Genomic DNA, 115,343 nt, shown 5'->3' on the forward strand with positions numbered 1-115,343 from the left:
CGTCGGTGAAGTGGTGTTCAACACCGCCATGACCGGCTATCAGGAAGTCCTGACCGATCCCTCCTACGCCCGCCAGATGGTCACGCTGACCTATCCGCATATCGGCAACACGGGCTTTACCGATCAGGACGACGAAGCCCGCAAGATCTGGGCGGCCGGCCTGATCGTGCGCGATGTGCCGCGCCGCCCCAGCAGCTGGCGCAGCCAGGTGGCCTTGCCGGAATGGCTGCAGGCCCGCGGTGTGGTTGCCATCTCCGGCATCGACACCCGCAAGCTGACCCGCCTGCTGCGGCAGAAGGGCGCCCAGAATGGCGCGCTGATGGCCGGCGAGATCGACGTCGAAAAAGCGCTGGAAGCCGCACGCAAGTTCCCCGGCCTGAAAGGCATGGATCTGGCCAAGGTGGTCTCGACCGAGAGCAGCTACAACTGGAAGGAAGGTTCGCTGGATCTGAACTCGGACAGCTTTCTGGGTCTGGGCGCGTTGAATAGTGGAAAGTCCGCGCAGGGAAGTACCGGCTCTGGCGAGGGACACGCATTCAAGGTCGTGGCCTACGACTACGGCGTCAAGCTCAACATCCTGCGCATGCTGGCCGAGCGCGGCTGCGATGTCACCGTGGTGCCGGCGCAGACCCCGGTGGCAGAGGTGCTGGCGATGAACCCGGATGGCGTGTTCCTGTCCAACGGCCCGGGCGACCCGGAGCCGTGCGACTACGCAATCGCTGCGATCAAGGAGTTGGTGGCGCACAAGGTGCCGACCTTCGGCATCTGCCTGGGCCATCAGTTGCTGGCGCTGGCTGCCGGCGCCAAGACGCTCAAGATGACCACCGGCCACCACGGCGCCAACCACCCGGTGCAGGATCTGGACGGCGGCCGGGTGATGATCACCTCGCAGAACCACGGTTTTGCAGTGGATGAAAGCACCTTGCCGGCCAACGTGCGGGTCACTCACCGCTCGTTGTTCGACGGCACCAACCAGGGCATCGCGCTCACCGACGCACCGGCGTTCTCGTTCCAGGGCCATCCGGAGGCCTCGCCGGGACCGCGCGATGTGGGGCCGCTGTTCGACCGGTTCACGGCGCTGATGGCTGAAGCGAAAGCTTGAACACCGTCGCCGCGCCATGTGCTCGCTTTGGTGACTGCGCGGCACACCCTGGATTCAGTGGAGATTCCAATGCTTGATCGCATCGACATTGAAGGTTTGAAGGGAGTCGGCAAGGTGGAGCTGCGGTTCGATGCAGCCAGCCGGGCGCGCGTGCTTTTCGGTGTCAACGGCGTTGGCAAGACAAGGTCGTTAGAGGCCATCTATGGTGCGTTGCTATTCACCAATGAGGAGTTTTTGCGGGTCGAGAGTAATTCGGTGGTCCATGCCGGACAAAGCGTTCCCGCATCCGCTGTCCTTATCGACGATGCGCAGTACCTAGTGGATCTGCCCCCGCAGCAACTGATACATGTACGAGCTGTTGCTCCGCATGCAGTGCGTCACTCTCGTCCCTTGGTTTACATCGGAGCGGGTGGGCGCTCGTCGATAGGACGTCTGCCCACATCTATTGCGGCACTAGGAAACTTCGAGGAACGTAGGTCTCAGCACTTTGGCATGTTGTTGCAGGAGTGCGAAAGAGGTTCTTTGCGCTCTGCTGGAATGGATGCAGACATCCGGGTCTGGTTCATACAACGTGCGCAGTCGGTGAACCCCTTTCAAGTGGAAAAGGACAATTTGCGTAACGAGATCGAGTCGGTGTTGAAGCTGCTGCATCGTATCGATCAGCGCGTGGATCCGGAGTTTCTACAGATAGACGGCTCGCAGCGAGTTTATCTGAGTATCGAACGTCAGATGCGTGAACTGGGCGAACTCAGTTCGGGCTTTGCCTCGGTGGTCAAGCTTTTTCAAGCGATCATTTCCGGCTATGCGGGTTTCAGCAACTCCAAGGATCTGCAGAACCTTCCGGGGGTGGTGCTGATCGACGAGATCGAAAGTCATCTCCACGTTGGTTGGCAGGTCAACATCGTCAGACATCTGAAGGCGCTGTTTCCGAACACGCAGTTCTTCATCAGCACCCACTCGCCGCTGGTGTTGACCCAACTTGAGCAAGGCGAGGCCTATCTGCTTGAGCGCGATGCGAAAGATGGAGTGGTCAAATCGTCTGTGATCGACTCGCCCAATATGAAGGCATTTGCGGACGTGCTTGAGGAGACCTTTGGGGTCGATCTCAATGCACTCAAGCGCGATGCACTGGTCAGCGAAGACCAGTCCGCCACCAAGCGTGCGTTGCTGGACCTGGTCAAGCAGCGCCGCGAGCGCCAGGGTGGAAAGCAGGCATGACTCGTCTGGTACTGCTGGATGCCAACCTGCTGATCGGCGCATTGGACGGGCAGGAGGGCAACGCGGCTCACGCAGCTTCGCTGTCGACGTTCGAGGCGCTGGTCGCCGATCCGGACGTCAAGACCGCGATCTCCCCGCTGATTCGATACGAAGTGTTGCGTGGCCTGGACGAGGCGGATGTCGAGGATGTGAACGCCATCCTCAACGACATGAAGGAGTTCGAAGTACGGGGCCTAGAGGCAATTCGTGCTGCGGAAGTATTCCGGAAAGCTCGCCAGACCAACATCAAGCTGGATAAGCGCAAATTCGACGTCTTCCATTGCGTCTGCGCAGAAATCAACGAACTCGAGATGCTCAGCAAGGATGAGGATATTGAGACGATTCAAAAACTTATGAAGGCCTGAAGAAGACAATGCCAAAGCGCACCGACCTTAAGACCATCCTCATCATCGGCGCCGGCCCGATCGTCATCGGCCAGGCCTGCGAGTTCGACTACTCCGGTGCGCAGGCGTGCAAGGCGCTGCGCGACGAGGGTTACCGCGTGGTGCTGGTCAACAGCAATCCGGCCACCATCATGACCGACCCGAACATGGCAGATGCCGTGTACATCGAGCCGATCAACTGGCAGACGGTCGAAAAGATCATTGCCAAGGAACAGCCCGATGCCCTGCTGCCGACCATGGGCGGGCAGACCGCGCTGAACTGCGCGCTGGACCTGGCCGACCACGGGGTGCTGGAGAAGTGCAACGTCGAGCTGATCGGCGCCAAGCGCGAAGCCATCCGCATGGCCGAAGACCGCGAGCTGTTCCGCGTGGCGATGGGCGAGATTGGCCTGGAATGCCCGAAGGCCGCGGTCGCGCACACGCTGGAAGAAGCGCTGGAGATCCAGACCCGCGTCGGTTACCCGACCATCATCCGTCCCAGCTTCACCCTGGGCGGTAGCGGTGGCGGCATTGCCTACAACCGCGAAGAGCTGATCGAGATCGTCGGTCGCGGCCTGGAACTGTCGCCGACCACCGAAGTGCTGGTGGAAGAGTCGGTGCTGGGCTGGAAGGAATTCGAGATGGAAGTGGTCCGCGACACCGCGGACAACTGCATCATCGTCTGCTCGATCGAGAACCTGGATCCGATGGGCGTGCACACCGGCGACTCGATCACCGTGGCCCCGGCGCAGACCTTGACCGACAAGGAATACCAGCGCCTGCGCGATGCCTCGATCGCGGTGCTGCGCAAGATCGGCGTGGACACCGGCGGCTCGAACGTGCAGTTCGGCATCAGCCCGACCACCGGCCGCGTGGTCGTCATCGAAATGAACCCGCGCGTGTCGCGCTCCTCGGCGCTGGCATCCAAGGCCACCGGCTTCCCGATCGCCAAGGTCGCCGCCAAGCTGGCCGTGGGCTACACGCTGGACGAATTGAAGAACGAGATCACCGGTGGCCTGACCCCGGCCTCGTTCGAACCGTCGATCGACTACGTGGTCACCAAGATTCCGCGTTTTGCCTTCGAAAAATTCCCGCAAGCCGATGCGCGCCTGACCACGCAGATGAAGTCGGTCGGCGAAGTGATGGCGATGGGCCGCACCTTCTCCGAATCGCTGCAAAAGGCGCTGCGTGGCCTGGAAACCGGCAAGATCGGCCTGGACCCGACCGGCCTGGACCTGGGCAACGAAGACGACATGGCCACGCTCAAGCGCGAGCTCAAGGCACCGGGTCCGGAGCGGCTGTTCTACGTGGCCGATGCCTTCCGCGCCGGCATGACGGTGGCCGATGTGTATGCACTGTCGTTCATCGACCCCTGGTTCCTGGACCAGATCGAAGAAATCATCAGCCACGAACAGCAGCTGGCCGACGACGGCATGGCGGCGCTGGATGCGCCGCGCCTGCGCATGCTCAAGCGTGCCGGCTTCTCCGATGCGCGCATGGCGCAGCTGATCGGCAGCAACGAAGAATCGGTGCGCACCTTGCGCCGCGCGCTGAAGGTGCGCCCGGTCTACAAGCGCGTGGATTCGTGCGCGGCCGAATTTGCCACCAGCACGGCCTATCTGTATTCGACCTACGAGGACGAATGCGAGGCGCTGCCGACCGATCGCGACAAGATCATGATCCTGGGCGGTGGCCCCAACCGCATCGGCCAGGGCATCGAGTTCGATTACTGCTGCGTGCACGCGGCACTGGCGCTGCGCGATGACGGGTACGAGACCATCATGGTCAACTGCAATCCGGAAACCGTCTCCACCGACTACGACACGTCCGACCGTCTGTATTTCGAGCCGCTGACGCTGGAAGACGTGCTGGAAATCGTCGAGTTGGAAAAACCCAAGGGCGTGATCGTGCAGTACGGCGGGCAGACTCCGCTGAAGCTGGCACGTGCGTTGGAGGCCAATGGCGTGCCGGTGATCGGCACCTCGCCAGACTCGATCGACCTGGCCGAAGACCGCGAGCGTTTCCAGCAGCTGGTCGACAAGCTCGGCCTGAAGCAGCCGCCGAACCGCATCGCGCGCAATGCCGAAGAAGCCTTGGTGCTGGCGCGCGAAATCGGCTACCCGCTGGTGGTGCGCCCGAGCTACGTGCTGGGCGGTCGTGCTATGGAAATCGTCTACGGCGAATCCGACCTGGCGCGCTACGTGCGCGATGCGGTCAAGGTCTCCAACGATTCGCCGGTGCTGCTGGACCGCTTCCTCGACAACGCGGTGGAAGTGGACGTGGACATCATTGCCGACAAGGACGGCAACGTGCTGATCGGCGGGGTGATGGAACACATCGAAGAGGCCGGCGTGCACTCGGGCGATTCGTCGTGCTCGCTGCCGCCATATTCGCTCTCGCCGCAGACCCAGGCCGAGCTGCGTCGCCAGGTGGTGATGCTGGCCGAAGGCTTGAACGTGGTCGGCCTGATGAACACCCAGTTCGCGGTGCAGGTCAACGAAGCGGGCGACGACATCGTGTACCTGTTGGAAGTGAACCCGCGTGCCTCGCGCACGGTGCCGTTCGTGTCCAAGGCGATCGGCATGCCGCTGGCCAAGATCGCCGCACGTTGCATGGCCGGCAAGACGCTGGCCGAGCAGGGTGCCACCAAGGAAATCGTGCCGGACTATTACTCGGTGAAGGAAGCGATCTTCCCGTTCGCCAAGTTCCAGGGCGTGGACCCGATCCTCGGGCCGGAGATGCGCTCCACCGGTGAGGTGATGGGCGTGGGCCGCAGCTTCAGCGCCGCGTTCGCACGCGCGCAGGAAGCCGGTGGCATCAAGGCGCCGCCGGTCGGCAAGGCCTTCGTCTCGGTGCGCGACCCGGACAAGCAGCGCGTCTTGCCGGTGGCGCAGGCGCTGGTGGAGCGTGGCTTCACGCTGGTGGCCACGCGCGGTACCGGTGCCTGGCTGCAGCAGAACGGGCTGAGCTGCGAAATCGTCAACAAGGTGGCCGAAGGCCGCCCGCACATCGTCGATTCGATCAAGAACGGTGAGATCGTCTACATCGTCAACACCACTGAAGGTCGCGCTGCCATTTCGGATTCGTTCTCGATCCGCCGCGAAGCGCTGCAGCATCGCGTGACCTATTCGACCACTGTCGCCGGCGCCAAGGCGCTGGTGCAATCGCTGGAATTCCGCGGCACCGGCCCCGTGTGGTCGCTGCAGGAACTGCACAAGGAGCTGGAAGCATGAGAGCACCCATGACATCGAAGGGCGCGCAGCGCCTGCGCGAAGAGCTGGAGCATTTGAAGTCGGTCAAGCGCCCGGAGGTGATCAATGCGATCGCCGAAGCGCGTGCGCACGGCGACCTGAAGGAAAATGCCGAATACCACGCTGCGCGCGAGCAGCAGAGCTTTATCGAAGGCCGCATCAAGCAGCTGGAAAGCGAGCTTTCGCATGCCGAAATCATCGACATCACCAAGTTGTCGGCCGGTAACAAGATCGTGTTCGGCGCCACGGTGACGCTGGCCGATACCGAAACCGACGAAGAGAAGCGCTACCAGATCGTCGGCGACCTGGAAGCGGACATCAAGATGGGCCTGATCGCGATCTCCTCGCCGCTGGCACGTGCGTTGATCGGCAAGCTGGAAGGCGATTCGGTCACCATCGACGCGCCGGCCGGCCAGCGCGAGTACGAAGTCGTCAGCGTCGCCTACCTGGACTGACCGGCATCACTGCGCGATGACCACCGCCACGCTGCTGCTGCCGGAAAAACGCCGCCTGCCCGGAACCCTGGGCGACACGGCAGTGGCGCGTGCGCTTGCGCGCGCCGACGGGCACACCGCCGATGCCGGCGAAGTGGCGCAATTGCAGCGCCATTTCAGCCTGACCCCGGCGCACTGGCCGGTGGCCGCGTTGACGCGCCAGCTGGATGCCGGCGATGCCGCCGGCGCCACCTGGGTGCGCGCGGATCCGGCCTACGTGGTGCCGGACATGCAGGGTGCGCGGTTGATGGGCTACGGCGAGGCGCTCGGTGCCACCGCCGACGATCTGGCGGTGCTCTTGCCCATCCTCAAGCCGATGTTCGGCGATGCCGGCTTTTTGCTGGATGCGCCCACGCCGTCGCGTTGGTATCTGCGCCTGTCGCCAGATGCGAAATTGCCGGACTTCGCACCGCCCGATGTCGCCATTGGCGACGACTTGTTCGAGCACCTGCCGGCCGGCGACAGCGGGCGCCGCTGGCGGGCCTTGCTGACCGAAGCGCAGGTGCTGCTGCATCAACATCCGTGGAACGAGGGCCGCGTCGCCAGCGGCAAGCCGGCCATCAATTCGCTGTGGTTCTGGGGCGGCGGCGTGCTGCCGCACGCGGTGAGTTCGCCGCATCGGCAGGTGCGCAGCCGCGAATCGCTGCTGCGGGCGCTGGCGCTGGCGGCAGGCGCCGATGCGCAGGGCGAACAACGCGTCGATGCGCTGGTGGATCTGCGTCATCTACGTTCGCTGCAGCAGTTCAGCGACGATGCGGTGGCGCCGCTGTTGGCGGCAATGGCGCGCGGCGAACTGGATCGGCTGGTGCTGGACTTCCAGGACGGCGAGAGCGTAGCGCTCACCCATGCGCAGCGCTGGCGTTTCTGGCGCACGCCGCGGGTGCAGCTGGCGCAATGACGTCGCCTCCACGGATCGTCCGGCGCCCCGCCGGGCAGGCCGGCAGTTGGCCCGAGACCATGTTGCCGCTGCTGCGCCGCATCTATGCAGCGCGTGGTGTCACCGATGCGCAAGGCACGCAGCCGCGACTGGCCCAGTTGTTGTCGCCGGAATTGCTGCACAACAGCGGCGTGGCCGCTGAGCTATTGGCCGATGCGATCGCGCAGCAACGGCGCATCCTGGTGGTGGGCGATTTCGACTGCGATGGCGCCACCGCCTGCGCCGTCGGCGTGCGTGGCTTGCGCATGCTCGGCGCGCTGGATGTGCACCACGCCGTGCCCAATCGCATGGTGCATGGCTATGGCTTGTCGCCTGCGTTGGTCGACGAACTGGCAGCGTTGCAGCCGGATGTGCTGGTCACCGTCGATCACGGCATCGCCTGTCACGCCGGCGTGGCCGCAGCCAAGGCGCGGGGCTGGACGGTGCTGGTCACCGACCATCATCTGCCGGGCGAGGCGCTGCCGCCGGCCGATGCGATCGTCGACCCGAACCTGGCCGAGGACACCTTCCCCAGCAAGACCCTGGCCGGGGTCGGGGTGATCTTCTATGTGTTGCTGGCGCTGCGGAAAGTGTTGCGCGCACGCGGCGCCTTCGGCGAGCGCGCCGAGCCTGACCTGTCGGTGCTGCTGGATCTGGTCGCAGTCGGTACCGTTGCCGATCTGGTGCCGCTGGATACCAACAACCGTGCGCTGGTGTCGGCCGGATTGCGTCGCCTGCGCGAGGGCAAGGGCTGCATCGGGTTGCGTGCCTTGATCGATGCCAGCGGGCGCGATGTGGCGCGGCTGAGCGCCAGCGATATCGGCTTTGCGCTCGGGCCACGCCTCAATGCGGCCGGTCGGCTCGAGGACATGGCGCTGGGTATCGAACTGTTGCTCAGTGAAGACTGGAGCCAGGCCCGCGAGATCGCCGGCACGCTGGAAGAGATCAACGCCGAACGCCGCGCGGTGCAGCAGTTGATGACCGACGATGCCGAGCACGCTGTCGCCAAGGTGGTGTTGGATGGCGATGGCGCATTGCCGATAGCCGCATGCCTGTTCGATGCCGAATGGCACCCGGGCGTGATCGGCCTGGTGGCCTCCAAACTCAAGGACCGCCTGCACCGTCCGGTGATCGCGCTGGCGCCGGCCGAGCCGGGCAGCAGCCAGTTGCGTGGCTCGGCGCGCTCGATTCCCGGCCTGCATATCCGCGATGTGCTGGCGGCGGTGGATGCGCGGCATCCCGGATTGATCCAGAAGTTCGGCGGCCATGCGATGGCAGCCGGCTTGAGTATCGAGCATGCGGCATTGGCCACGTTCGAGCAGGCCTTCCAGGCGCAGGTGACGGCGATGGTGGATGCCTCGCTGCTGCATGCCCAATTGCACAGCGACGGCGAACTGGCCGCGCACGAACTCGATCACCTGCATGCCGAAGCGCTGCGCGTGGCCGGTCCGTGGGGGCAGGGCTTTCCCGAGCCGCTGTTCGATGGTCAGTTCGAGGTGCTGCAGCACCGCGTGCTCAAGGAACGCCACCTCAAGCTGACCCTGCGGTGCCCCGGACGCGCGGAACCGCTCAATGCCATCCACTTCAATGGCTGGCGCGGCAGCGACCCCGCGCGCCTGGTGCGGCTGGCGTATCGGTTGGTGGCCGACGATTACCGCGGCGGCACGGCGGTGCAGTTGATCGTCGAGCATTGCGAGCCGGCGACAGTCACCGGCTGATCTGCGGTCCTGGCGCCGCCCAGGTTGGTGACATTCGTACTTGGTGTTATCCCCATGCAAATACGCTGGTGGCTGCCGAACGCGATCGCTGGGCAACTCGAGAGCGGATCAAGCATCGGCCCACGCGTTTCGAGCGAGCCTGCTGCTAGCCACTTGATAAGCGAAGCAGTACTCGGGGCAAGCATTACGGCGTCGCGAGCAGGGCGGGGCAAGTGGTGGTTCCAAGCGCACCGCGACGCGCAACCTGGATTGCGCCAGATGGCGCGTCCTGAGATGGCCCGCCGAATGAAGCGCACGTTGCAAGCGACGTGCGTCCCGCAGATTGTTACGACGCAACGGCCATAGCACCGAGCCGGCGGTTGACCGCTTGCGTGCGTCCACGCAAGCCGAACAACGGCCGCAGCCAGCGCACGCGCCGAATCACGTACTCATGCAGCGCCAGGCAGCCGACCACCGTGGCGGCAATCACCAGCGCCGGTTCCAGCCAGGCGTTCAACTGCAACGGCATCACCCAGTACAGCGCCACGATGATCAGGCTCTGATGCAGGATGTACCAGGGAAACACCGCGTCCGTGCAATAAGGCAGCCAGCGGAACGGCCGGTTCAAACGCTGCTTGGCCCAGCCCAGCAGGGTCAGCAGCGCCAGCCAGGTATAGGCCGTGCGTGCGACGTGTTCCAGGTTTTGCCATGGCAGCGCGGCCAGTGCCGGCGGCAGCTGCGCCGGCTGCACCTGCATGCCCAGAAAACGAATGCCCAACTCGGTGGTGATGGCCAGCACCGCAGTGACCAGGGTGAGCCAGCGCAGTTGCACGGCCAACTGCCAGAAGCGCTTGCTGCGTGCCAGCAGGTAGCCCAAGAGGAAGAGCGGGAACGATTCGGCATGCACGAACCAGTCGCCGACCAACGCATGGGTCGGCGGATGGCGCGGCATCACCCACATCACGCAGAACGCTTCCCACAAGATCGGCACCACCAGCAGGGCCGGCACCACCACTGCGGCGGGAAGCGGCGGGAAGGCCGGCAGCCGCACCAGCTTGGCCAGCGACACCAGCGCCATCAAGGCCACGGTGTAGGGCAGCAGGTAGGCCAGGTACCACAGGTGATTCCAGGTGATGCCGTGTTCCCAGCCATCGAAACTGCCGGCCGGCCACGGGCGCACCTGCCAGTAGCGCAGCATGAAGCTGCCAAAGCCGGTGGCGACCTTGCCGTTGCTCACGCCCTGGCAGTAGGCCTGCACCGCCACCACCACGAACATGCCGAACAGCAGGGGCGGCAGCAACCGCCCGCAGCGACGCAGTGCGAAGCGCCAGGGCGCGGCTTGCGGCTGCGACAACCCGATCGCAATGCCGGAGATCATGAACAGCAACGGCATTCGCCACCGGTTGAGCACGATCATCGGCCACTGCAACCACTCGGCCGTGTGCACGCTCTTGAGGTGGAACCCCCAGTCGGCCACATAGGCCATGCCCACGTGGTAGAGGATCAGCAGGGCGAAGGCGAAAACGCGCAAGGCATCGATATCGTGGCGGCGCTCGGTCATGGTCGGTGGCTGGTGAAGGAGTGGCTGCATCCTGCCCGCGGCCCCGCTCCAGCAGTGGTGTCAGGTGCGGAAAGCCCGGCCCGCGGTGACCAGTTGTGCCCACCCAGGGACGAATGGGGCCGGCAGGGATGGCGGTTTCGCCTTGTAGCGCAGGCCTCTATGATCGGCAGCTGCCAACTGCGGACGTGTGCCATGCAATCGACCGGGACGCGCCCGCCAATCCTCCACGACAGCGCCGGCCGCGCTGCCACACGCTGGGCGGTGGTGATCTGGTCGCTGGTGTTCTATTTGAGTGCGCTGGGCAACGTCTGGACCGCCTCGCTTGCCGCACGCCGCGATGGCCAGCCCATCGTGGTGTGGCAGGTGCTGAGCTGGGAGCTGAGCAGCGCCACTGCAGCGCTGCTGCTGTTGCCGGCGGTGGTGTGGCTCTGCGCACGCTGGCCATTGCATGCCGACGTCTGGGTGCGACGCCTGCCGGCGTATGTGATGGCTGCACTGGGCTGGTGGCTGCTGCATGTCGCCGGCATGGTGGTGCTGCGCATGCTGGTCTATGCCCTGGCCGGCGCACACTATGATTTCGGCGGCTGGCTGCAGTGGGTCTATGAGCTGTCCAAGGACCTGCGCACCTTTGCGTTGCTGGTGGCGGTGCAGCACACACTGGCCTGGTACGCACGGCGCCGTCAGGGCGAGGCACATCTGCTCGCCGCACCTGACGAAGGCCCGCCAGTGGAGCCGCTGGACCGCCCGGAGCGTTTTCTGGTGCGCAAGCTGGGACGCGATTTCCTGGTCGCGACCGCCGATATCGAGTGGATCCAGGCCTCGGGCAACTACGTCAACCTGCATGTGCGCGGCCACGATTACCCGTTGCGCAGCACCATGGCGGCAATCGAGGCCAAGCTGGATCCGGCCGTATTCGTGCGCATCCACCGCAGCTATCTGGTCAATCTGGGGCAGGTGCAGGCGATCGAGCCGTCCGATTCCGGCGACGCGCGCGTGCATCTGCGCGATGCCAGCGTGTTGCCATGCAGTCGCAGCCATCTGGCCGGTTTGCGTACCCATGCCGGGCAGGGCGCCGCTGCGCCCAGACCTGACGCACTGGTGGCGTAACCCCCTGCTGCGTGCCCGTTGGTCACCGGCGTCTGGTCCCAAATTCGTCCCTGGCCCAGGCGCCGCCGGGTCGCAGCTGCTGCGATATCGACGCGCAACGGTGGCCATCGGCGGAACCTGCGGTCGCGCGTGGCAGCCAGGCGCCTGGCGCCTGGCGTGCCGCAGGTGTTGCAGCACGCGCGGCCACGGCTCCACCGCGTTCCGCCGCCGCCGCCCGCTTGCTAAACTAGCCCGCTTGTTTGCCGGAAGTCCGTCATGATCGAAACCAATCCGATCCGCCAGCGCATCACCGATCTGAACGATCGCGTGCTCTCGCTCAGGGGGTATCTTTGACTACGACGCCAAGAAAGAGCGTCTAGAGGAAGTTAGCCGGGAGCTCGAAAGCCCGGATGTGTGGAACGACGCCGAACGCGCGCAGGCCCTGGGCCGCGAGCGTTCGATGCTGGAAAAGACCGTGATCGGCATTGCCGATGTGCTATCGGGCCTGGCTGATGCGGGCGACCTGCTGGAGCTGGCCGAGAGCGAACAGGACGAAGACACTGCGGTGGCGGTGATCGCCGATCTGGACAGCTACCAGGCGCATGTCGAGAAGCTGGAATTCCAGCGCATGTTCTCCGGCCAGATGGACAGCGCCAACGCGTTCGTCGACATCCAGGCAGGCGCCGGCGGCACCGAGGCGCAGGACTGGGCCGAAATCCTGCTGCGCATGTACCTGCGCTGGGCCGAGTCGCGCGGCTGGAAGACCGAGCTGATGGAAGTTTCCGGTGGCGAAGTGGCGGGCATCAAGTCGGCCACCGTGCGCATCGAGGGCGAATACGCCTACGGCTGGCTGAAGACCGAGATCGGCGTGCACCGGCTGGTGCGTAAATCGCCGTTCGACTCGGACAACCGCCGGCATACCAGCTTCACCTCGGTGTTCGTGTCGCCGGAGGTGGACGACAACATCGAAATCGACATCAACCCGGCTGACCTGCGTACCGACGTGTATCGCTCCTCGGGTGCCGGTGGTCAGCACGTCAACAAGACCGAATCGGCGGTGCGTATCACGCACATCCCGACCAACACCGTGGTCGCCTGCCAGACCGGTCGCAGCCAGCACCAGAACCGCGACAACGCGATGAAGATGCTGGCCGCCAAGTTGTACGAGCTGGAAGTGCAGAAGCGCAACGCCGAGAAGGACGCCCTGGAAGCGACCAAGTCCGACATCGGCTGGGGCAGCCAGATCCGCAATTACGTGCTCGACCAGAGCCGCATCAAGGACCTGCGCACCGGCATCGAACGCAGCGATACGCAGAAGGTGCTGGACGGCGATCTGGACGAATTCGTCGAGGCCAGCCTGAAAGCCGGCCTGGCAGCAGGTTCCAAACGCCTGGATGCCTGACCGCCGCGCCAGGACGCCGTCGCGACGGCATCCTGGCGCATCGCTGCAGTGCCTGTGACGCAGCCGCGGTGATGGACTGCGGCCTTCGGGTAACCCGGTGACCGCGTGCCTTCGTCACATCGTCGTTGTAAATAAGCGTGCCGGCACCGCCGGTTCCTCATTCCCCACCGGGCATCCGCCCGACCCACAGCAGACCGACCCCCGCCATGACCGAGCAGACCCCCGCGCCGCAGATCCCCGCCGACGAGAACAGCCTCATCGCCGAGCGTCGCGCGAAACTGGGCGCGTTGCGCGGGCAGGGCATCGCCTACCCGAACGACTTCGTGCGCGAACACTTCGCCGGCGACCTGCAGGCCGAATTCGCCGACGCCGACACCTGGACCCCTGAAGCACTGGAAGCCAGCGGGCGCACGGTCCGGATGGCCGGCCGGCTGATGGCCAAGCGGGTCATGGGAAAGGCCAGCTTTGCGCAGATCCAGGACGAATCCGGGCGCGTGCAGCTGTTCCTGCAGGGCAATGTGCTGGGCGATGCCTATGTCGCTTTCAAGGGCTGGGATGTGGGCGACATCGTGGCGGTGGAGGGCGGGCTCACCCGCACCAAGACCGGCGAGCTGTCGGTCAAGGCCAGCGCGCTACGGCTGCTGACCAAGTCGCTGCGTCCGTTGCCGGACAAGTGGCATGGCCTGTCGGACGTTGAGCAGCGTTACCGCCAGCGTTATGTCGACCTGATCGTGACCCCGGAAGCGCGCGAGGTCTTCATCAAGCGCTCCAAGATCATCCGCGCCATGCGCGCCTGGCTGGACGCGCGCCGCTTCCTGGAAGTGGAAACGCCGATGATGCATTACATCCCCGGCGGGGCCACGGCCAAGCCATTCACCACCCACCACAATGCGCTGGACCTGGACCTGTACCTGCGCGTGGCACCGGAGCTGTATCTCAAGCGCCTGGTGGTGGGCGGGTTGGAGCGCGTCTACGAGATCAACCGCAATTTCCGCAACGAAGGCGTGTCGACCCGGCACAACCCCGAGTTCACCATGCTCGAGCTCTACGAGGCCTATGCCACGTACCACCAGATCATGGACCTGACCGAGCAGGTGATCCGCGACACCGCGCAGTCGGTGCTGGGCACCACGCAGGTGAGCTGGGATGGTGCCGACATCGATTTGGCGCCGGCTTTCCGGCGCTGGCGCATGGATGAGGCCGTTCGCCACCACAACCCGGAGATCAGCGCCGCCGATTGCACCGACCGCGCCGCGCTGCTGCGCCATTGCGAGCGCCTCAAGATCCGGGTCAAGCCATCCTATGGCTGGGGCAAGCTGCTGCTGGAGATTTTCGAGGCCACCGTGGAACACACCCTGGTGCAGCCGACCTTCATCACCGACCACCCGGTCGAAGTGTCTCCGCTGGCGCGTTCCAGCGATACCGAGCCGGGGTACACCGACCGCTTCGAGCTGTTCATCAATGGCAAGGAGCTGGCCAACGGCTTTTCCGAGCTCAACGATCCCGAGGACCAGGCCGCGCGTTTCCAGGCGCAGGTGCAGGCCAAGGACGGCGGCGACGACGAAGCCATGCATTTCGATGCCGACTACATCCGTGCGTTGGAGTACGGCATGGCGCCGACCGGCGGCCTGGGCATCGGGATCGATCGTCTGGTGATGCTGCTGACCGGCAGCACCTCGATCCGCGATGTCCTGCTGTTCCCGTATATGCGCCCGGAAGCCTGATTTTTTTTTGCGTCGGCGGCGTGCCGGCGGCACAGATACTGCATATGCTAGGGCGGAGCCCCGGACGGCGTATCGTTCGGGGGAGTCGGCACAGGGGCCGGCGTCATCGCTTTTCCGTTCTCGAGATAGAGGAGCAACGGCTATGCAGGATGTTTTAGGGGGTCCGGGCGGCGCATTGTCGACGGATACATGGGGAAGCTGGGCGGAAAAGGCGGATCTGGGATTGAACATCGTCATTGTCGATGACCAGATGTCCGCGCGGACGATGCTGCGCCATGTCATCGAGGACATTGCGCCGGAGCTCAAGGTCTACGACTTCGGCGATCCGCTCGACGCCCTGGCCTGGTGCGAAGCCGGGCGCGTGGACCTGTTGCTGCTGGACTACCGCATGCCGGGCATGGACGGCCTGGAATTCGCACGTCGGCTGCGCCGGCTGCCCAGCCACCGCGATATTCCGATCATCCTGATCACCATCGTCGGCGACGAACCGATCCGTCAGGCGGCGCTGGAAGCCGGCGTGATCGACTTCCTGGTCAAGCCGATCCGTCCGCGCGAGTTGCGGGCGCGCTGCTCCAACCTGCTGCAGCTGCGCCAGCAGAGCGAAAGCGTCAAGCAACGCGCGTTGTCGCTGGAGCAGCGCCTGCTGGCCAGCATGAACGAGGTCGAAGAGCGCGAGCGCGAAACCTTGTCGCGGCTTGCGCGCGCGATCGAATATCGCGATTCGGGCACCAGCGCGTTCCTGGAGCGCATGTCGCACGTGGCCGGCCTGATCGCCGAGCAACTGGGGCTGTCGGAAGAGGAGGTGCGCATCATCGAGATGGCCGCACCGCTGCACGACATGGGCAAGATCGCCATTCCCGATTCGGTGCTGCTCAAGCCCGGCAAGCTCACCGATGACGAAATGAGCGTGATGCGGCGCCATCCGCGCATCGGCTATGAGCTGCTCAGCGGCAGCCAGAACCGTTTCATCCAAGTCGGCGCGTTGATTGCGCTGCGTCACCACGAACGTTATGACGGCACCGGCTATCCGGATGGCCTGGTCGGCGAAGCGATTCCGCTGGAAGCGCGCATCGTCGCAGTGGCGGACGTGTTTGACGCCTTGCTGTCGCCGCGCCCGTACAAGGAGGCCTGGACCATGGACGCCGCGCTGGCCTATCTGTATGCCCAACGTGGCCGCCTGTTCGACCCGCGCTGCGTGGACGCGCTGTTGCGCGGCCGTGCGCAGTTGGAGCAGATCTGCGGCGAGTTCTCCACCGCATCGGCGCGGCCCGGGGTGTGAGATGAGGGCCGTGCTTGCCCAGCTGCGTCGGCGACTCGCACGGCGCCCCGACAGCGAGCACGGTCAGGCGTTGGTGCGCATCGTGATGCTCTGGCTGATCCTGGGTTACACGCTGGTCTGCGCCCCGCAGTGGCAACTGGGCGATGGCCATCTGCAGCGATTGCTGCGCCTGATCGCGATCGGGCACGCTGGGGCATTGCTGCTGTTTGCGTGGATCGTTGCAAGGCCGCGGCCCTCGCACCTGCGCCGGACGCTCGGCATGCTGTCGGACTACGGCCTGCTCAGTCTGGCGATGACCTGGTTCGCCGCGCCGATGGCCTGCCTCTACGTCGTGGTGATGTGGGTCACAATCGGCAATGGTCTGCGCTTTGGCAGGCATGCACTGCACACGGCGGTGGCCATGGCCGTGCTCAGTTTCGGGGCGACGCTTGCCAACAGTCCGTACTGGCAACAGCGGATCGAGCTCGGGATCGCCCTGCTGGCGGCGCTGGTGGTCATTCCCCTGTCGTTGCTGCGGCTGATGCGAGACAGTGCCGATGCCGCTGCGCGTATCGCCGCATACGCCCCTGGCGCCGATGCTGCAGTACCGCGCGGCCCACTTTCATCCCCATCGAAGCGACCGCAGGTCTGAGGCGTTTATGAAGTCTCCATTGCCATGGTTGAAGCGGCGTCTTTCGGGGCGGGCGGATTCGGAACACGCGCAGAACCTGATCCGCATCATCATCACCACGCTGTTCATTTCCTACCTGGGGTGGCGCTACCACCACACCCATGGCGACACGTTGATGGCCACCTGGTTGATCCTGGTGGGCGAGCTGGTGGTGTCGCTGGGACTGATGGTGGCGATCCTGCTGCGGCCGCACGTGTCGCACACGCGGCGCCTGATCGGCATGGTGCTCGACTACACCTGCACCGGCGCAATCATGGCAATCCAGGGCGAACCGGCTTCGCCGCTGTATGCGGTCTGCATGTGGGTGACCATCGGCAATGGCTTGCGCTACGGCAGTGCCTATCTGCGTGCCGCCACCGCGATGGCCAGCCTGAGTTTTCTCAGTGCCATTCTGATTTCGCCTTACTGGAAGGCCAACCCCTATCTCAGCTGGGGCTTGTTGCTGGGTTTGATCGCCGTGCCGCTGTACTTCGACTCGTTGTTGCGTGCGATGACGCGCGCGGTACGCGAGGCCCGGCATGCCAACCAGGCCAAGAGCCGCTTCCTGGCCAATATGAGTCACGAATTCCGCACCCCGTTGAATGGGTTGTCGGGCATGACCGAAGTGCTGGCCACCACGCGCCTGGATGCAGAGCAGAAGGAATGCCTGAATACCATCCAGGCCTCGGCGCGCAGCCTGCTGTCGCTGGTGGAAGAGGTGCTCGATATTTCGGCGATCGAGGCGGGCAAGATCCGCATCGATCGCCGCGATTTCTCGCTGCGCGAGATGATCGGCTCGGTCAACATGATTCTGCAGCCGCAGGCCAAGACGCGCGGTCTGGATTACGGCACCGAGGTCGCCACCGACGTACCGGACCTGCTCAAGGGCGACACCGGCCATCTGCGCCAGGTGTTGCTCAACCTGTTGGGCAATGCGGTCAAGTTCACCGAGCACGGGCATGTACTGCTGCGGGTCGCGCGGGTCTCCGGCAATGGTGCCGACACGATGCGCCTGCGTTTCGAGGTCGAGGACAGCGGCATCGGCGTGCCGATGGACATGCGTCCGCGCCTGTTCGAGGCGTTCGAGCAGGCGGATGTGGGCTTGTCGCGCCGTTATGAGGGCACCGGCCTGGGTACCACGATCGCCAAGGGCCTGGTCGAGGCCATGGGTGGCGCGATTGGCTTTGCGCCCAATCCAGCCGGCGGCAGCGTGTTCTGGTTCGAGCTACCGCTGGAGATCGGCGTATTGGAGGCCGCGGCGCCGGCTCGCTCGCCGGTCGGGGCGCTGCTGGAGGCTCTCGACGAGCTGGAAGCCTCCAACGTCATCGCCTTTTCCAACCCGTTCCTGCGTCACCGCGCGCGCGTGCGCAGCATGCGCATGCTGGTGGCCGACGACCATGAAGCCAATCGCATGGTGTTGCAGCGATTGCTGGAAAAGGCGGGGCATAAGGTGATGTGCGTCAACGGCGCCGAGCAGGTGCTGGACGCGATGGCCGACGAGGATTTCGATGCGGTGATCGTGGATTTGCATATGCCGGGCATGAGCGGTCTGGACATGCTCAAGCAGTTGCGCGTGATGCAGGCCAGCGGCATGCGCTACACCCCGGTGGTGGTGCTCAGTGCCGACGTCACGCCAGACGCGATCCGCGCCTGCGAACAAGCTGGCGCACGCGCGTTCCTGGCCAAGCCCGTCGTGGCTGCCAAGCTGCTCGATACGCTGGCCGAACTCGCGGTCAGCACCCGTGCGTTGGCAACGCCGGCGACGGTGGTGCAGGCATCGACCAGTTTCGAGGGCGTGCTCGATGCCAGCGTGCTGGACGAACTCGCTGCGTTGGGCATGGGCGAAGAATTCGAACGTCAGTTCGTCCGGCAGTGTCTGGATGATGCGCACAACTGCGTGAGCGCGATCGAGCGCGATGGCACGCGCTCGGATTGGGAACAACTGCGCGAAAGCGCCCACGCATTGCGCGGGGTTGCCAGCAATCTGGGGCTGGCGCAGCTGGCTGGCAGCGGCGGTGAGCTGATGCGCATGGCCGATTGGCAGTTGCAGGCCGAATGGCGACAGCGGCTGTCGGCGTTGCGCGATCAATTGCAAACCGGAAAGGACGCACTCGCCGCGCGCGTACAAGGCGCCAACGACGACGAGCGCTCCCCCCGGAGTAGCGAATAGCCCGCCGACCCATCAGCCGGCGTCAAGCCCTGAGCGGCGCGATTGCGCGCGAACCAGGCGGTCCATGGTGCGCAACGACTTTTCGCCCAACTGCATCGCCGTATCGACCCAGATCTCGGTGATGCGCATCATTTCCTCCAGCGGTACCGCCGTGGTCATTTCGCGCACTTGCTGCATTGCCGCCCAGGCGTGCGGCGTGCGCTTGCTTTCGCGGATCACTTGTTCGACGGCCGCCACGCCCTGGCCGCGCGGCACCACGCGATCGACCAGGCCCATGCCGAGCAATTCCTCGGCGGAGTACAGATTGCCTTCGAGCATGATTTTTTGCGCCAGTTGCGCACTGACGCGCTGGCACATGAAAGAGTAGGCGCCCATCCCCGGGAACAGGTCGAACAGCACTTCGGGCAATCCCATCATCACCCCTTCCTCGGCGACGATGGTGTGGCAGCTCAACGCCGCTTCGAATCCGCCGCCGAGCGCATTGCCCTGCACCAGGGCGATGCTGTGCGCGCGTGCGCCGAGGCCGACATGGAACGCGTGCACGCCGCGTACACAGCGTTGGGCGTATTCAAGCAGTCGAGCACGGTCGCCTTCGCGAATGAGTTGGCAGAACAACGCCAGGTCGCCGCCCAGGTTGAACACGTCGCTGTCGGATGCCAGCACCACGTGCGGGGCCAGCACGCCGGCGTTGTTCAGGCGTTGACCCAGGTTGGTCTGGTAGCCGGTGATGTCGTCGACCAGGCGCGTCGAAAAGCAGGCACGCCCCGGGTTGGTGGCCAGGTCGGCATGCATATGGATCCAGTACACGTCACGCTGCGGTTCTTCGATGATGCGTAGGGTCGAGCCGATGTTGGTGCGAATGAAGGGTTGAACTGCAGACATGGTGGTTCTCCGTGATGACCGTCCGGCCGGCCGCCTTTCGGACGGAGATGAGGTTGAACGCGTGAGCGTGCGCCGACACCGGATTCTATGCGTGCAAAAGCGAACGCCCGCAAGGCCTTGCGGCAATGCGGGCGTCGAAGAAGGCTGAACGCCTTCGGGCTGCGGCATAAGCGGTATTACGTCTTCGGCGCGTCCCGTAGCTCACGGCGCAGGATCTTGCCGACGTTGGTCTTGGGCAACTCCTTGCGGAATTCGATCACGCGCGGCTGCTTGTAGCCGGTGAGGTTGGCGCGGCAATGCGCCTTCACATCCTCGGCCGTCAGGGCCGGGTCCTTCTTCACGATGACCGCCTTGACGATCTCGCCGGACTTGTCGTCCGGCACGCCGACGGCCGCCACTTCCAGCACGCCGGGCATCTCGGCAATCACGTCCTCGATCTCGTTGGGGTACACGTTGAAGCCGGACACCAGAATCATGTCCTTCTTGCGATCGACGATGTAGACGAAGCCCTGTGCGTCCATGCGCGCGATGTCGCCGGTATGCAGCCAGCCTTCGGCGTCCATGACCTTGGCGGTTTCATCGGGTTTCTTCCAGTAGCCCTTCATGACCTGCGGGCCCCTGATGCACAGCTCGCCGATCTCGCCCAGGGGCAGTTCCGCGCCGGCGTCGTCCTTGATGCAGGCATCGGTGGACGGAATCGGCAGGCCGATCGAGCCGTTGTAGTCCTTCAGGTCCATCGGGTTGATGCATGCGGCCGGCGAGGTTTCGGTCAGGCCGTAGGCCTCGACCAAGGTCAGGCCGGTGACTTTCTTCCAGCGCTCGGCGACCGAGCGCTGGACGGCCATGCCGCCGCCAAGGGTCATCTTGAGCGAGGAGAAATCCACCTGATCGAATCCGGGCGTGTTGAGCAGCCCGTTGAACAGCGTGTTGACGCCGGTGAACGCGGTGAAGCGGGTCTTTTTCAGCTCCTTGACGAAGCCCGGCATGTCGCGCGGGTTGCTGATCAGGTGATTGCAGCCGCCGATCTTCATGAAGACCAGGCCGTTCGCGGTCAATGCGAAGATGTGGTACAGCGGCAGCGCGGTGATCACCACTTCATGGCCTTCCTCCAGCTTGCCGGTGCCCGCCAGCCACTGGTGCGCCTGCTGCATGTTGGCGACCAGATTGCGGTGGGTCAGCATGGCGCCCTTGGCCACGCCGGTGGTGCCGCCGGTGTACTGCAGGAAGGCGATGTCGTCGGGTTCGATCTGCAGCGTCGGAACGCGGTGCTTGCGGCCCAGCGCCAGCGCCTCGCGGAAGCGAATCGCACCGTTGATGCGGTAATCGGGCACCAGCTTCTTGACGTACTTGACCACGAAGTTGAGCAGCGCCGCCTTCGGGAACCCCAGCATGTCGCCCAGGCCAGTGGCGATGACTTGCTTGACCGGCGTGTCGGCGATGACCTGCTGCACGGTGGTGCCGAAGTTGTCGATGACCACCAGCACGCTGGCGCCGGAGTCGATCAACTGATGCTTGAGTTCGCGCGGGGTGTACAGCGGATTGACGTTGACCACGGTCAGGCCGGCACGCAGCACGCCGAAGGTCGCGATGGGGTATTGCAGGCAGTTGGGCATCATCAAGGCGACGCGGTCGCCTTTCTTCAACTGCAACTCGCCAAGCAGGTAGGCTGCGAATTGCTCGACCAGCTGATCCGCCTCGCGATAGGTGATGGTCTTGCCGAAGCTGTGGTACGCAGGCCGGTCGGCGAAGCGTTTCACGGAGGTGGCAAACACCTCGGCCACCGTGCGGAACTGCTCAAGATCGATTTCGGCGGCAACGCCGGCCGGATAACTTTGCAACCAAGGACGTGCCTGATTCATCTGCCCCCCTCCAGGGTGTTCTCGACGCGCCGCAGTGTGTTCCACGGCGTTACAACAGCTGGCAGCATACCGTCATGCATGGAAAAGGCGAAGCGTGATGCAGAGCATCATTCAAGTGCCGTGGCGCGTGGTGTGGGTGGGGTTTTGCATGCTGGTCTTGCTCGGGTGCACACGTGCTGCGCCCGAGCAACGTCTGCGCGCCACGCTGGAGCAGATGCATCAGGCAATCGAAGCGCGCCAGATCGGCGATGCAATGGCGCCGGTGGCCGAGGATTTTGTAGGTGAAAACGGGCTGGACGCCGCCGGATTACGGCGCTTGATGCAAGTGCAGATGTTGGGCAACCAACAGGTCGGCGTGACCATGGGGCCGGTCGATGTGGCACTGCGCGGCGATACGGCCACTGTGCGCTTTACCGCGTTGTTGACCGGCGGCAACGGGCATTGGGTGCCCGATCAGGCGCAGACCTATCAGGTCACCACCGGTTGGCGATTGCAGGGCAGCGACTGGCAGCTGTATCACGCGCAATGGGTGCCGGCAGCGCGTTGACCGCGCCGATGCGGTTGGATGCGGCTGGGCGCTTGATACGGCCGGACGCATGGCGCCAGTGCATGGATGGGGGGCGTCAGGCATTTGGCCGAAGCGGGGGCCGCCCGGTGATGGCGGTGCGTGGCGCTGAGGTAGCGGGTGGCGCATCCGGCTGGCCGCCGTTGGCTGGGTAATACGGCGTGTTGCCGCCTTCGTTTCCGCCACCCATCTTGGTGGTGGGATCGATGTCCATGGTGCCGGAGATGGCATGCTCGCCACCAACGGCGGGAAGGCCAGGTAATGCCGTTCGACGTCGGGATGCACGCGCCCTTTGTTCGCTACAGCGTAATCGCCGTTGTGCAAGAGGCCGGAAACGCCACTCCCGCCGAGCGTCGGGAGTGGGTTGCATCATTGCAGCGCGATGCGCGCTGCGGTCAGGCCGCCTTGCGGGCCGCCAACTGCCGCAGCACATACTGCAGCAGGCCGCCGTGCTTGAAGTACTCCACTTCCTTGGGTGTGAGCAGCAGCACCTTGACCTGGAACTGCTTGACGCTGCCATCGGACTTTTTCGCATTGACGGTGGCACGCCGGCTGGCACCGTCCTGCAGGCCGGTGATGTCCAGCACTTCCGAGCCATCCAGGCCGAGGCTCTGCGCGTTCTCGTTTTCCAGGAACTGCAGCGGCAGCACGCCCATGCCCACCAGGTTGGAGCGGTGGATGCGCTCGAAGCTCTCGGCGATCACGGCCTTGACCCCAAGCAGGTTGGTGCCCTTGGCCGCCCAGTCGCGCGAGGAGCCGGTGCCGTACTCCTTGCCGGCCAGCACCACCAGCGGCACGCCGTCGGCCTTGTACTTCATTGCGGCATCGTAGATGGCCAGCTTTTCGGGCTGGCCGCCGCCGGCTGGGTAGTACAGCGTGTTGCCGCCTTCTTCGCCGCCGAACATCAGGTTCTTGATGCGGATGTTGGCGAAGGTGCCGCGCACCATCACATCGTCGTTGCCGCGGCGGCTGCCATAGCTGTTGAAGTCGGCCGGCTGCACGCCGCGTTCCTGGAGGAAGCGGCCTGCCGGCGAATCCTTCTTGATGTTGCCGGCCGGCGAGATGTGGTCGGTGGTGATCGAGTCGCCGAACAGGCCCATGATGCGTGCACCGTGCACATCGTCCACGTTGCCGACCTGCATGGTCATGCCGTCGAAGTAGGGCGGGTTCTTGATGTAGGTCGACGCTTCGTCCCACGCGTAAAGCGCGCCATCGGGCGAGGCGATGGTGTTCCAGCGCGTGTCGCCCTTGAACACGTCGGCATAGTTCTGCTTGAACATTTCCGGGCCGACGGTGGCGGCGATGGTGTCGCCGATTTCCTTGTTGCTCGGCCAGATGTCGCGCAGGTAGACCGGTTGCCCGTCGCTGCCGGTGCCCAGCGGCTCGGTGGTCAGGTCGATGTCGGTGGTGCCGGCGATGGCATAGGCCACCACCAGCGGCGGCGAGGCCAGATAGTTCATCTTGACCTCGGGGTGCACGCGGCCTTCGAAGTTACGGTTGCCCGACAACACCGAGGTCACCACCAGATCATCCTTGGCGATGGCCGCAGACACGTCGTCCGGCAGCGGGCCGGAGTTGCCGATGCAGGTGGTGCAGCCGTAGCCGACCACGTAGAACCCGAGCTTTTCCAGGTCGGTGAGCACGCCCGCCTTTTCGAGATAGTCGGTGACCACGCGCGAGCCCGGCCCGAGCGAGGTCTTGACCCACGGCTGCGCCTTCAGCCCCTTGGCCGCCGCGTTGCGCGCAAGCAGGCCGGCGCCCAGCATCACTGCCGGATTGGAGGTGTTGGTGCATGAGGTGATCGCGGCGATGACCACCGAGCCATCGCGCAGCTGCCAACCGGCACCGCTGGCGTTGGCGCTTTCTGCCTGCGACGCCTTCGCACCGACGGCCGTGCCGCCGCCGCCTTCGTTCTTGAGGCGGTCTTCCTGCTTGAGATCGGCCAGCTTCTTGCTGCGCGCGTCGGCAAACGGCTTGAGGCTTTCGCGGTAGTTGGACTGCATGTCTTCCAGCAGCACCCGGTCCTGCGGGCGCTTGGGGCCGGCCAGCGACGGCTTGACCTGGCCCATGTCCAGTTCCAGCGTCGCGCTGTACCGGGCGGGTGGGGTGGCGGCGTCGTGCCACAGGCCCTGCGCCTTGGCATAGGCCTCGACCAACGCAATCTGCTCCTCGCTGCGGCCGGACAGGCGCAGGTAGGTCAGCGATTCTTCGTCGACCGGGAAGATGCCGCAGGTGGCGCCGTATTCCGGTGCCATGTTGCCGATGGTGGCGCGGTCGGCCAGCGGCAGGTGTTGCAGGCCGTCGCCATAGAACTCGACGAACTTGCCCACCACGCCGGCCTTGCGCAGCATCTGGGTGACCGTCAGCACCAGGTCGGTGGCAGTGGCGCCCTCGGGCAGCTTGCCGGTGAGCTTGAAGCCGACCACCTGCGGAATCAGCATCGAGGAGGGCTGGCCCAGCATCGCGGCCTCGGCCTCGATGCCGCCCACGCCCCAGCCCAGCACGCCGATGCCATTGATCATGGTGGTGTGGCTGTCGGTGCCGAACACGGTGTCGGGGTAGGCGACCAGCGTGCCGTCCTTGTCCGCGCTCATCACCACGCTGGCAAGATTTTCCAGATTGACCTGATGGACGATGCCGGTGTTGGGCGGCACCACCTTGAAGTTCTCGAACGCCTTCTGACCCCAGCGCAGGAAGCCGTAGCGTTCCTGGTTGCGCTGGAATTCGATCTTGCCGTTGAGGTCGAGCGCGTCCGGCTTGCCGAAGACATCGACCTGCACGGAGTGGTCGATGACCAGTTCGGAGGGAATCTGCGGGTTGATCTGGTCGGCGTTGCCGCCGAGCTTGACTACCGCATCGCGCATTGCGGCCAGGTCCACCACGCAGGGCACGCCGGTGAAATCCTGCAGCACCACGCGTGCGGGCATGAAGGCGATTTCGGTATCGGGCTCGGCAGTGGGGTCCCACTTGGCGACTGCTTCGATGTGGTCCTTGCCGACGGTCACGCCACCGTCTTCATGACGGAGCAGGTTCTCCAGCAGGATCTTCATCGAATAGGGCAGGTGGCCGATATCGAAGCGCTCGCCCAGCTTCGGCAGGCTGTAGTACGCGTAGTGCTTGCCGTGGACCTCAAGTGAGGTGCGAGTGGAAAAGGAATCGCGCATGCATCACTCCTATGGCATCGAAGGCTTTAGGTAGGCGCACATTCTGAGCGATTCAGTGTGTACGTACGGTGTGTCCAGGCCGATCTGCCAACTTGAGTAGGACAGCGCAAGTACGTATCATGTGTGCATACTTTCTGGAGCATGCTCATGGAAGCCACCGTTGCCGAACGTGGACAGATCACGCTGCCAAAGGCCGTGCGCGATGCCCTGGGCCTGACCAAGGGCACGACGTTGAAGATCGAACTCGACGGCGGGCGCATCATCTTGCGCAAGGATGTCAGCGAGGCGCTGCGCAAGGTGCGCGGCAAGTTCAAGCTGGTCGACGGCCTGACCAGCACCGACGAGGCCATGCGCGCCATCCGTGGCCGCGCCCCCGGAGACCCGTTCGACCCATGATCGCCCTGGATTCCTCGGTCCTGCTGGACATCCTGATCGGCGATCCGGTCTATGGCGAAGTGTCGGAGGTCTGCATCGGCGACGCCCTGGCGCGCGACGAAGTGGTGGTCTGCGATGCGGTGGTGGCCGAGGTGCTGGCCATGCTCGACACCCAGGTCGACCTGATGGAAACCCTGGCCTCGATCGGCGTGCGCTACGAAGCCACCCAGGAAGCGGCCGCAGTCCGCGCCGGCCATATGAACAAGCGCTTTCGCGCGCGCGGCGGCAAGCGTGAGCGGGTGGTGGCCGACTTCCTGATCGGCGCCCACGCCATGCTCCAGTGCGACGGGTTGATCACCCGCGACGAGGGCTTCTTCCGCGATTACTTCAAGGGTTTGAAGATCGTCGTTCCCAAACCCGCACCCTGATCCACGTTTCGCGCTTTATCACCTTCACCGCTGTTTTTTTTGGAGAACCCGCATGTTGGAAGCCTATCGCCACCACGTTGCAGAGCGCGCCGCGCTCGGTATCCCGCCGCTGCCGCTGACCGCGCAGCAGACCGCCGAGGTCATCGAGCTGCTCAAGGCGCCGCCTGCCGGCGAAGAGGAGTTCCTGGTCGAACTGCTCAGCCAGCGCGTACCGGCCGGCGTCGACGATGCCGCCAAGGTTAAGGCCTCGTACCTGGCCGCGGTGGCCTTCGGCACCGAGACCACCGCGCTGATCAGCCCGACCCGCGCCACCGAACTGCTCGGCACCATGCTGGGCGGCTACAACATCCAGCCGCTGATCGACCTGCTGGACAACGCCGCGCTGGGCGCTACCGCCGCCGAAGCGCTCAAGCACACCTTGCTGGTGTTCGATGCGTTCCACGACGTGCAGGAAAAGGCGCAAGCCGGCAACGCGCACGCCAAGGCGGTGCTGCAGAGCTGGGCCGATGCCGAGTGGTTCACCAGCAAGCCGGAAGTGCCGCAGAGCCTGACCGTCACCGTATTCAAGGTGCCGGGCGAAACCAATACCGACGACCTGTCGCCGGCGCCGGACGCGACCACCCGTCCGGACATCCCGCTGCATGCTCTGGCGATGTTGAAGAACAAGCGCGATGGCGCGGCGTTCGAGCCGGAAGAAGACGGCAAGCGCGGTCCGATCCAGGCCATTGCCGACCTCAAGGACAAGGGCCACCTGGTCGCCTACGTGGGCGACGTGGTCGGTACCGGTTCTTCGCGCAAGTCGGCGACCAACTCGGTGCTGTGGTGGACCGGCGAAGATATTCCGTACATCCCCAACAAGCGCTTCGGCGGCGTGTGCCTGGGTAGCAAGATCGCCCCGATCTTCTACAACACCATGGAAGACGCCGGCGCATTGCCGATCGAGCTGGACGTGTCGCAGATGGAGCATGGCGATGTGGTCGAGCTGCGTCCGTATGACGGCAAGGCGCTGAAGAACGGGCAGGTGATCGCCGAGTTCGCGATGAAGTCGGACGTGCTGTTCGACGAAGTGCGTGCCGGTGGCCGCATTCCGCTGATCGTCGGCCGTGGCCTGACTGCCAAGGCGCGCGAGTTCCTGGGCCTGCCGGCCTCGGACCTGTTCCGCCTGCCGATGGACCCGCCGGACACCGGCAAGGGTTTCTCGCTGGCGCAGAAGATGGTCGGCCGCGCCTGTGGCTTGCCGGAAGGCCAGGGCATGCGCCCGGGCACCTATTGCGAGCCGAAGATGACCTCGGTGGGCTCGCAGGACACCACTGGCCCGATGACCCGCGACGAGCTGAAGGACCTGGCCTGCCTGGGCTTCTCGGCCGACCTGGTGATGCAGTCGTTCTGCCACACCGCTGCCTACCCGAAGCCGGTGGACGTCAAGACCCACCACACGCTGCCGGAGTTCATCTCCACCCGTGGCGGCGTGTCGCTGCGTCCGGGCGACGGCGTGATCCACAGCTGGCTCAATCGCATGCTGCTGCCCGACACCGTGGGCACCGGCGGCGACTCGCACACGCGTTTCCCGATCGGCATCTCGTTCCCGGCCGGCTCCGGCCTGGTGGCGTTCGCAGCGGCCACCGGTGTGATGCCGCTGGACATGCCCGAGAGCGTGCTGGTGCGCTTCAAGGGTGAAATGCAGCCGGGCGTGACCTTGCGTGACCTGGTCAACGCGATCCCGCTGTACGCGATCAAGGACGGTCTGCTGACCGTGGCCAAGCAGGGCAAGAAGAACATCTTCTCCGGCCGCATCCTCGAAATCGAAGGTTTGCCGAACCTGAAGGTGGAGCAGGCGTTCGAATTGTCCGATGCCTCGGCCGAGCGTTCGGCGGCCGGCTGCACCGTGCACCTGGACAAGGCGCCGATCATCGAATACCTGACCAGCAACATCACCCTGCTGCGCTGGATGATTGCCGAGGGTTACGCCGATGCGCGCACGCTGGGCCGGCGCATCAAGAAGATGGAAGACTGGCTGGCCGACCCGCAGCTGCTGCAGCCCGATGCCGACGCCGAATACGCCGCGGTCATCGAGATCGACCTGGCCGATATCCATGAGCCGATCGTGGCGTGCCCGAACGACCCGGACGACGTGAAGACGCTGTCGGACGTGGCCGGTGCGGCGATCGACGAAGTGTTCATCGGTTCGTGCATGACCAACATCGGTCACTTCCGTGCCGCTGCCAAGTTGCTGGAAGGCAAGCGCGACATCCCGACCCGCCTGTGGGTGGCACCGCCGACCAAGATGGACGCTTCGGAGCTGACCAAGGAAGGCCATTACGGCACCTTCGGCGCGGCCGGCGCGCGCATGGAAATGCCCGGCTGCTCGCTGTGCATGGGCAACCAGGCGCAGGCACGCGAGGGCGCCACGGTGTTCTCCACCTCCACGCGTAACTTCCCCAACCGGTTGGGCCGCAATACCAATGTGTACCTGGGCTCGGCGGAACTGGCGGCAATCTGCTCGCGCCTGGGCCGCATTCCGACCAAGGAGGAGTACATGGCCGATGTGGGCGTGATCAAGACCAGTGGCGAGCAGATCTATCGCTACATGAACTTCGATCAGATCCAGGAGTATCAGAACGTGGCAGAGACCGTCGCCGCCTGATTCCTCCAGCAGGTTTGTTACCCCCGAAATGCCCGGCACTGCCGGGCATTTCGCTTTTCGGGCAATGGCTTCGCGTTGTGGTCACGATGCCCGGCGTTAAAGCAAATACCAGCTGACTGGATTGTGGCATTGCAACAAAAATCTGAAGTGGGCAGGTCTAGAGTCCCGCCGCTCCACCACTGCCCGTTGATGCCCATGCCCACTTGCACAATCTCCGGTCAAACCCTGCATTACACGCAACATGGCCGCGGTTTCCCGGTCTTGCTTGGCCACAGTTATCTTTGGGACGCTGCGATGTGGGAGCCGCAGATCCAGGCACTATCGCAGCACTACCAGGTCATCGTTCCCGAGCTGTGGGGACACGGGCAGTCAGGCCCGTTGCCGCACGGCACGCAGCAGATCGGCGATCTTGCCCGGCACATGCTGGCCCTGCTGGACACACTGAAGTTGCCGCAGTGCGCGGTGGTCGGCCTGTCGGTGGGCGGCATGTGGGCCGCCGAGCTTGCCCTGATGGCGCCGGAGCGCGTGCGCAGCCTGGTGTTGATGGACACCTTCCTGGGTGCCGAGCCAGCCGCCACGCGTGCGCGCTATTTCGGCTTGCTTGATGCGATCGACACGGCCGGGCAGGTGACGCCTGCGCTGATCGAGGCGATCGTTCCGATCTTCTTCCGCCCCGGCATCGATCTGGGATCGGCATTGCCGGCCGCCTTTGCGCAGCGTCTGGCGGCGATGTCGGCCGAGCAGTTGCGCGCGTCGGTCGTGCCACTGGGCCGGCTGATCTTCGGTCGAGCCGATCGACTGGATGCCCTGTCTGGACTGGATCCGGCCAACACGTTCCTGCTCGGTGGCGCCGAGGACATTCCGCGCCCGCCCGAAGAGGTGTGGATGATGGCCGAGGCCATCTGCTGCGATTACGAGCTGATCCCGGACGCAGGCCATATCGCCTCGCTGGAAAACCCGGCCTTCGTCAATGCGCAGTTGCTGGGCTGGTTGAAGCGGACGGTAGCCGAGGCCGAGGTGGAATTAATGCGTGTGGGATGAGGCAGGGGCCTCGCCTGACTTAGATGAGGGACGTGGTTACTTCGCAATTGCTCAATTTTGCGGACAGGAGAGGAGCTTGAGGCACTCTCTTTCGCAGGGAGGACTCTCGCAGCGGAGGAGCTCAAAGCGCTCTCTCGTAGGAGAGGGCTGAAGCGCTGCAGATGTCAGGCTGATGTTTCCCTTCTCCCGTCGGGACATTGTCCTCCCTTCTGGAGGAGACGGTGCCCGCAGGGCGCATGAGGGTAGGGCGTCGGCGCCATGCGTGGTCGGCCGTACCCTCACCCCAACCCCTCTCCCGCTGGGAGAGGGGCTTGAAGCATTCTCTCGTAGGCTAGGGGCGCGAAGCGCTCTCTCTTAGGAGAGGGCTGAAGCGCTGCAGTTGTCAGGATGATGTTTCGCTTTTCCACCGGGATCTTTGTTCTCCTTTGTGGAGGAGAGGGTGCCCGCAGGGGGGGATGATAATTCGGGCGCGGCCACGTGCTGTTTGACGTGTGATTGGCTTCGCCACCGTACCCTCACCCCAACCCCTCTCCCGCTGGGAGAGGGGCTTGAAGCACTGTCTCGCAGACGAGGGGCTTGAAGCACTTTCTCGCAGGCGGGGAGCTTGAGGCGCTTTCGGGGGAGCGCTTGCGTTGCTCTCCGCATGAGGGGGCGCATGACTTGCCACGTCGTGGCCCGCCTTTCCTGGATGGAACGGAGTTCGAAGCTGTGATCGTGCGGCGGTTGCGTTTACGGTTGCGTGCCCAGCCAGGCTTCCAGTGCCGGGGCCGGTAGGGGCCGCGAGAACAGGTAGCCCTGCAGCACCTCGCAGCCCAGGTCGGCCAGGAACAGGCGCTGCGCTTCGTTTTCCACACCTTCGGCGACCACGTGCTTGCGCAGGTGCTCGCCGATGCGCAGCACGGAGGTGGTGAGCGCGCGCGCGTCCTCGCTGTGTTCGATGTCGCGCACGAAGCTCATGTCCAATTTGAGTTCGTCGATCGGCAGGCGATGCAGGTGGCTCAGGCTGGAATAGCCGGTGCCGAAATCGTCCAGCGACAGCGAGATGCCGGCTTCGCGAATGGCGTGCAGGTTTTCCAGCACGCCTGGTTGCCCGGACAGCATCACGCTTTCGGTCAGTTCCAGGGTCAGGTCGGAGGGTTGTACGCCCATCTCGGCGATGAGCCGGAGCAGGTCCGACAGCATCCGCGGACTTTCGAAACCGCTCGCCGACAGGTTCACCGACACGCGTGCGACCGGCACGCCACGCTGGCGCCAGTCGGCAACCTGCTGGCACGCGCTGCGCAGGACCCATGCGTTGATCTGCGGCATCATGCCTTGCTCTTCGGCCACGGGCAGGAACCGCGCCGGCGAGACTGCGCCCAACTGCGGATGATTCCAGCGCAGCAGCGCTTCCACGCCATAGAGCGTGTGCGGGGCGGCGCTGTGCATCTGCGGTTGGTAGTGCAGTTGCAGCTGATTGCGGTCGATGGCCTGGCGCAGTTCTGCTTCCAGCGCAACGCGTTCTTGCGCCATGCGGTTCATGTCTGAACTGAAGAAACGAAAGCGCCCGCCGCCTTCCTTCTTGGCGCGATTCATCGCCAAGTCGGCATGGCGCAGCAGGATATTGATGTCCTGCCCATCTTCGGGAAACATCGCCACGCCGATACTGGCCGAGGGATGCACGGTCATATGGCCGACCGGCAGCGGGCTGGCGATGCTGACCAGCAACCGCTCGGCGGCGGCGCTGGCCTGCTCTGCGCTGCATTGCGGCAGCGCGAGCGCGAACTCGTCGCCGGACAGTCGCGCCAGCATTGCCGTGGCGGTGACCTGCTCATTGACGCGCAAGGCGATATCGCGCAACAGGCCATCGCCTGCGGCGTGACCCTGGCTATCGTTGATGAGCTTGAAGCGGTCGATGTTGATGAACATCAACGCGGCCGGTTCGCCCGCGTATTCGGCCTGCGTCAGCGCCTGCTCGGCGCGGGCGCTGAACATGATGCGGTTGGGAAGGCCCGTGAGCGTGTCGTAGAACGCCAGTTGATGCACGCGCTGGCGGATCTGCTCGCGTTCCAGCGCCAAGGTGCACAGCTGCTGGCACAAATCGGTGAGCCGCATATGCCAGGCATCGGCACGTTGCGGCTTGCGGTAGTACAGCGCAAAGGTGCCGAGCACGCGCGCGCTGTTGGAGCGGATCGGTGTGCTCCAGCAGGCACGCAGCCCCCATGGCAAGAGCGTGTCTCGATACGGCTCGAACAAGGGGTCGGTGGCGATGTCTTCCACCATCACCGCGCGACCGCGCCAGGCCGCGGTGCCGCAGGCGCCTGTGCCCGGGCCGATCTTCAAGCCGTTGACCGCATCGGCGTATTCGGGCGGCAGGCTGGGCGCAGCCAGCGAATGCAGGCGACCTTGATTGTCCGCACTCATCACCGTGGCCAGCACGTCCGGTGCGATGCGTTCGACCTCGGTGCAAATCAGGGTCATCACCTCGATCAACGGGCGTTCCTGCACCAAGGCCTCCAGCACGCGGTGCTGCAATACCTCGTGCATCTTGGTGTCGGTGATGTCGGTCAATACCGCCACGTAATGCGAGGGAGCATTGTTGGTGTCGTAGATCGGGTTGAAGTTGAGCGAGATCCACAGCGGAGTGCCGTCCTTGCGATAGACCAGCAAGTCGGCACGCGTGTGCTGCAAGGCGTCTGCGCGATCGCGAACGCGGGCAACCTCGTTTTGGTCGCTTTGCGCGCGGGTCAAGACATCGGAGGGACGCAGACCGACCAGCTCGGCTTCGGTGTAGCCGAACATGCGCTGGAAGCCGTCGTTGGCGTACAGCAGCCGCGATTGCAGGTCGCAGATAAGGATGGCGCTGCTACTGCCATCGAGTGCTTCTGCGAGCAGGCGCGCACGGCGCTGCTCGGGTTGCTCGCCGTCCTTGGCCATGCCGGCGGTGACCGGGCCGGGCCTGATCGGCACCGCGCTTGGTACGTTGGCATGGATCGGCTCGGACGTCAGCGGCGTGCGGTCCATCGCTGCATCCACGCCAGCGCCCGCCGCGCTTCCTGGAGGAAGCGTTGGGTTGGTCGGGTGCGAGGGATGCGCGACCATGCCGGGTCAGCGCGCCTGCGCCGACAATGCGAGCAAGCGCTCGGCCACGCGGTCCAACGGCACCACTTCCTGTGCGGCGCCAAGTTTGTACGCTGCACCTGGCATGCCCCAGACCACGCTGCTGGCTTCGTCCTGCACCAGTGTCGGCGCGCCGGCCTGCAGCATTTCCAGCAGGCCGCGCGCGCCGTCGTCGCCCATGCCGGTGAGGATGGCGCCCACCGCATTCGGCCCGGCATTGGCGGCAACGGAACGAAACAGCACGTCCACTGCCGGCTTGTGGCGATTGACCGGCGGACCATCGTCGATGCGGCAGCGCCAACGCGCACCGTCGCGAATGATGCGCAGATGCTGGCCACCCGGCGGTAGATACGCATGACCCGGCAGGATCGCCTCGCCATCGGTGGCTTCGCGCACCGACATGGCCGAATGGCGGTTGAGGCGCTCGGCGAATGCGGTGCTGAAGCTGGCGGGCAGATGCTGGGTCATCACCACCGCGGGCGCATCGGCAGGCATGTGTTCGAGCACCACGCGCAGCGCTTCGGTCCCGCCGGCCGAGGCGCCGATGGCGATCAGGCGGTCGGTGGTGCGAAAGCGCAGCGCGCTGCCGGCCACCGGTGCCGATTGCATATCCAGCGTGACTTTGGGCGCGCTCGGGCGATTGAGTGCGCTGACCTTGGCTTTGGCGGCCATCTTGACCTTGCTGACGATCTCTTCGGCATAGCCTTCCAGCCCGCGTGCGACGTCGATCTTGGGCTTGGACACGAAGTCCACGGCGCCCAGCGACAGGGCCTGCAAGGTGGTGTCGGCGCCGCGCTCGGTCAGCGACGAAATCATCACCACCGGGGTGGGGCGCAGGCGCATCAGGTTTTCCAGAAACACCAGGCCGTCCATGCGCGGCATTTCCACATCCAGCGTAATGACGTCCGGATTGAGGCGCTTGATCTTTTCGCGCGCCAGCAACGGGTCGGCGGCCGAGCCGACCACTTCGATGCCGGCGTCGCGCGACAAGATTTCGGTGAGCATCTGACGCACGACCGCCGAATCGTCGACGATCAATACACGCACAGGAGTTTCCAACGTCATTCGAACAACTCCACTCCACCGGTAACCGGTGCTTTGGACAGACGGGCGCGCACGGCCGATTCGGTGGCGGCGACTTCGGCTTCGTGCGCGTGCGGCAAACGCTGCACGACGACGCGGCCAGTCGTCGCGAAGAACCATACCTTGCGCGGATGGATGCCACACAGATCTTCAGCGATGATGGGAATATGTTCGGCCTGCAGGTACTGGCGCACGAACTCGGCGTTGCGGGTGCCGACCGGGTTGCTAGTGAAGCCCTTCAGCACGTTGGCGCCGCCAAAGACCTTGGCTTCGATGCGTTTGCGGTGCGCGCCGCGCTTGAGCATGTCGTTGATCAGCAGCTCCATGGCATAACTGCCGTAGCGCGTGGGTGCGCCATCGCCGACCTGGCCTTCGGGCAACAGAAAGTGGTTCATGCCACCGATCTTGAGCACCGGGTCGCGCAGGCAGGCTGCAACGCACGATCCCAAGGTGGTCGTCAACGCGGTGTCGTCGTCCACCACCAGGTATTGGGTGGGCAGCAGTTTGGCGGCAATGGTCTGGAACCGCGAATCGCGGTAGCGCATGACGTCGTCGACTTGCACGGCAGTACTCATGCTCAGGCTCCTGCGCGCGGTGCGCGCCGATACAGCGTGCGCCCGCACGGCTGGATCAGGTCGGCCGCGTGCAGGTAATTCTCCGAGTGCCCGGTGTAGAGCAAACCGTCCTCGCCCATGTGGCTGACCAGGCGCGACAGGATGCCGCGCTGGGTGGGCTTGTCGAAGTAGATCATCACGTTGCGGCAGAACAGTGCCGCATACGGACCGCCGACGTCGTAACGCGGCGCCAGCAGATTCAACTGGCGGTATTCGATGAGCTGGCGCAGCGCCGGAATGACCCGGCATTTGCCTTCGTTGGGGCCGCTGCCGCGCTGGAAGTACTTGCGCTTGATCGCCGTATCCAGCGAGGCGACGCGGTCGATGGCATAGACGCCGCGCGATGCGGTTTCCAGGACCTGGGTGTCGACGTCGGTGGCCACGATGCTCACCGGCGGGGTCAGCGTGCCGAAGGCTTCGCAGGCGGTGATGGCGATGGAGTAGGGCTCCTCGCCGGTGGAGGCGGCGCACGACCAGATCTTCAACGGCGCCTGCGAGGCGCGCTTTTGCAGTTCTTCGCGCAGCTTGTCGAAATGGTGCGGCTCGCGGAAGAACGAGGTCAGGTTGGTGGTCAGCGCATTGGTGAACGCCTGCCATTCTTCTTCATCGTTGCCGGCTTCGAGCCGGTCGAGGTAATCGCGGAACGAGCGCAGGCCGAGCACGCGCAGACGACGCGACAGGCGGCCATACACCATGTCGCGCTTGGCTGGCGCCAATGCGATGCCGACACGCTGGTAGATCAGGTCGCAGACGCGCTTGAAGTCGCGGTCGCCGAAATCAAATTCGCGTGTGTCTGAAGCGGGAATCGTAGTCGTCATATCCATACGCGTCGTGAGCTATAACCGGATATCGGCCACGGAGCCGCGCAACTGAAGCGCCAATGCGTGGATTGGAAGCGGTTGGGTTCGCTGGCGCGTGCGATGGGGGCGGCGGCTGGTGGTGGGCCGCTCAGAGGGCAAGGACGACCGCCAGGTGTTCCGGCATCTACCTACGGGGATCACCCCAGGTGCCTGGCCCAAATGCACAACGCCCCGGCAATGCCGGGGCGTTGGGTGACAGCGGTGAATCAGAACTCTTGCCAGTTACCGTCGGCCAGCGCGGCCTGGGATTTGGCTGGCCGCGACGCGCTTGCGGCTGCGCGTGCCACCGGCTTGGCGGCGCTTTTCACCGCAACCGGGCGTGAGGCGATCGGCCGGACGCGCGCACTCTGCGGCGCCTGCGTCGCCGAGTCGTCCAGCTTGAACACCGACACCGCTTCGGCCAGATGACCTGCCTGCTCTTCCATCGAGCGGGCGGCGGCAGTGGCTTCTTCCACCAGCGCGGCGTTCTGCTGGGTGGTTTCGTCCATCTGGGTGATGGTCTGGTTGACCTGCTCGATCCCGGACGACTGCTCCTGCGAAGCGGCAGAGATCTCGCCCATGATGTCGGTCACGCGCTGCACGCTGGCCACGATGTCGGCCATGGTGGCGCCCGCCTTGCGCACCAGTGCCGAGCCTTCGGCCACCTTGTGCACGGAGTCGTCGATCAGGCCCTTGATCTCCTTCGCCGCACCGGCCGAACGCTGGGCCAGCGTGCGCACCTCGGAGGCCACCACGGCAAAACCGCGACCCTGTTCGCCGGCACGTGCCGCTTCCACTGCTGCATTCAACGCCAGGATGTTGGTCTGGAACGCGATGCCATCGATGACGCTGATGATGTCGGCGATCTTCTTGGACGAGGCTTCGATGCCGGACATGGTGGTGACCACCTGCGACACCACTTCACCGCCTTGCGAGGCAACGCCGGTGGCGCCGATGGCAAGCTGGTTGGCCTGACGGGCGCTTTCGGCATTCTGCTTGACGGTGGAGGTGAGCTCCTCCATCGAGGCGGCGGTTTCTTCCAGGTTGGCGGCCTGCTGCTCGGTGCGGTGCGACAGGTCGCTGTTGCCCGACGCGATTTCGCCAGCGGCCGAATTGATCGCAGTGGACGACAGCTTGATGCGTCCGACGATGTCGGCCAGCTGCTCGGCGGTGGCATTGGCATCGTCACGCATCTGCGCGAACACGCCGCTGAACTCGCCATGCATGCGCACGGTCAGGTCGCCGCGCGACAGTGCGGACAGCAGGGTCGAAATCTGCTCCAGGCTGCCTGCATTGGCATCCAGCAAGCCGTTGAGCTGCTGCGCCAGCTGCAGGAAGAAGCCCTGCTTGCCGTCGGTTTCCACACGCCCGCTCATGTCGCCGCTGGCGGCGGCGCGCACGATGCGGGCCACTTCTTCTTCCACCTGCACTTCGATGGTGCGGTCGCGCCATTCGCAGACTTCGCCGCTGGTCTCGCCCTGTTCGTTCTTGATGGAGGTGACGGTCTGCGCCAGCACCACTTCGCCAAAACGCTCTTCGAAGCTGGTGACGCCATCGCGTTCCAGTGCGGCAATGGCCTTGCGCACGGTCGCATCCGACAAACCCAGGTAGCTGATGTGCTGGCCGATGACCTTGCTCGCGTCGAATTCGGGCGATGCCAGGCGGATGCTGCTTTCGTACTGCGCCACGATCTTCTTGAAGGCGTCGTTGGCGTAGATCATCACGCGCTTGGGATCGGTGATGAAGGTGCCGGTCGAGGACTTGTCCAGCGCGGTGCGGATGCGCAGGTTTTCGTCGGCAATCTCCTGGTCGCGTTCGATGCGTTCCTTCAGGTCGCGCTGCATGCGCTGCATGGAGCGCATCAATTCGCCTACTTCGTCCTGGCCCTGCACGTTGATCTGGCCGTCCAGCTTGCCGCCGGCAATTTCGGTGGCCGTGGTGACCGCACCGCGCATGCTCTTGACGATGGAACGGGCGAACAGGAAGGCCAGGCCCAGGCCGCCGGCGATGCCGATCAACAGCACCACCAGGGTCAGCGTGACGGAGGTGGCGTGGACCTTTTCGGCCTTGGTCTTGGCAGCCTGCGCGAGCAGGTTGTCTTCGGCAATCAAGGCAGCCAGCGAATCCTTGGCCTTGTTATGCAGGGTACGGGTCTCGCCGACGAAGGTGTCGATGGCGTCGTCGGGCAGGTTCAGCTCCATCATTTCGTCGACGCTGGCATAGGAGGCCGACGCCTTCTTCCAGTCCGCCACGAACACGTCGAACAGCTTCTTCTGTTGCGGGCTTTCGATCAGGCGCGGGTAGCCCTTGATGGTGGCTTCGATCTCGCCATTGAGCCTCTTGGCGCGGACCTTGGCTTCCTGCTTGACCGAGTCGCTGGCGCGCACCAGGTTCTGGTAGGCCGCATTCCGGTATTCGCCGAGCATGCCGCGCAGATCGCCTGCCTCGCGCACGCTGGACATGGTGTTGCCGGCCAGGTCGCGGGTGACGTTATTGAGCGAGGCCAGACCCGAATAGGCGATGACGCCCTGGACGAGCATGATCAGCAGCACGATGCCGAACGCCAGCATCAGCTTGGGCATCAGTTTCAGATTGTTGATCCATTGCATTGACACGATTCCCCGTAGAAGTCAGTTCGCATAGCCGCAACAGCACATCGCCACGCGCGAGGGCGTGGCGATGTGCGAAGCGATTACTTGATGGTGGCGAGCTTCAGGCTGGCCGGGGAGCTGACTTCGATTTCGGCGCGCGAACTGTCGCGCTGGATCTTGCCCAGGACGCAGACGTCCTTACCTTCGAGCGTTTCCGGGGCGAAGCTGAACTTGCCGCGGTTGGCGCCGTCGATGCGTGCGGAGAAGGTGTGGCGCGGGAACATGCCGCCCATGTACAGGAAGGTGGGTTCGCCTTCAGAGCTCTGCGCGTACTTGGCCTTTTCGACCTTGCCGCACACCATGCCGTCCTTGCCGACGAAGCGCGTCGCCATTTCCGGCGGAATCATTTCCTGCGACTGGGCCGACAGCGTGGGAGCAACGATCACGAGAGCAGCGACGGGGAGGAGCGAGAGCAGGAACTTCATAGGATTCTCCAGAAATCAAAAGTCGAACGGTGACCCGTTGTGTGGACGCGGGCTTCATTCAGCTATCGGCTAGCCGCCGTTCAACTTGAATCCGGAAAACGTGATTTTTATCTCAGTTCTATCGAGTGGTGCGTCGCGTGTCGGGAGCATCCCGACACGCGATGGTCGTAGATGCGGTTGCACAGACGCGTTGCGGCCGCCGGAGCGGTGCAGTGGGTGCAGGAACATGCCACATACGCCCAAAAGCGGCTACCGAAACGGAGCAAATCAGCCATCAGGTGGGCGGGGGGCGCAGAAGCCGGAGTGCACGCATGCGACATCGGGATTCAGGGCGCCGACCGCGCGCCTTCTGGCGGCTTGGCAGTCGTTTGGTAGCCGCGTGTCGTAGACGGCGGCTCCTGCATTCCTCTACACCTCTCCGGCGACCGCAGGCGAGGCAACGCAGCCGTTTGAATCAGGCGGCTTCTTCTACCAGCTGCTGACCCAGCTCGGTGCTGTCGAGCAAGGTTTCGATATCCAGCAGGATCAACATGCGATCGTCCTGGGTGCCGATACCGGAGATGAAGCGGGTGTCGACCGATGCACCGAACTCGGGGGTGGGGCGGATCTGGTCGTCGTTGAGCGGAATCACGTCGGACACGCTGTCCACGACGATGCCCACCACGCGGTCTTCGACGTTGAGCACGATCATCACGGTGAAGGCGTCGTAGCGCGCCTCTTTCAGGCGCAGCTTCAGGCGCAGGTCGATCACCGGCACGATGGTGCCGCGCAGGTTGATCACGCCCTTGATGTAATCCGGCGCGTCGGGCAGGCGGGTGACCGAATCGTAGCCGCGGATTTCCTGCACTTTCAGGATATCCACGCCGTAGTGTTCTTCGCCCAGGGCGAAGCTGAGGAATTCACCACCGGTGCCGGTGGCAGTGCTTTTGTCGTTCATGGAAACTCCGGGCGTTGCGGCTAAGTGTCAGGTTAGGCAGGACTGCGGCAGCAGAGACGGATGCGGGATGCCCTAGCAACATCGGCGGGGTAGGCGGCAACTTTAGGTGCCGGCCCCGCGTGGTAGATGAGGGTTCAGAACACGCCGCTCTTGCGCGCATTGCGCTGGCGGTCGACACGGAAAATGTAGCGCTGGATGGTTTCGTCGGCGCCGCGCGGCAGGTCGCTGAACTGCATGCCGATCCGGAAGCCTTCGCTGCCGTTGGGCAGGGTCTGCTTGTGCTGGCTGCATACCGTCAGCGGCAGCGTGATCGGGGCGGTGTCGGGCAATTGCAGGATGCAGTTGCGGTAGGTGCGTTGCGGTTCGAGCAAGGGCATGCCGTCGGTGAGCGACACCGCCAGGCCGCCGCTGCTGATGTCGATCACGCGCAGCTGCAGGTTGAACTCGTTTCCCTGCGCGGCTTCCTGGCGGATGGTGCAGACGGGCGAATCGGTGATCGGCGTTTCCAGCCGGTACGATTCGCGCCGCTGCATGTGGTACATCGCAGCAGGCAGGTCGACGCGGAAGGCGACGTGGATGTCGCGCTCGATCCGTTCGGCCTTTTCCAGGCGGAAGCGGATGTTCACCCGTTCCAGTTGGGCGTAGCACAGCAGGTATTTGGCGCCTTCGATGGCGCGGTTGGAGGCGTCGTTATGGCTGCCGTCCAGGATCACGCAGTCGTCGTCTTCGTCCACTTCCAGCACGGCGGTGGGCACGGCCATGTCGCGGCCGGCCACATGCATGGTCACGATGGCGCGTTGGTCGAGCAGCTGGCGCAGCAATCCACGGATCTGCCGCTTGTTGCGCAGCAGGTAGCGCTCGTCACCTTCGGCGAGGTGATCGGCGTCGTGGTCCAGCTCTGAGGTATCGCCTTGGGACATGGGCACAAGCACAGTGGAAGCGGGAAGGCGCCTGGCGGGTTGTCCTGGCGTCGCCTTGATATCGGCGGCAACGCCAAATCTTTAAGGCGGCTGACGAAACTCGTCTGCGTGCTCCGCGAGCGTGTGCGGGCAAGTGCCAGTCGCGTTGGTCGGTGTGCGGCGTTTCGACAAGCGACCAGCAGGCCACGGACGCGGTCCGCGTTGTTCAGCCGCGCCACCAGACAGCTGTGTGGGGCGGTGTCCTCGCTGCCTGCGGGACCGATGGACGGGTCTACGGCGCCTGCGGCGAGCGGTGCGCCCACGACGTCTTCGCGCTTGCTGCAAGGCCCTTGCCCGCCCACCATCGCAGGACACGCTGCAAGTACGTCCATGTCAGCTCCCTGGCGGCATGCATGCCGCCAAGGGTCCCGCGACGGTGGGCAGGCAAGGACCATTCGCCTTGGTCGGTGTGCAGGGGTTTCAAGGCAGCCAACATCCGCCGACGCGGTGTTCCTCGCTCGTCAACACACCGCCAGCCAGCGCTTTGGTGCGGTGTCCTGGCCGCTTGCGCGATCGTTGGCGGCATGGATGCCGCCATCGAGCCCCATGGATGGCTTCACGGCGTATCCCGCGGGCGGCGAGGGCACCGCGCCCTCACCGCTGTGAATAGGCTGCAATGCGTCGCCGTTGCCGTCTCAGCTGTAGGCGTGGCGTGCGTTGGCCAGCAAGGTGCTCAGGCGGTCCTGCGGCTCCAGGCGGAACACTGCGACCGCATCGACCAGCTGCGCGGCCTGGTCTTCCATCGAGCGTGCGGCGGCGGTGGCTTCTTCCACCAGCGCAGCGTTCTGCTGGGTGGTTTCGTCCATCTGGGTCACGGTCTGGTTGACCTGGGTGATGCCTGCGGCCTGTTCGCGCGAAGCGCTGGTGATTTCGCCCATGATGTCGGTGACGCGCTGCACCGAGGTCACCACCTGCTGCATGGTGCTGCCGGCTTCGGAAGCCAGTGCCGCACCGTTGCCGATGCGGGTCACCGAGTCTTCGATCAGGTGCTTGATCTCCTTGGCTGCGCCGGCCGAGCGCTGTGCCAGCGTGCGGACCTCCGAGGCCACCACGGCAAAGCCACGGCCCTGCTCGCCGGCGCGCGCCGCTTCCACCGCCGCGTTCAATGCGAGGATATTGGTCTGGAAGGCGATGCCGTCGATGACGCTGATGATCTCGGCAATCTTTTTCGACGAGGCGTCGATGTCGGCCATGGTGGTGACCACGCGGTTCACCACGTCGCCGCCCTTTGCCGCGACACCGGCAGCATCCAGCACCAGACGATTGGCCTGGTCGGCATTGTCGGCATTCTGCTTGACGGTGGCAGTGAGTTCTTCCATGGAGGCTGCGGTTTCCTCCAGCGCGGCCGCCTGCTGTTCGGTGCGACGCGACAGGTCGCCGTTGCCGGTGGCGATTTCGGTGGCGGCCGAATTGATCGTCAGCGAGGAGTCCTTGATACGACGCACGATGCCGGCCAGCTGGTCGGCGGTGGCGTTGGCGTCGTCGCGGATGGTGGCGAAGACGCCCTGCAGCGCGCCGTCCATGCGTGCGGTCAAGTCGCCTTGCGACAGCGAGGAGAGCAGGGCGGAGACGCGCGACAGGCCGTCGGCGTTGTTGTCCAGCAGCGTGTTGAGCTGTTGGGCCAGCAGCAACAGGAAGCCCTGCTTGCCGCGCACGTCGATCCGCTCGCTGAGGTCGCCGGCCGCGGCGGCTTCCACCACGTGCGCGACTTCCTGTTCCACCTGCACTTCCTGGGTACGGTCGCTCCATTCGACCACGTAGCCCATGCGCTCGCCGTTGGCAGCCACGACCGGGCTGACCACTTCCTGCACGATGCGGCCGCCGATTTCGATCTGTGCGGTGTGCGCGTTCTTGAGTTGATCCAGCAGGCGTGCGTGCTCGGGATTGCGATGGAACTGGTCGATGCGGGTATTGCCCAGTGCGGTGGCATCGAAATCGGGCAGGTCGTGCCGCAGGACGTCCTGCATTTCCGACAGCATGCGTTGCAGCGGGCGATTGACGTAGATGATGCGGCGCTCGGCGTCGGCGATCATCACATTGGTGCTGACGTCGTCCAAGGCGGTGCGCACGCGCAGTGCTTCGCTGGCGATCAGGTGGTCGCGTTCCAGGCGCGCGCGCAGGTCATCGCGCATGGTGCGCGCGTTGAGCAGCAGGCGGCCGAGTTCGTCATGCCGGTCGATTTCAATCGGGTTGTCCAGGCGGCCGGCCGCCACGTCGCCAAGCACGCGTTCCACTGCCAGCAACGGGCGGGTGACCATCTTGCGCGCGGCAATGAACACCACCGCGATGCACAGTGCAAGCACCACCAACGAGAACAGCAGCATGCTGCCCATCAGTGCATCCAGCGGGCCGTCGATGGCGCTGCGCGGCTGCGCGCCGATCACCGCCCACTGCCACGGCGCGTAACGCTGTGCGGTGACTTCGAACGCCTGGCTGGCGCCCTTGGCATCGCGCAGCTGCAGGTTGGCGCTGGGCTGCTTGCCGTCCAGCACCGCCTGCAACAGGGCCTGCTGTTCGGCCGGCACCAGTGCCGCCAACGTGGCCGGGGTGCCGGCCGGGGCCGCAATGATCTGGCCCTGGTGATCGCCCGGCGCCATGTCGACGATGACGAAATAGCCGTCCTGGCCCAGTTTGGTGGTGCTGACCTGGGCCTTGAGCGCGGCCAGGCCTTGGGTGTAGTTGCGCCCGACGAACAGCGCACCGATGACCTCGCCGGCGGCATCGCGCAGCGGCTGGTAATGGGTCATGTATTGCTCGCCGAACAGCTGCGCCTGGCCGGTGAAGCTCTTGCCCTGCGAGAGGGCGGCGTAGGCCTTGCCCTTGCGATCGAGCAGGGTGCCGATGACACGTTCGTTCTGCTTGTTACGCAGCGAGGTGGTGATGCGCACGAAGTCGTCGCCGGTACGGGCGAAGATCGTGGCAACGCCGCCGGTCGCCTTGGCAAAGCGGTCCACGGCGTCGAAATTGAGGTTCAAGGCCTGCTTGCCGGCACGCAGCGACGGGGTGTTCTGTTCGCCGATGGTGACCGTGCTGGCGCTATCGAGTTCGCGCGCCCCGGCCGGGAGCATGTCGTCGAACACGCTGCCCAAACGTTGGGTGCCTTCGCTGAGGGTGACGTCGTACATCGCCACCGACTGCTGCATCAGCCGGGTGCTGGAGCGCAGCTCGGCCTTGACCTGCGATTCGATATCGCCAGCGGACTGGCGGTAGATGGTCAGGGCCAACAGACCCAGCGAGATGGCAATGACCAGCGTGAGCAGTGCGGAGAGCCGCGTACCGACCGAGAGGCGGTTGAAGGAATGCATGAGGAATCGACCTTGCACGGGGGAGGGCGTTACGAATGCGTGAGCTTGGTAGCGGCCGTTTATGCTCGAAATTGATTGTTGCCGTTGAAATCAGCACAAAATTGGGCGTTTCATTCAGTAATCAGTGGCTGAAAGCGGTTTCACAACGCTCGCTTGATCGCTAGCGATTGTAAATATCGGGTGAAATTTGGAGTGCCCACGAGGGGAGCAACCGGTTGCGTCAGGCGGGCGAAAAGCACGCCTTGCTGCCGCCCGATCGCAGCGAAATCTTGGCCAGCCAATACGATGGCTACGCAGCCGCCGAGCGCTTGCAGCCGGAGTCGGAGTTCGCACCTATCCTCGGTGTCGACGCAACGTTCTGCCTGAAGATCGTGCGTGCGGTTTGTGTGTCGTGCCCGGGACGACACCAAAAAAAGGGCCGCTTCCCCTCGCAAGGGAAACGGCCCACAAGATCTGCGGAGCGCGGATCAAAGGCTCTCGAAACGTGTGCGTTGCTGGACAACGGTGTTGCGTGAAACGCGCATCGGCAGCTGCGATCGGGCGACGATGCGCAAGGCGGCCGGTTGCACTACAGGGACCAAACACGATCCCGGTGTCTGTGCCGGTCGCCCGCCACTGCCGGCGACCGGTGGGCTCCGGCGCCGCCGCTTAAAACTCCTGCCAATTGCCATCGCCAACGGTCGACGTGGTTGCACTGACTGCCACGCGCTGCGGTGTCGCCGCGGCCACGGCGGCACGTGCGACCGGGCGCGCTGCCGGCCGCTGGTGGCGCGCGGCGCCGGCGATGGCCGATAACCTGCGTGCCACCGGCGCGTTCGCATCGACCTTGAAGACCGCCACCGCTTCGGTGAGTTGCTGTGCCTGTTCTTCCATCGCGCGCGCGGCGGCAGTGGCTTCTTCCACCAGGGCCGCGTTCTGTTGGGTGGCTTCATCCATCTGCGTCACGGTGAGGTTGACCTGTTCGATGCCGGCCGATTGCTCCTGCGAGGCGGCGGAAATTTCGCCCATGATGTCGGTGACGCGCTGCACCGACGAGACGATTTCGGCCATGGTGCGGCCCGCCTGGTCCACCAGCTGCGAGCCGTCGGTGACGCGCTGCACCGAGTCGCCGATCAGATCCTTGATCTCCTTGGCGGCGGCCGAGGAACGCTGCGCCAGCGTGCGCACTTCACTGGCCACCACGGCAAAGCCGCGGCCTTGCTCGCCGGCACGTGCCGCTTCCACTGCCGCATTCAAGGCCAGGATCTTGGTCTGGAAGGCGATGCCGTCGATGACGCTGATGATGTCGGCGATCTTCTTCGACGAAGCCTGGATGCCAGCCATGGTGTCGACGACCTTGCCGACGACCTCGCCGCCTTGCGAGGCCACGCTGGCCGCACCGATCGCCAGTTGATTGGCCTGGCGTGCACCTTCGGCATTCTGCTTCACGGTCGAGGTGAGCTCTTCCATCGAGGCCGCGGTTTCTTCCAGGTTGGCGGCCTGCTGTTCGGTACGCTGCGACAGGTCGTTGTTGCCGGCGGCAATTTCGCTGGCAGCCGCATTGATCGAGACGGCCGAGGTCTGGATGTGCCCGACGATACCGGCCAGTTGCGTGACCGTGGCATTGGCATCGTCGCGCATCTGCGCGAACACGCCCTGGAATTGTCCATCCATACGCGCAGTGAGATCGCCCGCAGCAATGGCCTGCAACATGCCCGACAACGCCTGCAGGCTGCCATCGGCAGTGGCCATCAGCTGGTTGAGGCTCGCGACCATAATGCGGAAGTCGTACTGGAACTGCGCTGCGTCGCCGCGTGCACTGAAGTCGCCGGCCGCAGCGGCCTGCGCCAGCTGCTTGATCTGCCGATTCATCGCGGCCAGGTTGTGTTTGACCTGCGCCATGGTCTGAGTGAGTTTGGCCTGTTCGCCGGGCAGGGCGTCCATGTCGTCGCTGAGGTCGCCGATCGCATAGCGGCCCATGATCTGCGCCAGGCGCGCGGTGACCTGGATGTGGCTGTCGACCAGTGCATTGGTGTCGCCGGCCATGCGGCCGTAGTCGCCCGGAAACGTGCCGGCATCCATGCGAAAGCTCACCTGGCCGGCATCGTGGCGCTTGGCCATGTCCAGCTGGGCGGTGATCAGGTTGCGCACCCGCGACTGCATCGTGTCCATGGCCTGCAACAGACGGCCGGTTTCGTCGCCGGCATCGCTATGCACGGCGTTATCGAGCTTGCCCTCGGCAATCGCTTCGGCGGCGCGGGTGGCGCGGCTGAGTGGCCGGGTGAGGCTGCGGGTGATCAGCAAGCCCAGCGTGCCGCTCAGCATTACCACCAGCAGCGAACCGCCGACCAGCAACTTGCGCGAATCGTCCATCGACTGCAGCGCCACTTCGGCTGCTTCGGAGGCGAGCTTGTCCTGAAGGGCAATGTTCTCGCCGATCTTGTCCTGCCATTTCTGCATCGCAGGTGCGGCCTGGGTGAGCATCAGCGGCAATGCTTCATCGCTGTGGCCAGACATCACCAGGTCGACGACCTTGTTGTTCAAGTCGCGCACGGGCTGCCCGAGGCGGTCGATCTCGGTACGGATGCCGATGCCCTGCGGCGAAGACGGAATGGCATACAGCGCATCGTGCGCCTTCGCGTAGTCGGCGCGTGCCTGCTTGATGGATGCGATGAATTTCAGATTGTCTTCGTTGCTGGTCGGCAACACGACGTTGCGTAGCTCCGCGGCGATGACGTAGTTGGCATTCATCATGTCGTTGGAGAGGCGGATCTTGGTCATGTTCTGGTGCACCAGGGCATCCACCAGCGCACGTGCAGAGGTCAGCCCGCGATAGCCGATGAAGGCGATGAACCCGGACAGCAGGATCAGCACGGTAAAGGCGGCAGCCAGGCGTGGCCCGACATTGAAGCGCAGCAAAAGAGAGGTCATGAAAATCGCTCGGCTTTAAAAGGTGGAATGCGGTTGCGCTGGCAGGCTGGGAAGATCCATTGCGCCCACTTTGCGTGTCGGCAAAGCAGCGTTATCGGCGCTGCCTGCAATCGATCGCGTGAGCCCTGACGCTTGATACAGCTGGTCTCGGCAATCGGCACGGCAGTCGTTCGCAACCGACTGCCGTGCGTGAGGCTGCCCTTGCGATCAGAACTCCTGCCAATCGCCCAGCTCTGCGGCCGATGTGGCGTTGCCCGCAGGACTGCGACGTGGCGACGCGGCCGCCGGGGTGACGCGTGCTGCCGGGCGTGGTGCGAAGCGGGCATTGGCCGGGGCGCTGGCAATGGCCGACAACCGACGCGCCAACGGTGCATGCGCAGCCACCTTGAAGACCGCCACCGCTTCGGTCAGCTGCTGCGCCTGTTCTTCCATCGCGCGTGCGGCGGCGGTGGCTTCTTCCACCAATGCGGCGTTCTGCTGGGTGGTTTCGTCCATCTGGGTCACGGTCTGGTTGACCTGCTCGATGCCCGCATACTGCTCCTGCGAGGCCGAGGAGATCTCGCCCATGATGTTGGTGACGCGCTGCACGCTGGCGACGATCTCGGCCATGGTGGTGCCGGCCTGATCGACCAGGGTGGCCCCTTGCGTGACCTTTTCCACCGAGTCGTCGATCAGGTGCTTGATCTCCTTGGCAGCACCGGCCGAACGCTGCGCCAGCGTGCGCACCTCGGAGGCGACCACCGCAAAACCGCGGCCCTGTTCGCCGGCACGCGCTGCTTCCACTGCCGCGTTCAAGGCCAGGATATTGGTCTGGAACGCGATGCCGTCGATGACGCTGATGATCTCGGCGATCTTCCTGGACGAGCCCTGGATGTCGGACATGGTGGTGACCACCTTCGCCACCACATCGCCGCCTTGCGAGGCGACCGCAGCGGCGCCGATGGCGAGCTGGTTGGCCTGGCTGGCATGTTCGGCATTCTGCTTGACGGTGGAGGTCAGCTCTTCCATCGAGGCCGCGGTTTCTTCCAGGTTGGCGGCCTGCTGTTCGGTGCGCTGCGACAGATCCTGGTTACCGGAGGCGATTTCGCCCGAGGCCAGACCGATCGCATCGGCTGCGATCTGGATGCGGCCGACGATGCTGGCCAGTTGTTCGGCAGTGGCATTGGCGTCGTCACGCATCTGCGCGAACACGCCCTGGTATTGCCCGCTCATGCGCGCAGTGAGGTCGCCGGCAGCGATCGACTGCAACAAGCCCGAGAGCGATTGCAGGTTGCCGTCTGCGGTGGCCATCAAGGTGTTGAGGCTTTCCACCATGATGCGGAAATCGAACTGGAACTGCTCGGCATTGCCGCGCGCGGTGAAGTCGCCATTGGCCGCAGCCTGCGCCAGCTGCTTGATCTCGGTGTTCATGGTCGACAGGTTGTGCTTGACCTGGTTCATCGCCGCGGTAATGGCCGCCTTCTCGCCGGGCAACTGCTGCATATCTTCGGAAAGGTCGCCGATGGCATAACGCTCGATCAGGTGGATGGTCTGCATCTTCACCTTGATGTGCGCGGCCACCAGCTCGTTGGTGTCATTGGCCATGCGCCCGAAATCGCCGGGGAATGCGCCGGCATCCATGCGGAAGCTGATCTGGCCTTCTTCATGGCGCTTGGCCATGCCCAGCTGTGCGGAAATCAGGTTGCGCAGCTGGCCCTGCATGCCGTCCATGGCGTGCAACAGGCGGCCGGTTTCGTCGTTGGAGTGCGTGCTGACGTCGTTGTCCAACTTGCCTTGGGCAATGGCTTCGGCGGCGCGGGTGGCGCGCGTCAGCGGAACCACCAGGCTGCGGGTGATCAGCCATGCGAGCACGCTGCTGATGAGCACCACCGCCAGGCCGCCACCGATCAACATGGCACGGCCGCGGGCCATCGCCGTGGTAGCCAGCGCATTGGCTTCCTGGGCGCGCTGGCGCTGCAGCGCCGAATATTCCAGCAGTTTGTCCTGCCATGCCTGCGTGGCCGGTGCGGCACGCTGCAACAGCAAGGGCAGGGCTTGGTCCGACTTGCCGGCAAGACCCAGGTCGATCACCCGTTGGTTGAGCGCGCGGGCCGCCTTGTTGTTCGCGTCGATGCTTTCACGCAGCGCCTGGGCCGCAGGCGTTGCCGAGAAGGTGTAGAGCTTGTCGCGTGCTTCCTTGTAGATGCTGCGCTGCTCTTCGATGATCGCGGCGAAGCGGCGATTTTCCGCATCGCTGGTCGGCAGCACGATATTGCGCAACTGCACGGCAATTACCGACACCGCGTTGTTCATTTCCTGCAGCCGCTGGACGATCACCATGTTGCGGTTGGTGAGCGTATCCAGGGTCTGGCGGGCCTGCGCCAGTGTGTACAGGCCAGCGACGACCAGCGCGCAGGACAGCAGGATCAGCGTGCCGAAGGCAAAGCCCAGGCGCTTGCCGACGTTGTAGCGTTGAAGAAGAGCAGTCATGTTGGGATCTCGAGAGCGATGGGCAGGAAAGGGGCAGTGCGCTAGGCGGCGAGGCGTACGGAGTGCGCGGATGGCGCCGAAGCGGGCGCGCGTCGAGCCGATCCATCGAGCGTTGCGACATCCAAGGTCGCAACGCCAGCGATTGCAGGGCAGGTACGCGTGCTTGAGGTTGGTAACGGCGCGCTGGCAGTGCTGCTGAACTCGCTAGGCCCCACGCGTATGGTTCGGCGTCACCGAGGTGAGCCTGGTGTGCACAACCGCCTGGAAATGCCTGTCAGCAGGGGCATCCCGATGGCTCGGGAAGATCGCGTCTTCACTTCCTGCTCACGGTCCTGACAGCCGCTCAGGCACTTGGATACAGGACGGATGGCTTGGCGTGTAGTTGCATGTGCGCCATCGCGCAGGGCCGATCGATGCCGGCGCATTCGCAGGAGAGCTGCTGGTGGCACTGGGCCAAACGCGTGCGCGTTGGTGATGTGCAAACGCTACGCCGTTGCCTGACAGATGCAGGCAGCGGGGACTGATCAGGTGGGACGCGGGCGTGCGCGCAGCGTCCCAGGCAGACCTGCCGCCAGGCGTTGCCTCAGGCGGCGTGGCCCAGGCGGCTGCGCGCAGGCTCGGCCTGCAACTGGAACACCGAAACGGCATCGCGCAATTGCTGCGCCTGCTCTTCCATCGAACGGGCGGCGGCGGTGGCTTCTTCCACCAGCGCGGCGTTCTGCTGGGTGGCCTGATCCATCTGCGCGACGGTCTGGCCAACCTGTTCGATGCCTTGCGACTGCTGCTGCGAGGCCTCGCTGATCTCATGCATGATGGTGGTGACGTTCTGCACCGAATCGACGATGTCCTGCATGGTGCGACCGGCCTGGCCCACCAACTGGCTGCCGTGTTCGACCCGGCTGACCGAATCCTCGATCAGTTGCTTGATCTCCTTTGCCGCACCGGCCGAGCGTTGCGCCAGCGTGCGCACTTCACTGGCCACCACGGCAAAACCACGGCCTTGTTCGCCGGCACGTGCCGCTTCCACCGCTGCGTTCAGGGCCAGGATATTGGTCTGGAAGGCGATGCCGTCGATGACGCTGATGATGTCGGCAATCTTCTTGGATGCGGCCTGGATGCCGGCCATGGTGCCCACGACCTCACCCACCACCGCACCGCCTTGCGAGGCGACCGTGGCCGCACCGACCACCAGCTGGTTTGCGCGGCGCGCATGCTCGGCGTTGTTGCGCACGGTGGAGGTGAGTTCTTCCATCGAGGCAGCGGTTTCTTCCAGATTGGCCGCTTGCTGTTCGGTGCGCTGCGACAGATCCTGATTGCCGGTGGCAATTTCGCTGGCGGCGTCGTTGATGGCATTGGTGGACTGCTGGATGCGCCCGACGATATTGGCCAGCTGGGTCACGGTGGTATTGGCATCGTCGCGCATGCGCGCGAACACGCCATGGAAGTCGCCGTGCATGCGGGCGGTCAGGTCGCCCGCCGCGATGGCCTGCAGGACCGTCGAGAGCGCATGCAGGTTCGCATCGGCGGTGGCCATCAACTGATTGAGGCTGTCCACCATTGCGCGGAAATCGTACTGGAAGCGCTGTGCGTCGCCGCGTACGCTGAAATCGCCATTGGCGGCGGCCTGCGCAAGCAGCTTGATCTCGCTGTTCATCGCCGACAGGTTGGCCTTGACGGTATCCATGGTGTCGGTGAGCACGGCCTTTTCGCCAGGCAGGCGCTCCATGTCCTGGCTCAGGTCGCCGATGGCGTAGCGCGACATGATCTGCGCAAGTTTCATCTTGACCGCAATGTGCGAGCCCACCAGCGCGTTGGTGTCGTGCACCATGGTGGCGTAGGCACCGGGGAAACTGTCTGCCTGCATGCGGTAGCTGATCTGGCCGGCATCGTGGCGCTGCGCCATTTCGCTTTGCGCGCTGAGCACGCGCTGCAGTTGCCCCTGCATCTGGCGCATGGTGTCGAGCAATTGACCGGTTTCGTCGCGGCCGGCGGCACTGACCTGATCGTCCAGCCGACCCTGCGCGATATTGGCGGCCACCGTCGCGGCGCGGCGCACATTGCGCGTCAGGCGCGACAAGGTGTACCAGCACAGCGCGGCGATCAGCAGCGCCAGCACCGACAGGCCGGCGATCGCTTGCCACATCGCGTTGCGTGCGTCGACCAGGTGACGTTCGGATTGCCGCTGCAGCGCCTGCAGCGAGACATTGCTGAGGTCCCGCATGGTCTGGCCCAGCGCATCGAGCGCGGCATTCCACTGGGCGTCCGCCTTGGCATCGCTGCCGTCCAAGGCGGACCCCAGTGCGGCCAGTGCGGCGCTTGCCTGGGTGGCTTCGGCCTTGGCGGCATCGGCCAGCGCGGGGTCGGGCTGTTCCAACAAGCCCATCGCCTTGTCCAGCTCATGGCGGAAACGCACATGGTTTCGGGCAAGCTGATCGAGCTGCTCGCGCAGCATGGCGCGGCTGTCGCCCGCCTGCGAGGGATCGCTGGCGGCGTCCAGACGGGTCAGCGATTCGGTGGTCTCGGGGCTGTAGATCAGCGTGGACACCACCAGGTGATAGCTTTCGATGTACGGGGTGTAGACCAGCTGGCTGTCGTCGCGCAATGCATCGAGCGCGGCAAAGGCCTGTTCGCTCACGGCGGCGTAGCCCTGCGCCGCGGCACCTGCAACGTGGCGCTGCTGCAGGGCCAGCAATTGCTTCTGGCTGCGTTCGAAGCCGGGAAGATTGGCCGTGGTGGCGAGCAGTTGGGTGAGATCGCGCTCGGCGCGCTGCGCGGCGTCTTTGGCGGCGCTGCCGCTATCGACGTGGGCTGCGTGCAGGTCGGTGATCAGGCCCAGCATTTGGCCAAGCGGCGCATAGCTGCGCAATTCATTGCTGCTGATGGCGACGCTTTCGTTGAGCTTGCCGCGATAGAGCAGCACCGGAATGACCAGCCCCACCAACGCAAGCACGCCGATGATGCCGAGTTTCCTGGCGATGGCCAGGTCGTCCCAACGGCTGGTCCAGCGGCGTGGCGAAGCTGGAACGGTCTGCGACGACAGCGTGGGTGAGGTGGTCATTGATGCGTCTCATGGATGTAAGCAGGCTATCGGCTAACGACGTGTACGCCTTTAGCGGGTCGGCAGCGCTGCCGACCAGTCCGGTTCAGTCAGGGCTGGCGACCTGTTCAGAGCTCTTGCCAGCTACTGTCGTTGCCGGGCGCAGCGACCACGGCGCGCAGCTTGGCGGCAGGAGCGCGGCCGGCTGCCGTCGCCTTGGCCGCAAGCGCCGGCGTTGCTGCCGGGCGTGGTGATGCTGCACGCGATGCGTCGTTGCTGTCGGTCTTGAAGACCGCCACTGCCTCGGTCAATCCGAGCGCCTGTTCTTCCAGTGCACGGGCGGCGGCGGTGGCTTCTTCCACCAGCGCGGCGTTCTGCTGGGTGGTTTCGTCCATCTGGGTGACGGTCTGGTTGACCTGCTCGATGCCGGCCGACTGCTCCTGCGAGGCCGCGGAGATCTCGCCCATGATGTCGGTGACGCGCTGCACGCTGGACACGATTTCGGCCATGGTGGTGCCGGCGCTGTGCACCAGCAGCGAGCCTTCGGCCACCCGTTGCACCGAATCGTCGATCAGGCTCTTGATCTCCTTGGCCGCTGCGGTGGAGCGCTGCGCAAGCGTACGCACTTCGCTGGCCACCACGGCAAAGCCGCGGCCTTGTTCGCCGGCGCGCGCCGCTTCCACCGCGGCGTTGAGTGCCAGGATGTTGGTCTGGAACGAGATGCCATCGATGACGCTGATGATGTCGGCGATCTTCTTGGACGAAGACTCGATCCCGCTCATGGTCTCGACCACCTTGCTGGCAATCTCGCCGCCTTGCGAAGCGACGCGGGCGGCGCCGATGGCGAGCTGGTTGGCCTGGCGTGCGCTTTCGGCGTTCTGCTTGACGGTGGAGGTGAGCTCTTCCATCGAGGCCGCGGTCTCTTCCAGGTTGGCGGCCTGTTGTTCGGTGCGCTGCGACAGATCCTGGTTGCCGGCGGCGATTTCGCCGGTGGCCGCGCCGATGTTGCCGGCCGCGCCCTGGATCCGCAGCACGATGTGCGTGAGCTGTTCGGTGGTGGCGTTGGCGTCGTCGCGCATCTTGGCGAACACACCGTGGAAGTTGCCGTGCATGCGGGCGGTGAGATCGCCGGCGGCGATGGACTGCAACAGCGCCGACAAGGTGCCCAGGCTGGCGTCGCTGACCTCCATCATCGCGTTCAGGTCCTGCACCATGCGCAGGAAATCGTGCTCGAACCGCTGCGCATCGCCGCGTGCGCTGAAGTCGCCGGCAGCCGCCGCGCTGGCCAGGCGCTTGATCTCGGTATTGATCGCCAGCAGGCTGGCTTTGGCCGCATCCATCGATTCGTGCAGCACCGCGCGGCTGCCCGGCAGGCGCCGTGCATCGCGGCGCAGATCGCCGCGGGCGTATTCGTTGAGCACTTCGATGGCATCGACGATGGCGTCCAGGTGCTCGAACATCATGGTGTTGATGCCCTTGCTCAAGTCGCCGTACACGCCGGGGAAGTCCTGCGGCATGCGGTGGCCGATGTCCTTGTCGGCGTGCAGCTCGATCATCCGCGTGGTTTCGCTGGAGAAACGTTGCAACTGCGTCTGCATCTTGGCCATGGCGCTGAGCAGCCGGCCGGGCTCGTCGGTGGCGGTGGTGTGCACATCGCTGTCCAGGCGGCCCTCGGCGATGGCCTCGGCGGCACGGGTGGCGCGGTTCAAGGGCTGGGTCAGGCTGCGGGTGATCAGCCAGGCCAGCAGGCCGCTGATCACGATGACCGCAATGCCGCCGGCGATCAGCAATGACCGGCCACGCTCCATTGCGGCGTTGGCATCGGCATAGGCCGCCGCGCCGCGGCTGCGCTGGCGCGCGGCATACGCATTGAGCGCGTCCTGCCACTGCTGGTTTGCCGGCGCGGCCCGCTGCATCAGTGCCTTGAGCGCCTCGTCGGGCTTGTAGTTCATGCCCAGGTCCAACACCTGCTGATTGGCGACACGCGCTTCTTCGCGGGCAAGATCGATCTGCCGACGCATTGCTGCGCCATTGGCGTCGGACGGCGGAATGGCGTACAGCTTGTCGTGGATGTCGCTGTAGTACTGCCGCTGCTGCTCGACGATCTTTGCGAAGCCGATGTTCTCTTCCTGCGTGGTCGGCAGCACGATGTTGCGTAGGTTGATTGCAATGTCCGCACTGGCGCTGCGCATCTCGCCGACATATTCCAGGATCGTCATGTTGCGTTTGACGATCGACTCCATGCGCCCGCGCGCTTGCGCCAGGGTCATCAGGCCAGCGGCCACCAGGCCGCAGGAGAGCAGGATCAGAAAGCCGAATGCGGCCGAAAGGCGGGTGCCGACGTTATAGCGTTGGAGAAAGCCGATCATGAAACATACCTGCCGGGAAGGAGGAGAAGGAGGCGGTTCGAGGCAACGGCGGCGGCCTCACGATCACGGTCGGCATCCGCTGCAAGCTAGGACGGCTGCATGACGCCCGGCGCTGGCACTGGTAGCCCGCGTCGGCTCCGTCCCGATTGCAGGGCAGGTAGCGGCGACCCGGTCGTATACTTGAGCTCGCTATTTAGCGTTTGTTATAGCTGGCATCATTCACGGAAGCGGGCAGCGACGTTTGCCGATGCAAGGCCATGCCGGGTGAGGTGCCGCGGCGATGAACGCGCGTGCGCAGGGAAGGGCGCCCGACGTGCATGCCGGTCGTGGCGCCAGTGCCGGCACGCGGCTGGCGTTCCAGTTGGTCTTTGCGAAGCGACCGATCAGACAGGGGGCAGGTGAGCCGATGCGTGCCGGCGGGATCGGCTGCGGCCGAGTGTCGCCTTGGCGGTTCGAGTTGGAAGTCGACGCCAGCCAGGGCGCAGCGGTCTGGCCCATCGCCAGCGGGGCCGCCAATGCAATGAGGGCCCGAGCTCGCGCATGCGGGTTGCATGTGCTGGCTCGGGCCCTGCGTGTTGCAACGACTGATGTATGGAGCGGTTGCCTGGCGCACTGGCGTCGGTGTGCATTCCCACCGACGCCAGTGCGTGCCGGTCAGAACTCCTGCCAGCTGGTCTCGACGGTCGTCGATGCCGCAACCGCGCGCGGCTTGGCGGCAGCGGTACCGCCGATCGAGGTCAGCTTGGCGCGCACAGCCGGCGCCGCCTTGGCGAGTGATGCCGTGCGGGCAGTGCTGGTGGTGCCTTGCTCGGTCTTGAACACCGCCACGGCTTCGGTCAACCCAACCGCCTGTTCTTCCAGCGAGCGCGCGGCGGCAGTGGCTTCTTCCACCAGCGCGGCGTTCTGTTGGGTGGTTTCGTCCATCTGGGTGACGGTCTGGTTGACCTGTTCGATCCCGGCCGACTGTTCCTGCGAGGCCGCGGAAATCTCGCCCATGATGTCGGTGACCCGCTGCACGCTGGTCACCAGCTCGCCCATGGTCTTGCCAGCGGTGTTGACCAGCACCGAACCGGCGGCCACTCGTTCGACCGAGTCGGCAATCAGGTCCTTGATCTCCTTGGCGGCGCCGGAAGAGCGCTGGGCCAACGTACGCACTTCAGACGCCACCACGGCGAAGCCGCGGCCCTGCTCGCCGGCACGTGCCGCTTCCACCGCCGCGTTCAAGGCCAGGATATTGGTCTGGAAGGCGATGCCGTCGATGACGGAGATGATGTCGGCGATCTTCTTGGACGAAGCTTCGATCCCGGCCATGGTCTCGACCACCTGGCCGACAATCTCGCCGCCCTGGGTGGCCACGCCGGCCGCGCCGATGGCGAGCTGGTTGGCCTGGCGTGCGCTTTCGGCGTTCTGCTTGACGGTGGAGGTGAGCTCTTCCATCGAAGCGGCAGTTTCCTCCAGGCTGGCGGCCTGCTGTTCGGTGCGCTGCGACAGGTCGCTGTTGCCGGCAGCGATCTCGCTGGCGGCACCCTTGATCGAGATGGCCGATGCCTTGATGCCGGTGACGATCTCGGCCAGCTGCACGGCGGTGGCATTGGCATCGTCGCGCATCTGCGCGAACACGCCGTGGAACTCGCCGCTCATGCGGGCGGTGAGATCGCCGGCCGCGATCGCCTGCAACAGGCCCGAAAGCGACTGCAGGTTGCCGTCGGCGGTGGCCATGAGGGTATTGAGGCTTTCCACCATCACCCGGAAGTCGTGCTGGAAGTTGTCGGCATCGCCGCGGGCGCTGAAGTCGCCATTGGCCGCGCATTGGGAAAGATGCTTGATGGCGTGATTGACCGAAGACAGGTTGCCCTTGACCTTGGCCATGGTGTCGCTGAGCACGGCCTTGTCGCCGGGCAGCGCTTCCATGTCTTCGCGCAGGTCGCCGATCGCGTATTGGCCCATGATCTGCGCCAAGCGCATCATCACGGCCACATGCGAGGCGGCCAGGTCGTTGTTGCCGCGCACGATGGTGGCGTAGTCGCCAGGAAACGCTGCCTCGTCCAGGCGGAAGTTCAGCTCGCCCTGATCGTGCCGGCGCTTCATTTCCTGCTGGCCATGCAAGACCTTCTGCAACTGCTGCTGCATCTTGCTCATGCTGGCGAGCAGACGGCCGGTCTCGTCGGTGCCGCTGCCGTCCACGCTGATCTACAGATTGCCAGCCGCGATGGAATCGGCCACCTGCGAAGCGGTGCCGAGGCGGTTGATCAGGCGACGACGGATCAACCCGCCGCTGACCAGCGCCACCAGCACGGCGATGCCGCTGCCGACAATCATCGACCAACGGCTGCGGGCCTTTGCGGCGGCCAATGTCGCGCTGCGCTTGACCAGCAACTGGTTTTCCTGCGCTTCGAAGTCGGCCAGGTGCTGGCGGATCTGCCCCATCGCCACGCGTTCATGGCCGGCCTTGAACTGCGTGAGCAAGGCGGACAGATCGGTGTCGCTGGTTTTGCCGCGCAGCGCGATCAGATTGTCCTCAAAGCCCATGAACTGCTCGTATGACGCATGCAGGCGCTGCAGGCGTTCCTGCTGCACCGGATTGTCGGCGGTCAACGTCTTGGCGTTGGTGAATTCCTGTTCGAACTGCGCCTTGCCCTTGTTGTAGGGGGTGAGATGCGTTTCCTGCCCGGACAGCAGAAAGCCGCGCGCGCCCGTCTCGATATTGACCGTGGCAATGGACATGGCGCGGCCGGTGCCGATCACTTGGTAGGTGTGGTCGTTCATGGCCACCGCGTCCGACAGCTGGGACTGCCCATGAAGCCCTACTGCTGCGACGATCAAGAGCACAAGAACGACTGTGCCAAAGCCCAGTGCCAGTTGTGTCGAAAGACTTAGCTGTTTCATCGAATGTGCCTTGAGCTGTTAACAATCTGAGTAGTGGGAGCCACCCGTTCGGCCCCCCCGTGATCGGCCGTGCGTTGGCGCGGTGCAGTGAGGCGTTTTGGCGCTCGCATGGGTGCCTCGTTGCTGACATAGCTAGCGGCGCAACCACGCTCGACCGAAGGGTTTCGTCACACACTCATCACGCAATTTCGATGGCGTTTATGTTCAAAAAAACCGGGCTCTACCGATGTGGGCTGCTGGTGAGGGCAGCACCGTCCGATAAGGCGCATGCAACGCCGGGGCAGGGTGTCAGTGCAGGCTCCGCCAGAGGCGGTTGAGCGCGTGCGCAAGACCGATGCCGTCATGCTGCAGCGACCCGCGCGGTGCCCTGGCGATGCGCCTGGTGCCGGCAGCACTGCACATAAAAAAAACACCGCGCTCGTTGCGAGCGCGGTGTCTAGTGCGGTTCCTGGGCCGGTCCTAGAATTCGGCCCAATTGGACGCGTCGGCTGCGACCGACACGGCAGCGGGGCGCGCCGTCGGGCGTGCGACAGGCGGCTTGATCGCAGGCTTGCTGGCCGCAACCGGACGCTTGGCGGCAATCTGGCGCACCGCCGGTGCGGTGCGGGTGACCGTTTCCATGTCGGCCGACAGCCGGAACAGCGCCACCGCTTCGGTCAGTTGCTGGGCTTGTTCTTCCATCGCGCGTGCGGCGGCGGTGGCTTCTTCCACCAGCGCAGCGTTCTGCTGGGTGGTTTCGTCCATGCTGGTCACGGTCTGGTTGACCTGCTCGATCCCGGCAGACTGCTCCTGCGAGGCCGCAGAGATCTCGCCCATGATGTCGGTGACGCGCTGCACGCTGGCCACGATCTCGCCCATGGTGGTGCCGGCGCTGTGCACCAGCACCGAGCCTTCGGCCACCCGCTGCACGGAGTCGTCGATCAGGTCCTTGATCTCCTTTGCTGCGCCGGAGGAACGTTGCGCCAACGTGCGCACTTCCGAAGCCACGACCGCAAAGCCGCGGCCCTGTTCGCCGGCGCGTGCGGCTTCCACTGCCGCGTTCAAGGCCAGGATATTGGTCTGGAACGCGATGCCGTCGATGACGGAGATGATGTCGGCGATCTTCTTGGACGAGGCTTCGATCCCGCTCATGGTGCCGACCACCTTGCTGACGATCTCGCCGCCCTGTGAGGCGACGCTGGCCGCGCCGATGGCGAGCTGGTTGGCCTGGCGTGCGCTTTCGGCGTTCTGCTTGACGGTGGAGGTGAGCTCTTCCATCGAGGCCGCGGTTTCTTCCAGGTTGGCGGCCTGCTGTTCGGTGCGCTGCGACAGGTCTTGATTGCCGGCGGCGATTTCGCTTGCCGCGCCCCTGATCGACGTGGCCGAGGCCTTGATGCCGCTGACGATTTCGGCCAGCTGGGTGGCGGTGGCATTGGCGTCGTCGCGCATCTGCGCAAACACGCCGTGGAACTCGCCGCTCATGCGGGCGGTAAGGTCGCCGGCAGCAATCGACTGCAACAAGCCAGAGAGCGATTGCAGGTTGCCGTCTGCGGTGGCCATCAAGGTGTTGAGGCTTTCCACCATCACGCGGAAGTCGTACTGGAAACGCTCGGCATCGCCGCGGGCGCTGAAGTCGCCATTGGCCGCCGATGTCGCCAGGTGCTTGATCTCGGTGTTCATCGCCGACAGATTGGATTTGACCTGTGCCATGGTGTCGGTGAGCACGGCCTTTTCGCCGGGCAGCTTGTCCATGTCTTCGCTGAGATCGCCGATGGCGTAGCGGCCCATGATCTGCGCAAGCTTCATCTTCACCGCGATATGCGATGCGACCAGATTGTTGGTATCGCTGGCCATGCGGCCGTAGTCGCCCGGGAACGCCTCGGCATCGATGCGGTAGCTGATCTGGCCTTCATCGTGGCGACGGGCCATGTCGGTCTGCGCGCTGAGCAGGTTGCGCAACTGCTGTTGCATCTTGCTCATCGCCTTGAGCAGGCGCCCGGCTTCGTCGTTGAAATGGGTGTCGACGTCGTTATCCAGCTGGCCGCCGGCGATGGATTCTGCAGCGCAGGTGGCGCGGCGCAACGGCTGGGTCAGGCTACGGGTGATCAGCACGCCCAGGGCGCCGCTCAACAGCACGACCAGCAGCGAGCCGCCGATCAGCAGCTTGCGCGAGTCGTCCATCGACTTGAATGCCATAGCCGATGCATCGGCTGCCTGCTTTTCCTGCAGGGCAATGTTTTCGGCAATGCGGTCCTGCCAGACCTGCATGGCGGGCGCCGCCTTGTTCAGCAAAAAGGGAAGTGCTTCGTCGCTGTGACCGGTCATCACCAGATCCATGACCTTGTCATTGAAACCCTTGACTTCGGTGCGGCGCGCATCGATTTCTGCACGCAAGATCTTGCCTTGCTCCGAGGCCGGCATGGCATACAACGCCTCGCGCGCTTTGGTGTAGTCGGCACGCGCAGACTGGATCTTGGCGACGAACTGGCGATTCTCTTCATCGCTGGTCGGCAACACAAGATTGCGCAGTTGCGTCCCGATAATGAAATTGGCGTTCATCATGTCGTTGGACAGGCGGACCTTGGCCATGTTCTGGTTCACGATGCCGTCGACCAACGCGCGTGCCGAGGTCAATCCGCGATAACCGATCAAGGCGATCAGGCCCGACAGCACGATCAGAACAGCGAAGGCGGCCGCTAGCCGTGGGCCGACGTTGTAACGTTGAAGAAGTGAGGTCATGACAGGGTTCCTGGCAAGGGTTACGCGATGAAAGCAAGCGGTGCGGTAACGCCAGTCAGTCGCGGTCTGACGTCTCGCTATGCCCAGTAACGGCGCTTGAACGCAGCTGCTGAATACCTCGATATCAAAAAAAATATAACTCAATTTAGGCTCGTGAAATAAGCCATTGAATCATTAAATCGAGGTCATCTGGATATTTAATGGATAATGCGGGCGCTACCGTCAGTTGGTTTATACATTTATAAAATGTATACCGATAATCTGTTTGGTGCGTTGATGGGTTTATCTGGCCCTGCGACGCAATAAAAAAGCCGCGCTCCAGAGAGCGCGGCTTGCATTGGGGGGCACTATTCGGCGCAGGTGGCGCTCGAAGCGATGGCGAGTCCACCACCAGCAGGTGCCAGCCGCGGAAGGGCGATGCACCCGCAGTGCACATGGAGCACTTGCCATCCTGTGTAAAGGCCGCGCTCACCTGGCGGCGAGCGCGGCCGTCTTGCCGCTGTTAGAACTCGGACCAATCGGATTCATTGGACGGCGCCACTGCCACTGCGGCCCGGCCCGCCGGACGCGCAGCCTGCGGCTTGATGGCCGGCGTGCTGGCCGCAACCGGGCGCTTGGCGGCGATCTGGCGTACCACCGGCGTTGCGCGGGTGACCGCTTCCAGTTCGGCCGAGAGGCGGAACTGCGCCACCGCTTCGGTGAGCTGCTGCGCCTGCTCTTCCATCGAGCGTGCAGCGGCGGTGGCTTCTTCCACCAATGCGGCGTTCTGCTGGGTGGCCTCGTCCATGTGGGTGACGGTCTGGTTGACCTGCTCGATGCCGGCCGACTGTTCCTGCGATGCTGCGGAGATTTCGCTCATGATGTCGGTGACGCGCTGCACCGAAGAGACGATCTCGGCCATGGTGCTGCCGGCTTGATTCACCAGCGCCGAGCCTTCGGCCACCTTGCTCACCGAGTCGTCGATCAGCCCCTTGATCTCCTTCGCTGCACCGGCCGAGCGCTGCGCCAGCGTGCGTACTTCCGAGGCCACCACGGCAAAGCCACGGCCCTGCTCGCCGGCGCGCGCCGCTTCCACCGCGGCATTCAACGCCAGGATGTTGGTCTGGAAGGCGATGCCGTCGATGACGCTGATGATTTCGGCGATCTTCTTGGACGAGGTTTCGATGCCGGACATGGTGGTGACCACCTGGCCGACCACGTTGCCGCCGTGCGATGCCACGCCTGCTGCGCCGATGGCGAGCTGGTTGGCCTGACGCGCATGCTCGGCGTTCTGCTTGACGGTGGAGGTGAGCTCTTCCATCGAGGCCGCGGTTTCTTCCAGGTTGGCGGCCTGTTGTTCGGTGCGCTGCGACAGATCCTGGTTGCCGGCGGCAATCTCGCCGGCGGCCGTGTTGATGGCCAGGGTGGAGTGCTTGATGCGGCCCACGATGTCGGTCAGGCGCTGGGTGGTCGCGTTGGCGTCGTCGCGCAGCCGTGCGAATACACCGTGGAATTGCCCGTCCATGCGCGCGGTCAGGTCGCCATCGGCCACGGCGCCGAGCAGCTGCGACAGCTTGCCCAGGTTGCGGTCGCTGACTTCCATCATCGAGTTCAGATCCGACACCATCACGGCGAAGTCGTACTTGAAGCGCTGCGCATCGCCGCGCGCACTGAAGTCGCCGGAGGCCGCCGCCTGCGCCAGGTGCTTGATCTCGGTGTTGATCGACAACAAGCTGGCCTTGGCTGCGTCCATCGCCTCATGCAGCACCGCGCGGCTGGCCGGCAGGCGCCGCGCATCTTCGCTCAGGTCGCCCTGTGCATATTGATTGAGGATGCGCACCGCATCGACGATGGCGTCGAGATGCTCGAAGATCATCGTATTGATGCCGGTGGCAAGGTTGCCGTACACGCCGGGGAAATCTTCCGGCATGCGGTGGGTGATGTCTTCGGCGGCATGCAGGTGCGACATGCGCGCGGTTTCGTCGGAGAAACGGCGCAGCATCTGGGTCATGCCACCAGTGGCCTCCAGCATCTGGCCGATTTCGTCCTTGCTGGTCCTGCCTACCTGTACGCCCAGATCGCCGCGCGAAACCGCCTGGATGGCGCCTAGCGCCTTGGCAAGCGGGCTGGTGATGCTGCGTGCGATCAACCAACCGAAGGTCACCGACAAGGCCGCCATCAACAAGGTGCCGATCAGCAGCACCGCGCTGGTCAGCTTGAACGAGCTGGCGCTGGCAGTCACCATGTCGCCCAGCGCCTTGGACTGCTGTGCATACAGCTTGTCCACCGAGGCGAACAGTTCCTTGCGGATCTCGCCCGACTGCTTGCGCGAAAACTCCATCGCAGCGGCGCGGTCGGGCTCTGCATAGAGCTTGCGCAGCTGCTGGTTGGCCGCGAAATAGCGTGCGCTGGCATCGGTGAGCTTGGCGTACTCGGCCTTCAACGGCGATGCCGCATCGATCTTGGCGTCCAGCTGCTTCTGCGTGTCGGCGTACTTGGCCTGGGTTTCATCCATGCGCTTGAAGAAATACGCGTAGCGCTCCGGGTCTTCCAGATTGAGGAACTGGCCCACTTCGTAGACACGGAACTCGCCGGCAAAACCGCGCAACTCGGACAGGCGGCTCAATACCGGCACCACGTCCTGGTTGATCAAGGTGGTTTCGCTCTGCATCTGCTTCATGCGCGAAAAACCCAAGCCGCCCAGTAATGCGGTGAGCACGGCACTCAGGCAGAAGGCAAACATCAGTTTGCGGCGGATTGGCCAGTCGTTGAACTTATTCATCACTTGCTCCGGAGCATTGCTTAGCGTCGTTATCCAGCAAGCTAACGGCCGAAACGCCAAGTTCTTTAGTTGTGAAGTATTAACAGGCAGGCAAACGCCGGCCCGTTAGGCCCTAACGCCGCAACGCTGGTCTTGCGGCGATGTTGCCCAGTTGCAGGACCGCCAAACAGCGCGATGCGTCACAGCGCCAGATCCGGCCGCCGTTGCGCACCGCCCTTGCTCAAAAATCCTGCCACTGGCTGTCGTTGCCGGCGGTGGCCGCGGGTGCGTTCACTGCCGGCTTGCGCGCGTTCAGCGAACGCGTACTGGGTTTGTGTGCCCGCGCAACTGCGACCACAGCGGGCTTTGTCGGCGCAGGCGTTGCAGTCTGCGACGGCGGCGCATCGGCCAGAGTAAAGCGCGACACTGCGTGCGCCAGCTGGCTGGCCTGGTCTTCCATGGTGCGCGCCGCGGCAGTGGCTTCTTCCACCAATGCGGCGTTCTGCTGGGTCGCCTCATCCATCTGGGTGATGGTGAGGTTGACCTGCTCGATGCCCGACGACTGTTCCTGCGAGGCGGCGGCGATCTCGCCCATGATGTCGGTGACGCGCTGCACGCTGGCGACGATATCGGCCATGGTGGTGCCGGCCTGATGCACCAGTTGCGAGCCCTCGGCGACCTTGCTCACCGAATCGTCGATCAAGTGTTTGATCTCTTTTGCGGCACCGGCCGAGCGCTGCGCCAGCGTGCGCACCTCGGAGGCCACCACGGCAAAACCGCGGCCCTGTTCGCCGGCACGCGCCGCTTCCACGGCGGCGTTGAGCGCCAGGATGTTGGTCTGGAACGCGATGCCGTCGATCACGCTGATGATCTCGGCGATCTTCTTCGATGAGACTTCGATGCCGGACATGGTGGTGACCACCTGCGCCACCACCGCGCCGCCCTGCGACGCCACGCCAGCGGCACCGATCGCCAGCTGGTTGGCCTGGCGTGCGCTCTCGGCATTCTGTTTGACGGTGGAGGTGAGCTCCTCCATCGAGGCGGCAGTCTCTTCCAGATTGGCCGCCTGTTGTTCGGTGCGCTGCGACAGGTCGTTGTTGCCGGCGGCGATTTCGCTGGAGGCAGTATGAATGCTGCCGGCGGCCTGCTGGATGCGCCCGATCACCAGCGCCAGCTGCTCGGCGGTGGTATTGGCGTCGTCGCGCATCGTGGCGAAAACGCCATGGAACTGGCCCTGCATGCGCGCACTCAGGTCGCCGTCGGCCAGTGCGCTGAGCAGGCGCGACACTTCGGCGATGCTGACCGCATTGGCATCGAGCAAGGCATTGAGCTGTTGCGCCAGTTGCAGGAAAAAGCCTTGTTTTCCGCTACTGTCGATGCGCTTGGAAAGATCGCCGGCAGCGGCGCTACGCAGCACGTCGGCAACGTCGATTTCCACGCGCGCCTCCGCCGTGCGGTCGCGCCACTCGCAGACAAAGCCCAGGTGCGCGCCGGCCTCGTCGCGAATTGCCGAAACGTTCTGTGCGATGCAGGTGGTGCGGTACTGCACCTCGCGTTGGGCAGCGCCCTGGCGGTCCAGACGCTGATAGATCTCCGCGTCCTGTGCGTTGCCCACCTCCAGCAGCGAGACCGGTTGGCCGACCAGGTTGGCGGTGCGCTTGAACGCGGGCGCGCAGGCCTGGATATCGTCTGCGTAGGTGTGCAGCAGGTTTTGCAGCGCACTATTGGTATAGATGATGGTGAGATCCGGGTCGGCGATGTACATGCCGGTGGATGCGTTATCCAGCGCGGTACGGATGCGCAGGTTTTCGGCCGCGATGCTGCGCTCGCGCTCAAGGCGCTCGCGCAGGTCGCGCTGCATGCGCGCCAGGGCGGCCATCAGGCTGCGCGAGTGCTTTGCGGCGACCGGAATCGGTTGATCCAGGCGGCCTTCGGCGATGTGCTGCGCAGCTGCCATGGCCAGCTGCGGCTCGCCGCCAAGCAGGCCGAACACCGAGCGCAGAATCCAGCCGGCCCCCAGCGCCAGGCACACGAACGCCAGCACCACGGCGCTACCTTGCTGCCACATCACCCGGTGGCTGTATTGCTCGGCCTGGCGGCGGCTGGCCTCGTTCAAGGCCAGGATGCGCTCGCTGATGGTGCCCATGCGGGTTTCGAGCTGGCTGAACTTGTCGTTGAAATCCGCGTAAGCCGCTGCGCTGTCCGCATGCGTTTCGGCAGCTTTCACCACCTGGTCGGCAGAGGCGATATAGGCCTGCAGCGCCGGCGTCACCGCATCCAGATCGCTGCGCAACGCAGCGGCCAGCGGCAGTTTGCGGTTGGCAGCCAGCGATTGGCGGAATTCGCCGGCATGTTCGCCCAGTGCGGTGCGTGCGGCTGCAACTGCCTTATCGTCTTTCGTGGAGGCAGCAAGCAACGCTGCGGTGACATCGCCGCGCAGGGCGTCGTGCATCATGTCCGCCTGCATGTGGTTGCGCAGCGCATCGGAGGAAATGACCTGTGCGGCGATCGCATCGAGCAGGCCGCGTTGGCCGTTATAGCCCACGCCACCCAGGGCGAGCAGCGCCAAAGCGGCCACCAGCACCAGGACGCCCAGCATATGCATGATCTTCATGGTGCAACCCGTGTCAGAAGCGGAAAGACAGGCCCACGCCGAGCGCGTGATCCGGTGAGCGGTCGTTGAGTCCGCGGCTGTAGACCGCGTCCAGTTGGACGTCGTTGCTCAGCAGCCAGGCCGAGCCGACATCGAGCAGGGCGACAGTGCCGCCATCGTCGCTCTTGGCGATCTGCGGCAACGCCACTTCGACGAACGAGCGCACGCGGTCATTCCAGGCCTTGCCAAGAACCGCGCCGAAGATGCCGGCGGTATATCGGTTGCCCTGGCCATCGTCGTCCCAGATCACGCCGGGCATCATGCCCGCGGAAATACTGTCGCTGAGCTCCCATTCGGCCACCAGGCGGAACGAGGGGCGTGCACCATGGCCGCGCAACGCCTGCGCGCCGCTGGGCAGGTCCACATGCAGCAACCAGGCCAGCGAGGTCTTGCCAGCGTCGGAGCTGGCCAGGTGATGCTTGATGCCAAGCGAGACGTCGGACATGCCGCTCACCTGCGCATCGCCGGGCAGGTCGATGCGCTGCCAGCCATCGGTTTCCAGCCGCAATTCCCAGGTCTGGCCCAGGCCGTAGCGCAGGAGCGTGGGTGTGGAATACGCATCCACCGCGTCATCGCGTTCCCACGCGACGCTGGTTTCCACCTGCACGCGGCGGTCGCCGACGGTGAGGCTGGATTCCACGAAATCCGGGCGGTCGGTCGCGATCGGGTCTTCGGCGCGGGCATGACCCATCGCACCCAACAGCACAAAACAGCTGGCGATAACAGACGGCTTCATGGCATCCCTTGCGTGGCAACGTGCGGAAACACATATCCGGATGCATGCGCTGGCTGCGTTGGCTGCCACAGCACGCATGGATTGCTGGACCGGCTGCTGCGGTGGGGCGCAGGCAGTCGATGTCATCCACACTAACGGCAACGCCGCATGATTCTTGATGCGCGTCGGACGAGCGGAAGGGGCAGGGCACGTACAGCGCGCCGATGACGCGCCGCGGTGGATGCAGCTGTGGAATGCAAGTGATGCTGCGTGCTTACGACGACGCTAGTGTTCGCTTGCAATCCACGTGGCACGGGGCGGTCAGAAATCCTGCCACTGGCTGTCGTGACCGGGAGTCCCGGAGGACTTGCCCACGGCATGACGCAGCGGTGTCGCCGCGCGCTTGCCGCGCTCAGGTGCCGGCTTGGTGGTGACTGCCGCGCGCACCGCTGGTCTGCCAGTGGACGCAGTCGGCACGGGTTTGACCGCATGGTGGAGCTTGAAGACCGCCACCGCCTCGGTCAGCTGGCCCGCCTGTTCTTCCATCGCACGCGCTGCGGCAGTGGCTTCTTCCACCAACGCGGCATTCTGCTGCGTGGCTTCATCCATCTGCGTCACGGTGAGATTGACCTGCTCGATGCCGGACGATTGCTCCTGCGAAGCGGCGGAGATTTCGCCCATGATGTCGGTGACGCGCTGCACGCTGGCGACGATCTCGCTCATCGTGGTGCCGGCCTGCTGCACCAGCGACGCGCCTTGTTCCACCTTGCTCACCGAATCGTCGATCAGGTGCTTGATCTCTTTGGCAGCACCAGCCGAACGCTGCGCCAGCGTGCGTACCTCGGAGGCGACCACGGCAAATCCGCGGCCTTGCTCGCCGGCACGCGCCGCTTCGACGGCGGCATTCAAGGCCAGGATGTTGGTCTGGAACGCGATCCCGTCGATGACGCTGATGATCTCTGCGATCTTCTTGGACGAGGTCTCGATGCCGGACATCGTGGTGACGACCTGCGCCACCACCGAGCCGCCGTGCGAGGCCACGTCGGCTGCGCCGATGGCCAGCTGGTTGGCCTGACGCGCATGCTCGGCATTCTGTTTGACGGTGGAGGTGAGTTCCTCCATCGAGGCCGCGGTTTCTTCCAGATTGGCGGCCTGTTGTTCGGTGCGTTGGGAAAGATCGTTGTTGCCGGCGGCAATTTCGCTTGCGGCTGCGCTGATGTGCGTGGCCGAAGTCTGAATGCCGGAGACAATGCCGGTGAGCTGCGCCACCGTGGCATTGGCATCGTCGCGCATGCGGGCGAACACGCCCTGGAAGTCGCCGTCCATGCGGGCGGTGAGGTCGCCTTCGGCCAGCGCACTGAGCAGACTGGAAATCCGCTCCAGGCTCAGCGAGGTGGTTTCCAGCAGGCCATTGAGCTGGCGGCCGAATTCCAGATAGAACCCATGCTTGTCTTCCAGCGCCAGGCGCTGGCCGAAATCGCCCATCAAGGCGGACTGCACCAGTTCGGCCACTTCCTGTTGGGTGCTCACTTCGGCGCTGATATTGCGCCACAGCAGCATGCTGCCGCTACGACGGCCATCAGGGGCATACAGCGGGGTCATGGTCAGATCCAGTGTCACCGGCCCGAAGCGGTAGCGCTCGGTGGTGGTGGACTGCAGCTGCCGCAGACGCTGTGTACGCGCAGTGCCTTCGCTGTCGTTGCCGAACACGTAGTCGATCGGCTTGCCGACCACCGCATCGGCACTGAAGCCGGTCTGGCCCTTGGCATGGAACGCGGGCTCGCCCTGCTTGAAGGAAGCGTGCAGCGCCTGGGTGATGAACACCGCGTTGTGCTGTTCGTCGGCCAGCAGCACTTCCATTTCCGAATGTTCCAGCGCGGTGCGGATGCGCAGGTTTTCGTTGGCCACCTGCGCATCGCGCTCGATGCGCTCGCGCAGGTCGCCCTGCATGCGTTGCATGGCGCCCATCAGGCGGCCCACTTCGTCCTGGCGCTGCACGGTGATCTGGTTGTCGAGCTTGCCCGAGGCGATCGCATCGGCCACGTGCGCGGCGGCCTCCAGCGGCCGCACCACTTGGCGACGCAGCAGCGCGAACAATGCCACGCTGAGCACCAGCGCCGAGCCAAGGCCGACCGCAAGGATGGTCCACAGCAGGTGATGCGCCTGCTGCATGATCGTGGCATACGGCACCACCACGCCCAGCGCGAAGCGCTCCTGCGCCTTGCCGATCTGTAGCGGAACGTAGGCGCTGACCGCACCGTTTGCATCGGGGCTGAAATCCAGCGCGTCCTTGCCGGCCTTGATCGCCTCCAGCATGCTGCGGTGGCGTGCGTCGGTGACCTGCTTGCCGATGCGCGCGGTGTCGTGCGATGCCAGCACCACGCCGGCGGGCGAGAGCAGTTCGACGTAACCGTCCTGCATCGGGCGCAAGGCGCCAAGGCGCTGCTGCAGGGCCGCCAATGCCACGTCCACGGTCACCGCGCCCAGATACTTGCCGTCCTGCAGAATCGGCGTGGACAAGGTGGTCATCAGCACGGTCTTGCCGCCGATCTTGTAATCGTAGGGTTCGGCCACGGTCTGCCGCAGCAGCGCACGCGGTTTCAGATTCCAGTCGCCCAGGCCGGGGGTTTCGTAATCGGTGAGCGGTTCGCGGACCAGGGTCTGGTCGCTGCGCCCCCAGTAGGTCATGAAGCGGCCGGTGGCGTCGTGGCCCTTGGCATTGGCGAATGCGCTGTCCTTGCCATCGAAGGCCTGCGGCTCCCACAAGGTGCCCATGCCGACCCATTCGGGGTGATCCAGCAATTGGTCGTGCACCACTGCCGCGGCACTGTCGCGGCTGATGCCGCCATTGGCGCGTTGCACCAGCAAGGTGGTGGCCAGCGATTGGCCGGTCGTCAACGCCTGGCCCAGGTCGCTACCGATCTGCTCGGCCTGGTAGCGCGCGGCGTTTTGCATCGTGGCCTGCGCAGAGGCGCTCAATGCGCGACTGCTTTGCCAATAGGTGATGGCCGCGGTCAGACCGAAGCACAGCGACGCAATGACCGCCGTACCGAACATCAGGCGGTACGCCAGGCGTCCGCTGAAACGTGAGTGGGTGGAAGGCGAGGTCATGGGCGTCGTTGCGAAAGGGAGAAGTGAAGGGAACGCGGAAAAGGCAACCCCGCCAGGGCGGGGCATGTGCGATCAGTAGGCGGCCAGCGCAACCCGCGCCGGCGCGCGTGCGCCTGCATGGCCAAACGGGTTGGAGGCGGCAGCAACGATCCGGAAGCTGGACACCGCTTCATCCAGCTGCTGCGCCTGCTGCTGCATGGCATTGGCCGCGGCGGTGGCTTCTTCCACCAGGGCCGCGTTCTGCTGGGTGCTCTCGTCCATCTGGGTGACGGTGAGGTTGACCTGTTCGATGCCGGCCGACTGTTCCTGCGAGGCGGCAGAAATTTCGCTCATGATGTCGGTGACGCGCTGCACCGAAGAGACGATCTCGGCCATGGTCTTGCCGGCCTGATCCACCAGCAGCGAGCCCTCGGACACCTTGCCCACCGAATCGTCGATGAGGTGCTTGATCTCCTTGGCCGCGCTGGCCGACCGCTGGGCCAGCGTGCGTACTTCCGAAGCGACCACCGCGAATCCGCGGCCTTGTTCGCCGGCACGTGCGGCTTCCACCGCGGCATTCAACGCCAGGATATTGGTCTGGAAGGCGATGCCATCGATGACGCTGATGATCTCGGCGATCTTCCTGGACGAGGTCTGGATACCGGACATGGTGTCCACCACCTGGCTCACCACCTGGCCGCCCTGCGAGGCCACGTTGGCGGCGCCGATCGCCAACTGGTTGGCCTGGCGGGCGCTCTCGGCATTCTGCTTGACGGTGGAGGTGAGCTCCTCCATCGAGGCGGCGGTTTCTTCCAGGTTGGCGGCCTGCTGTTCGGTGCGCTGCGACAGATCGTTGTTGCCAGCGGCGATTTCGCTGGCCGAGCCGGTGATGGAACTGGCCGCCTGCTGGATGCGCCCCACGATGCCGGCCAGCTGGGTGGCCGTGGCATTGGCGTCGTCGCGCATGCGCGCGAACACGCCATGGTAGTGGCCATCCAGGCGCGCGGTGAGGTCGCCTTCGGCCAGGGATGCCAGCAGCTCGGACAGCTTGCCCAGGTTGCGGTCGCTGACCTCCATCATCGTGTTGAGGTCGTGGATCATGCGCGCCGAGTCGTGCTTGAAGCGCGTGGCATCGCCGCGTTGACTGAAGTCGCCGTTGGCCGCGGCCTGGGCCAGGCGTTTGATCTCGGTGTTGATCGCCAGCAGGCTGGCCTTGGCCGCATCCATCGCTTCGTGCAGCACCGCACGGGTGCCGGGCAGGCGCGCGGCATTGCGCGACAGGTCGCCTTGCGCATACTCGTTGAGGATGCCGATCGCATCGACGATGGCATCCAGGTGCTCGAAGATCATCGTGTTGATGCCGCTGGCCAGCTCGCCGTAGACGCCCGGGAAATCGGTCGGCATGCGGTGGGTGACATCGTCGCCGGCATGCATGTGCACCATCACCTTGGTCTGTGCGGAGAAGCGTTCCAGGGTGTGAACCATCTCGTCGGTGGCCTTGAGCATCTGGCCGATTTCATCGGTGCCGTGCTCGGCGGTGCGCACGCTCAGGTCGCCGCGCGCCACCCCCTTGATGGCCGCCAGGGCACGCGATACCGGCTCCAGGATGGAGTTGCCGATCATCCAGCCTACCAGCAGGTTGATCAGCACCAGGGCGCCACCGGCGAGCGCAACGATGCCGGTGAAAACCAGCGCCTGCGATTGGGTGTCGTCCAGGTACACGCCGGTGCCGATCACCCAGCCCCACGGCTTGTACAGCGCCGCGTACGAGGTTTTCTGCACCGGATCCTTCTGCCCTGGCTTGGCCCAGGTGTAGTCGACATAGCCGCCGCCGGCCTGCGCTGCGGTGACGAACGCTGGAAACACGCGCTTGCCGTCCGGGCTGAGCACATCGCTCAACGGCTTGCCGACCAGGTCCGGGCGGGTGGGGTGCATCAGCATCGTCGGCGCCTGGTCGGTGACGTAGATGTAATCCACACCGCCACGTGCGCGCATGGTCGACAGGGTGTGCAGCGCACTCTTCTTGGCGGTCTCCACGTCGATCTCGCCCTTTTCGGCGCGTTCGGCATAGCCATTGACCACCGCAATCGCCATCTCGATCTGGCTCTTGAGACCATCGCGGCGCGTATCGGTCAGGTCGACGTACTGCATGCGTGCGGCGATCACCGCCAACGCAATGATGCCCAGCGCAACCAGGGCGGTCTGGGCGAAAAACTTGCGCTTGAGCGGCACATTGGCCAGCGTTCTTGCAACCGTGGTCTTCAGCGTCATGGCAGATATCCAGCAAAGGAATGTGACCGGTGTAAGTCGAATAGCGACCTGACCGCGAAAATGTTGAGTTGACACGACACGGCGGACGCACGATTGGTGGCGACGTCGACGTGCGAATGGTCTGCCTTTGCTAGTGCGTTAACGCGCTGACACGGCGCGTTGCGTCCTCGGCGCAGTGGCAGCGTGCTGGGCATGACAGCGGACCAGGCAGTGCCTGGAAGACATGCGGTGACGTCATTGCCGACCGCGCGCGCAGTGGCGGCTGGCACTTTCGGCGCGCATTGAGCGGCTCATATCTGCCTGGCGAATCCGTCAGGCAGTGTGGCGGGAGCGCTTAGCGTCCTGGTGGAGTGGCTGCGCATGCAGCACCGAGCATCGGGCATGGTGTGAACGGCACCGGCGGGTGGGCCCGGCGTTTGTGCAGTCGCCTCGCTGATGACCTCAGCCGCAGAAGGCGTAATGGTTCAGCGCGACGTGGAGCGCGCTGATCGCGATGCTGCCCGGTCGCTGCGTGGCCACGTTCGGGCTGACTGCAGCGGCTCAGTTGCGCTGCGCAACGTTCACGCTGGCGACCGATTGTTGCAGGCTCTGCAGTTCGGTCCACAAGACCTGGCGGGTATCGCCGCTATGGCCCAGCGACAAGGCTTGTGCGTATTGCAGGTCGCCCTCGTGCAGGGCGCGATTGGCCTGGCGGTGCTGTGCCAGATACTTGCCTAGCTGCTGCTGCACCAGCGCGAATTTGCGTGCCTGCTCGCCCTGCGGCGCGGAGGCCTGGAAGTAGCCGGCATGCCGTGCGATCCGCTGGTGCAGATTGCCAGACGCTCGTCGTAGGCTTCGATACGCGCCGCATCGTGTCTGGCAGCAAGCTGTGCACGCTGATCGTCGCGCAGCTGCGCCAGATCCACCGCCAGCGACTGCAATGCGGTAACAGGCACATTGTCCAGAAGCACCGACACCGGCGCTGCCGGGGCGGCGAAAGAGGGCGGTAACGAGACGCCGGCAGCCACCAGCGCGGCGGTGAACACACAGCCCAGCACGGTGCGGGCAGAGCGGTTGGAGTTGGCGGTGTGCATGCGGACGTCCTTCGATCTAGCGCGGGCGATGCGGCCCTCAGTGCTTGCTGTATCGGCCGCAAACGCCTGCGCTTGACCGATTTTCGACCAGCGGCACACTTGCATGGACGTCGCAGCGACTTCCTTCTCCTGCGGGAGAAGCTGGCGCGCAGCGCCGGATGAGGTGACCCAAGCCGCCGCACGCGCCCAACCGCAAGCTGTCGACAACGACACGCGAAAACGCCTGAGCAGAGTTTTCTCGCCGAAAAAGCCCCGACATCGCTGCCGGGGCTTGCTCATGTTGGTCGCCTTCGCCTGCTCCACGCAGAGGTTGCGGTCAGAACTCCTGCCAGCTCGAATCGCCATTGGCGGCTGCGGCAGTCACCGGGCGTGGCGTTGCTGTGGTTTTGGCTTTGGCCGCGACACCGGCCGGTGCGGGTGCGCGCTTGGTCGTGTTCGGTTTGGCAACGCCTGGCTTCGCGGTGGCCAGACGCGGTGGAGCGGGGCGTTTGGCTGCAGGCGCCACGGCAGCGACCTGCTGCACCTTGAAGATCGACACCGCATCGGACAGCTGACCGGCTTGCTCTTCCATCGCACGTGCCGCGGCCGTGGCTTCTTCCACCAATGCGGCGTTCTGCTGGGTGGCTTCGTCCATCTGGGTGACGGTGAGGTTGACCTGCTCGATCCCGGCCGACTGTTCCTGCGAGGCGGCAGAAATCTCACCCATGATGTCGGTGACGCGCTGCACGCTGGCGACGATGTCGGCCATGGTCTTGCCGGCCTGGTCCACCAGGACCGAGCCTTCGGCGACCTTGCTCACCGAGTCGTCGATCAGGTGCTTGATTTCCTTGGCCGCACCGGCCGAACGCTGTGCCAGCGTGCGCACTTCCGATGCAACGACGGCAAAACCACGGCCCTGTTCGCCGGCGCGTGCCGCTTCCACCGCGGCATTCAATGCCAGGATATTGGTCTGGAACGCAATGCCATCGATGACGCTGATGATGTCGGCGATCTTCTTCGACGACACCTCGATGCCGGACATGGTGGTCACCACCTGCGCCACCAAGCTGCCGCCTTGCGAGGCCACCGTGGCCGCGCCGATGGCGAGTTTGGTTGGCCTGGCGTGCATGCTCGGCATTCTGGCGGACGGTGGAGGTGAGCTCCTCCATCGACGCAGCGGTTTCTTCCAGATTCGCAGCCTGTTGTTCGGTGCGCTGCGACAGGTCGTTGTTACCGGCGGCAATCTCGCTGGCCGCGGTATTGATCGACAAGCTGGCGTGCTGGATGCGCCCGACGATATCGGCAAGTTGCGCGGTGGTGGTATTGGCATCGTCGCGCATCCGGGCGAACACGCCATTGAACTGGCCTTGCATGCGCTCGGTGAGATCGCCTGCGGCAATGGCCTGCAACAGCTTGGACAGCGCGCCGAGGTTGGCATCGGCGGTGGCCATCAGCTGGTTGAGGCTCTCCACCATCGCCTGGAAATCGTACTGGAAGCGCTGTGTGTCGCCGCGCACGCTGAAGTCGCCGTTGGCAGCAGCCTGCGCCAACAGCTTGATCTCGCTGTTCATCGCCGACAGGTTGGTCTTGACGGTATCCATGGTGGAACTGAGCACGGCCTTTTCGCCGGGCAGGCGGTCCATGTCCTGACTGAAGTCGCCGATCGCATAGTGCGACATGATCTGTGCGAGCTTCATCTTGACCGCGATATGCGAGCCGACCAGGCTATTGGTGTCGCGCACCATGGTGCCGTAGTCGCCTGGAAACGCATCGTGATCCATCCGGTAGCTGATCTGGCCGGCGTCGTGGCGCTGGGCCATTTCCGATTGCGCTGCGAGCACGGCCTGCAGTTGCCGCTGCATGCCTTCCATGCTGTGCAGCAGTTGCCCGGCTTCGTCGCGGCTGTCGACGTGGATGGCGTTGTCCAGTTTGCCCTGTGCGATGGCACTGGCCACCCGCGTGGCGCGAGCGAGCGGGCCTGCGATGCTGCGGGCGATGAACCAGCCGGCAAATGCAGCCAGCAGCACGAACAGCGCCATCGCCACGAGCATCACTTGCACCGAACGCTGGTAGGTTGCCTCGGCCTGCGCGATCTCGCTGTCCATGTGGGCGACGTTGAACTTGGTCAGTTCCACCAACTTTGCGAACAGGTCGCGCCGCGCCGGACGCGATTGCTCATCGGAAACGCGATTGGCAGTGACCAGATCGCCGGCACGCATCGCGGCGCTGAGTGCGGCGTTGGCCTTGTAGTACGCGGCCAGTTTCAGTTTGACCTCGTCGTACAACTCGGTCTCCCTGCCTGCGGTGGTGGTCTTGGCGTAGGCGTCCTGCGCCGTCGCGACGTCGGCGCGCGCCTTGTCCATGCGTTCGAAATAATTCTGCACCGCCTTCGGATCGTCGGCATGCGCCAGCTGGGCAAGTTCATAGGTGCGGAATTCGCCGAGCAGTGCGCGCATTTCGCTCAGTTGCTGCACGGCCGGTGCCCACACGGTGCCGATCTCGCGCAACAGATGTGCGCTCGATTGCATCCGCACAAGCGCAAACCCACCCAGGCCCAAGGTGATCAATGCGGTAAAGGAAAACGCCACGGCCAACTTGCGGGCGACGGCAAGATTACGGAACCAGTTCATAGCGGTCTTCTCGTATTGCAGAGAACGACTGGCCTCGTGGGCGCCCGTCAGTGGTTGGGCGAGTGACGATGGCAGAGTCGAAAGATCCGGACAAAGGGCCAGAATCTCCCGCCGGTCGTGTCGGGCCGGACGGGTGTTGCTGATGCCGGCAGTCCCCATACGGCCGGCGATCGCCCCAGCACCCATCGTGCATCGATGGCGTGGTGGGGCATTGCGGCGCGGCATCCTGGCCGCGGCGAGTGCATTACGCGGCTTGCGGCACCTTGAGCGAGCGCACCAGGCCACCGATGTCCACGATCAGCGACACCCGCCCATCGCCGAGGATGGTGGCGCCGGAAACGCCCGGAATGCGCCGGTAATTGTTCTCGATGTTCTTGACCACCACCTGCTGCTGGCCGAGCAACTCATCCACTTCCAGCGCGATCTTCTGGCCGTCGCCTTCGACCACCACCACCAGCGATTCCTTGGAGGACTGCTGCCCGCCGAAGCCGTAGTAGTTGGTGAGCGAGAGGATGGGCAGATATTCGCCACGCACCCGCAGCACCCGACCGTCGCCGGCCATCGCGCGGACGTCTTCCGGTGCCGGCTGCAGGGCTTCGAGCACGTAGGACAGCGGCAGGATCAGGGTTTCGCCGGCGACAGAGACGGTCATGCCGTCCAGAATGGCCAGGGTCAGCGGCAGACGGATCAACACGCGGGTACCGCTGCCGGCGTTGCTTTCCAGCTGCACTTCGCCACCCAGGCCCTGGATGTTGCGGCGGACCACGTCCATGCCCACGCCACGACCGGACAGGTCGGTCACCGCATCGGCGGTGGAGAAGCCCGGTGCGAAGATCAAGTCCCACACTTGCGCATCGGTCGGGTTGTCCGGCACGGCGATGCCGCGCTCGGCCGCTTTTTCCAGGATCTTGGCGCGATTGAGGCCACGGCCGTCGTCGCTGACTTCGATGACGATGTGGCCGCCCTGGTGCGAGGCCGCCAGGGTAATCGTGCCGGTTTCGTCCTTGCCGGAGGCGCGGCGCGCATCGGGCATTTCCAGGCCGTGGTCGATCGAGTTGCGCACCAGGTGCACCAACGGATCGGCGATCTTTTCGATCAGCCCCTTGTCCAGCTCGGTGCTTTCGCCAATGGTGCGCAGGCGCACCTGCTTGCCGAGGCGGCTGGAGAGGTCGCGCACCAGGCGCGGGAAGCGCCGGAACACGGCATCGACGGGCAGCATGCGCACGCCGATGACCGCTTCCTGCAGATCGCGGGTATTGCGCTCGAGCAGATCCAGTCCGGCGAACAGCTGTTCGGCATGCGCCGGGTCCAGGCCGGTGGAGACCTGCTTGAGCATGGCCTGGGTAATCACCAGCTCGCCGACCAGGTTGATCAAGGCATCGACCTTGTCGACGCTGACGCGGATCGAGCTTTCAGCTTCGGCAGCGGCGGCCTTGGCCGGTGTCGCCGCGGCGGCGGCAGGTTCGGCAACGGCACTCGGTGCGGCAGCGACCGCTGCAACCGGTGCGGCAGCCGGAGCGTCCACGGCCAGGCTCGGCGGCGGGCCGGGCACGGCCATCGGGCGGATGTCCAGCTCGCAGTCGTCCACCACCCAGGCAAAGGTGTCTTCGATCTTGCTGCGCGGAATCTTGCCGATCAGGCCCAGGTCCCACGCCAGATAGGCTTCCAGCGGGTCGATGTTTTCAAAGCCCGGCATGCGCTCTAGACGCGCGGCGATCTGCAGCGGGCCCAGGTGTTCGAGCTCGCGGATGATGCGCAACGGGTCGTTGCCGCTCATGAACAGCGACGGCGCTGGGGTGAAACCGATGTGCCAGGCTTCGGGTTCTTCTTCCTTCGGCTTGGCGACCGCCGCGGCCGCCGGTGCTTCGCCAGCGAGCACGGCATTCAAGCGGGTGTGCACGGCCTTGACCGCAGCCGGGTCGGCCGGGGTGCCGTGTTCGGCTTCGCGCAACAGGGCGCGCAGCACGTCGACCGAGCCCAGCATGGCATCGACCGCATTGGGCTCGAGCTGGCGCTTGTTGGAGCGCAGCTCGTCCAGCAGCGTCTCCAGCACGTGGGTCAGCCCGGCGACGGCGTCGAAACCGAAGGTGGCGGCGCCGCCCTTGATCGAGTGCGCGGCGCGGAACACCGAGTTGATGATTTCCGGGTCGCGGTTGCCTTCTTCAAGCGACAGCAGCCCGGCCTCCATCGCGTCGAGCCCTTCACGGCTTTCCTCGAAAAAGGTGGCGTGGAAACGTTGCAGGTCCATGCTCATGGGCGTGAAATCCGAAGCTGAAGCGAGGAGGGTTTAACCGAGAACTTTCTGCACGGTGGCGATCAGCTGTTCGGGGTTGAACGGCTTGACCAGCCAGCCGGTCGCGCCGGCCGCCTTGCCTTCGGACTTCTTGTCGGCCGCCGACTCGGTGGTGAGCATGAGCATCGGGGTGAACTTGTAGTCCGGCAGCTGGCGCAGCTCGCGGATCAGCGAGATGCCGTCCATGTTGGGCATGTTCACGTCGGTGACCACCGCATTGAAGCGCTGGCCCTTCGCGCGGCCCAGCGCAACGGCGCCGTCTTCGGCTTCTTCGACGGCAAAGCCGGCAGAGGTGAGGGCGAAAGAGACCATCTGGCGCATCGACGCCGAATCGTCCACCACTAAGATACGTGCGCTCATGCGGCGTTCTCCACAGATTTCAGGTTGTCATTGGATGCGGGGAGTCCGAGCGCGTCGGTGACGCCGAGCAGACGCGCTGCATCCCTAAAAGTGTCGTTGCAGCCATCGAATTCGGTGTGCAGGCCGGCCTGGCGGCGGCTTTGCACAAAGGCGCAGAGCAACTGCACGCTGGCGGTGTGGATGCGCCGGACTTCACCGGCATCAAGCACCAGGTCGCCGTCCTGGGTGAGGAATCCGGCAAGCTTTTGCTTGAGGTCGGCGCTGGTCTCGATGCCGAGATCCTCACCCAATGTCACTGTGCTCATTGTTGCTCCGAACGGATGGTTCTATGCGTACTAACGGCGGGGGGCGGAAAAGCTTTAACGGTGAATCGTCGTGCGTGCAGGTGCGAGCAAGCTAGGCGCGCATCAATGCAGCAGATGGGTGGCATCGAGCAGGATCATCGGCTGATGGCCCAGACGTGCCACACCGCGGAACAAGTTGTTGTAGATGCGGCACAGGCGCGCGTTGTCCGGCGGCTCGATCTGCTGATCGGTGAGGCTGGTGACGTCTTCCACGGCCGACACGCGCAGGCCCATGGTTTCGCCGTTTTCTTCCAGCACCACCACGCGGGTCTGCAGGTCCATGTCCACCGGCGATGAGCCCAGGTGGATGCCCAGATCGATCACCGGGACCACCTGGCCGCGCAGGTTCATGATGCCCAGCATGGCGCTGGGCGTGCCGCGCAGCGGCAGCAGCGGCACCGGCAACACCACTTCCTGCACCTTGAGCAATTCCAGCGCATAGGTCTGTTCGCCGCAGCGCAGACGCAGCCAGCGGGTGCTGCGTTCGCTGGCGCGGCGTTCGGCGTGAATCTTGTCGGCCTGGCCGGGCGCCAGCAGTGCCTGCAGCCCGGTCGGTGCCGGCGCGCGTGCCGGCGCCGGTGCTGCACGGGGGGCCGGGGCGGGCGCCGGGGCCGGGGCGGGTGCAGGCACCGCGACCGGTGCGGCCTCCAGCCCGAAGGCGGGGTCGGCATCCATTTCTGCCAGCAGATCGGCGGTGATCAGGTCCACTGCAGTGGGCGCGGTTCCGAACGCCGGATCGGCATCCATTTCGGCCAGGAAGTCGGCAGCGCTGGGCGCGGCCTTGACCGGCGGGGCGAACGCCGGGTCGGCATCCATTTCGGCCAGGAAGTCGGCAGCGATGTCGGCGGCGCTGGGCGCGGCCTCGACCGGCGGAGCGAAGGCCGGGTCGGCATCCATTTCGGCCAGGAAGTCGGCGGCGATGTCGGCGGCGCTGGGCGCGGCCTTGACCGGCGGAGCGAAGGCCGGGTCGGCATCCATTTCGGCCAGGAAGTCGGCGGCGATGTCGGCGGCGCTGGGCGCGGCCTTGACCGGCGGTGCGAACGCCGGATCGGCATCCATTTCGGCCAGGAAATCGGCGGCGATCGCATCGGCGCTGCGCACCGCGGCAATCGCATTGGAAGTGGCGGCCTCGGAGACGGTGGCGGCTTCGGGAGCTGCAGCAGTCTCGACCGGCGGCTCGGCCAGCGCGAGATCGGCATGCGCAAGTGCCGGCGTTTCGACCGTGGCTGCGGCGGCCGCAGGCGGGGCGACGATCTCCACGCCCGCATCGTGCAGCAGGCCTTCCAGATAATCGTCCAATTCACCGTTGGCGGTGGGGTTGCTCATGCGGCTTGCTCCATACGCATCGCGTCATCGGCCAGCACCCAATCCAGCGCGCGGCGATAGGCGGACAGGCCTCGGCCCTGATAGTCGCCGCCGGTGGCGGGAACGGTGAGTGCGGCGGCATTGCAAATACGGGTGTCCATCGGAACGGCGTCTTCCCACACCACCGGGCCGTAGGTGGTCTGCATTTCCTTGAGCGTTTCGTTGCCGGCGCGGGTGCGGCGGTCGAACAGCGTGGGCAGGATCGACACCGGCAGCTCGCGGCGGCGCGAACGCTGCACCATGTCGGCCGTGCGTACCATGCTGGCCAGACCATGCAGGGCAAGCGGCTCGGCCTGGGTCGGCACCACCACGCGGTCGCAGGCGGCCAGGGCGTTGATCATCAGCAGGCCCAGGGTGGGTGGGCAGTCCAGCAGGATGTAGTCGTGCTGGCCGGCATGCCGGGTCATGGCGTTCTGCAACGCCAGGCCCAGGCCGGGCTGGTTGGCGCTGCGGCGTTCCAGCGTGGCCAATGCGGCCTGCGCGCACACGTACGACAGGCCTGGAATGCTGCTCTCATGCGCCAGGCTGGCCAGATCGCTCGGCGGGGTGCCGAACAGGTCCAGCACCCCGCGCGGCGGCGGGTCGACCGCCACGCCGAACGCGCGGGTGAGCGAGGAGTGCGGATCGAGGTCGATCAACAAGACGCGGTGGCCGAGCGCGGCCAGGCCGCGACCCAATGCCAGCGTCGTGGTGGTCTTGCCGACGCCGCCCTTTTGGTTGGCGATTGCCCAGATACGCATGTCACTGCACTCCTTGAATTACGGCGGGGACGGAACTTGTGCCGCTTTCGGTGGTGACGGCCGTTTGGCCGCCGTCAGACTTGGGAAGCTTGGGCGCCCCGGCGGCGGTCGCATTTAATTGCGATGGCGGATCGGGTGCGAGTGAGCCAGCCGAGTCAGCGAGGATGATCAACACCACACGCCGGTTCGCATTCCGTCCCGCCTCAGTGCTGTTATCGGCACGTGCGCGGAATTCTCCATAGCCCACCATCGCCAATCGTTGCGGGGCGATGCCGTCGTCGGCGAACAGGTGCACCACGCTGGCCGCACGCGCCGCCGACAGTTCCCAGTTGGAGGGAAATTGGGCGGTCGCGATCGGCTGGTTGTCGGTATAGCCCTCCACGCGCACGCCATTGGGCGCATCGCGCAGCACCGAGGCCAGCGTGGACAGCGTCCCGCGCGCGCCGCCGGCCAGGGTGGCCGAGCCGGTGCCGAACAGGATGTCGCTGTTGATCTCCACCTCGATCCACAGATCGTTGCGGCGGATGGTGATGAGTTGCTTGTCGATCAGCGGGGCCAACGTTTTGCTCAGCTGTTGCTCCACTGCATCCATTTGCCGCTGTGCGCGCGCCAGTTGCGCCTGGTTGCGCAGCGACACCGGCATGCGCATCTGCGCGGCCATCGACGGCAGCAGGGTAGGGTCGGTCGGGCCGTTGGAGGCAGCCATCGGCGCCCCGGCCTTGATCACGGATGGGCGGTCGTAATCGGCGCCCAGGGTCTGGGTCTTGCCCAGCTGCACCGGGCTGGCCTTGTTCGACGAGCCGCCGAAGGCGCTGGTCAGCGCCTGCGCCATGACCTTGTATTTGCCCTCGTTGAGCGAGGAGATGGCGTACATCACCACGAAGAACGCCAGCAGCAGCGTCATCAGATCGGCATACGGAATCGCCCACGCTTCGTGGTTGCCATGTTCTTCGTGGTGTTTGCGACGACGGGCCATAACGCGCTAATGCAAGTAGCCTGCCAATTTCGATTCGATGTTGCGCGGGTTCTCGCCCTGGGCGATGGCGATCAGGCCTTCGATCGCCATTTCGCGCTCGTTGGTGCTGCAATGGATCACGCTCTTGAGCTTGGCGGCGACCGGCAGGAACAGCAGGTTGGCCGAGGCGATGCCGTAGATCGTCGCGGTGAAGGCCGCCGCGATGCCGTGCCCGAGCATGGCCGGGTCGGCCAGGTTCTTCATCACCGCCATCAGGCCCAGCACCGCGCCGATGATGCCCAGCGTGGGGGCATAGATGCCCATGCCCTCGAACACCTTGGCCGCGGCAAGATCCTGACGCTCCTGGTTGTCCACCTCGATCTCGAGCATGTTGCGCATGGCTTCCGGCTCCACGCCATCGACCAGCATCTGCAGGCCCTTGCGCAGGAAGGCATCGTCCTGACGCGGCAATTGGTCTTCCAGGCCCAGCAGGCCCTGGCGACGGGCGATATTGCTCCACTCGACGATACGCGCCACCAGTTGCGGGCGGTCGCTGGCCGGCGGCTGGATCACCCAGCGCAGGATCTTGAACGCGCGCCGGAAAACCGCCGGCGAGGTGTGCAGCAGGATTGCGGCCACCGTGCCGACAATGACGATCACGAAGGCAGCCGGCGACCATAGCGACGAAATGCCGGCACCTTTCAACACGCTGCCGCCTACGATCGCCACGATCGCCAGCACCAGTCCGATTACGCTGAGTCTGTCCATGCATGCGGTATCGGCCCAGGCCCGGCGGACTTGATAGATGCGCCCGGTTGGCGCGCCAGAAAGTTGTCGTTTTGGAGGAGGGGTCTTCAATTGCCGGCTTGGTTGCGGGCGGTACGCGCGGCCGCGGATCGGTTCTGGGTCGGAAAAGTCTCGATGAACTCAGCGATACCTAGCGTTGGCCCTGCTTTTTAGGAGGGCAGAGCAAACGCACGGCCTGCGCGGTGTTGAGCCCCTCTCCTGCGGGAGAGGGGTTGGGGTGAGGGTACGTCCAGGCGCAGCGCTCGGTCCCCGGCTTCGCTGACGAGCGCGAGCGCGGCCGGGAACCGTCTCTTCGACTCTGCGACATTCTTGATAACTCGCCATCACCGCACATCCCTGTAATGGCGATAGCCGGCAAGCGACGTGCAGTGGCCATGTACAAGAGGTACCGACACGCAGGTTGACCCTGCTTCTCGCTGAGCTCGGTTGTGAATGATCAAGCGCGCGCAGGCGCCGCGATAAGCCGCTTGCGCCTGGCTGCGGGCGAGGACGTTTTGCGCGTCGCGACCAAGCTGCTGCTGCCGCAGACAGGCTGTACCGTGCCGCGCGCAAGCGTGACGAGCCCGACCGCAATCGAGCGCTTGCAACGCCGCGGGCCTGCTGCGCGGCAGAATGCGCTGGCGCATGCGCTGTGCTACTTAGGTTCCCCCTGCATTAGAACGATCTAATTGCATCCGCGCGCAAGGGGAGAGAAGACCGAGGGAAACCGGGCGCCGCAACGGTGCCGGACATTTTGCGTTACTTCGCGCGGCGTTCTTGTCCGATCGTTGGATCGATACAAAGCCGCCGAGGCCGATCACTATTGGGAGAGCACGATCGAAATGAACTGCACGCTATTCGCACGCAACCGCAGCACGCTGTCGGCCGGCATCGCCATCGCCTTGTTGGCAAGCGCCGCCTCCACCCACGTCTCCGCCCAGCAGGCCGACGGCACGCCGGCGCCCACGGGCCAGGCCGCGTTGCAGGCCACGGACCTGGACGCGGTGACGGTGACCGGCTACCGCTACGCGATCGAGAAGAGCCTGGAGCAGAAGCGCAACGCCAACGCCGTGGTCGATGTGATCACCGCCGAGGACGTGGGCAAGTTCCCCGACAAGAACGTGGCCGACGCGCTGCAGCGCGTGCCCGGCGTGGTCATCAGCCGCGACGGTGGCGAAGGCAAGAACGTCAGCGTGCGCGGCCTGTCCTCGGAGCTGGTGCTGACCGAGTTGAACGGCAACTACATCGCCACCGCCGAGTCCAATGGCGACCCGACGCGCTCGTTCAACTACACGCTGCTGCCGTCCAACCTGCTGGGCAGCGCGGAGCTGTACAAGACCCCGGAAGCGCGCATCGACGAAGGCGGCATCGGCGGCACGGTGATCCTGCAGACGCGGCGCCCGCTGGAACTGGAGCCAAACTCCGGCTTCGTCTCCGCCGAGGGCACCTGGTCCGATACCAGCAAGAAGACCGACGGCCAGTTCTCCGGTTCGTACTCGTGGCACGACAAGGACAACCGCTTCGGTGTCTTCGTTGGCTACACGCAGCAAAAGCGCACCGCGCGCACGGTCGATGCCAGCACCGAGAGCTGGCAGTGGTACGGGCGCGACGAAGTCGGCCCGGCGGTCGACGTGAACGGAAATCCGTCGGACTTCAACGCCAACTGGTGGGGTGGGACCGGCTTCTGGAACCAGGACGGCAATTACTCCACCGGTTTCATGATGCCGACGGCGGTCAGCCTGGACGCCAAACGCGAGGAGCGCGAGCGCAAGGGCGGGCAACTGACCTTGCAGTTCAAGCCGACCGACGACCTGACGCTGACCGCGAACTACTTCCGCTTCGACCTGTCGCAGAATTCGCAGACCAATACCATCAAGATTCCCGAGTGGAACATCGCGCGCTACTTCGGCGACGGCAACTGGCGCGGCGGGCGCCTGCTCGACCGGCTGCAGTTCGATCCCAGCGGCACGATCGTCACCGGCGCCGCCTACAGCCTGCGTCCGGGCAAGACCTACTATTGCAGCGAGGCGCAGGCCGCCGCGGCTGGCCTGCCTCCGGGTGGCTGGGGTTCGGATGACTGCACGGTGCCGACGCCGCAGATCACCGGCAGCTACAACATCGAAAAATCGCAGTCGCAGACGGTGGACCTGGGCGGCGAATGGCGTGGTGAGCAGGTGGACGTGGCGTTCAAGGCCGGCCGCACCTGGGCCAAGGGCGGGCCGGAGCTGCAGTTTTCCCTGCCGATCAAGCCGCGCCTGCAGAACGCCGACGGCAGCTGGAGCAACGGCAACTTCGCCAGCGCCTGGGACCTGACCGGCACGCCGAGCATGACGTTCTCGCCGGAGCTGATGCAGAACCTGCGCGACGGCATCCTGCAGGTCGACCTGGGCTCCACCGGCTCGTCCTGGACCCGCAACACCAATCAGCAGCAGTACGCGCAGATCGATACCACCTGGCATATGGATGGCAACTTCTTCGACTCGCTGCAGTTCGGCATCAAGCGTCGCGACGGCGGTATCCACCGCAATACCGGCAACAACTACTGGGTGTGCCCAGGCACCGACCCGGGCGACTACGACAACCGCTACTGGAACGGGCGCTGCAATGCCATCGCCACGCAGTTCTCGCCGGGCCTGCTGTTCGCGCAGGACAACCTGGCCGGTGGATTCAACGCCAGCGCGTTCCCGTCGATCAACTTCCCGGGCTACATCGGCTACTTGAACCAAACCTACGGCGCAATGCAGACCCGTAGCGAAGACAACTTCGTCTACAACGTCGACGAAGAGATCTATTCCAGCTACCTGCAGCTCAACTTCCACACCGAACGGCTGCGTGGCAACGTCGGCGTGCGGGTGGCGCGCACCGGCCAGCGTGCCGATTCCACCGACAAGGTGACCGCCTACAACGACTACTTCTTCGACGGCGCCGACGGCAATCCGCTGGCCTGCCAGCAGGGCGCCGCCGCCCCCGGCGGCGCCCCGGCCGACACCTATTGCGGCACCGAAGGCTATTGGCGTTTGGCCGACAGCGTGCAACGCACCGAGTCGTTCGTGGTCAGCGGGCTGGACCGCAACTACACCGACGTGCTGCCGAGTTTCAACGTGGCCTACGACCTGACCGAGAACCTGCTGCTGCGCGCGGCAGCGTCGAAGGTGATCGCACGTCCCAGCTACAACGACATCGCCGCGCCTGGCAGCCTGGAGTACTACAGCCCCGAGTACGTGGCCGACCGGCGCCTGACCGGCGGGGCCAGCGAGCAGGGCTGGTACGGCTCGGGCAGCAACAAGAACCTGGAGCCGTACAAGGCCAACCAGTTCGACCTGGGGCTGGAATGGTATTTCCAGCCGGGCTCGGTGGCGGGTGTGGGACTGTTCCGCAAGAACGTGGAGAACTTCGCGGTCGACGTGATCAGCGACGTCAACATGATGATCGACGGGCAGATGGTCACCGTGCAGAACTACAGCACCCAGGCCGGCGGCCAGGACGCGGTCTCGCAAGGCGTGGAGCTCTACGCGCAACACACGCTGCCGTTCGGCCTTGGTGTGCAGTTCAACTACACCTACAACGACGCCAGCAAGGCGGCGGTGCGGCTGGAAGACGGGACCGAGGCCGGCAAGACCTCCATGCCGGGCAGCGCCAAAAACCAGACCAACCTCACCGTGTTCTACGAAGCCGACAGCCTGCTGCTGCGCGCCTCGTACAACCGTCGCGGCGAGCTGGTGCAGGGCCTGGTCAACGGGTTGAACGTCTTCGAGGAGCCGTACTACCAGATCGATGTCAATGCGGCCTACAACATCACCCCGGCGCTCAGCCTCACCGCCTCGGTGCTGAACCTGACCAAGCAGGAGTCCCGCTCGCACCTGGGCGACGACACCCGCGCCCGTTTCTATAGCGGCGGATACGCAGGTCGGCTGGCGTACCTGGGGCTGACCTACAAGTTCTAGGCTCCAGCGTGTCGCGCCCATGCCTGCCACGTGGCGGTATGGGCGCGATGGTTTGGCGACGGCCGGGCTGTAGCGTTCGCCACGACGACACTGTCGTGTGTGCGCGGTTGTTTACCGCGGGGTCTCGTCGCATGACGTCTTTCCTGTTGCGAACGCTCGCACTGTCGCTGTGGCTGGCCATGGCGTTGTCTCGCAACCTTCTTCGATCGAACTGAACTGGTCGGCGATGCTTCGCTTGACTCAGGACTTGCTGAAAGAAGTGAATCCGGAACCTTTATTTGAACCGAACATTCCGGGAAGAAGTGCCCGACCAGCACCTTTTCACCCGCCTCGACGATATCCGCGAAGCCACCCATTGGTGGATGATCGATTACAACGAACAGCGGCCCCATGACTCGCTCGGCGGCCAAACGCCCCCTGAGTACCGCGATCAACACACCAGAAGGTCTACTTTTAAGGTGTCTGCTTGACAGGGGAGCTTACGATCCATCACCCGCCATCGCCCGGAGGCGCCATGACACGCCGTCGCCCACCCATGGCATCTGCCAGCACACGGCCCACCCGCATGCGTACGCGCCCCGCGCCACCCAAGCGGGTGCAGTGGGTTGTGGTGGAACCCGACCGCACCAAGCTGCCACCGATGCTGCCGCCCGACCCGGACGCCTTCCCGCAAGGCCCCGGCACGCTACGCGCACCCCGCCGCGCCCGCCGCCCGCGCCAATGCACCGTCAGCTACACCCATTACCCCGGCGCCCACGACCACGCCGGCGACCAGCACGTGCCCCACGTCCGCCTCAGCGGCCTATGGCTGGAACAACTGGGCTTTGCCATCGGCACCAAGCTGCGCATCACCGCGAGCGAAGGGCAGCTGCTGATGGAGGTGTTGCCGCCGGGGGAGGTGCCGGCCAAGGCGCGCAGCGTGCGGCGATGATGCTGCGGCTGCCAGCCCCCTTGCGATTGACCTCGGTGCCGGATGCCACTAGCGTCGCAGCCACACCAGCGCACAACGGACGCTTCATGATCGCGCGCGCCCTCTACGCCTTGCTCGCCACCCTCGCCCTGGGCGCATGCGCCCACACGGCGGCCACCCCAGCCCCGGCAACCGTCACGGAGACATCTGCCATGCGTTCCTCAGCCGATCACGTACCTGCAGATCCTTCCAAAGGTGGACCACGTACCGCGCAGGAAGCATTGGAGCGGGTACTGGAGTTGATTCGCACAAGTGCCAGCATTGAATCGTTCACTGCCGACCATGTGTCTCGAGCAATGGGCCAGTCGGTAAAGCATCGCGATGATGGTTCCGAGCGGTTCGGTGCCAGCGGAGTGCTGACCCGAGACTGGAACTACGGGTTTGGTGTCAACAAAACCGAAGTAAAGGGTGCGTGGTTCGAGTTCCTGTTCCTGCCTAACCCGCCAGAAGCCTCTCCCTCTATGTCGGATATCTGCCAGATCGACTTCGAGGCATTTGCGGCGCACCTTGAGAAAATGGGTTTCTCGCGGCAGCGCAATCTTGTCGAGGATGGACGATGGATGAGCGATATTTTTCAACGCCCAGGCATGCGCGTAGAGCTCTTCCCGCGTGGCGAGGCTGACGAACCTTTGGCGCGCACCACTCATCAGTGCGTCGAATGGGTTCAAATTCGCTAGTCCAAGGAGCGGACATGTTGAGTCAACGCGCACCCCGCCGCGCGCGCCGCCCGCGCCAATGCACTGTCAGCTACACCCATTACCCGGCGCCCACGACCACGCAGGCGACCAGCGCGTGCCCCATATCCGCCTCAGCGACCTATGGCTGGAACAACTGGGCTTTGCCATCGGCACCAAGCTGCGCATCACCGCCAGCGCGGGGCAGTTGTTGATGGAGGTGTTGCCGCTAGTGGAGGTCCCTGCAAAGCAACTTAGGGCGCGTCGCTGAGCGCCATCCGCCGCAGTCAGGTGAAGCCTGTACGCCCTTGCCGATCTTGCAAACGCAGAACCGCGTGAGGTAAGCGCTGCCGCCGCCCGATGCGAGGTAATTGACGTGTTAGATTTCAGCGACACTCTTAGCGCAGGATCTAGAGAGATGCCCTTTCACCTTGGGAAATCCCATGGCCGGCAAGTTAACCAAGGACGTAATATCCTTCCTCGGGCAACGATGCTGCCGAGTGCGTTGCTGGCACTATGCACCTTTCATGCGGGATGTGCCCCGAGTACTCCACGCGATCAGTTAGCCGTAGCCGCCGCAAAGCCCTCCACTGAAACCAGGAGCAAAGACGTGACGGAACGTCTCAAGCAAGATGTGGATCGTTTGATCGCAACAGACTTCCAGGATGTCGCCGCCGTTAGTACTCAGCTCCAAGCTCAATTTGGACCACGGGACCTAGACGGAGAAAGGGAGCTTCGGGTAAGCGAGCAGGGCATGCTGGCAGGTGAAAAAGTGCAGCGTGTTGAGTTCATTAATGCGACAGATGATCCATCGCGAGGGAAGTTGGTTATCGATTTCTCGCCACCTGGCCCGAGTTTTGTGGAAGCTCCCTGGGCCGATGCTGTTCCTTATCCGCCTCGACCAGATGCGCGAGATTCCAGAGCCTATTGGGAGATGACAGTTAACAGAACCAAGGTCATCTTTGGTTTGACGGAAGACCAGTCACACCTGAGCTATGTTTCGATCAGCAAACTTTGAGATAAGTTTGTGAGTCAAGCAAGGGAAATGCATGATGGAAATTAATGAAGAACAAAAACTCCCACAGCAAAAACAGGTGGGTTCACCAACCAATGGTGTGCTACCCGCTTCTCCGCTGAAGGATCCAGCATTAGCGCCTTTAATTAACTCTTCGCCCACACTTCAAGCGGGTCTTTCTCAGTTCAAGCAAGATGGCATAGGCGTTGATTGGGGTAGCGCGGGTGGAGGTACTTACCTGGATCCAGGTAAGAAAGTCGTGATTGACCAGAACGCAACTGGCAAAGGCGAACGGATCGCAAGATCACTATCGCATGAGATTGGACATCATGGGTTCGCCGAACCTAAAGATTATTCTTCCAAGCAAGCTTACGTGAACAATATGCTGCGAGGCGAGGCCGCTGCAACGCTCAGCAACGCACTCGTTCGACGTGAGATTCTGAACCACCAGGGGCCAGATATCGGTATCTCTGGGAGTGGCACGAGACCGCAGCAGTACGAGGCAATTGCAGATCAGCAAATGGCGGGCCGCATCACTCGCGATGCTGCATTGAACCAGATTGCCCAGGTCTTCAAGACGGAACAACCTTCGGTCGCCCCAAGTAAGACGTACGAGCAATATTATGGCGATTACTACGACAAACACATCGTTCCCTGGAAGCTTAAACAGGGGCGGCCAGAGCCCGGGGCCATTGGCGACATCACTACTTCTGATGTGAAGCATGGTGGACTTGCCCCTGAATCACATCCGGCCTCACCGAGGACCGCGTTGTTGCCCTCACAGCCAGGCCATGCAGACCACGCGCTGTACCAGCAGATCAAAGATGGTGTGATGCAGCTGGACGCCCAGCACGGCAAGGAGTGGGATGGGGCAAGCCAACGCATGACGGCCAGCCTGCTTGCGCTGGCAAAAGAGGAAGGATTGTCGCGGGTGGACCATGTGGTGCTCAACAACCCAACGGCTCAGCTGGCGGGCGGCGAGAAGGTCTTTGTCGTGCAGGGCGCCCTCAACGACCCGGCGCACCAGCGTGCCCATATGCCAACCGTGGACGCTGTACAGACGCCAGAGACCCAGTCGTTCGATCGCCTGCAGGCAATCAACCAGACTCAGGCCCAGGCGCGCGAACAGCAGCAGGCGCTGGAGCAATCGCAGCAAGCCGCTACCCAGGCAGGCCCGTCGATGACGCGATGAGATGTTATAGATCACTGGTACGCTGGCACTCAGAGCGGCGAAGGCTGGAGTGTGTCCGTGAGCGTAAGGGTACTTAATTGCGTGCTGGTTCTGCTCCTGGCTACAACAGGTTGCACCTTGATAGTTGCCGAGACTAGTGCTCATGAGCTGCACGATCTCTCACTCTGCAGAGTCCCGGGACTGGGAGAGCGCAGGTGTAAACCGGGCATTGAAAATCGCACCGCAGATCATCGAAGATGAAAACGGGCGCTCGTATCACTTTGATCTTGGTGGGAGAAACGGGTTGCGCTACCTGGATGCCAGTTGTGGATTCGGAGCCTATGCTGAGTGCAACTTTGAGGTTGCGTCTTCGAACGGCAGAAGTTTTGGATTTTCCGAAGTTTCGACATTCAGTCTTTGGGAGCGCGACCGAGAGTTTTATCTCGTCTACCGTGTCGTTGCCCCAAAGGAGGAGCCTGAAAGAGGCCTGCGAAGAGTCGTCAAGGTGGATGACCCACCTGTGGAGATATGCAATCAGATTGGCGACTACTTAAATCTGATGTAAACGGCCGTCGCAACGTCAATGGTCTTCTCAGCAGCTTGGAGCTTGGACATCTGGCAAAGAAGGAATCGCCACTTTTGCAAAGATGCGTACACTGCGCCCTTCTGGTAAAGACACTCCTCTACCGCAGGAAGGAGCCGCGCCATATGCCATTCGCTATCTTCCGCCCCCACGTTTCGGCAGTGGCCACAGTGGTCGTTGCCGCCTTTGCAGGATGCGCCATGACCGAGCCGCCGATTTCAAAGAAACAGTTCTCCGAGCATGTTGTGACGCTGTTGGCCGGCAAGGACTCGGCTGTGGTTGAGGCCGGGACGCTGACGGATTTCGCCTGGAAGACGTTGTGCTTCGAGCGCGACGACAGTTTGTTGCTCAAGTTCGATCAGGGCGGGGAGACATCCGTGCTGCCGCTGCCTTATGAAGAGTTCTTCGTGGATGAGGCACATGTGGCCAATTCCCTCGAGGATAGCTGCGTGACGCCATCCGATCGCATCCTGATCAAGAAGAAGTATCCGGGCTATCAAGGGCCTATCGAGTTTCAGAAGGCAGCGCAGGGAGGCTGAGCCATGGTCGATATCACCGATCCGAAGGGCGCCAAGCGTGAGATCGAGCAGGAAGCGTATCGGCACTACGAACAGTTGAGCGGCATCACCTTGGCAAAGCGTCCCGATGGCACGTTCCAGTCGCAGGGACACAATGATCAGCTCGATGCCTTCCGGCATGCGTATACCAGCGGCCGTGTCACCCAGCTCGCGTTAGGGCAGCAGTGGATTGCACGTAAGTTCGGGGATGAGGCCGAGATTGGGCCGGCCCATCCAAATGATCCTTACGAACACCGGATGGACTTGTGGAACAACGAAGCCGGCCGCCGGCTCGGCGATCAGACCGCCCGGCAGGATGCGCTTGCGCGTCAGGCATACGAGGCGCTGCGTCACGGTGATCTGGCGGCCGGTTTGAATGATCCACGCCTCAGGCAGTTGTTTCCTGACGATCCACGCCTGGCGCGCCCCCAGGGAGATCCAGAACGGGACCTTGTGACCAGCAGCGATGTTGACCGGATCAACAAGGATGTGTCGCGCTTGCAGGACCAGGCGCATGACAGGTTCCCGGACACGCATCCGGATCGTGCGTATTTCAACACCCTGCGTGGGCAGCTGCCGGCATCAGTTTCCGATACCAAAGTCGCCGAGGTGATGATCGCCGCAAAGCAGGCCGGTGTGGAACGGGTTGACCAGCTCGCCGGTGTCGTCCTGCGTGATGACCATATCTTTGTGGCTGGGAAGACGCCAGGATTTCGTGTGCAGGTAGACGCAACGACGCCGGCACCCGATATGCGCCAGAGCCTCTACATGGCCGACCAGCAGAATGCCGTCCACGCCTACGACCAAGCGCAGTCACAGGCTGCACAACATGCGCCTGCGCCTGGACGGTAGCCGGCCGGATTAACGGGGGGGGCAGGTGAACTTATCAGTCAATGAGGCTCGGCTTGCGTGGCCGATATACGGGCCTGACGCCCGCAAAGCGGGGGGTCTTGGTTCGACCCTCGCGCGGAACGCCTTGTGGCCCAGGGCGTATTGCTGCTGTAGATGAAAGCGGATGCTGGCGAGCAGTCGGTGCATGTCGAGGTCGTTGGCGCCTGTCTCACGCGGCCATCTGAGGCTTTGTTGTAGCTGCCACGGCGCTTTCTTTTTCCGGATTCAAGGCGACCGCTTCGGTGCGCCTCCAGTTTCGGATTGCAAATAACGGTTCCAGGTTCACTTCCACGGCAGCCTGGTCGTCGCCAAACCATCGCGCCGATGCCTACGCGCATGGCGGCGTAAATCGGCGGCGATGCTGCTAGTGAAACGACAACGGCCGCAGTACGCGGCCGTTGTCGTTAAATCAGCAGCCAGGATCGTCTTGACGATTCCCGATTCCCGATTCCCGAATCCGAATCCGAATCCGAATCCGAATCCGAATCCGAATCCGAATCCCAAAAATCAATGATCGCTGGAGCGCAATCCATCCACATCCAGGATCAGCGCCATGCGTCCGTCGCCGATCAGGGTGGCGCCGGCGTAGCCGGGTAGGCCGCGCAGGGCGCGGGGTAGGGGCTTGATCACCACTTCCTCGCGGCCGCGCACCTGGTCCACCACCAGGCCGAAGCGGGTTTCGCCGGCCTGCAACAGCACCACGGTCAGCAGCGGCGGCTGTTCGGCCGGCACGCCCAGCCAGCGGCGCAGGTCGATCAGGGGCAGGGTGTGCGAGCGGCGGTCGAGCACGGCGCGGCCGTCGAACCAGCCCAGCGAGGTCTGCGGTGCGTGCAGCACTTCGACCACGCGTGCCAGCGGCAACGCATAGACCGCTTCGCCGGCCTGCACCAGCAGGGTCGGCAAGATCGCCAGGGTCAGCGGCACGCGGATCATGAAGCGGCTGCCGCGGCCCAGTTCGGACTGGATCTGGATCTGCCCGCTCAGTTCGCGGATACGGGACTGCACCACGTCCATGCCCACGCCACGGCCGGAGATGTCGGTGACTTCCGCCTTGGTCGAGAAGCCCGGCATGAAGATCAGGTGTAAGCACTCGTCGGTGCTCAGGCGGGCGGCGGCTTCGGCGTCGATCAGGCCCTTGTTGCGGGCGATCTCGCGCAGGCGCTCCGGGTCGATGCCGGCGCCGTCGTCCTGGATTTCGATACTGACGTAGTCGCCTTCCTGCTGCGCCGACAGGCGCACATGGCCGCTACGCGGTTTGCCGGTGGCTTCGCGCAGGGCCGGCGATTCGATGCCGTGGTCGATGGCGTTGCGCACCAGGTGCACCAAGGGGTCGGCCAGGGCTTCGACCAGATTACGATCGAGCTCCGTTTCGGCGCCGATCAGTTCCAGTTCCACTTCCTTGGACAGGGTGCGCGCGACGTCGCGGGCCACCTTGGGGAAGCGGGCGAACACCTTGCTGACCGGTTGCATGCGGGTGCGCATGACCGCGGTCTGCAAGCGTGCGGTAGCGATGTCCAGCGTGCTGACCGCGCGGTCGAGTTCTTCATCGCGCAGGCGGGTGCGCAAGGTCTTCAAGCGGTTGCGCGAGAGCACCAGTTCGCCGATCAGGTTGACGATGGCGTCCAGGCGCTTGGTGTCCACGCGCACGGTCTGTTCGGCTTCGGCGCCGGTCTTGGCCGCGGCCTTGCCGGCCACCTTGGGGGCGGGCGCATGCGCATCGTCGCCATGTGCGGCAGCAGCCGGCTTGGCAGCGGCCGCCTGCGGTGCGGCCTTGAGCGCCGGCGGGGCGCTCTTGGCGTCGAACTGCGCGATCAACGTGGCCGGCGCATGCGGCACGGCTTCGCCCAAGCCCATGGCATCCAGCATGGCCTGCAGATAATCCAGCGATTGTTGTGCGGCATCGAAGTGATGCGCCTGCAGCACCGCCTGGCCCGAGCGCGCCATGCCCAGGGTTTCTTCCGCGGCGTGGCACAGCTCCACCATGGGCTTGATCGCCAGAAAGCCGGCGCCGCCCTTGAGCGTGTGGAAGCCGCGGAACACCGCGTTGAGCTGGTCGGCTTCTTCTGGCGCCTGTTCCAGCGAGACCAGCTGTTCGCCGAGGCGATCCAGGATTTCCTGGGCCTCGACGATGAAATCGGCAGCAATATCGTCTGGAACAGCACTCATGGTTACAGCCCCAATCCGGACAGCAGGTCGTCGGCGTCGTCTTGCGACACCGCATGACGGTCCAGGCCCTTGATTGCAGGACCGGCAAGACCGCCGTCGTCTTTCTTCGGCTCGGGATTCTTCGGCGGCAAGCCGAGCGCACCGAAGCCTTCATGCACACGCCGCACGATGCCGGCCACGCGCCGGATGATCTGGCCGCTCAAATCCTGATAGCTCTGCGCCAGCGACAGTTCGGTCAGGTTATGGCGCATCTTTTCCAGCAGCGCGCCCTGGTCCTGATTGAGCCCGCCGCTGCGCAGCTGGTTGGCCAGCTCGCGGCATTCTTCGACCAGATCCAATGTGCGGTGGCTGGCCTTCTCGGTCATCTCCACCACATGGTCCAGGCGCGAGCAGGCATCGTCCAGCTCGCCGGCTTCTTCGGGCACGGTGGGCAGTTCGCCCAGTGCCTGGCCGAGTTCGCGGGCGAGCCGGCTCAGGCTCTGCATCATCGGGCGCGTGCGCAGGGCGGCGAGGTGATCCACCTCGCGACGCCAGGCGACCTGGTCACCGCTTTCCAGTGCATCGAGTGCGTTCTGCAGGCGCTCGATCAAGGCGGCACGTTCGGCATCGGTTTCCACGGTCGCGTTCATCAGGCGGTCGCCGCCAGACGTTCGAACACCTTGCCCAGCTTTTCTTCCAGCGTCTGGGCGGTGAACGGCTTGATGATGTAGCCGTTCACGCCGCACTGGGCCGCTTCGATGATCTGCTCGCGCTTGGCTTCGGCGGTCACCATCATCACCGGCAGGTGCTTGAGCTTGGCGTCGGCGCGGATGTTGCGCAGCAGGTCGATGCCGGTCATGCCGGGCATGTTCCAGTCGGTGACCACGAAATCGAACGGGCCGGCACGCAACGCGGCCAGGGCGCTGTTGCCGTCTTCGGCCTCTGCGGTATTGGTGAAGCCGAGATCGCCCAACAGGTTCTTGACGATACGTCGCATCGTCGAGAAGTCGTCCACGATCAGGATCCGCATGTTCTTGTTCACATCAAGCTCCTAACACGAAAAATTACGCGAAAAATTCAGTCGTCGACTTCGACGCCGGCATCGGCCAGTTCGAAGACTTTGAGGCGGCCACGCAAACGCACCACCGCCTGGCCGTGGATCTGGCACACGCGCGATTCGCTGACGCCGAGCACGGCGCCGATTTCCTTCAGGTTCAATTCCTGCTCGTAATACAACGACAGCACCAGCTGCTCGCGCTCGGGCAACTGGCCGATGGCCTTGCCCAGCTCGCGGCCGAATTCGCCACGCTCCATCATCTGCTGCGGATTGGGGCCACCCTTGGCGGTGGTGTCCAGCTCGCCGTGATCTTCGATGCGCGATTCCAGGCTCAGCACCTGGCCACGTGCGGCATCTTCCATCAGGCGCAGGTAATCGGGCAGCGGCATTTCCATGGCGGCGGCCACTTCGGTGGCGGCGGCGGCGCGGCCGGTGTTCTGTTCGATCTTGCGCACGGCGGCGGCGGCATCGCGGGCGCGGCGGTGCACCGAACGCGGCACCCAGTCGCCCCTGCGAATCTCGTCGATCATCGAGCCGCGGATACGGATCGAGGCATAGGTTTCGAAGGACGCGCCCTGTTCGGAATCGTAGCTGCGCGAGGCTTCGATCAGGCCGATCATGCCGGCCTGGATCAGGTCGTCCACTTCCACGCTGGCCGGCAGGCGCGCCGCCAGATGGTGGGCGATGCGGCGGACCAGGTCGGCGTGCTGGGTCACCACGTCGTTGGCGTTGTTGCGCTGCACGGCGCGGTACTGCGCGCTGGCCGTGGTTGCGGTAGCGGTGCTCATGCGGCCACTCCCCGTTGGATGATGCGTTCGACAAAGAACTCGACGTTGCCGCGCGGCACGGTCGGGGCCTGCCAGCGCGAGGTACGGCGTGCGATTTCTGCGATGGCCTGCGCCGACGGACTGGCGGGGTAGGCCTTGATGACCGGTTGCTGGCGCTGCACCGACAGGCGCAGCCAGTCGTCCTGCGGCACATGGCCGAGATAGTTCAGCGAGACATCGCCGAGGAACTTCTCGCAGACGCGGGAGAGCTTGTCGTACAGCAGGCGGCCTTCGTTGGGGTCGCGCACCATGTTGGCGATGATCTGCAGGCGGTCCACGCCGCGTTCGCGCGAGAGCACCTTGATCAGCGCGTAGGCGTCGGTGATCGAGGCCGGCTCGTCGCAGACCACCACCACGGTGTCCTGGGCGGCCTGGCAGAAGGTCAGCACGCTGTCGGTGATGCCGGCGGCGGTGTCGATGACCATCACGTCCAGGTCGCGTTCCAGTTCGGAGAACACGTTGACCAGGCCGATGTGCTGGGCCGGGGCCAGTTCGGCCATGTGGCGGCGACCGGAAGCGGCCGGCACCACCAGCACGCCGCCGGGCCCTTCGATGATGACTTCATCGAGCGTGCAACGGCCGGCGATCAGGTCGGCCAGGGTGTACTTGGGCGCCAGGCCCAAGACCACGTCCAGGTTGGCCAGGCCGAGGTCGGCGTCCAGCAGCAGGGTGCGTTTGCCCATGTCGGCAAGCGCCACGGCCAGGTTGGCGGAGATGTTGGTCTTGCCCACGCCACCCTTGCCGCCGGTCACGGCAATGGTGCGCACCGGGCCCAAGGGCTCGGGACGGGTCGCCGACAGGGGGAAGGCGTTGGTCAGCTTGGCGTATTCACGCGACTGCATGGTTGTGCTCCGGAGTACAGGGCTTATCGGCAGCGCGCCGCAAATCTTCAAGGCGAAGAACGAGACTGGCGGCATTGGCGCGGTGCAGGTCGTCGGGGACCCGCTGTCCGTCAGTCACCCAGGTGATGGGCATTTGGTGGTCGACCACCACCGACAAGGCGCTGCCGAAGCGGCCGGTCTCGTCGAGTTTGGTCAGCACCACGCCTTGGGGCTTGGCGTGGGCGAAGCGGCGTACGACCTCGTCGAGGTCGGAAAAATGGGCGTTGGCAGGCAATACCAGCAGCGAGGTGACCTGCTGGGCGGCGCGCAGCCAGTTCAGCTGGGCGGCCAGGGCACGGTCGCGCTGGCCCATGCCGGCGGTGTCGATGAGCACCAGCTTGTAGTCGCGCAGGCGCTCCAGCAGCTCCAGCAGGCTTTCGGCGCTGTCGGCCTCGTGCACCGCGATGCCGAGCTGGCGGCCGTAGCTGTGCAGCTGCTCGCGGCCGCCCACGCGCTGGGTGTCGGTGGTGACCAGGGCCACGTCGCGCGGGGCGTGCTGGGCGGCAAAGCGCTGGGCGAGCTTGGCGATGGTGGTGGTCTTGCCGGCGCCGGTCGGGCCGACCAGGGCGATCACGCCGCCGCGTTCCAGCGGGTCCACCGGGGCCACCGGCAGACGCTTGGACAGCAAGCCCAGCATCAGGCCGCGGCCACGGTGCAATTCGGTATCGGCGGGGATCTGCAGGGCGATATCGCGGGTCAGGCCGGCGTCGAAACCGTAGTCGTCCATCAGTTCCAGCGCCTGGGCGCGCACCGGCAAGCCACGCAGGCGCTCGTCGGTGAGGCGGTTCATCTCGCGCTCGATCATCTGCCGCATCAGCGCCAGTTCGCCGCGCAGCTGCTTGAGTTCTTCGTCGTTCTGCGGCGCCGGCGTGGCGGCAACCGGCACGGCGGCCAGGGCCGGCGGGGCGACCACGATCGGCGGCAGCGCGGCCGGCGGCAGGATCTGCGGCAGGGCATCGTCCAGATCGAAGTCGGCTTCGTCGGCGAAGGCGTCGTCGTCCTGGTCCTGGGCGGCGTAGGCGGGAGCGGCAACCGTGGCCGCCATGACCGGAGCCGGCGCCTGGACCGGGGCGGCCTGCACGGCCGGGCGCTGCACCGGGGCAGTGGTCAAAAAGTCGGCGAACAGCTGTTCCGGCACGGCCGACAGCGCGTGTTCCTGGCGCGGCGCGGCGGTGACGGCAACCGCGTGGGCGAGTGCCTGGGCAGCGGGCGAAGGAATGCTGGCGGTACGCACCGGGGCGGCGACCGGCGCCTGGCGCGGCACGCTGACCGGCTGGCGCAGCGCCATGGCGGCAATCATGTCGTCGGCGGCGCTGGCGACGCGCTGGCGCTGGCTTGCCTCGGCGTCGGCAGACGGCTTGAGCAACGCGTGCACCGGAGCAGCGGGCTTGGCCGGGGCTTGCGGGGCGGCTGCCGGCTGGGCGGGAGCCTGCTGGTGCTGGGTGGAGGCCGGAGTGTCGGAGCGCGCGGTTTCCAGGGCGCGCTGCACGAGCTCTTCGTCGTAGTTGCTGGCAGCGACGATCTCGATGCCTTCGGCGGTGCGACGGTTGGACAGGATCACCGCGTCCGGGCCATGTTCTTCACGCACCATGCGGAATGCGGTGCGCATGTCCGGGGCGACAAAGCGTTTGATTTTCATGCGAAGTGCCTCCAGGAACGGGACCCGCCGGACGCCGGACGGGTGTGCGATGAATGTGGGTGTGTTGCCAGCGTCATGAGTTGCCTGTCCCGTTTGTGTTCCAAGTCCTGCCATCCGCCCCGCAGCGGTGGTGCTGGCTGCGGTCTCGCCAGAGCTAATGCATGCGGTGTGCCAAAACCGCAGTGCTGGATTTCTGGCGCTCGATCAGGAGGGTTGCGCGTGCGGCGGCTGCCCTTGTTGCCCCCATCCGCCCTTTGGGCACCTTCCCCCGCAGGCGGGGGAAGGGAGGGGTCGGTGCAACGCCGCTGCAGCGCTGGCAACCCGTTGCCTTCTCCCGCAGGCGGGAGAAGGTGGCGCGCAGCGCCGGATGAGGCGGTTGGTGCCGTGAGAGTCACACTTGCGGGAACATCGCGAGACGGCTGCCCCCCATCCGCCCTTCGGGCACCTTCCCACGCAGGCGGGGGATGGGAGGGTTGGTGCAACGCCGCTGCAGCGCTGGCAACCCGTTGCCTTCTCGCGCGGGCGGGAGAAGGTGGCGCGCAGCGCCGGATGAGGCGGTTGGTGCCGTGAGAGTCACACCTGCGGGAACATCGCGAGACGGCAGCCCCCCATCCGCCCTTCGGGCACCGTCCCCCGCAGGCGGGGGAAGGGAGGGGTTGGTGCAACGCCGCTGCAGCGCTGGCAACCCGTTGCCTTCTCCCGCAGGCGGGAGAAGGTGGCGCGCAGCGCCGGATGAGGGGCGCTAGTCTTTAGCTGATCGTGCCGACCAGCTTCAGGCGCTTGTCTTCCGGCACTTCGCTATAGGCCAGCACCGACAGGCTGGGCACGCTGTGGCGCACCAGGCGGGCCAGTGCGGCGCGCACCTGGCCGGGCACCAGCACCACCGCCGGTTCGTTGCGGGCTTCCTGCTTGCCCACGCAATCGGCCAGGCTTTGGTGCAGGCGTTCGGCCAGCCCGGGTTCCAGCGCCACGCCGTTGCCGTGGGTGGATTCCTGCAGCACGCGCTCCAGCTGCGGGGCCAGGGTGAACACCGGCAGCTCGGCCGACATGCCGGCGATTTCCTGCACGATGAAGCGGCCCAGCGAGGTACGCACCGCGGCGGTGAGGGTGGCCGGGTCCTGGCTATGCGGAGCGTGTTCGACCAGCGCCTCGACGATCTTGCGCAGCTGCCGCACCGGGATCTTCTCGATCAGCAGGTTCTGCAGCACGCGCACCACCACCGACAGCGGCAGCGCCTTCGGAGTGAGGTCTTCGACCATCTTCGGCGCGGTCTTGGCCAGGGTCGCCAGCAACTGCTGGACCTCCTCGTGACCGAGCAGTTCGGGGGCATGTTCGCGGATCAGGTGCGACAGGTGGGTGGCGACCACGGTCGCCGGGTCGACCACGGTGTAGCCCATCGATTCGGCATAGGCGCGCTGGTGCGGCTGGATCCAGGTGGCATCCAGGCCGAATGCCGGGTCCTTGCCGGGGATGCCGTCGAGCTGGCCGAGCGCACCGCCCGGGTCCAGCGCCAGTTCGCGGTCGGAATAGATTTCTGCGGTGGCCACCGGCACGCCATGCACCAGCAGCCGGTAGGCATTGGCCGATAGCTCCAGGTTGTCGCGGATATGCACCGGCGGCACCAGGAACCCGATGTCCTGGGTGAGCTTGCGGCGCACGCCCTTGATGCGCGCCATCAGTTCGCCGCCCTGGTTCTTGTCCACCAGCGGGATCAGCCGGTAGCCCACCTCCAGGCCCAGCGGGTCGATCGGGCGCAGCTCGTCCCAGCTCAGTTCAGCGCTGGCCTGTGCGGCGGTCGCAGCGGCCGCCGCCTGCGGATCGGCCGCCGGATCGCCGGAGGCCGGTTTTGCCAGGCTGCGCTTGTATAGCTTCCAGGCGATCACGCCCAGGATCAGGCCCAGCGTCAAAAACGCGACGTTCGGCATGCCCGGCACCAGGCCGACCAGGCCGAGGATGGCCGCAGCCACCGCCAAGGCGCGGTGCTGGCCGAACACCTGGCTGACCATGGCCCCGCGCATGTCCTGTGCACGCGAGGCGCGGGTCACCAGCAAGGCGACCGAAGAGGAGACCAGCAGGGCCGGCAGCTGCGCCACCAGGCCGTCGCCGATGGACAGCAGGGTGTACGTGGAGGCGGCATCCATGAAGCTCATGCCGTGCTGGAGCATGCCCACCGCCATGCCGCCGATGAGGTTGATGAACAGGATCAGGATGGCGGCAATGGCGTCGCCGCGGATGAACTTGTTGGCACCGTCCATCGCGCCATAGAAGTCGGCTTCCTCGCGGACTTCCTCGCGGCGGGCCTTGGCCTCCTCGCGCGTCAGCAAACCGGCGTTGAGGTCGGCGTCGATGGCCATCTGCTTGCCGGGCATGGCGTCCAGGATGAAGCGCGCGGTCACTTCCGACACGCGCCCGGCACCCTTGGTGATGACCACGAAGTTGATGATGGTCAGGATCGCGAACACCACGATACCCACGGCGTAGTTGCCGCCGATCACGAACTGGCCGAAGGCCTCGATGACCTTGCCGGCTGCGGCATGGCCGTCCTGGCCGTTGATCAGGATCACGCGGCTGGAGGCGACGTTCAGCGCCAGCCGCAGCATCGTGGTCATCAACAGCACGATCGGGAAAATGGTGAATTCCAGCGGGCGCTGCACGTACACCACCGCCAGCAGCACCATCAGCGAGATGGCGATGTTGAAGGTGAACAGCGCATCCAGCACCGGCGCGGCCAGCGGCACCATCAGCATGGCCAGCATGGCCATCAACGCCAGCGGGGCGCCCAGGCCGTTGCGCAGCAACTCCATGACGCGGCGGGCGTTCATCGGGGCGGGGCGGGCGCTCATGCGCTGGCTCCCTTGCCGAACTCATCCACCTCGAGCGACGGCAGTTCCGGCATCGGGCCGCCGTTCCAGCCTCGCAGCTGGTAGACGTAGGAGAGCACCTGGGCCACGACCGAATAAAGTCTCACGGGAATTTCCTTGCCGATTTGGGCTTCCCTATGCAAGGCGCGTGCCAAAGGCGGCGCAGTGACGATCGCCACCCGGTGCTGCTCGCCGGCTTCGCGGATGCGGAAGGCCATTTCGTCCACCCCCTTGGCCACCACGATCGGGGCGCGCATCTTGCCGCCTTCGTACTTGAGCGCCACCGCGTAGTGGGTCGGATTCATCAGCACCACGTCGGCCTTGGGCACCGCTTCCATCATCTGGCGCTGCGACATCTGCATCTGCATCTGGCGGATGCGGCCCTTCACTTCCGGGCTGCCCTCGCTTTCCTTCATCTCGCGCTTGATCTCTTCGCGCGTCATCTTCAGCTTCCGCAGCCAGTTCCACTTCTGGTACGGCGCGTCGATGGCGGCCAGCAGCACCAGGGCGCCGGCGGTGTAGAACAGCAGGCTCTTGGTGAAGTCCAGCCCGTTGCCGATGGCCTGTTCCAGCGGCTGGTTCACCAGCGAGCGCAGGCCGTGCAGGCCCTTGGAGATGCAGAAGCTGGCGGCCAGCCCGACAAACAGCAGGCGCAGCACCGACTTGATCAGCTCGGCCAGGCTGTTGCTGCCCCACATGCGCTTGATCCCGTTGGCCGGGTTGAGCTTGCTGAGGTCGGGCATGATCGCTTTGCCGGAAAAGCGCAGGCCGCTCATCATCAGCGGGCCAGCCAGCCCGGCAGCCAGGCAGATGCCGATCAGCGGCAGCATCACCCACAGCAACTGCAGCAGCAGATCGCCGAAATGGCCGAACAGCGCCATCGGGTTCTCGCGCATCTTCGGGTCCGGGCTGAGCGCGGTCTTCATCCACACCGCAGCGCCATCGCCGATGCCACGGGCCAGCACCATCAGCGCAAACACGCCGGCACCGAACACCGCCGCGGTCGACAACTCGCGCGACTGCGGGATGTTGCCCTGCTCACGGGCCTCGCGCAGGCGTTTTTCGGTGGGAAGCTCTGTACGCTCGCCGCCGTCTTCGGACTCGGACATGGAGGTGCCGGTGGGGGATTAGCCTGACTTCTGCAAGCGGCGTGCCAGGTTCGGGAGTTGGGAATTGGGAATTGGGATTCGGGAATCGGGATTCGGGATTCGGGAATCGGGAATCGGGAATCGGGAATCGGGAATCGGGAATCGGGAATCGGGAATCGGGAATCGGGAATCGGGAATCGGGAATCGGGAATCGGGAATCGGGAATCGGGAATCGGGAATCGGGAATCGGAAGAGCGTGGCCGCGGGCTGGACCGCCCGCGCCGGAGCTGGGGCGATTCCGCGGCAGTTCGGCCTGGTGCTCGGCTTGGCCGCGGGCGTTGAGCGGTTGGGTGGGCGTTCTGAGCCGTGTGTTGCTCAGCTGGCCAGGCGGCGTGGGCCGTCGCGCTCGGCGACCACGGTGGCGATGAAGCGTTCGGCGTCCATTGGGCGGCCCAGCAGATAGCCTTGCAGCTGGTCGCAGCCCAGCCGTTCCAGGGTGTTGCGCTGGGCGAGGGTTTCCACGCCTTCGGCCACCACTTGCAGGCGCATGGTGTGCGCCAGCGCCACCACGGCCGCCACGATGGCGATGTCTTCGGCGCTGCCGTCCATGGCCTGGACGAAGCTGCGGTCGATCTTGAGCTCGTGCGCCGGCAGCTTGCGCAGGTACAGCAGGTTGGAATAACCGGTGCCGAAGTCGTCGATGGCGATGCGCACGCCCAGCGCGTTGAGCTGGCCCAGGGTGCGCAGGCAGGCCTCGGCGTCGCGCATGGCCATGGTTTCGGTGATTTCCAGGGTGAGCTGGCCAGGGGCCAGCGCGTATTCGCTCAGCGTGGTGGCCACTTCGTCCAGCAGGCTCGGCGAGGCCAGCTGGAGGGCCGACAGGTTGACCGCCACCCGCCAGTCGCCGTGCCCGGCCTGCCGCCAGTCGCGCATCTGGCGGCAGGCCTGCCGCAGCACCCAGCTGCCGAGCAGGCCGATCATGCCGCTGCGTTCGGCCAGCGGAATGAAGCTGTCCGGCGGCACCAGGCCGCGTTCCGGGTGCTGCCAGCGGATCAGCGCTTCGGCGCCGATCGGGCGGCCGTCCTCGGCGCAGTACTTGGGCTGGTAATGCAGCACGAACTGCCCCAGTTCCAGCGCGCGCGGCAGTTCCTGCAGCAGCTGCAGGCGGTCGCGGGTGGTGGCCGTCATCGAGCGTTCGAAAAAGCTGTAGCGGTTGCGGCCGGCATGTTTGGCATGGGTCATTGCCGCATCGGCATGCGTCAGCAGCTGGTGCTCGCTACCGGCGTCTTCCGGGTACAGCGCAATGCCGATGCTGCTGCTCAGGCGCAGTTCGTGGTTGGCCACCAGGAACGGCACCGCCAGCGCCTGCACCAGATGCGCGGCCAGCGCAGCGGCGTCTTCCGGGTCGGCAATGTCGGCCACCAGCACGAATTCGTCTGCGCCCAGCCGCGCCAGGCTGCCATGCGCGCGTTGGTGCGCGTTCAAACGCTCGGCCACCACCACCAGCAGGCGGTCGCCCAACACATGACCATAGCCGTCGTTGATCACCTTGAAGCCGTCCAGGTTGATCAGCAAGACCGCAAAGCGCTGCCCCTGGCGCTGGGCGCGCTCGATGTTCTGCACGAGATGCTCGTGCAGCAGGATGCGGTTGGGCAGCCGGGTGAGTGGGTCGTGCAGCGTCGCCAGTGCCAGTTCGGCATTGGCCTTGGCCAGCGATTGCGCCAGCACATCGGTGCGCTGCTGAAAGCGGCGCGACAGCAACGAAATGACCAGCGCCAGCATCAGCAGGACCAAGGTCACCAGCACCACCACCGCCGTCAGCCACGACAACGGCAGATGCATCTCGGCAACCGCGCCGCACACGCTGCCGGGCGCGAACTGGGCGGCGGCCATGCCGGTGTAGTGCATGCCCACGATCGCCACGCCCATGATCGAGGCGGCGATCAGGCGCAGGCTGGAGCGCTGCCCATCGTGGCGCAGCCGGAACGCGATCCACAACGCGGCGGCAGAGGCGCCGACGGCGATGGCGATCGACAGCCCGAACAGCAGCGGGTCATAGCGAATGGCCGGCACCATGCGCAGTGCATCCATGCCCATGTAATGCATCAGCGCGATGCCAAGCCCCATCAGCAGCGCACCCAGGCCCAACCGGAGCAACGGCAGGTCCGCGCGCGAGGTCAGCCAGAGCGCCAGCGCCGAGGTCAGGATCGCCGCCAGCATCGAATAGCACGTCAGCGCCAGGTCGTAGCCCACCGGAATCGGCAGGCGGAACGCCAGCATGCCGACGAAGTGCATCGACCAGATGCCGATGCCCATGGCAATGGCGCCGCCCACCAGCCACGCAGCCGCGATGCCGCCGCGACTGGCAGTGGTACGTGCAGCCAGATACAGCGCGGTGTAGGAAGCCAGCACGGCCACTACCAGCGACAGCATCACCATGCCAGGGTTGTAGGTTCCGACCACCTATCTACTTCCCACGTCGAAAGACGCGTTGCCCAAGACCTAGCGACCCCTTGCGCGACTTCTTGAGCGCGGGACAGCGGCCAATGCCGTCAATCCCGCGTTGCCGCCAGAGACGGCACGTTCGAAGGTCCTGCGATCGCCGTGCGTGCGCAGCCGGCGTACGCGATCACGGCATGTTCGCCCACGTCGACTGCCGGTGCGCCGTGGCTTGCCGATGACGCGCGCGCCTGACTGCCTGCGCGTGCCGACCTGGCCACCTGCGCGGCTCATGCCACCGAACTTTCCGGTTCCTCCGGTTCGATCCGGTTACGGCCGGAGCGCTTGGCCCGATACAGCGCCTCGTCCGCACGTGCCAGCAGCGAGGCGGCGGTGTCGCCGACACGGAACCAGGACACGCCCACCGAGCAGGTCACCTGCAGCGGGCGTGCGGTACCCACCTCGTAGGGAGCAAGGCTGAGCGCTTCGTGGATGGCGCGTAGCCGGTGCTGGCTCTGTTGGCTCATGCCTGGCAGCAACAGCAGCAATTCTTCGCCGCCGTAGCGGCCCACCTTGTCCGAATCGCGCAGGCAGGCCGTCAACCGTGCGCCCACCTTGGCCAGCACCGCATCGCCGACCAGGTGCCCGTGTTCGTCGTTGACCTGTTTGAAGTGGTCCAGATCGATCAACACCACCGCCAGCGGATGCTCGCCGTGCGCGCAGCCCTGCAATTCTTCGGCCATCGCTTCCAGGATGCCGGAGCGATTGAGCAGGCCGGTCAGCGCGTCGTGGCTGGCCTTCAAGGCCAGCGCCGCACGTGCGTTTTCCAGTTCGCGTTTTTCGCGCTCCAGCTGGTAAGTGCGCTCGGACACCAATTCGGCCAGCATGCGTTCGCGCGCCACCAGATGGCGGTGCCGCCAGCGCCACAGGCCGATCAGCAATCCGCTGCCGATCAACACATACAGCGCGATCGCCGGCGGGCTGCGCCACCACAGTGGCGCGACCGCAAAGGGCAGGTCGGCGATCGGCGAGGCGGTGCGACGGTAGCGGTCCAGCACCTGGACCTGCAGGCGGAAGTGCCCGGAGGGCAGCGGTGGCTGGTCGATGGACAGGTTGTCGCTCTGGATCCATTGGTCGTGCAGGCCGAGCAGGCGGTAACGCACCGTCAGGCGGCTGGGGTCGTCGTAGACCTCCATCGTCGACAGCTCGATGTGCAAGGGCTTGTCGCTCCAGCCCAGCAGCTGCCCGCGCTGCACCGGCATGCCGCCGCGGCTGACGCTGTCGATGCGCACGCTGGGCTGGCGTTCGTCGAACAGGCGCGCCGGGTCGCTCACGTGGCTCACCCCGCGTGCGGTGCCGATCCACACCGAACCATCCGGATCTTCGGCAAATGCAGCCTCGGAAACGTCATCCCAGATCAGCCCCTGCGACTGCGACAGATGCGCCCAGCGCTCGCCGTCGTAAACCTCGACGCCGCGTGCATGGCCCACCCAGACCCGGCCGACGCTGTCGCCGCGCAGCAGGTACACGCCCACATCGCGCAGCGCTTCGTCGCTGATTTCCTGCAGGTCCAGGCCGTCGTGCAACAACATGCCGTGCCACAGGCCGGGGCGATAGAACGCCAGCCACACCTCACCGCTGTCGCTGATGTGGAACTTGGCGATCCATGGCTCCGGCGCGCCGCCGTTGACCTTGACCTTGACCTTGGACCACCGCCCATCGCGCAACTGGAACAAGCCGTTGGAGCTGGAAACCCATAGCGTGCCGTCGGCGGTTTGCTGGATGTCGGTGTAGGCGATGGCAGGCACGTCGGCCACGGCCTGCATGCTGCCGCCCTCGAGCGGGTGTTCGATCACGAACAAGCCGCCGGCGCTGAGCATCCACAGCCGGCTCTGGCGGTCGATCAGCAGGCGACGCGCGGTGCGCGGCAACTTGGCGATCTGCGCGTTGCGCCCATCCGGCCAGGTGCGGCGCAGGACACCGGCCGAATTGAGCGTCCACAAGCTGCCGTCTGCGCTGCGCTGCATGCCCACGACTTGGATCCCGGCGCTTTGCAGGGCCGGGACGAAGCGCTTATCAGGATCGGCCTGGCGGCCGATGCCGTGCTCGTTGCCGACCAGCAGCGCGCCTTGCGTGTCGCGGGCGATCGACCAGGTCGGCGCGGCCGGCATGCCTTGCGAGGCGTCCCAGTTTTCGATCCATTCGTAGCCGGCCCAGCGCACCAGCCCTTCGCCGTCCACGGTCATCCAGATATCGCCATCGCGGTCCACCAGGATCGCATCGCTGCTGCCCGGTGGCAGGCCGTTGTCTGCGCCGAACGTGCGCCAGTGGCCGTTTTCCCAACGCGCCAGGCCGTCGTTACGACGCACCAACATGCGCCCTTCGCGGTCCATCACCAGCGATGCTGGCCGCCCGACCGTGCTGCCATCCAGCAGCGGCAGCGCGCGAACACTGAAGGCGCTCGCCCCGCGCGCGCGATAGAGCAGGTTGCCCGCACCGCGCACCCACAGCCCGCCGTCGTGGTCGCGCAACACGCTGTACCACCGGTCGTCCGGCACCCCGTGTTCGGGCCCGAACACCTGCACCTTGCGCTGCGCATCGATGGCGCATAGCTTGCGCGCGCAGCCCACCCACAGCGTGTCGCCGTCCACCGACAGGCTCAGCGACTTGGACAACTCCGGAACGCGGACCCGGGTTGCGGTGTCCAGCAATGGTTCGCTGTGCCAGCGATCGTTGGCGCGGACCTGCAGGATTTCCAGCGTGCCGCCATTGGCCAGCACCGTGCCCCAGGGCAGGCTGGCCAGTTGCATCTGGTCCCCCAGGTGCTCGGCTTCATCCGGCTGCAGTTTGCGGAAGCCGCGCTCGTCGCCGACGAACAAGGCCTGGAAGCCGGCCACCCATAACCGCCCATCGGCGGTTTCGGTGATCGAGGTGGTGGGCTCGTTGCGCAGGCCATCCAGCGGAACCTGTTGGAAGATGCGCCCGTTGTAGCGATACAGCCCGCTCTCGGTGCACACCCACAGCAAGGTGGCGCGGGTCTGCAGCAGGCAGGTACCGGCAAGCCCGAGCAGGCCCTGGTCGTGGGCATAGCGGCGGATGCTGGCGCTTTGCGCACCGGCCAGGTCGGCCAATGACAGCAACGCCAACAGCACCACCACGGCAAACGGTGCACGCCGGTGCGACGACCTCCATTGGCGGTGCTCAAACCCCATGGACGTTGCAGTCTCCCACGCATCGGCAATGCGGTCCGCGCCCCTCGCGCGGTGTCTCAGGCTTGCCTTGGCAGCCCCCCGTCGCAGGCCGCGTTGGAACAACTAGCGGCTGCCAACGCGTAATCCTTTAATGCTTGAGCGAGCACGACGGCGTGAGGAACTGGCGAACGCGGGCGTTTGCGGGCGCGTTGTAGGGCACCGGTCACACGCTTGCGCAAGCGCGATGCACCTGTCATCGCTGCCGAACTTTCCACAGCGCGGTAGTTGGCCGGCGCAGGCGAGCGCTTGACCAGGCGCCGCAATCGATTGTCAGCGCTTGTGCGCCTTCAGTGTGCGGGTCGAACGGTGCAACGCGCAGCAAGCTCACCTGCGCTGCGGTCACACCTGATAGAAGGTATCCAGCGGCACGTGGTCGTAATCGACACGATTGCGGCCACTGCGCTTGGCCCTGTACAGCGCTGCGTCGGCGCGTGCCAGCAATTGCTCGAGCGTCTCGCCACGCTGGAACCAGGCCACGCCGACCGAACAGGTGACATGCAGCCAGCCGCCATCGATGGGGTAGTCGCCGCAGATGCCGCGGTGCAGGGCGTCCAGCCGATGGGTGGCATCCAGGTTCAGGCCTGGCAGCAGCGCCAGCAATTCTTCGCCGCCGTAACGGCCGATGCGGTCGTCGCCGCGCATCAGCGTGTCCATGCGGCGGCCGACCCCGGCCAGGACGGCGTCGCCGGCCAGATGGCCGTGCTGGTCGTTTACCAGTTTGAAGTGGTCCAGATCGATCAGCACCACCGCCAGCGGACGCCCGGTCTGTTCGGCATGCAGCAGCATCTCGCGCAACGCGGCCAGGATGCCGGCGCGATTGAGCAAGCCGGTGAGTTCGTCGTGGGTGGCCTTGAGCGAGAGTTCGGCGCGCGCCGCTTCCAGGTCGCGCTTGTCCTGTTCCAGCTCGGCGGTGCGCTTGGCCACCAGCTGCTCCAGTTCACGCTTGCGTCGCAGCAGTTTGGCGGTGCGCCAACGCAGCAGCGCGATCACTGCCGCGATGCTCAGCAGCACGTACCCGACCATGGCCGGAACGCCCCGCCACCACGGTGGCACCAGCTCGAATCCGAAGCGGGTGATCGGGCTGCTGCTGCGCTGGTAGGCATCCAGTGCCTGCACTTCCAGCGTGTAACTGCCTGGCGGCAGCAGCGGGTAGGTCAGGTGGCTGAGCGAGCTGCTGGTCCAGCTGGCCTGATGGCCTTCGACCCGGTAACGGAAGCTGACGCGGTCCGGGCCACCCTCCGCTCCCGGGGTGCTGATGTCCACATCCAGCGGCACCTGCGACCACGCCACCCGGGCTTGCGGCAACAGCGGCTGGTCGCCGCGGCGCACATGCAAGATAGCCACACGCAGCGGCGGTGCGGCGAACAGGCGCATCGGATCCAGCAGGTGGGTCAGGCCACGGCTGCTGCCGAGCCAGACGCTGCCATCGGTATCTTCGAAAAACGCATTGGCCGACATGTCGTCCCACAACAGCCCTTCGGTGCGCGTGGCCCGCGACCAACGACCGTTCTGGTACACATCCAGGCCCTGGCTGCTGCCCAGCCACAGCCGGCCCTTGCTGTCGTGGCGCAGGATGAAGGGCATCACCCGTGCCACCAGCGGGTCGTCCACCGCGGCAAGCGTCAGCACGCCGTCGGCCTGCAGCCGGCCATGCCACAGCCCGGTGTCGCGCAGCGACAGCCAGACCTCGCCATCGGCGCTGAAATCGAGCAGGAAGAAATCCTGGCTAGGCAGGTCGCCGCGCACCTGCACCCGCTGCCAGTGGCCGTCTTTTGACTGCAGGAACAGGCCTTCGCGCGTGCTGGCCCACAGCCGTCCCTGCGGATCCAGGTCGACATCGCCCACGAAGGCAGCCGGCAGCGCCATTTCGCGCTCGGCTCGCAGCGGGGTGCCGCGCCTTACGCGGTACAGCCCACGCGGGGTGGTGATCCACAAGGTGCCGGCCGTGTCGAACATCAGCCGGTTGATCGGCAGGTCGAGCTGCAGCACATCGGTGGTCTTGCCGCTGCGCGGGTCGCGCCGCGCCACGGCCCCGGACGAACGCGCCACCCAGGCCGCACCATCGTCCGGCGACAGTGCAATGGAAATGGACTGCAGCAGGGGTTGGCCGTTCTCCAGCGTCCACGGCTGCATGCGCCCGCTCCGCGGATCGAGCACATTGGATCCCGCATCGCCACCGACCAACAGCTCACCGCTGGGCAGTCGCTGGCTGACCCAGGTCGGCGCTTCGGCCAGCCCCTGGCTTTCGTCCCAGTGTTCGATGGTGCCGTAGCCCAGCCAGCGCTGCACACCCAGGCCGCGCGTGCCGATCCACAGGTGGCCGGTGCTCTGCATCATCAACGGGCCGACCATGGGGCTGATCTGCAGCCCCTGGCTTTGGCCGAAGTAGCGCCAGTGGTCACCTTCCCAGCGCACCAGGCCGCGGTCCGAGCGCGTCAGCAGGCGGCCTTGCGCATCTTCCGACAGCGTGGTGGCACCGGAGAGGGTGTTGAATCGGGTGCCCGCCGGCGCCGGACGATTGCAGAACACGCGCTCGCCGGCGGCGCGTGAGAGCACCAGCCCGCCCCCACGCAACCACAAGGTGCCCAGGTGATCGCGAAAGATCGCGCGCCATTGCCGTTCGGGCACGCCATCGTCCTCGGACAGCAGGGTGATCTTGCCGCCGGCATCGATCCGGCAGACGTGCTGGCCGCAACTGGCCCATAACGCGGTTCCATCGGCCAGCAAGGCCCTGCCGGCCGGCAGGAGACGGCCATCGTCCAGCTGCAAGGGCAGGGGGTGGACCGACCAGCCGCCGGCGGCACCGGGCGACACCCTTAGCAGGCTGTTTTCGCTGACTACCACCACGCCATCGGCGTAGGCGGCAACGACATTGCCGCTGTCGGCGCGGATCGGTTTGCCATCGCGCAGCACCTGCACGAAGTCGTTGCCCTCGCGCACGAACAGGCCATTGGCGCTGGATACCCACAGACGGCCGGCCGCATCCAGCCCGAGCGCGCGGATATAGCGCGCATCCAGCCCGCTCTCCTTGCCGACCGGGGTGAAGCGTTCGCGTTCGAAACGGTGCAGCGCCAGCTCGGTGCCGACCCAGACCACGCCCTGGCGGTCTTCGAGCAGGCTGTTGACGGTCATGCCCTGCAGGCCATCGGCCTGGGCGTAATCGCGGAAGCTGTAGGTTTGCGCCCAACTTGGGCCGCAGGCCAGCACCGCTGCCAGCAACAGCCACGCCGTTGCACGCAGGCGAGCGCGTTGCAATCGCATCGGGGCCAACAGCGCAGGCACAGTAAGCATCGATTCCCGTGGGTGGGTCAGTGTTGGACGACGGTACGCAGCGTCAATCGTGTAGGGGCGTTGACGGCTGCGCGGCCAGAAACTTGAGGCGTGTCACGGTTTGGCAGGGTGCGGGGATGGGGCCGCCACGTCGAAGCGGCGTCGGCGCGGGTGAGCCGGCCACCTGCCTTGCTTGCTGTGGTCGGCGGTTGTCTAGTGTGGATCAGGCCGTCAGCTCCCTGGCGGCATCGAAGGCGGTATCGAACATGCGTTGCACCGGCGGGGCGAATTCGCTGGCGAAACTCGACAGCAGGAACAGCCCCAGCAGCACCGTCAGCGGCAGGCCCAGTTGCATGGGATTCAATGCCGGGGCCGCCTTGGCCAGCGCGCCGAAAGCCAGGTTGACCGCCAGCATCGCCACCATCATCGGCAAGGCCAGGGTCAGCCCGCCGCGCAGGATCTGCAGGAACAGGGTGGGCGCCACTTCGGCGAATGCGCCGGCATCGGGCAACGCGGTCCCGATCGGCAACGCCTTGTAGCTGTCCACCAGCAATGCGATCACCGCCAGATGCCCGTTGGCCGCAAAGAACAGCAGCCCGAAGCCGAGATAGAACCACTGGGCGATCACCCCCGAGGTCACGCCGCGCATCGGGTCGGACATCTGCGCGAACGACAGGCCGGTGGACTGCGAGACCAGTTCGCCGGCCAATGCGCCGGCTTCGAAAATGAGCTTCAGCATGAAGCCCATGCTGGCCCCGACTGCCAGTTCGCGCGCAATGCTCAGCACTGCCTGGGCGGTAAAGCCGTCCCACTCCGGCACCGGCGGCAGGATCGGTGCCAACACCATCGCCAGCGTCCCGGCCAGCATCACCCGCACCCGTCCGGGCACCGCCCGCGTGCCGATCAACGGCATGGCGGTCAGCAACGCACCGGTGCGCAACATGGTCCACATGATCGCCCCGACCATCGCGAACGCGCGCTGGCCATCGATCACCATCTGGGTGGCGGAATCCATCCGGTCCGGCCCGCTAGCCGATCAGATGCGGAATGCGCTGGAACAGCGCAATGGTGAACTCCACCAGATGCCCCAGCAGCATGCTGCCGGTGGCAAACAGCGTGGCCGTCAGCGCGACCGCCTTGGCCACGAAGGCGATGGTCGGTTCGTTCAACTGGGTGGCGGCTTGCACCACGCCAATCACCACGCCGACCACCAGCACGGCCAGCAACATCGGCCCGGCGATCCACAGGACGGTGACCAGGCCACCACGCAATTCAGTCAGGGCGATTTCAGGGCTCATGGGAGGTGCTGATGCAAGTGGGGTGCCAAAGGGGCGGGGATTGGGAATTGGGGAGTCGGGATTTGCGGCCTGGCTGGCGGTTTGGTGGGGAGGAGGTCGGTTTCATTCTTGCGATTGGCCGTGCCGTGCCGTGCCTTGCCTTGCCTTGCCTTGCTGTTAGCGTGTCGCTGTCGCTGTCGCTGTCGCTGTCGCTGTCGCTGTCGCTGTCGCTGTCGCTGTCGCTGTGCTCTAGCTTTGGTTTGCTGTTGGTTTGCTGTCGGCTTTTCGAGCCCCCATACCGCAGCGGCAATCCAGGTAGATACAACCCGCAGGGCGGCGCGCATGGATGCGCGACGTTTTTGTAAGGGACATGGATGTCCCTTACAAAAATTTCTACCTGGATTGCGGACCTGGAGCGCGCAGCGCGGAAGGCGCGAGGACGGGGTGTGTTTCTTTGGTTACTTTCTTTGCACAAGCAAAGAAAGTGACTCGCCCCCCGAAGGGAGACGAAAGCTCTGCACTTGCTTGTGTTGAAGCTTATGTCTTCGTTTTTTATGGAGCGCAACGTCAAGTAAGGGGCTTTCACGCCCTGCGGGCGCGAGTCACTTTTCTTTGCTTGTGCAAAGAAAAGTAACCAAAAGAAAGCACACCCCGTCCTCGCGCCTTCCGCGCTACGCGCTCCAGGTCCGCATGCCATCCGGGAATTTTTCAAAGGGACGTCCATGTCCCTTTGAAAAACGTCGCGCATCCATGCGCGCCGCCCCTGCGGGGTTTGACCCGGATGGCCTGCCGCTGCGGTATGGGGCCCCGGAGAAGCAAGAACCTAGAAGCAAGAACCTAGAAGCAAGAACCTAGAAGCAAGAACCTAGAAGCAAGAACCAAGCACGGGGCTGCAAGCGCTTGAGCACTAAAGCTGTGCTGTGTGGCGGCTTCAACAAAACACACTCCACTTGCCGGCAAGCGCTACCGCGCGCAACGCGCGCCCACACCTACGACGCATTGAAGCTGGCAGCCAGCGTCCCCACCACCAGCACCCACCCATCCACCAGGATGAACAGCAAAATCTTGAACGGTGCCGAGATCAGCATCGGCGACAGCATCATCATGCCCATCGACATCAGCACGCTGGCCACCACCAGGTCGATGATCACGAACGGGATGAAGATCAGAAAGCCGATTTCGAACGCGGTCTTCAGCTCGCTGGTCACGAACGAGGCCACCAGCACCGGGAACGGTACCGCGTCCGGGCCGGCGTACTTGCTGTCGCCGGCCATGCCGGCGAAGGTCATCAGGTCGGTCTCGCGGATCTGCGCCAGCATGAAGGCGCGCAGCGGCTGCGTGGTCAGCGTCCAGGCGGTGGAAAAATCGATCTGGTTATTGAGGTAGGGCTGCAAGCCGGCGCCCCACATCTTTTGCCACACCGGCATCATCACCAGCGCGGTCAGGAACATCGCCAGGCCCAGCAGCACCTGGTTGGACGGGGTCTGGCCTGTCCCCAGCGCCTGGCGCAGCAGGCCCAGCACGATGGTGATGCGGGTGAAGGCGGTCAGCACCAGCAGCATCGACGGCAGCAAGGTGATCGCCGTCATCAGCAGCAAGGTCTGCAACGGCAGGCTCACCGGCTGGTCGCCGATGCGGCCCACGCTCACGTTTGGCAGCGACGGCAACTGGTTGGAACCGGCCGGTACCGCGGCAGGGGCCGCCGCCGGTGCCGCGGCCTGCGCCATCGACGGCAGCGCGGCCGGGGTGGCCGCGGCCAGTAGCGGGCAACTCATCACCAGCAGGATCAGCACCAGGCGCACACTGCGCCCCCAACGATTCCAACGGCTCAACATGTCACGGGTCCTTGCGCAGCTTCTGGGCGAGCAGCTGGGCGAAATTGGGAAGTTGCTTGAACGTAGGCAGGGTTGGTGCGGGCGCGGGCGGCAGCGGTTCGGGCAGGGTGTGCAGGGTGCTGATGCCGCCGGCGGTGACGCCCAGCAACAACTGCTGGCCGTTCACCTCCACCACCACCACACGTTCCTTGGCACCGACTGCCAGGCTGGTCACCACACGCAGGCCCTCGGTGCTGCGGAATCCGCTGCCGGGCATGCGCTTGAGCAACCAGCCCAGGCCGACGATCAGCGCGAGCACCAACAGCAATGCAACGACTGCGCCAAACAGGCTGGGCGAGGAAGGCGCCTGCGCGCCGACCTGGGTCGCCTTGGCCGCGACCGGCGCCGCAGCGGCCAGCAGGCCGATCACCGCAGCCTCCGGATCCGTTCGCTGGGGCTGACCACGTCGGTCAGGCGAATGCCGAAGCGGTCGTTGATGACCACCACTTCGCCGTGCGCGATCAGGGTGCCGTTGACGTAGACGTCCAGCGGTTCGCCGGCGCCGCGTTCCAGTTCCACCACCGAGCCCTGGTTGAGCTGCAGCAGGTTACGGATCGGAATGCGGGCGCGGCCCACTTCCAGCGACAGGGTCACCGGTACGTCCAGGATCACGTCCAGGTTGAGGTCGGCAGCGTTCTGGTCCTGCTCGGCCTGCAGGCTGTCGAAGGTGGCAGGCGAGGCGTCGAGGATGTCGGAGTTGATCAT

74 protein-coding genes and 7 pseudogenes (2 of these 81 running past the window's edge) are annotated in these 115,343 nt (G+C 65.0%); 29 read left to right on the top strand and 52 right to left on the bottom strand.

The window, feature by feature from the left end; translation table 11 throughout:
- The 7 genes from carA to recJ all read left to right on the top strand — a co-directional run.
- A protein-coding gene (gene carA, locus FLG15_RS09275) for a glutamine-hydrolyzing carbamoyl-phosphate synthase small subunit (RefSeq protein WP_057677656.1) crosses the window boundary here: on the top strand, positions 1 to 1,102 show its 3' portion. 77 nt of this gene lie to the left of the window's left edge; 1,102 of the gene's 1,179 nt are visible here — the last part of the coding sequence; its start codon lies beyond the left edge, outside the window; it ends in the stop codon at positions 1,100 to 1,102.
- 69 nt (positions 1,103 to 1,171) lie between these two features.
- Entirely contained in the window at positions 1,172 to 2,320 is a 1,149-nt protein-coding gene (locus tag FLG15_RS23400) for an AAA family ATPase (RefSeq protein ID WP_237377012.1), read from the top strand.
- Positions 2,317 to 2,724 (top strand): PIN domain-containing protein, encoded by a 408-nt coding sequence (locus FLG15_RS09285; RefSeq protein ID WP_150145908.1) that lies wholly within the window; start codon positions 2,317 to 2,319, stop codon positions 2,722 to 2,724. The genes FLG15_RS23400 and FLG15_RS09285 overlap by 4 nt, the downstream gene beginning before the upstream one ends.
- Before the next feature lie 8 nt (positions 2,725 to 2,732).
- Positions 2,733 to 5,975, top strand: a complete 3,243-nt coding sequence (carB, locus tag FLG15_RS09290) for a carbamoyl-phosphate synthase large subunit (protein ID WP_150145913.1) — start codon at positions 2,733 to 2,735, stop codon at positions 5,973 to 5,975.
- 8 nt (positions 5,976 to 5,983) lie between these two features.
- On the top strand, positions 5,984 to 6,448 hold the full coding sequence (gene greA, locus FLG15_RS09295; RefSeq protein WP_170922320.1) for a transcription elongation factor GreA: 465 nt from the start codon (positions 5,984 to 5,986) through the stop codon (positions 6,446 to 6,448).
- 16 nt (positions 6,449 to 6,464) lie between these two features.
- On the top strand, positions 6,465 to 7,385 hold the full coding sequence (locus FLG15_RS09300) for a hypothetical protein (protein WP_057677659.1): 921 nt from the start codon (positions 6,465 to 6,467) through the stop codon (positions 7,383 to 7,385).
- Positions 7,382 to 9,121, top strand: a complete 1,740-nt coding sequence (gene recJ / locus FLG15_RS09305) for a single-stranded-DNA-specific exonuclease RecJ (protein ID WP_150145916.1) — start codon at positions 7,382 to 7,384, stop codon at positions 9,119 to 9,121. Before FLG15_RS09300 ends, recJ begins: the two co-directional genes overlap by 4 nt.
- Positions 9,122 to 9,446: 325 nt before the next feature.
- On the opposite strand, the gene FLG15_RS09310 is transcribed toward recJ, so the two are convergent.
- Complete coding sequence (locus FLG15_RS09310) at positions 9,447 to 10,661, bottom strand: acyltransferase family protein (protein ID WP_150145918.1); 1,215 nt, start codon at positions 10,659 to 10,661, stop codon at positions 9,447 to 9,449.
- A 159-nt stretch (positions 10,662 to 10,820) separates the two neighbouring features.
- Here FLG15_RS09310 and FLG15_RS09315 point away from each other — a divergent pair, with 159 nt between their 5' ends.
- The 6 genes from FLG15_RS09315 (at position 10,821) to rpfC (ending at position 18,971) form a co-directional block, all read left to right on the top strand.
- Positions 10,821 to 11,768 carry a LytTR family DNA-binding domain-containing protein gene (locus FLG15_RS09315; RefSeq protein ID WP_057677662.1) on the top strand — a complete coding sequence of 316 codons (948 nt, stop codon included), beginning with the start codon at positions 10,821 to 10,823 and terminating at the stop codon, positions 11,766 to 11,768.
- A 255-nt stretch (positions 11,769 to 12,023) separates the two neighbouring features.
- Positions 12,024 to 13,149, top strand: a protein-coding gene (gene prfB / locus FLG15_RS09320) for a peptide chain release factor 2 (protein ID WP_099770689.1) whose coding sequence is annotated in 2 segments (ribosomal slippage) — positions 12,024 to 12,098 and positions 12,100 to 13,149 — 1,125 coding nt in all. Because the reading frame shifts where the segments join, the coding sequence is not laid out codon by codon here.
- A gap of 206 nt (positions 13,150 to 13,355) precedes the next feature.
- The gene (gene lysS, locus FLG15_RS09325) at positions 13,356 to 14,873 is read left to right on the top strand and encodes a lysine--tRNA ligase (RefSeq protein ID WP_057677663.1); all 1,518 of its coding nucleotides are present in this window, start codon (positions 13,356 to 13,358) and stop codon (positions 14,871 to 14,873) included.
- Between the two features lie 142 nt (positions 14,874 to 15,015).
- Entirely contained in the window at positions 15,016 to 16,152 is a 1,137-nt protein-coding gene (rpfG, locus tag FLG15_RS09330) for a cyclic di-GMP phosphodiesterase response regulator RpfG (protein ID WP_007963604.1), read from the top strand.
- 10 nt (positions 16,153 to 16,162) lie between these two features.
- The gene (locus FLG15_RS09335) at positions 16,163 to 16,783 is read left to right on the top strand and encodes a hypothetical protein (protein ID WP_057677672.1); all 621 of its coding nucleotides are present in this window, start codon (positions 16,163 to 16,165) and stop codon (positions 16,781 to 16,783) included.
- A 7-nt stretch (positions 16,784 to 16,790) separates the two neighbouring features.
- The gene (gene rpfC / locus FLG15_RS09340; RefSeq protein WP_150145921.1) at positions 16,791 to 18,971 is read left to right on the top strand and encodes a sensor histidine kinase RpfC; all 2,181 of its coding nucleotides are present in this window, start codon (positions 16,791 to 16,793) and stop codon (positions 18,969 to 18,971) included.
- Between the two features lie 12 nt (positions 18,972 to 18,983).
- Here rpfC and rpfF read toward each other — a convergent pair whose 3' ends face one another.
- Both rpfF and rpfB read right to left on the bottom strand, forming a co-directional pair.
- Positions 18,984 to 19,853, bottom strand: a complete 870-nt coding sequence (gene rpfF / locus FLG15_RS09345) for a diffusible signal factor synthase RpfF (RefSeq protein ID WP_057677665.1) — start codon at positions 19,851 to 19,853, stop codon at positions 18,984 to 18,986.
- A 176-nt stretch (positions 19,854 to 20,029) separates the two neighbouring features.
- Positions 20,030 to 21,712: a fatty acyl-CoA ligase RpfB gene (gene rpfB / locus FLG15_RS09350; RefSeq protein ID WP_057677666.1), complete on the bottom strand. Its 1,683-nt coding sequence runs from the start codon at positions 21,710 to 21,712 to the stop codon at positions 20,030 to 20,032.
- Positions 21,713 to 21,809: 97 nt separating this feature from the next.
- Between rpfB and FLG15_RS09355 the strand changes: the two genes are divergently transcribed.
- Positions 21,810 to 22,259 (top strand): hypothetical protein, encoded by a 450-nt coding sequence (locus FLG15_RS09355; RefSeq protein ID WP_057677667.1) that lies wholly within the window; start codon positions 21,810 to 21,812, stop codon positions 22,257 to 22,259.
- A gap of 38 nt (positions 22,260 to 22,297) precedes the next feature.
- Here FLG15_RS09355 and FLG15_RS09360 read toward each other — a convergent pair.
- Both FLG15_RS09360 and acnA read right to left on the bottom strand, forming a co-directional pair.
- Positions 22,298 to 22,491, bottom strand: a pseudogene (locus FLG15_RS09360) (hypothetical protein); the annotation flags it as partial.
- Between the two features lie 181 nt (positions 22,492 to 22,672).
- Positions 22,673 to 25,441, bottom strand: a complete 2,769-nt coding sequence (acnA, locus tag FLG15_RS09365; RefSeq protein ID WP_057677668.1) for an aconitate hydratase AcnA — start codon at positions 25,439 to 25,441, stop codon at positions 22,673 to 22,675.
- Positions 25,442 to 25,588: 147 nt separating this feature from the next.
- Between acnA and FLG15_RS09370 the strand changes: the two genes are divergently transcribed.
- The 4 genes from FLG15_RS09370 to FLG15_RS09385 all read left to right on the top strand — a co-directional run bounded on the left by FLG15_RS09370 (position 25,589) and on the right by FLG15_RS09385 (position 29,929).
- Positions 25,589 to 25,837 carry an AbrB/MazE/SpoVT family DNA-binding domain-containing protein gene (locus FLG15_RS09370; RefSeq protein WP_016903180.1) on the top strand — a complete coding sequence of 83 codons (249 nt, stop codon included), beginning with the start codon at positions 25,589 to 25,591 and terminating at the stop codon, positions 25,835 to 25,837.
- Positions 25,834 to 26,244: a type II toxin-antitoxin system VapC family toxin gene (locus FLG15_RS09375; RefSeq protein WP_017155271.1), complete on the top strand. Its 411-nt coding sequence runs from the start codon at positions 25,834 to 25,836 to the stop codon at positions 26,242 to 26,244. The genes FLG15_RS09370 and FLG15_RS09375 overlap by 4 nt, the downstream gene beginning before the upstream one ends.
- A 52-nt stretch (positions 26,245 to 26,296) precedes the next feature.
- Complete coding sequence (acnB, locus tag FLG15_RS09380) at positions 26,297 to 28,888, top strand: bifunctional aconitate hydratase 2/2-methylisocitrate dehydratase (protein ID WP_057677669.1); 2,592 nt, start codon at positions 26,297 to 26,299, stop codon at positions 28,886 to 28,888.
- Positions 28,889 to 29,083: 195 nt separating this feature from the next.
- Positions 29,084 to 29,929, top strand: coding sequence for an alpha/beta fold hydrolase (locus FLG15_RS09385; protein ID WP_150145923.1), 846 nt, complete (start codon positions 29,084 to 29,086; stop codon positions 29,927 to 29,929).
- A gap of 729 nt (positions 29,930 to 30,658) precedes the next feature.
- Here FLG15_RS09385 and FLG15_RS09390 read toward each other — a convergent pair.
- From FLG15_RS09390 to FLG15_RS09545, 30 genes and pseudogenes are all read right to left on the bottom strand, one after another.
- Positions 30,659 to 32,944 (bottom strand): EAL domain-containing protein, encoded by a 2,286-nt coding sequence (locus FLG15_RS09390; protein ID WP_150145926.1) that lies wholly within the window; start codon positions 32,942 to 32,944, stop codon positions 30,659 to 30,661.
- 72 nt (positions 32,945 to 33,016) lie between these two features.
- Entirely contained in the window at positions 33,017 to 34,093 is a 1,077-nt protein-coding gene (locus FLG15_RS09395; RefSeq protein ID WP_003486327.1) for a protein-glutamate methylesterase/protein-glutamine glutaminase, read from the bottom strand.
- Positions 34,090 to 34,686, bottom strand: a complete 597-nt coding sequence (cheD, locus tag FLG15_RS09400) for a chemoreceptor glutamine deamidase CheD (RefSeq protein WP_003486330.1) — start codon at positions 34,684 to 34,686, stop codon at positions 34,090 to 34,092. Before cheD ends, FLG15_RS09395 begins: the two co-directional genes overlap by 4 nt.
- Before the next feature lie 2 nt (positions 34,687 to 34,688).
- Positions 34,689 to 35,549 (bottom strand): CheR family methyltransferase, encoded by an 861-nt coding sequence (locus tag FLG15_RS09405; RefSeq protein ID WP_057679014.1) that lies wholly within the window; start codon positions 35,547 to 35,549, stop codon positions 34,689 to 34,691.
- A gap of 242 nt (positions 35,550 to 35,791) precedes the next feature.
- Positions 35,792 to 38,173 (bottom strand): methyl-accepting chemotaxis protein, encoded by a 2,382-nt coding sequence (locus FLG15_RS09410; protein ID WP_209228134.1) that lies wholly within the window; start codon positions 38,171 to 38,173, stop codon positions 35,792 to 35,794.
- An 83-nt stretch (positions 38,174 to 38,256) separates the two neighbouring features.
- Positions 38,257 to 38,640: a hypothetical protein gene (locus FLG15_RS09415; protein ID WP_003486337.1), complete on the bottom strand. Its 384-nt coding sequence runs from the start codon at positions 38,638 to 38,640 to the stop codon at positions 38,257 to 38,259.
- A 454-nt stretch (positions 38,641 to 39,094) separates the two neighbouring features.
- Positions 39,095 to 39,577 carry a chemotaxis protein CheW gene (locus FLG15_RS09420; RefSeq protein WP_003486339.1) on the bottom strand — a complete coding sequence of 161 codons (483 nt, stop codon included), beginning with the start codon at positions 39,575 to 39,577 and terminating at the stop codon, positions 39,095 to 39,097.
- Positions 39,578 to 39,711: 134 nt separating this feature from the next.
- Positions 39,712 to 40,497, bottom strand: a complete 786-nt coding sequence (locus FLG15_RS09425) for a flagellar brake protein (protein ID WP_007963584.1) — start codon at positions 40,495 to 40,497, stop codon at positions 39,712 to 39,714.
- Positions 40,498 to 41,171: 674 nt separating this feature from the next.
- The gene (locus FLG15_RS09435; protein WP_150145931.1) at positions 41,172 to 43,841 is read right to left on the bottom strand and encodes a methyl-accepting chemotaxis protein; all 2,670 of its coding nucleotides are present in this window, start codon (positions 43,839 to 43,841) and stop codon (positions 41,172 to 41,174) included.
- A 648-nt stretch (positions 43,842 to 44,489) separates the two neighbouring features.
- Positions 44,490 to 46,751, bottom strand: a complete 2,262-nt coding sequence (locus FLG15_RS09440; protein WP_057687147.1) for a methyl-accepting chemotaxis protein — start codon at positions 46,749 to 46,751, stop codon at positions 44,490 to 44,492.
- 207 nt (positions 46,752 to 46,958) lie between these two features.
- Positions 46,959 to 49,220, bottom strand: a complete 2,262-nt coding sequence (locus tag FLG15_RS09445) for a methyl-accepting chemotaxis protein (protein ID WP_057660003.1) — start codon at positions 49,218 to 49,220, stop codon at positions 46,959 to 46,961.
- 583 nt (positions 49,221 to 49,803) lie between these two features.
- Positions 49,804 to 52,278, bottom strand: a complete 2,475-nt coding sequence (locus FLG15_RS09450) for a methyl-accepting chemotaxis protein (protein ID WP_057687146.1) — start codon at positions 52,276 to 52,278, stop codon at positions 49,804 to 49,806.
- Between the two features lie 107 nt (positions 52,279 to 52,385).
- Positions 52,386 to 54,626: a methyl-accepting chemotaxis protein gene (locus tag FLG15_RS09455; protein WP_057687145.1), complete on the bottom strand. Its 2,241-nt coding sequence runs from the start codon at positions 54,624 to 54,626 to the stop codon at positions 52,386 to 52,388.
- 193 nt (positions 54,627 to 54,819) lie between these two features.
- Positions 54,820 to 55,124 (bottom strand): annotated as a pseudogene (locus FLG15_RS09460) (hypothetical protein).
- Positions 55,125 to 55,280: 156 nt separating this feature from the next.
- A pseudogene (locus FLG15_RS09465) lies at positions 55,281 to 57,392 on the bottom strand (methyl-accepting chemotaxis protein).
- A 579-nt stretch (positions 57,393 to 57,971) separates the two neighbouring features.
- Positions 57,972 to 60,230, bottom strand: coding sequence for a methyl-accepting chemotaxis protein (locus FLG15_RS09470; RefSeq protein WP_057687143.1), 2,259 nt, complete (start codon positions 60,228 to 60,230; stop codon positions 57,972 to 57,974).
- Between the two features lie 502 nt (positions 60,231 to 60,732).
- Positions 60,733 to 62,991, bottom strand: a complete 2,259-nt coding sequence (locus FLG15_RS09475; RefSeq protein WP_150145934.1) for a methyl-accepting chemotaxis protein — start codon at positions 62,989 to 62,991, stop codon at positions 60,733 to 60,735.
- Between the two features lie 220 nt (positions 62,992 to 63,211).
- On the bottom strand, positions 63,212 to 65,584 hold the full coding sequence (locus FLG15_RS09480; protein WP_057687141.1) for a methyl-accepting chemotaxis protein: 2,373 nt from the start codon (positions 65,582 to 65,584) through the stop codon (positions 63,212 to 63,214).
- 13 nt (positions 65,585 to 65,597) lie between these two features.
- Complete coding sequence (locus FLG15_RS09485) at positions 65,598 to 66,359, bottom strand: transporter (protein ID WP_057677815.1); 762 nt, start codon at positions 66,357 to 66,359, stop codon at positions 65,598 to 65,600.
- A gap of 300 nt (positions 66,360 to 66,659) precedes the next feature.
- Positions 66,660 to 69,449: a methyl-accepting chemotaxis protein gene (locus FLG15_RS09495; protein WP_057687140.1), complete on the bottom strand. Its 2,790-nt coding sequence runs from the start codon at positions 69,447 to 69,449 to the stop codon at positions 66,660 to 66,662.
- Between the two features lie 72 nt (positions 69,450 to 69,521).
- Complete coding sequence (locus tag FLG15_RS09500) at positions 69,522 to 71,699, bottom strand: methyl-accepting chemotaxis protein (RefSeq protein WP_150145937.1); 2,178 nt, start codon at positions 71,697 to 71,699, stop codon at positions 69,522 to 69,524.
- 540 nt (positions 71,700 to 72,239) lie between these two features.
- A pseudogene (locus FLG15_RS09505) lies at positions 72,240 to 72,772 on the bottom strand (hypothetical protein).
- Positions 72,773 to 73,088: 316 nt separating this feature from the next.
- A pseudogene (locus tag FLG15_RS09510) lies at positions 73,089 to 75,381 on the bottom strand (methyl-accepting chemotaxis protein).
- 244 nt (positions 75,382 to 75,625) lie between these two features.
- Positions 75,626 to 77,635: a chemotaxis protein CheA gene (locus tag FLG15_RS09515; protein WP_150145940.1), complete on the bottom strand. Its 2,010-nt coding sequence runs from the start codon at positions 77,633 to 77,635 to the stop codon at positions 75,626 to 75,628.
- Between the two features lie 33 nt (positions 77,636 to 77,668).
- Positions 77,669 to 78,034, bottom strand: coding sequence for a response regulator (locus FLG15_RS09520; protein ID WP_002806565.1), 366 nt, complete (start codon positions 78,032 to 78,034; stop codon positions 77,669 to 77,671).
- Entirely contained in the window at positions 78,031 to 78,339 is a 309-nt protein-coding gene (locus FLG15_RS09525) for an STAS domain-containing protein (protein ID WP_003489692.1), read from the bottom strand. The genes FLG15_RS09520 and FLG15_RS09525 overlap by 4 nt, the downstream gene beginning before the upstream one ends.
- Positions 78,340 to 78,441: 102 nt before the next feature.
- Positions 78,442 to 79,704, bottom strand: a complete 1,263-nt coding sequence (locus tag FLG15_RS09530) for a chemotaxis protein CheW (RefSeq protein ID WP_150145943.1) — start codon at positions 79,702 to 79,704, stop codon at positions 78,442 to 78,444.
- Complete coding sequence (locus tag FLG15_RS09535; RefSeq protein ID WP_017155249.1) at positions 79,701 to 80,483, bottom strand: ParA family protein; 783 nt, start codon at positions 80,481 to 80,483, stop codon at positions 79,701 to 79,703. The genes FLG15_RS09530 and FLG15_RS09535 overlap by 4 nt, the downstream gene beginning before the upstream one ends.
- Position 80,484: 1 nt before the next feature.
- Positions 80,485 to 81,459, bottom strand: a complete 975-nt coding sequence (gene motD / locus FLG15_RS09540; protein ID WP_011347247.1) for a flagellar motor protein MotD — start codon at positions 81,457 to 81,459, stop codon at positions 80,485 to 80,487.
- Positions 81,460 to 81,465: 6 nt separating this feature from the next.
- Complete coding sequence (locus tag FLG15_RS09545; RefSeq protein ID WP_005914940.1) at positions 81,466 to 82,206, bottom strand: flagellar motor protein; 741 nt, start codon at positions 82,204 to 82,206, stop codon at positions 81,466 to 81,468.
- Positions 82,207 to 83,012: 806 nt separating this feature from the next.
- Between FLG15_RS09545 and FLG15_RS09555 the strand changes: the two genes are divergently transcribed.
- The 10 genes and pseudogenes from FLG15_RS09555 (at position 83,013) to FLG15_RS09600 (ending at position 91,990) form a co-directional block, all read left to right on the top strand.
- Positions 83,013 to 86,168, top strand: coding sequence for a TonB-dependent receptor (locus FLG15_RS09555; protein WP_209228135.1), 3,156 nt, complete (start codon positions 83,013 to 83,015; stop codon positions 86,166 to 86,168).
- A gap of 281 nt (positions 86,169 to 86,449) precedes the next feature.
- Positions 86,450 to 86,638 (top strand): annotated as a pseudogene (locus FLG15_RS09560) (integrase core domain-containing protein); the annotation flags it as partial.
- A 44-nt stretch (positions 86,639 to 86,682) separates the two neighbouring features.
- Positions 86,683 to 87,099: a SymE family type I addiction module toxin gene (locus FLG15_RS09565; protein WP_150145945.1), complete on the top strand. Its 417-nt coding sequence runs from the start codon at positions 86,683 to 86,685 to the stop codon at positions 87,097 to 87,099.
- Between the two features lie 86 nt (positions 87,100 to 87,185).
- A complete protein-coding gene (locus FLG15_RS09570; RefSeq protein WP_150145947.1) occupies positions 87,186 to 87,815 on the top strand; it encodes a hypothetical protein in 630 nt (209 codons plus the stop codon).
- A pseudogene (locus tag FLG15_RS09575) lies at positions 87,797 to 88,083 on the top strand (SymE family type I addiction module toxin). Before FLG15_RS09570 ends, FLG15_RS09575 begins: the two are co-directional and overlap by 19 nt.
- Positions 88,084 to 88,422: 339 nt before the next feature.
- Positions 88,423 to 88,830, top strand: a complete 408-nt coding sequence (locus FLG15_RS09580) for a hypothetical protein (protein ID WP_081023053.1) — start codon at positions 88,423 to 88,425, stop codon at positions 88,828 to 88,830.
- Between the two features lie 34 nt (positions 88,831 to 88,864).
- Positions 88,865 to 90,019 carry an XVIPCD domain-containing protein gene (locus FLG15_RS09585; RefSeq protein WP_244665564.1) on the top strand — a complete coding sequence of 385 codons (1,155 nt, stop codon included), beginning with the start codon at positions 88,865 to 88,867 and terminating at the stop codon, positions 90,017 to 90,019.
- A gap of 142 nt (positions 90,020 to 90,161) precedes the next feature.
- Positions 90,162 to 90,563 carry a hypothetical protein gene (locus FLG15_RS23405; RefSeq protein ID WP_237377015.1) on the top strand — a complete coding sequence of 134 codons (402 nt, stop codon included), beginning with the start codon at positions 90,162 to 90,164 and terminating at the stop codon, positions 90,561 to 90,563.
- 143 nt (positions 90,564 to 90,706) lie between these two features.
- Positions 90,707 to 91,120, top strand: a complete 414-nt coding sequence (locus FLG15_RS09595) for a hypothetical protein (protein WP_053054489.1) — start codon at positions 90,707 to 90,709, stop codon at positions 91,118 to 91,120.
- Between the two features lie 3 nt (positions 91,121 to 91,123).
- On the top strand, positions 91,124 to 91,990 hold the full coding sequence (locus FLG15_RS09600; protein WP_150145950.1) for a DUF6973 domain-containing protein: 867 nt from the start codon (positions 91,124 to 91,126) through the stop codon (positions 91,988 to 91,990).
- Positions 91,991 to 92,536: 546 nt separating this feature from the next.
- On the opposite strand, the gene FLG15_RS09605 is transcribed toward FLG15_RS09600, so the two are convergent.
- The 13 genes from FLG15_RS09605 to FLG15_RS09675 form a co-directional block, all read right to left on the bottom strand.
- Positions 92,537 to 94,195 (bottom strand): chemotaxis protein CheA, encoded by a 1,659-nt coding sequence (locus FLG15_RS09605; RefSeq protein ID WP_057679880.1) that lies wholly within the window; start codon positions 94,193 to 94,195, stop codon positions 92,537 to 92,539.
- A 2-nt stretch (positions 94,196 to 94,197) separates the two neighbouring features.
- Positions 94,198 to 94,824, bottom strand: a complete 627-nt coding sequence (locus FLG15_RS09610; protein ID WP_017154802.1) for a protein phosphatase CheZ — start codon at positions 94,822 to 94,824, stop codon at positions 94,198 to 94,200.
- Positions 94,824 to 95,216: a chemotaxis response regulator CheY gene (gene cheY / locus FLG15_RS09615; RefSeq protein ID WP_002813536.1), complete on the bottom strand. Its 393-nt coding sequence runs from the start codon at positions 95,214 to 95,216 to the stop codon at positions 94,824 to 94,826. Before cheY ends, FLG15_RS09610 begins: the two co-directional genes overlap by 1 nt.
- A gap of 35 nt (positions 95,217 to 95,251) precedes the next feature.
- Positions 95,252 to 96,019: an RNA polymerase sigma factor FliA gene (locus tag FLG15_RS09620; protein WP_008576048.1), complete on the bottom strand. Its 768-nt coding sequence runs from the start codon at positions 96,017 to 96,019 to the stop codon at positions 95,252 to 95,254.
- Positions 96,016 to 96,900, bottom strand: coding sequence for a MinD/ParA family protein (locus FLG15_RS09625; protein ID WP_005918202.1), 885 nt, complete (start codon positions 96,898 to 96,900; stop codon positions 96,016 to 96,018). The genes FLG15_RS09620 and FLG15_RS09625 overlap by 4 nt, the downstream gene beginning before the upstream one ends.
- Positions 96,887 to 98,578 (bottom strand): flagellar biosynthesis GTPase FlhF, encoded by a 1,692-nt coding sequence (flhF, locus tag FLG15_RS09630; RefSeq protein ID WP_150145953.1) that lies wholly within the window; start codon positions 98,576 to 98,578, stop codon positions 96,887 to 96,889. Before flhF ends, FLG15_RS09625 begins: the two co-directional genes overlap by 14 nt.
- Positions 98,579 to 99,327: 749 nt before the next feature.
- Entirely contained in the window at positions 99,328 to 101,400 is a 2,073-nt protein-coding gene (flhA, locus tag FLG15_RS09635) for a flagellar biosynthesis protein FlhA (RefSeq protein ID WP_017154938.1), read from the bottom strand.
- A 17-nt stretch (positions 101,401 to 101,417) separates the two neighbouring features.
- On the bottom strand, positions 101,418 to 102,548 hold the full coding sequence (gene flhB, locus FLG15_RS09640; protein WP_057680079.1) for a flagellar biosynthesis protein FlhB: 1,131 nt from the start codon (positions 102,546 to 102,548) through the stop codon (positions 101,418 to 101,420).
- A gap of 354 nt (positions 102,549 to 102,902) precedes the next feature.
- The gene (locus tag FLG15_RS09650; RefSeq protein ID WP_150145959.1) at positions 102,903 to 104,990 is read right to left on the bottom strand and encodes a putative bifunctional diguanylate cyclase/phosphodiesterase; all 2,088 of its coding nucleotides are present in this window, start codon (positions 104,988 to 104,990) and stop codon (positions 102,903 to 102,905) included.
- Between the two features lie 266 nt (positions 104,991 to 105,256).
- A complete protein-coding gene (locus FLG15_RS09655) occupies positions 105,257 to 108,178 on the bottom strand; it encodes a ligand-binding sensor domain-containing diguanylate cyclase (RefSeq protein ID WP_150145962.1) in 2,922 nt (973 codons plus the stop codon).
- A gap of 378 nt (positions 108,179 to 108,556) precedes the next feature.
- A complete protein-coding gene (locus tag FLG15_RS09665; protein WP_150147613.1) occupies positions 108,557 to 111,478 on the bottom strand; it encodes a diguanylate cyclase domain-containing protein in 2,922 nt (973 codons plus the stop codon).
- A 232-nt stretch (positions 111,479 to 111,710) separates the two neighbouring features.
- On the bottom strand, positions 111,711 to 112,502 hold the full coding sequence (gene fliR, locus FLG15_RS09670; RefSeq protein ID WP_008572484.1) for a flagellar biosynthetic protein FliR: 792 nt from the start codon (positions 112,500 to 112,502) through the stop codon (positions 111,711 to 111,713).
- A gap of 13 nt (positions 112,503 to 112,515) precedes the next feature.
- A complete protein-coding gene (locus FLG15_RS09675) occupies positions 112,516 to 112,785 on the bottom strand; it encodes a flagellar biosynthetic protein FliQ (RefSeq protein WP_005917968.1) in 270 nt (89 codons plus the stop codon).
- Positions 112,786 to 112,946: 161 nt separating this feature from the next.
- On the opposite strand from FLG15_RS09675, the gene FLG15_RS09680 reads away from it, so the two are divergent.
- Positions 112,947 to 113,129 (top strand): hypothetical protein, encoded by a 183-nt coding sequence (locus FLG15_RS09680; protein ID WP_150145965.1) that lies wholly within the window; start codon positions 112,947 to 112,949, stop codon positions 113,127 to 113,129.
- Between the two features lie 624 nt (positions 113,130 to 113,753).
- Here FLG15_RS09680 and fliP read toward each other — a convergent pair.
- Positions 113,754 to 114,599 (bottom strand): flagellar type III secretion system pore protein FliP, encoded by an 846-nt coding sequence (gene fliP, locus FLG15_RS09685; RefSeq protein ID WP_057677817.1) that lies wholly within the window; start codon positions 114,597 to 114,599, stop codon positions 113,754 to 113,756.
- A gap of 1 nt (position 114,600) precedes the next feature.
- Positions 114,601 to 115,008: a flagellar biosynthetic protein FliO gene (gene fliO / locus FLG15_RS09690; protein ID WP_150145968.1), complete on the bottom strand. Its 408-nt coding sequence runs from the start codon at positions 115,006 to 115,008 to the stop codon at positions 114,601 to 114,603.
- Positions 115,005 to 115,343, bottom strand: coding sequence for a flagellar motor switch protein FliN (fliN, locus tag FLG15_RS09695; protein ID WP_007969679.1), 339 nt, complete (start codon positions 115,341 to 115,343; stop codon positions 115,005 to 115,007). Before fliN ends, fliO begins: the two co-directional genes overlap by 4 nt.
- On the bottom strand, positions 115,340 to 115,343 hold the final stretch of the coding sequence (gene fliM, locus FLG15_RS09700; protein WP_039575621.1) for a flagellar motor switch protein FliM. Its footprint extends 1,010 nt past the window's final position; 4 of the gene's 1,014 nt are visible here — the last part of the coding sequence; the start codon falls outside the window, past its right edge; the stop codon is at positions 115,340 to 115,342. Before fliM ends, fliN begins: the two co-directional genes overlap by 4 nt.

This window comes from Xanthomonas phaseoli pv. dieffenbachiae, assembly GCF_008639345.1.
GTDB classification, from domain to species: Bacteria; Pseudomonadota; Gammaproteobacteria; order Xanthomonadales; family Xanthomonadaceae; genus Xanthomonas; species Xanthomonas phaseoli.

Coding starts and splice junctions, on each gene's coding strand:
- FLG15_RS23400 (WP_237377012.1), top strand. CDS start 1,172: ATGCTTGATCGCATCGACATTGAAGGTTTGAAGGGAGTCGGCAAGGTG.
- FLG15_RS09285 (WP_150145908.1), top strand. CDS start 2,317: ATGACTCGTCTGGTACTGCTGGATGCCAACCTGCTGATCGGCGCATTG.
- carB (WP_150145913.1), top strand. CDS start 2,733: ATGCCAAAGCGCACCGACCTTAAGACCATCCTCATCATCGGCGCCGGC.
- greA (WP_170922320.1), top strand. CDS start 5,984: ATGACATCGAAGGGCGCGCAGCGCCTGCGCGAAGAGCTGGAGCATTTG.
- FLG15_RS09300 (WP_057677659.1), top strand. CDS start 6,465: ATGACCACCGCCACGCTGCTGCTGCCGGAAAAACGCCGCCTGCCCGGA.
- recJ (WP_150145916.1), top strand. CDS start 7,382: ATGACGTCGCCTCCACGGATCGTCCGGCGCCCCGCCGGGCAGGCCGGC.
- FLG15_RS09310 (WP_150145918.1), bottom strand. CDS start 10,661: ATGACCGAGCGCCGCCACGATATCGATGCCTTGCGCGTTTTCGCCTTC.
- FLG15_RS09315 (WP_057677662.1), top strand. CDS start 10,821: ATGATCGGCAGCTGCCAACTGCGGACGTGTGCCATGCAATCGACCGGG.
- lysS (WP_057677663.1), top strand. CDS start 13,356: ATGACCGAGCAGACCCCCGCGCCGCAGATCCCCGCCGACGAGAACAGC.
- rpfG (WP_007963604.1), top strand. CDS start 15,016: ATGCAGGATGTTTTAGGGGGTCCGGGCGGCGCATTGTCGACGGATACA.
- rpfC (WP_150145921.1), top strand. CDS start 16,791: ATGAAGTCTCCATTGCCATGGTTGAAGCGGCGTCTTTCGGGGCGGGCG.
- rpfF (WP_057677665.1), bottom strand. CDS start 19,853: ATGTCTGCAGTTCAACCCTTCATTCGCACCAACATCGGCTCGACCCTA.
- rpfB (WP_057677666.1), bottom strand. CDS start 21,712: ATGAATCAGGCACGTCCTTGGTTGCAAAGTTATCCGGCCGGCGTTGCC.
- FLG15_RS09355 (WP_057677667.1), top strand. CDS start 21,810: ATGCAGAGCATCATTCAAGTGCCGTGGCGCGTGGTGTGGGTGGGGTTT.
- acnA (WP_057677668.1), bottom strand. CDS start 25,441: ATGCGCGATTCCTTTTCCACTCGCACCTCACTTGAGGTCCACGGCAAG.
- FLG15_RS09370 (WP_016903180.1), top strand. CDS start 25,589: ATGGAAGCCACCGTTGCCGAACGTGGACAGATCACGCTGCCAAAGGCC.
- FLG15_RS09375 (WP_017155271.1), top strand. CDS start 25,834: ATGATCGCCCTGGATTCCTCGGTCCTGCTGGACATCCTGATCGGCGAT.
- acnB (WP_057677669.1), top strand. CDS start 26,297: ATGTTGGAAGCCTATCGCCACCACGTTGCAGAGCGCGCCGCGCTCGGT.
- FLG15_RS09385 (WP_150145923.1), top strand. CDS start 29,084: ATGCCCACTTGCACAATCTCCGGTCAAACCCTGCATTACACGCAACAT.
- FLG15_RS09395 (WP_003486327.1), bottom strand. CDS start 34,093: ATGACGTTGGAAACTCCTGTGCGTGTATTGATCGTCGACGATTCGGCG.
- cheD (WP_003486330.1), bottom strand. CDS start 34,686: ATGAGTACTGCCGTGCAAGTCGACGACGTCATGCGCTACCGCGATTCG.
- FLG15_RS09405 (WP_057679014.1), bottom strand. CDS start 35,549: ATGGATATGACGACTACGATTCCCGCTTCAGACACACGCGAATTTGAT.
- FLG15_RS09410 (WP_209228134.1), bottom strand. CDS start 38,173: ATGCAATGGATCAACAATCTGAAACTGATGCCCAAGCTGATGCTGGCG.
- FLG15_RS09415 (WP_003486337.1), bottom strand. CDS start 38,640: ATGAAGTTCCTGCTCTCGCTCCTCCCCGTCGCTGCTCTCGTGATCGTT.
- FLG15_RS09420 (WP_003486339.1), bottom strand. CDS start 39,577: ATGAACGACAAAAGCACTGCCACCGGCACCGGTGGTGAATTCCTCAGC.
- FLG15_RS09425 (WP_007963584.1), bottom strand. CDS start 40,497: ATGTCCCAAGGCGATACCTCAGAGCTGGACCACGACGCCGATCACCTC.
- FLG15_RS09435 (WP_150145931.1), bottom strand. CDS start 43,841: ATGCATTCCTTCAACCGCCTCTCGGTCGGTACGCGGCTCTCCGCACTG.
- FLG15_RS09440 (WP_057687147.1), bottom strand. CDS start 46,751: ATGACCTCTCTTTTGCTGCGCTTCAATGTCGGGCCACGCCTGGCTGCC.
- FLG15_RS09445 (WP_057660003.1), bottom strand. CDS start 49,220: ATGACTGCTCTTCTTCAACGCTACAACGTCGGCAAGCGCCTGGGCTTT.
- FLG15_RS09450 (WP_057687146.1), bottom strand. CDS start 52,278: ATGACCACCTCACCCACGCTGTCGTCGCAGACCGTTCCAGCTTCGCCA.
- FLG15_RS09455 (WP_057687145.1), bottom strand. CDS start 54,626: ATGATCGGCTTTCTCCAACGCTATAACGTCGGCACCCGCCTTTCGGCC.
- FLG15_RS09470 (WP_057687143.1), bottom strand. CDS start 60,230: ATGACCTCACTTCTTCAACGTTACAACGTCGGCCCACGGCTAGCGGCC.
- FLG15_RS09475 (WP_150145934.1), bottom strand. CDS start 62,991: ATGAATAAGTTCAACGACTGGCCAATCCGCCGCAAACTGATGTTTGCC.
- FLG15_RS09480 (WP_057687141.1), bottom strand. CDS start 65,584: ATGAAGATCATGCATATGCTGGGCGTCCTGGTGCTGGTGGCCGCTTTG.
- FLG15_RS09485 (WP_057677815.1), bottom strand. CDS start 66,359: ATGAAGCCGTCTGTTATCGCCAGCTGTTTTGTGCTGTTGGGTGCGATG.
- FLG15_RS09495 (WP_057687140.1), bottom strand. CDS start 69,449: ATGACCTCGCCTTCCACCCACTCACGTTTCAGCGGACGCCTGGCGTAC.
- FLG15_RS09500 (WP_150145937.1), bottom strand. CDS start 71,699: ATGACGCTGAAGACCACGGTTGCAAGAACGCTGGCCAATGTGCCGCTC.
- FLG15_RS09515 (WP_150145940.1), bottom strand. CDS start 77,635: ATGAGCATGGACCTGCAACGTTTCCACGCCACCTTTTTCGAGGAAAGC.
- FLG15_RS09520 (WP_002806565.1), bottom strand. CDS start 78,034: ATGAGCGCACGTATCTTAGTGGTGGACGATTCGGCGTCGATGCGCCAG.
- FLG15_RS09525 (WP_003489692.1), bottom strand. CDS start 78,339: ATGAGCACAGTGACATTGGGTGAGGATCTCGGCATCGAGACCAGCGCC.
- FLG15_RS09530 (WP_150145943.1), bottom strand. CDS start 79,704: ATGAGCAACCCCACCGCCAACGGTGAATTGGACGATTATCTGGAAGGC.
- FLG15_RS09535 (WP_017155249.1), bottom strand. CDS start 80,483: ATGCGTATCTGGGCAATCGCCAACCAAAAGGGCGGCGTCGGCAAGACC.
- motD (WP_011347247.1), bottom strand. CDS start 81,459: ATGGCCCGTCGTCGCAAACACCACGAAGAACATGGCAACCACGAAGCG.
- FLG15_RS09545 (WP_005914940.1), bottom strand. CDS start 82,206: ATGGACAGACTCAGCGTAATCGGACTGGTGCTGGCGATCGTGGCGATC.
- FLG15_RS09565 (WP_150145945.1), top strand. CDS start 86,683: ATGACACGCCGTCGCCCACCCATGGCATCTGCCAGCACACGGCCCACC.
- FLG15_RS09570 (WP_150145947.1), top strand. CDS start 87,186: ATGATCGCGCGCGCCCTCTACGCCTTGCTCGCCACCCTCGCCCTGGGC.
- FLG15_RS09585 (WP_244665564.1), top strand. CDS start 88,865: ATGGAAATTAATGAAGAACAAAAACTCCCACAGCAAAAACAGGTGGGT.
- FLG15_RS23405 (WP_237377015.1), top strand. CDS start 90,162: ATGAGCTGCACGATCTCTCACTCTGCAGAGTCCCGGGACTGGGAGAGC.
- FLG15_RS09595 (WP_053054489.1), top strand. CDS start 90,707: ATGCCATTCGCTATCTTCCGCCCCCACGTTTCGGCAGTGGCCACAGTG.
- FLG15_RS09600 (WP_150145950.1), top strand. CDS start 91,124: ATGGTCGATATCACCGATCCGAAGGGCGCCAAGCGTGAGATCGAGCAG.
- FLG15_RS09605 (WP_057679880.1), bottom strand. CDS start 94,195: ATGAGTGCTGTTCCAGACGATATTGCTGCCGATTTCATCGTCGAGGCC.
- FLG15_RS09610 (WP_017154802.1), bottom strand. CDS start 94,824: ATGAACGCGACCGTGGAAACCGATGCCGAACGTGCCGCCTTGATCGAG.
- FLG15_RS09620 (WP_008576048.1), bottom strand. CDS start 96,019: ATGAGCACCGCTACCGCAACCACGGCCAGCGCGCAGTACCGCGCCGTG.
- FLG15_RS09625 (WP_005918202.1), bottom strand. CDS start 96,900: ATGCAGTCGCGTGAATACGCCAAGCTGACCAACGCCTTCCCCCTGTCG.
- flhF (WP_150145953.1), bottom strand. CDS start 98,578: ATGAAAATCAAACGCTTTGTCGCCCCGGACATGCGCACCGCATTCCGC.
- flhA (WP_017154938.1), bottom strand. CDS start 101,400: ATGAACGCCCGCCGCGTCATGGAGTTGCTGCGCAACGGCCTGGGCGCC.
- flhB (WP_057680079.1), bottom strand. CDS start 102,548: ATGTCCGAGTCCGAAGACGGCGGCGAGCGTACAGAGCTTCCCACCGAA.
- FLG15_RS09655 (WP_150145962.1), bottom strand. CDS start 108,178: ATGGGGTTTGAGCACCGCCAATGGAGGTCGTCGCACCGGCGTGCACCG.
- FLG15_RS09665 (WP_150147613.1), bottom strand. CDS start 111,478: ATGCGATTGCAACGCGCTCGCCTGCGTGCAACGGCGTGGCTGTTGCTG.
- fliR (WP_008572484.1), bottom strand. CDS start 112,502: ATGGATTCCGCCACCCAGATGGTGATCGATGGCCAGCGCGCGTTCGCG.
- FLG15_RS09675 (WP_005917968.1), bottom strand. CDS start 112,785: ATGAGCCCTGAAATCGCCCTGACTGAATTGCGTGGTGGCCTGGTCACC.
- fliP (WP_057677817.1), bottom strand. CDS start 114,599: ATGTTGAGCCGTTGGAATCGTTGGGGGCGCAGTGTGCGCCTGGTGCTG.
- fliN (WP_007969679.1), bottom strand. CDS start 115,343: ATGATCAACTCCGACATCCTCGACGCCTCGCCTGCCACCTTCGACAGC.